Origin of the sequence: Marinitoga lauensis (genome assembly GCF_004135675.1) — a bacterium.
GTDB classification, from domain to species: Bacteria; Thermotogota; Thermotogae; order Petrotogales; family Petrotogaceae; genus Marinitoga; species Marinitoga lauensis.
The window spans coordinates 1-115,343 of sequence record NZ_QHLX01000002.1 but is presented as its reverse complement, the minus strand read 5'-3'; the positions used below and the strand labels follow the sequence as shown (position 1 = coordinate 115,343).

Annotated in this window: 114 protein-coding genes, 1 tRNA gene and 14 pseudogenes (1 of these 129 running past the window's edge); 72 read left to right on the top strand and 57 right to left on the bottom strand. The window is 27.5% G+C overall.

The window, feature by feature from the left end; all coding sequences use genetic code 11:
- Positions 1-521, top strand: partial view of an AAA-like domain-containing protein gene (locus DJ007_RS03480; protein WP_129408604.1) — the 3' portion only. 1,003 nt of this gene lie to the left of the window's left edge; 521 of the gene's 1,524 nt are visible here — the last part of the coding sequence; the start codon falls outside the window, past its left edge; its stop codon occupies positions 519-521.
- Between the two features lie 20 nt (positions 522-541).
- Positions 542-1,330 (top strand): patatin-like phospholipase family protein, encoded by a 789-nt coding sequence (locus DJ007_RS03475; RefSeq protein WP_129408352.1) that lies wholly within the window; start codon positions 542-544, stop codon positions 1,328-1,330.
- On the opposite strand, the gene DJ007_RS03470 is transcribed toward DJ007_RS03475, so the two are convergent.
- From DJ007_RS03470 to DJ007_RS03450, 7 genes and pseudogenes are all read right to left on the bottom strand, one after another.
- Positions 1,299-2,816, bottom strand: a complete 1,518-nt coding sequence (locus DJ007_RS03470) for a MutS-related protein (protein WP_129408351.1) — start codon at positions 2,814-2,816, stop codon at positions 1,299-1,301. The genes DJ007_RS03475 and DJ007_RS03470 overlap by 32 nt on opposite strands.
- Positions 2,813-3,304, bottom strand: a complete 492-nt coding sequence (locus DJ007_RS15415; protein WP_206076066.1) for a MutS-related protein — start codon at positions 3,302-3,304, stop codon at positions 2,813-2,815. Before DJ007_RS15415 ends, DJ007_RS03470 begins: the two co-directional genes overlap by 4 nt.
- A gap of 545 nt (positions 3,305-3,849) precedes the next feature.
- Entirely contained in the window at positions 3,850-4,083 is a 234-nt protein-coding gene (locus DJ007_RS15410; protein ID WP_206076065.1) for a hypothetical protein, read from the bottom strand.
- A gap of 86 nt (positions 4,084-4,169) precedes the next feature.
- Complete coding sequence (locus DJ007_RS15405; protein WP_206076064.1) at positions 4,170-4,313, bottom strand: hypothetical protein; 144 nt, start codon at positions 4,311-4,313, stop codon at positions 4,170-4,172.
- A gap of 47 nt (positions 4,314-4,360) precedes the next feature.
- Positions 4,361-5,649: pseudogene (eno, locus tag DJ007_RS03460) on the bottom strand (phosphopyruvate hydratase).
- Between the two features lie 187 nt (positions 5,650-5,836).
- Entirely contained in the window at positions 5,837-6,700 is an 864-nt protein-coding gene (gene sdaAA, locus DJ007_RS03455) for an L-serine ammonia-lyase, iron-sulfur-dependent, subunit alpha (protein WP_129408350.1), read from the bottom strand.
- The gene (locus DJ007_RS03450) at positions 6,697-7,152 is read right to left on the bottom strand and encodes an L-serine ammonia-lyase, iron-sulfur-dependent subunit beta (protein WP_240739242.1); all 456 of its coding nucleotides are present in this window, start codon (positions 7,150-7,152) and stop codon (positions 6,697-6,699) included. Before DJ007_RS03450 ends, sdaAA begins: the two co-directional genes overlap by 4 nt.
- 341 nt (positions 7,153-7,493) lie before the next feature.
- Here DJ007_RS03450 and nadE point away from each other — a divergent pair, with 341 nt between their 5' ends.
- Positions 7,494-8,321, top strand: coding sequence for an NAD(+) synthase (gene nadE, locus DJ007_RS03445; RefSeq protein WP_129408349.1), 828 nt, complete (start codon positions 7,494-7,496; stop codon positions 8,319-8,321).
- Positions 8,322-8,350: 29 nt separating this feature from the next.
- Here nadE and DJ007_RS03440 read toward each other — a convergent pair whose 3' ends face one another.
- On the bottom strand, positions 8,351-8,746 hold the full coding sequence (locus DJ007_RS03440) for a response regulator transcription factor (protein ID WP_129408348.1): 396 nt from the start codon (positions 8,744-8,746) through the stop codon (positions 8,351-8,353).
- 147 nt (positions 8,747-8,893) lie between these two features.
- Here DJ007_RS03440 and DJ007_RS03435 point away from each other — a divergent pair, with 147 nt between their 5' ends.
- Complete coding sequence (locus DJ007_RS03435; RefSeq protein WP_129407806.1) at positions 8,894-10,528, top strand: IS1634 family transposase; 1,635 nt, start codon at positions 8,894-8,896, stop codon at positions 10,526-10,528.
- Positions 10,529-10,714: 186 nt separating this feature from the next.
- On the opposite strand, the gene DJ007_RS03430 is transcribed toward DJ007_RS03435, so the two are convergent.
- From DJ007_RS03430 to DJ007_RS03420, 3 genes are all read right to left on the bottom strand, one after another.
- Positions 10,715-11,119, bottom strand: coding sequence for a response regulator transcription factor (locus DJ007_RS03430; RefSeq protein ID WP_129408347.1), 405 nt, complete (start codon positions 11,117-11,119; stop codon positions 10,715-10,717).
- A gap of 2 nt (positions 11,120-11,121) precedes the next feature.
- Positions 11,122-11,766 (bottom strand): sensor histidine kinase, encoded by a 645-nt coding sequence (locus tag DJ007_RS03425; protein WP_129408346.1) that lies wholly within the window; start codon positions 11,764-11,766, stop codon positions 11,122-11,124.
- A 535-nt stretch (positions 11,767-12,301) separates the two neighbouring features.
- Entirely contained in the window at positions 12,302-12,904 is a 603-nt protein-coding gene (locus DJ007_RS03420) for a chemotaxis protein CheX (RefSeq protein WP_129408345.1), read from the bottom strand.
- Positions 12,905-13,014: 110 nt separating this feature from the next.
- Here DJ007_RS03420 and DJ007_RS03415 point away from each other — a divergent pair, with 110 nt between their 5' ends.
- The 20 genes and pseudogenes from DJ007_RS03415 (at position 13,015) to DJ007_RS03325 (ending at position 26,204) form a co-directional block, all read left to right on the top strand.
- Positions 13,015-13,290: a hypothetical protein gene (locus DJ007_RS03415; protein WP_129408344.1), complete on the top strand. Its 276-nt coding sequence runs from the start codon at positions 13,015-13,017 to the stop codon at positions 13,288-13,290.
- 14 nt (positions 13,291-13,304) lie between these two features.
- On the top strand, positions 13,305-13,994 hold the full coding sequence (locus DJ007_RS03410) for a HEAT repeat domain-containing protein (RefSeq protein ID WP_129408343.1): 690 nt from the start codon (positions 13,305-13,307) through the stop codon (positions 13,992-13,994).
- Between the two features lie 64 nt (positions 13,995-14,058).
- Positions 14,059-14,241 (top strand): protein-glutamate O-methyltransferase CheR, encoded by a 183-nt coding sequence (locus tag DJ007_RS03405; protein WP_129408342.1) that lies wholly within the window; start codon positions 14,059-14,061, stop codon positions 14,239-14,241.
- A complete protein-coding gene (locus DJ007_RS03400; protein WP_129408341.1) occupies positions 14,238-14,879 on the top strand; it encodes a CheR family methyltransferase in 642 nt (213 codons plus the stop codon). Before DJ007_RS03405 ends, DJ007_RS03400 begins: the two co-directional genes overlap by 4 nt.
- Positions 14,880-14,890: 11 nt before the next feature.
- Positions 14,891-15,262, top strand: coding sequence for a response regulator (locus tag DJ007_RS03395; RefSeq protein ID WP_206076063.1), 372 nt, complete (start codon positions 14,891-14,893; stop codon positions 15,260-15,262).
- Position 15,263: 1 nt separating this feature from the next.
- Complete coding sequence (locus DJ007_RS03390) at positions 15,264-16,016, top strand: hypothetical protein (protein WP_129408340.1); 753 nt, start codon at positions 15,264-15,266, stop codon at positions 16,014-16,016.
- On the top strand, positions 15,977-17,173 hold the full coding sequence (locus tag DJ007_RS03385) for a chemotaxis protein CheA (protein WP_129408339.1): 1,197 nt from the start codon (positions 15,977-15,979) through the stop codon (positions 17,171-17,173). The genes DJ007_RS03390 and DJ007_RS03385 overlap by 40 nt, the downstream gene beginning before the upstream one ends.
- 30 nt (positions 17,174-17,203) lie before the next feature.
- On the top strand, positions 17,204-19,138 hold the full coding sequence (locus tag DJ007_RS03380; RefSeq protein WP_129408338.1) for a methyl-accepting chemotaxis protein: 1,935 nt from the start codon (positions 17,204-17,206) through the stop codon (positions 19,136-19,138).
- A gap of 13 nt (positions 19,139-19,151) precedes the next feature.
- The gene (locus DJ007_RS03375; RefSeq protein ID WP_165973981.1) at positions 19,152-20,540 is read left to right on the top strand and encodes a chemotaxis protein CheW; all 1,389 of its coding nucleotides are present in this window, start codon (positions 19,152-19,154) and stop codon (positions 20,538-20,540) included.
- The gene (locus DJ007_RS15400) at positions 20,521-20,988 is read left to right on the top strand and encodes a response regulator (protein WP_206076062.1); all 468 of its coding nucleotides are present in this window, start codon (positions 20,521-20,523) and stop codon (positions 20,986-20,988) included. Before DJ007_RS03375 ends, DJ007_RS15400 begins: the two co-directional genes overlap by 20 nt.
- 14 nt (positions 20,989-21,002) lie before the next feature.
- Positions 21,003-21,589 (top strand): annotated as a pseudogene (locus DJ007_RS15395) (CheB methylesterase domain-containing protein).
- Positions 21,576-21,848 (top strand): hypothetical protein, encoded by a 273-nt coding sequence (locus DJ007_RS03360; RefSeq protein ID WP_129408335.1) that lies wholly within the window; start codon positions 21,576-21,578, stop codon positions 21,846-21,848. The pseudogene DJ007_RS15395 and the gene DJ007_RS03360 overlap by 14 nt, the downstream one beginning before the upstream one ends.
- Positions 21,800-22,153 (top strand): hypothetical protein, encoded by a 354-nt coding sequence (locus DJ007_RS03355; protein ID WP_165973980.1) that lies wholly within the window; start codon positions 21,800-21,802, stop codon positions 22,151-22,153. The genes DJ007_RS03360 and DJ007_RS03355 overlap by 49 nt, the downstream gene beginning before the upstream one ends.
- Before the next feature lie 29 nt (positions 22,154-22,182).
- A complete protein-coding gene (locus DJ007_RS03350) occupies positions 22,183-22,740 on the top strand; it encodes an HD-GYP domain-containing protein (RefSeq protein WP_129408333.1) in 558 nt (185 codons plus the stop codon).
- On the top strand, positions 22,718-23,053 hold the full coding sequence (locus DJ007_RS03345) for a response regulator (protein ID WP_129408332.1): 336 nt from the start codon (positions 22,718-22,720) through the stop codon (positions 23,051-23,053). Before DJ007_RS03350 ends, DJ007_RS03345 begins: the two co-directional genes overlap by 23 nt.
- 65 nt (positions 23,054-23,118) lie before the next feature.
- The gene (locus DJ007_RS14535; RefSeq protein ID WP_165973979.1) at positions 23,119-23,271 is read left to right on the top strand and encodes a hypothetical protein; all 153 of its coding nucleotides are present in this window, start codon (positions 23,119-23,121) and stop codon (positions 23,269-23,271) included.
- Positions 23,272-23,599: 328 nt separating this feature from the next.
- Positions 23,600-24,490, top strand: coding sequence for a hypothetical protein (locus DJ007_RS03340; RefSeq protein ID WP_129408331.1), 891 nt, complete (start codon positions 23,600-23,602; stop codon positions 24,488-24,490).
- Positions 24,491-24,509: 19 nt separating this feature from the next.
- The gene (locus DJ007_RS03335) at positions 24,510-24,863 is read left to right on the top strand and encodes a hypothetical protein (RefSeq protein ID WP_129408330.1); all 354 of its coding nucleotides are present in this window, start codon (positions 24,510-24,512) and stop codon (positions 24,861-24,863) included.
- A gap of 122 nt (positions 24,864-24,985) precedes the next feature.
- A complete protein-coding gene (locus DJ007_RS03330) occupies positions 24,986-25,600 on the top strand; it encodes an HD-GYP domain-containing protein (RefSeq protein WP_165973978.1) in 615 nt (204 codons plus the stop codon).
- 13 nt (positions 25,601-25,613) lie between these two features.
- Positions 25,614-26,204 carry a hypothetical protein gene (locus DJ007_RS03325; protein ID WP_129408328.1) on the top strand — a complete coding sequence of 197 codons (591 nt, stop codon included), beginning with the start codon at positions 25,614-25,616 and terminating at the stop codon, positions 26,202-26,204.
- Positions 26,205-26,229: 25 nt separating this feature from the next.
- Here the strand turns inward: DJ007_RS03325 and DJ007_RS03320 are convergent, their stop codons facing one another.
- The 8 genes and pseudogenes from DJ007_RS03320 to DJ007_RS03285 form a co-directional block, all read right to left on the bottom strand.
- Positions 26,230-27,015 carry a carbohydrate ABC transporter permease gene (locus tag DJ007_RS03320; protein ID WP_129408327.1) on the bottom strand — a complete coding sequence of 262 codons (786 nt, stop codon included), beginning with the start codon at positions 27,013-27,015 and terminating at the stop codon, positions 26,230-26,232.
- Positions 27,016-27,104: 89 nt separating this feature from the next.
- Positions 27,105-27,929 carry a carbohydrate ABC transporter permease gene (locus DJ007_RS03315; RefSeq protein ID WP_129408602.1) on the bottom strand — a complete coding sequence of 275 codons (825 nt, stop codon included), beginning with the start codon at positions 27,927-27,929 and terminating at the stop codon, positions 27,105-27,107.
- Positions 27,930-28,059: 130 nt separating this feature from the next.
- Positions 28,060-29,259 (bottom strand): ABC transporter substrate-binding protein, encoded by a 1,200-nt coding sequence (locus tag DJ007_RS03310; protein ID WP_129408326.1) that lies wholly within the window; start codon positions 29,257-29,259, stop codon positions 28,060-28,062.
- 224 nt (positions 29,260-29,483) lie between these two features.
- Positions 29,484-30,683, bottom strand: coding sequence for a hypothetical protein (locus DJ007_RS03305; RefSeq protein WP_129408325.1), 1,200 nt, complete (start codon positions 30,681-30,683; stop codon positions 29,484-29,486).
- Positions 30,680-31,679, bottom strand: a pseudogene (galT, locus tag DJ007_RS19875) (galactose-1-phosphate uridylyltransferase). The gene DJ007_RS03305 and the pseudogene galT overlap by 4 nt, the downstream one beginning before the upstream one ends.
- A 9-nt stretch (positions 31,680-31,688) precedes the next feature.
- Positions 31,689-33,148 (bottom strand): annotated as a pseudogene (locus tag DJ007_RS03295) (glycogen synthase).
- Positions 33,149-33,172: 24 nt separating this feature from the next.
- On the bottom strand, positions 33,173-33,793 hold the full coding sequence (locus DJ007_RS03290) for an MBL fold metallo-hydrolase (RefSeq protein WP_129408324.1): 621 nt from the start codon (positions 33,791-33,793) through the stop codon (positions 33,173-33,175).
- Positions 33,794-33,805: 12 nt separating this feature from the next.
- Complete coding sequence (locus DJ007_RS03285; RefSeq protein WP_129408323.1) at positions 33,806-34,414, bottom strand: CBS domain-containing protein; 609 nt, start codon at positions 34,412-34,414, stop codon at positions 33,806-33,808.
- Between the two features lie 103 nt (positions 34,415-34,517).
- Here DJ007_RS03285 and DJ007_RS03280 point away from each other — a divergent pair, with 103 nt between their 5' ends.
- The 3 genes from DJ007_RS03280 to DJ007_RS03270 are packed head-to-tail and all read left to right on the top strand — an operon-like array spanning position 34,518 to position 37,514.
- Positions 34,518-35,393 carry a DegV family protein gene (locus DJ007_RS03280; protein WP_129408322.1) on the top strand — a complete coding sequence of 292 codons (876 nt, stop codon included), beginning with the start codon at positions 34,518-34,520 and terminating at the stop codon, positions 35,391-35,393.
- A 4-nt stretch (positions 35,394-35,397) separates the two neighbouring features.
- Complete coding sequence (locus tag DJ007_RS03275) at positions 35,398-36,264, top strand: DegV family protein (RefSeq protein ID WP_240739238.1); 867 nt, start codon at positions 35,398-35,400, stop codon at positions 36,262-36,264.
- A 14-nt stretch (positions 36,265-36,278) separates the two neighbouring features.
- Positions 36,279-37,514: a replication-associated recombination protein A gene (locus tag DJ007_RS03270; protein WP_240739237.1), complete on the top strand. Its 1,236-nt coding sequence runs from the start codon at positions 36,279-36,281 to the stop codon at positions 37,512-37,514.
- On the opposite strand, the gene DJ007_RS03265 is transcribed toward DJ007_RS03270, so the two are convergent.
- Positions 37,511-37,747, bottom strand: a complete 237-nt coding sequence (locus tag DJ007_RS03265) for a S4 domain-containing protein (RefSeq protein WP_129408319.1) — start codon at positions 37,745-37,747, stop codon at positions 37,511-37,513. The two genes, DJ007_RS03270 and DJ007_RS03265, sit on opposite strands and share 4 nt — an antisense overlap.
- Positions 37,748-37,897: 150 nt before the next feature.
- On the opposite strand from DJ007_RS03265, the gene DJ007_RS03260 reads away from it, so the two are divergent.
- The 5 genes from DJ007_RS03260 to DJ007_RS03240 all read left to right on the top strand — a co-directional run bounded on the left by DJ007_RS03260 (position 37,898) and on the right by DJ007_RS03240 (position 44,596).
- The gene (locus tag DJ007_RS03260; RefSeq protein WP_129408318.1) at positions 37,898-38,923 is read left to right on the top strand and encodes an ABC transporter ATP-binding protein; all 1,026 of its coding nucleotides are present in this window, start codon (positions 37,898-37,900) and stop codon (positions 38,921-38,923) included.
- Positions 38,923-40,086 carry an ABC transporter ATP-binding protein gene (locus tag DJ007_RS03255; RefSeq protein ID WP_129408317.1) on the top strand — a complete coding sequence of 388 codons (1,164 nt, stop codon included), beginning with the start codon at positions 38,923-38,925 and terminating at the stop codon, positions 40,084-40,086. Before DJ007_RS03260 ends, DJ007_RS03255 begins: the two co-directional genes overlap by 1 nt.
- Before the next feature lie 132 nt (positions 40,087-40,218).
- Complete coding sequence (locus DJ007_RS03250) at positions 40,219-41,847, top strand: ABC transporter substrate-binding protein (RefSeq protein ID WP_206076060.1); 1,629 nt, start codon at positions 40,219-40,221, stop codon at positions 41,845-41,847.
- Between the two features lie 84 nt (positions 41,848-41,931).
- Complete coding sequence (locus tag DJ007_RS03245) at positions 41,932-42,909, top strand: ABC transporter permease (protein WP_129408316.1); 978 nt, start codon at positions 41,932-41,934, stop codon at positions 42,907-42,909.
- Positions 42,910-42,922: 13 nt separating this feature from the next.
- Positions 42,923-44,596, top strand: coding sequence for an ABC transporter permease (locus tag DJ007_RS03240; RefSeq protein ID WP_129408315.1), 1,674 nt, complete (start codon positions 42,923-42,925; stop codon positions 44,594-44,596).
- A gap of 72 nt (positions 44,597-44,668) precedes the next feature.
- Here the strand turns inward: DJ007_RS03240 and DJ007_RS03235 are convergent, their stop codons facing one another.
- From DJ007_RS03235 to DJ007_RS03220, 4 genes are all read right to left on the bottom strand, one after another.
- Entirely contained in the window at positions 44,669-45,793 is a 1,125-nt protein-coding gene (locus tag DJ007_RS03235; RefSeq protein WP_129408314.1) for a hypothetical protein, read from the bottom strand.
- A complete protein-coding gene (locus tag DJ007_RS19870; protein WP_368359436.1) occupies positions 45,793-46,284 on the bottom strand; it encodes a CPBP family intramembrane glutamic endopeptidase in 492 nt (163 codons plus the stop codon). The genes DJ007_RS03235 and DJ007_RS19870 overlap by 1 nt, the downstream gene beginning before the upstream one ends.
- Before the next feature lie 112 nt (positions 46,285-46,396).
- Complete coding sequence (locus DJ007_RS03225) at positions 46,397-47,029, bottom strand: hypothetical protein (protein ID WP_129408312.1); 633 nt, start codon at positions 47,027-47,029, stop codon at positions 46,397-46,399.
- Positions 47,029-47,247, bottom strand: a complete 219-nt coding sequence (locus tag DJ007_RS03220) for a hypothetical protein (protein WP_129408311.1) — start codon at positions 47,245-47,247, stop codon at positions 47,029-47,031. Before DJ007_RS03220 ends, DJ007_RS03225 begins: the two co-directional genes overlap by 1 nt.
- Before the next feature lie 354 nt (positions 47,248-47,601).
- Here DJ007_RS03220 and hpf point away from each other — a divergent pair, with 354 nt between their 5' ends.
- On the top strand, positions 47,602-48,144 hold the full coding sequence (gene hpf, locus DJ007_RS03215; protein ID WP_129408310.1) for a ribosome hibernation-promoting factor, HPF/YfiA family: 543 nt from the start codon (positions 47,602-47,604) through the stop codon (positions 48,142-48,144).
- A gap of 173 nt (positions 48,145-48,317) precedes the next feature.
- On the opposite strand, the gene DJ007_RS03210 is transcribed toward hpf, so the two are convergent.
- Positions 48,318-49,184, bottom strand: coding sequence for a VIT1/CCC1 transporter family protein (locus tag DJ007_RS03210; RefSeq protein ID WP_129408309.1), 867 nt, complete (start codon positions 49,182-49,184; stop codon positions 48,318-48,320).
- A 26-nt stretch (positions 49,185-49,210) separates the two neighbouring features.
- Positions 49,211-49,780, bottom strand: a complete 570-nt coding sequence (locus DJ007_RS03205; RefSeq protein ID WP_129408308.1) for a nucleotidyltransferase family protein — start codon at positions 49,778-49,780, stop codon at positions 49,211-49,213.
- Positions 49,781-49,855: 75 nt separating this feature from the next.
- Between DJ007_RS03205 and DJ007_RS03200 the strand changes: the two genes are divergently transcribed.
- The 9 genes and pseudogenes from DJ007_RS03200 to DJ007_RS03160 all read left to right on the top strand — a co-directional run bounded on the left by DJ007_RS03200 (position 49,856) and on the right by DJ007_RS03160 (position 61,935).
- Positions 49,856-51,073 (top strand): sugar ABC transporter substrate-binding protein, encoded by a 1,218-nt coding sequence (locus tag DJ007_RS03200; RefSeq protein WP_129408307.1) that lies wholly within the window; start codon positions 49,856-49,858, stop codon positions 51,071-51,073.
- Positions 51,063-53,021, top strand: a complete 1,959-nt coding sequence (locus tag DJ007_RS03195; RefSeq protein WP_129408306.1) for an ABC transporter permease — start codon at positions 51,063-51,065, stop codon at positions 53,019-53,021. The genes DJ007_RS03200 and DJ007_RS03195 overlap by 11 nt, the downstream gene beginning before the upstream one ends.
- Before the next feature lie 27 nt (positions 53,022-53,048).
- On the top strand, positions 53,049-54,662 hold the full coding sequence (locus tag DJ007_RS03190) for an SIR2 family protein (RefSeq protein WP_129408305.1): 1,614 nt from the start codon (positions 53,049-53,051) through the stop codon (positions 54,660-54,662).
- Positions 54,663-54,827: 165 nt separating this feature from the next.
- A pseudogene (gene ade / locus DJ007_RS03185) lies at positions 54,828-56,551 on the top strand (adenine deaminase).
- A gap of 62 nt (positions 56,552-56,613) precedes the next feature.
- Positions 56,614-57,693: a BMP family ABC transporter substrate-binding protein gene (locus tag DJ007_RS03180; RefSeq protein WP_129408304.1), complete on the top strand. Its 1,080-nt coding sequence runs from the start codon at positions 56,614-56,616 to the stop codon at positions 57,691-57,693.
- 116 nt (positions 57,694-57,809) lie between these two features.
- Positions 57,810-59,360, top strand: coding sequence for an ABC transporter ATP-binding protein (locus tag DJ007_RS03175; protein ID WP_129408303.1), 1,551 nt, complete (start codon positions 57,810-57,812; stop codon positions 59,358-59,360).
- A complete protein-coding gene (locus tag DJ007_RS03170; RefSeq protein ID WP_129408302.1) occupies positions 59,357-60,511 on the top strand; it encodes an ABC transporter permease in 1,155 nt (384 codons plus the stop codon). Before DJ007_RS03175 ends, DJ007_RS03170 begins: the two co-directional genes overlap by 4 nt.
- The gene (locus tag DJ007_RS03165; RefSeq protein WP_129408301.1) at positions 60,504-61,427 is read left to right on the top strand and encodes an ABC transporter permease; all 924 of its coding nucleotides are present in this window, start codon (positions 60,504-60,506) and stop codon (positions 61,425-61,427) included. Before DJ007_RS03170 ends, DJ007_RS03165 begins: the two co-directional genes overlap by 8 nt.
- 8 nt (positions 61,428-61,435) lie before the next feature.
- Positions 61,436-61,935, top strand: a pseudogene (locus tag DJ007_RS03160) (biotin transporter BioY).
- Positions 61,936-62,251: 316 nt separating this feature from the next.
- Here the strand turns inward: DJ007_RS03160 and DJ007_RS03155 are convergent.
- Both DJ007_RS03155 and DJ007_RS21000 read right to left on the bottom strand, forming a co-directional pair.
- Positions 62,252-63,780 (bottom strand): annotated as a pseudogene (locus tag DJ007_RS03155) (IS1634 family transposase).
- Positions 63,754-63,855, bottom strand: a pseudogene (locus DJ007_RS21000) (IS1634 family transposase N-terminal domain-related protein); the annotation flags it as partial. The pseudogenes DJ007_RS21000 and DJ007_RS03155, both read right to left, overlap by 27 nt.
- A 778-nt stretch (positions 63,856-64,633) precedes the next feature.
- On the opposite strand from DJ007_RS21000, the gene DJ007_RS18755 reads away from it, so the two are divergent.
- From DJ007_RS18755 to DJ007_RS03115, 10 genes and pseudogenes are all read left to right on the top strand, one after another.
- Positions 64,634-64,789: an ATP-binding cassette domain-containing protein gene (locus DJ007_RS18755; RefSeq protein WP_276318634.1), complete on the top strand. Its 156-nt coding sequence runs from the start codon at positions 64,634-64,636 to the stop codon at positions 64,787-64,789.
- Positions 64,790-64,874: 85 nt separating this feature from the next.
- Positions 64,875-65,477 carry an AAA family ATPase gene (locus tag DJ007_RS17025; protein WP_438268383.1) on the top strand — a complete coding sequence of 201 codons (603 nt, stop codon included), beginning with the start codon at positions 64,875-64,877 and terminating at the stop codon, positions 65,475-65,477.
- Positions 65,461-66,099: an ABC transporter permease gene (locus DJ007_RS03145; protein WP_129408298.1), complete on the top strand. Its 639-nt coding sequence runs from the start codon at positions 65,461-65,463 to the stop codon at positions 66,097-66,099. Before DJ007_RS17025 ends, DJ007_RS03145 begins: the two co-directional genes overlap by 17 nt.
- A 25-nt stretch (positions 66,100-66,124) precedes the next feature.
- Positions 66,125-66,403 carry a hypothetical protein gene (locus DJ007_RS03140; protein WP_129408297.1) on the top strand — a complete coding sequence of 93 codons (279 nt, stop codon included), beginning with the start codon at positions 66,125-66,127 and terminating at the stop codon, positions 66,401-66,403.
- A 166-nt stretch (positions 66,404-66,569) separates the two neighbouring features.
- Complete coding sequence (locus tag DJ007_RS03135; protein WP_129408296.1) at positions 66,570-68,129, top strand: ATP-binding protein; 1,560 nt, start codon at positions 66,570-66,572, stop codon at positions 68,127-68,129.
- A 358-nt stretch (positions 68,130-68,487) separates the two neighbouring features.
- Positions 68,488-68,628: a hypothetical protein gene (locus DJ007_RS14525; protein ID WP_165973976.1), complete on the top strand. Its 141-nt coding sequence runs from the start codon at positions 68,488-68,490 to the stop codon at positions 68,626-68,628.
- A 2-nt stretch (positions 68,629-68,630) separates the two neighbouring features.
- A complete protein-coding gene (locus DJ007_RS03130) occupies positions 68,631-69,116 on the top strand; it encodes an ATP-binding cassette domain-containing protein (protein ID WP_129408295.1) in 486 nt (161 codons plus the stop codon).
- Positions 69,113-69,853, top strand: coding sequence for a hypothetical protein (locus tag DJ007_RS15375; protein ID WP_206076055.1), 741 nt, complete (start codon positions 69,113-69,115; stop codon positions 69,851-69,853). Before DJ007_RS03130 ends, DJ007_RS15375 begins: the two co-directional genes overlap by 4 nt.
- Positions 69,854-69,885: 32 nt before the next feature.
- Positions 69,886-70,065: pseudogene (locus DJ007_RS03120) on the top strand (ABC transporter permease); the annotation flags it as partial.
- A 74-nt stretch (positions 70,066-70,139) separates the two neighbouring features.
- Complete coding sequence (locus DJ007_RS03115; RefSeq protein ID WP_129408294.1) at positions 70,140-70,862, top strand: ABC transporter ATP-binding protein; 723 nt, start codon at positions 70,140-70,142, stop codon at positions 70,860-70,862.
- A gap of 86 nt (positions 70,863-70,948) precedes the next feature.
- On the opposite strand, the gene DJ007_RS17020 is transcribed toward DJ007_RS03115, so the two are convergent.
- From DJ007_RS17020 to DJ007_RS17010, 3 genes are all read right to left on the bottom strand, one after another.
- Positions 70,949-71,407 (bottom strand): hypothetical protein, encoded by a 459-nt coding sequence (locus DJ007_RS17020; RefSeq protein ID WP_240739235.1) that lies wholly within the window; start codon positions 71,405-71,407, stop codon positions 70,949-70,951.
- Between the two features lie 104 nt (positions 71,408-71,511).
- Positions 71,512-72,198 carry a hypothetical protein gene (locus DJ007_RS17015; RefSeq protein WP_240739234.1) on the bottom strand — a complete coding sequence of 229 codons (687 nt, stop codon included), beginning with the start codon at positions 72,196-72,198 and terminating at the stop codon, positions 71,512-71,514.
- Positions 72,199-72,239: 41 nt separating this feature from the next.
- Complete coding sequence (locus tag DJ007_RS17010) at positions 72,240-72,539, bottom strand: hypothetical protein (RefSeq protein WP_240739233.1); 300 nt, start codon at positions 72,537-72,539, stop codon at positions 72,240-72,242.
- 271 nt (positions 72,540-72,810) lie between these two features.
- Here DJ007_RS17010 and DJ007_RS18750 point away from each other — a divergent pair, with 271 nt between their 5' ends.
- From DJ007_RS18750 to DJ007_RS03040, 18 genes and pseudogenes are all read left to right on the top strand, one after another.
- A complete protein-coding gene (locus tag DJ007_RS18750; RefSeq protein WP_276318633.1) occupies positions 72,811-72,942 on the top strand; it encodes a hypothetical protein in 132 nt (43 codons plus the stop codon).
- Between the two features lie 565 nt (positions 72,943-73,507).
- Positions 73,508-73,687 carry a hypothetical protein gene (locus DJ007_RS03105; RefSeq protein ID WP_129408293.1) on the top strand — a complete coding sequence of 60 codons (180 nt, stop codon included), beginning with the start codon at positions 73,508-73,510 and terminating at the stop codon, positions 73,685-73,687.
- Positions 73,688-74,010: 323 nt separating this feature from the next.
- On the top strand, positions 74,011-74,334 hold the full coding sequence (locus DJ007_RS03100) for a radical SAM protein (RefSeq protein ID WP_129408292.1): 324 nt from the start codon (positions 74,011-74,013) through the stop codon (positions 74,332-74,334).
- 14 nt (positions 74,335-74,348) lie between these two features.
- On the top strand, positions 74,349-74,777 hold the full coding sequence (locus DJ007_RS03095) for a radical SAM protein (protein WP_129408291.1): 429 nt from the start codon (positions 74,349-74,351) through the stop codon (positions 74,775-74,777).
- Positions 74,696-74,971, top strand: coding sequence for an SPASM domain-containing protein (locus DJ007_RS19865; RefSeq protein WP_129408290.1), 276 nt, complete (start codon positions 74,696-74,698; stop codon positions 74,969-74,971). The genes DJ007_RS03095 and DJ007_RS19865 overlap by 82 nt, the downstream gene beginning before the upstream one ends.
- A complete protein-coding gene (locus DJ007_RS18745; protein ID WP_276318632.1) occupies positions 74,968-75,093 on the top strand; it encodes a hypothetical protein in 126 nt (41 codons plus the stop codon). Before DJ007_RS19865 ends, DJ007_RS18745 begins: the two co-directional genes overlap by 4 nt.
- 152 nt (positions 75,094-75,245) lie before the next feature.
- Positions 75,246-76,313, top strand: a complete 1,068-nt coding sequence (locus tag DJ007_RS03085; RefSeq protein WP_129408289.1) for a radical SAM/SPASM domain-containing protein — start codon at positions 75,246-75,248, stop codon at positions 76,311-76,313.
- A complete protein-coding gene (locus tag DJ007_RS14520) occupies positions 76,297-76,458 on the top strand; it encodes a hypothetical protein (RefSeq protein WP_165973975.1) in 162 nt (53 codons plus the stop codon). The genes DJ007_RS03085 and DJ007_RS14520 overlap by 17 nt, the downstream gene beginning before the upstream one ends.
- Before the next feature lie 2 nt (positions 76,459-76,460).
- Positions 76,461-77,273: an ABC transporter permease gene (locus tag DJ007_RS03080; protein ID WP_129408288.1), complete on the top strand. Its 813-nt coding sequence runs from the start codon at positions 76,461-76,463 to the stop codon at positions 77,271-77,273.
- Positions 77,274-77,284: 11 nt separating this feature from the next.
- Positions 77,285-78,007 (top strand): ABC transporter ATP-binding protein, encoded by a 723-nt coding sequence (locus DJ007_RS03075; protein ID WP_129408287.1) that lies wholly within the window; start codon positions 77,285-77,287, stop codon positions 78,005-78,007.
- A gap of 243 nt (positions 78,008-78,250) precedes the next feature.
- Positions 78,251-79,786: pseudogene (locus DJ007_RS19860) on the top strand (ATP-binding protein).
- Between the two features lie 45 nt (positions 79,787-79,831).
- On the top strand, positions 79,832-80,428 hold the full coding sequence (locus DJ007_RS03065; protein WP_129408286.1) for an anthranilate synthase component II: 597 nt from the start codon (positions 79,832-79,834) through the stop codon (positions 80,426-80,428).
- Positions 80,421-81,377 (top strand): anthranilate synthase component I family protein, encoded by a 957-nt coding sequence (locus DJ007_RS03060; RefSeq protein ID WP_206076054.1) that lies wholly within the window; start codon positions 80,421-80,423, stop codon positions 81,375-81,377. Before DJ007_RS03065 ends, DJ007_RS03060 begins: the two co-directional genes overlap by 8 nt.
- Positions 81,378-81,379: 2 nt before the next feature.
- Positions 81,380-81,772: a chorismate-binding protein gene (locus DJ007_RS15370; protein ID WP_206076053.1), complete on the top strand. Its 393-nt coding sequence runs from the start codon at positions 81,380-81,382 to the stop codon at positions 81,770-81,772.
- Positions 81,769-82,545, top strand: a complete 777-nt coding sequence (locus tag DJ007_RS03055; protein WP_129408285.1) for an aminotransferase class IV — start codon at positions 81,769-81,771, stop codon at positions 82,543-82,545. The genes DJ007_RS15370 and DJ007_RS03055 overlap by 4 nt, the downstream gene beginning before the upstream one ends.
- 82 nt (positions 82,546-82,627) lie before the next feature.
- Positions 82,628-83,490: pseudogene (locus tag DJ007_RS17000) on the top strand (nucleoside hydrolase).
- A 329-nt stretch (positions 83,491-83,819) separates the two neighbouring features.
- Positions 83,820-84,002, top strand: coding sequence for a hypothetical protein (locus tag DJ007_RS03045; protein ID WP_129408284.1), 183 nt, complete (start codon positions 83,820-83,822; stop codon positions 84,000-84,002).
- Positions 84,003-84,131: 129 nt separating this feature from the next.
- Positions 84,132-84,908 carry an energy-coupling factor transporter transmembrane component T family protein gene (locus DJ007_RS03040; RefSeq protein ID WP_240739232.1) on the top strand — a complete coding sequence of 259 codons (777 nt, stop codon included), beginning with the start codon at positions 84,132-84,134 and terminating at the stop codon, positions 84,906-84,908.
- Positions 84,909-85,052: 144 nt separating this feature from the next.
- On the opposite strand, the gene DJ007_RS03035 is transcribed toward DJ007_RS03040, so the two are convergent.
- From DJ007_RS03035 to recJ, 16 genes are all read right to left on the bottom strand, one after another.
- On the bottom strand, positions 85,053-85,613 hold the full coding sequence (locus DJ007_RS03035; RefSeq protein ID WP_129408283.1) for a hypothetical protein: 561 nt from the start codon (positions 85,611-85,613) through the stop codon (positions 85,053-85,055).
- Positions 85,614-85,626: 13 nt separating this feature from the next.
- On the bottom strand, positions 85,627-87,234 hold the full coding sequence (locus DJ007_RS03030) for a fibronectin type III domain-containing protein (protein ID WP_129408282.1): 1,608 nt from the start codon (positions 87,232-87,234) through the stop codon (positions 85,627-85,629).
- 546 nt (positions 87,235-87,780) lie between these two features.
- On the bottom strand, positions 87,781-88,863 hold the full coding sequence (locus tag DJ007_RS03025) for a hypothetical protein (protein WP_129408281.1): 1,083 nt from the start codon (positions 88,861-88,863) through the stop codon (positions 87,781-87,783).
- 22 nt (positions 88,864-88,885) lie between these two features.
- Positions 88,886-90,655 (bottom strand): tetratricopeptide repeat protein, encoded by a 1,770-nt coding sequence (locus tag DJ007_RS03020; RefSeq protein ID WP_129408280.1) that lies wholly within the window; start codon positions 90,653-90,655, stop codon positions 88,886-88,888.
- Complete coding sequence (locus DJ007_RS03015) at positions 90,655-90,921, bottom strand: EscU/YscU/HrcU family type III secretion system export apparatus switch protein (RefSeq protein WP_129408279.1); 267 nt, start codon at positions 90,919-90,921, stop codon at positions 90,655-90,657. Before DJ007_RS03015 ends, DJ007_RS03020 begins: the two co-directional genes overlap by 1 nt.
- Positions 90,914-91,213 (bottom strand): hypothetical protein, encoded by a 300-nt coding sequence (locus DJ007_RS03010; protein WP_129408278.1) that lies wholly within the window; start codon positions 91,211-91,213, stop codon positions 90,914-90,916. Before DJ007_RS03010 ends, DJ007_RS03015 begins: the two co-directional genes overlap by 8 nt.
- A 320-nt stretch (positions 91,214-91,533) precedes the next feature.
- Positions 91,534-92,067 carry a hypothetical protein gene (locus tag DJ007_RS03005; protein ID WP_129408277.1) on the bottom strand — a complete coding sequence of 178 codons (534 nt, stop codon included), beginning with the start codon at positions 92,065-92,067 and terminating at the stop codon, positions 91,534-91,536.
- Positions 92,068-92,190: 123 nt separating this feature from the next.
- Positions 92,191-92,577, bottom strand: coding sequence for a hypothetical protein (locus DJ007_RS16995; protein ID WP_240739231.1), 387 nt, complete (start codon positions 92,575-92,577; stop codon positions 92,191-92,193).
- Positions 92,578-92,614: 37 nt separating this feature from the next.
- Positions 92,615-92,683 carry a GTPase gene (locus DJ007_RS16990; RefSeq protein WP_240739280.1) on the bottom strand — a complete coding sequence of 23 codons (69 nt, stop codon included), beginning with the start codon at positions 92,681-92,683 and terminating at the stop codon, positions 92,615-92,617.
- Between the two features lie 134 nt (positions 92,684-92,817).
- Positions 92,818-93,012, bottom strand: a complete 195-nt coding sequence (locus DJ007_RS16985) for a putative GTPase (protein WP_240739230.1) — start codon at positions 93,010-93,012, stop codon at positions 92,818-92,820.
- A 108-nt stretch (positions 93,013-93,120) separates the two neighbouring features.
- Positions 93,121-93,194 (bottom strand) — tRNA-Arg (locus DJ007_RS02995).
- Between the two features lie 93 nt (positions 93,195-93,287).
- Positions 93,288-94,079: a 16S rRNA (adenine(1518)-N(6)/adenine(1519)-N(6))-dimethyltransferase RsmA gene (gene rsmA, locus DJ007_RS02990; protein ID WP_129408276.1), complete on the bottom strand. Its 792-nt coding sequence runs from the start codon at positions 94,077-94,079 to the stop codon at positions 93,288-93,290.
- Between the two features lie 282 nt (positions 94,080-94,361).
- Entirely contained in the window at positions 94,362-95,219 is an 858-nt protein-coding gene (locus DJ007_RS02985) for an AI-2E family transporter (protein ID WP_129408275.1), read from the bottom strand.
- A complete protein-coding gene (gene ruvX, locus DJ007_RS02980; protein ID WP_129408274.1) occupies positions 95,220-95,894 on the bottom strand; it encodes a Holliday junction resolvase RuvX in 675 nt (224 codons plus the stop codon).
- Positions 95,891-96,136, bottom strand: coding sequence for a hypothetical protein (locus DJ007_RS02975; protein ID WP_129408273.1), 246 nt, complete (start codon positions 96,134-96,136; stop codon positions 95,891-95,893). The genes ruvX and DJ007_RS02975 overlap by 4 nt, the downstream gene beginning before the upstream one ends.
- Before the next feature lies 1 nt (position 96,137).
- Positions 96,138-99,266, bottom strand: coding sequence for a single-stranded-DNA-specific exonuclease RecJ (gene recJ, locus DJ007_RS02970; protein WP_165973974.1), 3,129 nt, complete (start codon positions 99,264-99,266; stop codon positions 96,138-96,140).
- A 283-nt stretch (positions 99,267-99,549) separates the two neighbouring features.
- Between recJ and DJ007_RS02965 the strand changes: the two genes are divergently transcribed.
- Positions 99,550-100,761 carry a hypothetical protein gene (locus DJ007_RS02965; protein ID WP_129408271.1) on the top strand — a complete coding sequence of 404 codons (1,212 nt, stop codon included), beginning with the start codon at positions 99,550-99,552 and terminating at the stop codon, positions 100,759-100,761.
- Between the two features lie 41 nt (positions 100,762-100,802).
- Here the strand turns inward: DJ007_RS02965 and DJ007_RS02960 are convergent.
- The 10 genes and pseudogenes from DJ007_RS02960 to DJ007_RS02915 form a co-directional block, all read right to left on the bottom strand.
- Positions 100,803-101,647: pseudogene (locus DJ007_RS02960) on the bottom strand (carbohydrate ABC transporter permease).
- An 11-nt stretch (positions 101,648-101,658) separates the two neighbouring features.
- Positions 101,659-102,534 carry a carbohydrate ABC transporter permease gene (locus tag DJ007_RS02955; RefSeq protein WP_129408270.1) on the bottom strand — a complete coding sequence of 292 codons (876 nt, stop codon included), beginning with the start codon at positions 102,532-102,534 and terminating at the stop codon, positions 101,659-101,661.
- 57 nt (positions 102,535-102,591) lie between these two features.
- Positions 102,592-103,904, bottom strand: a pseudogene (locus DJ007_RS02950) (ABC transporter substrate-binding protein).
- Between the two features lie 168 nt (positions 103,905-104,072).
- Complete coding sequence (locus DJ007_RS02945) at positions 104,073-106,127, bottom strand: HD domain-containing phosphohydrolase (RefSeq protein WP_129408269.1); 2,055 nt, start codon at positions 106,125-106,127, stop codon at positions 104,073-104,075.
- Positions 106,128-106,135: 8 nt separating this feature from the next.
- The gene (locus DJ007_RS02940; protein WP_165973973.1) at positions 106,136-107,524 is read right to left on the bottom strand and encodes an NYN domain-containing protein; all 1,389 of its coding nucleotides are present in this window, start codon (positions 107,522-107,524) and stop codon (positions 106,136-106,138) included.
- Positions 107,484-109,077: pseudogene (locus tag DJ007_RS19855) on the bottom strand (NAD(P)/FAD-dependent oxidoreductase). The gene DJ007_RS02940 and the pseudogene DJ007_RS19855 overlap by 41 nt, the downstream one beginning before the upstream one ends.
- A gap of 6 nt (positions 109,078-109,083) precedes the next feature.
- Positions 109,084-110,451 (bottom strand): sensor domain-containing diguanylate cyclase, encoded by a 1,368-nt coding sequence (locus tag DJ007_RS02930; RefSeq protein WP_129408267.1) that lies wholly within the window; start codon positions 110,449-110,451, stop codon positions 109,084-109,086.
- Between the two features lie 96 nt (positions 110,452-110,547).
- Complete coding sequence (locus DJ007_RS02925) at positions 110,548-111,723, bottom strand: sugar ABC transporter permease (protein ID WP_438268385.1); 1,176 nt, start codon at positions 111,721-111,723, stop codon at positions 110,548-110,550.
- Between the two features lie 6 nt (positions 111,724-111,729).
- Positions 111,730-113,244, bottom strand: coding sequence for an ATP-binding cassette domain-containing protein (locus DJ007_RS02920; RefSeq protein WP_129408265.1), 1,515 nt, complete (start codon positions 113,242-113,244; stop codon positions 111,730-111,732).
- 60 nt (positions 113,245-113,304) lie between these two features.
- Positions 113,305-114,366, bottom strand: a complete 1,062-nt coding sequence (locus DJ007_RS02915) for a sugar ABC transporter substrate-binding protein (RefSeq protein WP_129408264.1) — start codon at positions 114,364-114,366, stop codon at positions 113,305-113,307.
- A 232-nt stretch (positions 114,367-114,598) separates the two neighbouring features.
- On the opposite strand from DJ007_RS02915, the gene DJ007_RS02910 reads away from it, so the two are divergent.
- On the top strand, positions 114,599-115,261 hold the full coding sequence (locus DJ007_RS02910; RefSeq protein ID WP_129408263.1) for a hypothetical protein: 663 nt from the start codon (positions 114,599-114,601) through the stop codon (positions 115,259-115,261).
- The last annotated feature ends 82 nt before the right edge of the window (positions 115,262-115,343 follow it).

Below are 115,343 nucleotides of genomic sequence, written 5' to 3'. Positions count from 1 at the left end.
ATTTCAAACCACAAATAAATGGAGAAAAAACTTATATGGCGACAATAAAAGATACAATAAAGCCATATATAAGAGAAGATGGTAGTCTTGATTTAAACAAACTGCTAAAAAGATATATAAAATATATAAAACAAAGAGGAGCGATAATGTTTAAAGGAAGGAATTATTATGAAGGAGTATATCAATATAATCTGGATCAATTTCTAAGTTTATATGTAGAAGCAGCAGAAGGGAAGGTATATCCAGAAACAGAAGTGGGTGGAGGAAGGATAGATTTATTAATAAACCTGAATAACAAAGAATACTTAATAGAAGTAAAAGCAAATATAACAGGAAATGAATATGAAAAAGCGAAAAAACAATTATTGGAATATATAACAAGAAAAGGACAACGCGAAGGATGGTTAATAATATACTCAAACACAATAGAAGATTTTGAGTATATAACAGAAGAAAAAGATGGAGTAAAATTACATATATGGTTTATAAAAACAAATTTTGAAACTCCATCGAAAGTTTGATAAACTACGAGGTGGAACTGATGAAAAAATTATTTGTAATTGTTATGTTTGTAATACTAACTCTAAAAGTGTTTTCAAAAACATTACTTGTCCTTGGTGGTGGTGGAGCTGCAGGTGCATATGAAATAGGTGTTTTAAAATATATTGTAGAAAATAATATAGAAATTCATGGAGTATATGGTGTGTCAGCTGGGGCATTAAATGGAGCAGGTTTTGTTATGGGAAAATTAAATGAAGTCGAAAGATTATGGAAAAATATTGATGAAAAGGATATTTTTGATTTAAATATAGTTGATCATAATCCAAATATAAGACCATTTATATTTGATCCTTCACCTTTATACACTTTTTTAAAAAAAATAATTTCAGAAGATGCTATACTGAATTCAAAATATGATTATGGTATACTGACATTTAATATTACAGATTTTAAACCAGTTTTTCTCAGAAAAAATGAAATGGAAGGAAAAATGCTGGATTACATATTTGCAAGCGCCAGTTACCCTTTATTTGGAGCAATTGAAATAGATGGGAAAAAATATACAGATGGAGGTGTTTTTTCAAATGTATATCCAGCATTATTGGCAGAAAAATATGGCTATAATAATGTCATAGGTGTTTTTCCAGTAATAGATAATCCTGCAGACTGGATATTATATACGATTTTAAAAACGAAAAAGAATATTATAATTATAAGACCATCAGATTCTGTTCCATTTCCTCTTGAATTTTCTCCAGATTATTCAAAAATATTAATAAATATGGGTTATAAAGATGCTAAAAGAGAATTTTCTCTTCATTCTTTTTAAATATTTCAATATATAAATCTTTGCCATAACTTGTAGGTAAAGGTTTGCCTTCCAAAATCTTAAATGTTCTTATTCCATTATTACCTCTTTCAGCTCTTAAAAAAATAAAATTATTGAGTTTTTTATTAAAAAAATAATTTGAAAATTCATATAGATGTGTAACAAAAATTATTTTCATTTTTTTCTCTATAAGAGCTTTTATTATTCCTTTAGCAAGTTCCGAACCTTCTTTTTCGTTTGTGGAAGAAAAAGTTTCATTGAAAAATATAATTGAATTAGGTTCGATATTATTAATTATCTTATTTAATCGTATAAGTTCTTCTTCTAATTTTCCACTTTCCATTTTCTTATCTTCTCCACGGGTAAAATGTGAAAAAATTTTGTTTGATATATTAGCTGTAAAATATTTTGCGGGAACAAAAATACCGCTCTGCATTAACAGTTGAACTATTCCAAGGCTTCTTAAAAATGTTGTTTTGCCTCCCTGATTTGCACCTGTAATTACTATAATATCTTTATTATCTGCATTTAAATCATTACTTATGACTGTTTTATTTGTTGATAAAAGTAAAGAAAGTTCATATAATTCTTTAAAAATATATGTTCTTTTTTCCTGTTTTGCTGGAATAGGGAAAGATATTGGTATTCCCTTGTTTTTTATATTGTAATATAAATTTATAACTCCGATATAAAAAGCCAATTCCAGTTGTAATTGTTTAAAAAAATCCAGTATATGATCTGAAGATTGAGCTAATGCGTTTGATACATGATTAAGCGCATAATTTTTAATATCTGATAATGTTTCAAATCCGCTATCATCACGTGGATGTATGAAAAAAGTATACGAATTTTTAGACAGAATATTTTTGGAAAGAAATTTTTCTAAAAATTTTCTTTTTTTGCGTTTTATAAGTACATAATCCGTTCCTTTGTTGCCTTTTCCTAATTTTGCCTGAATAAATATTCCATTTTCAAATGTTAAATCTTTTAATTGCTTTTCTGCCAGTATAAAGAATTCGTTGTTTAAGTGACTTTTTATATTTTGGAAGAAATTTTTAAATCCATCAGATTCAAATTTGGTTGAATTTTTATCAGCGATATTCTTTAATGTTTTTAACATGATTAAAAACATTTTTAGTAGATTTATAGACTCGTTTAATATTGAAGAAGGTGTGCTTATAAAAATACCTAAACGATATTTCTGCCTATTCTCAATTGCTGATGTTGCCAAATTATATAGATCTTTAATTATTTGCGGATTTTTTAAGCAGTCTTTAATAATGTTTTGTCTATATAATATAGTATCTATATCCTTTTCATAAGATAAAATAACTTTTTTTGAAACTTTTTCTACTAAATCATCGTTGAGTGACATTGCTTTAAATATAGGTTCCAATCTAAAATCCACGATTAATTCATCATAATTTTCAGGTAGCTTTGTATCCACATTAAAATTCATATTTTTGTATAAAAGATAAACTTTCATATTTTGATTCGCTCCTTTAAGCAATTATAAGTTAAGCAATATTTCTTTGCTATAGATAGAGCGTATGCATATCCATCAGCATTTTTTCTTGAAATTTTAAATGTTCTAATAGAAGGATCATCAGAAGATACTAATGCTACCATACTTACAATTCGTGGATCCATATGAGTTAATTCGTCCAAAAATGTTACATAAATTCCCAAAGCATCTAAATTTAATATTTTTTCTATAATATTTTTTGCCAGATAAATAGCATCTTCAATTGTTGTAGAAGAAAATATTTCATTCATTATGATAAGGCTATTAGAGGTTGAATTATCCATAATGTGTTTTATTTTAATTAAATCGTCTTCAAGTTTTCCTCTAATATTTTTGTTATTTTCTTCCTTTTCAAAGTGTGTGAATATATTATCCCAAAGTAGTAATTTAGCATTTGTTCCAGGAACTGGAAGACCAAGTAATGCAAAATAGTGTAATTGTCCAATCATTCGTGCAAAAGTTGTTTTACCCCTTGATTGGGCCAGTGATTATAATAATCCTTTCATTATTTTCCACATAAAAATCATTTGTAATAATTTTAGAGTTTTTATAAATTAATTGATGAGCTAATGCCATATCAAAACTATTATATGCATAAATCTCTTTTTCAAAAGAAATTTTTGGATAGCAAAAATAAAGATTATTTTTTTTAAATTTTTCAATATACTCTAAATAAGCAATATAAAACTGTATTTCTCTATTAAAATTTCTAATTTTCTCATTTAAAAAATCCTTATTTTTTGGTAAAAATTATCGAGATTTTTAAAAACCTCAGGATAAAATTTTGCAACATAATTTATTATTTTATTCTCAACATGATTCATATTTGGACTAAATGAAATTTTAGCAGTATAATCTTTTGCGCATTTTTCTTTAAATCTTTTAAAGGTTTTTATTACATTAACAGCATAATTAGTTTTTTTATCACATTTATATACAGTAACCTTAGAACCGTTAATATTCAGGCAATATGTGATTTTTGATAGTTGATTTTTTAAGTCATTTGATACGTTTTTAAAGAAATGAAATAATTTGATTTTGAATATTTTAATATAAAATTTTTAAATATAGATAATCCTTCTGATTGAATTTTTTCCGAATTAAATGTATTTACCAGCATTTCAATAGCATTACAGTATAGAAGAACAGTTTCCAAGAACCAACCTTCCTTATTTATTTTGTATTCAAGATTTTTTATCAATGCAAGATTTAATTTTATATTATACATTATTTTAGAAAAAAGTTTAATTTTTTTAAGTAAAGAGTTATTACACTCAAGTTCTTTGATAATTTCCTGTCTGTAATTAATATCAACTATATTTGAAAGGGGGTTAAGTAAAAGGATTTTAAATAGTATTCCTCCCAACCATATAATATTGAATTTATAATTCTATCAATATTCAAATCTTTAAGGAATTCATCATTTTCATTTATTTTTTTTCTACTTTTACTATTCATATTTTAAATAAAATACTATTAAAATCCATAAAATCCCCCTTTAAATTTTATCTTATAAAACCATTTCTTCCTGCATATTTTGCATTTTTTCCTAATTTCTTTTCAATTCTTAATAATTGATTATATTTTTCAATCCTTTCACCTCTACATGGAGCGCCAGTTTTAATATGCCCTGTATCCATACCAACGACAAAATCTGAAATAAAGCTATCAACAGTTTCTCCACTTCTATGAGATACCATTGCCCCCAATTAGCGCTATAAGCTAATTTTATTGCTGCAATAGTTTCGGTTAAGGTTCCAATTTGATTTAATTTAATTAAAGTACTATTTGCTACATTTTCTTTAATGCCTTTCTCAATTCTTTTTACATTGGTAACGAATAAATCATCACCAACGAGCTCAATTTTATTACCAAGTTTTTTATTTAAGATTTTCCAGCCTTCCCAATCATCTTCTGAGAGACCATCCTCAATTAAAATAATAGGGTATTTTTTTATCCATTCAGCATACATATCAACCATCTCTTCTGATGTTAATTTTTTCCCTTCGGATTTTAAAATATATAAATTTGATTCAGGGTCATAAAACTCGCTTGATGCTGGATCCATAGCTATGGCAATATCTTCCATAGGTTTATATCCTGCTTTTTCTATTGCCTCTACTATAACATCAAGAGCTTCTGAATTGGATTTTAATGAAGGAGCAAATCCCCCTTCATCTCCAACACCGACAGAATAATTTTTAGATTTAAGAACAGATTTTAATGTATGGTAAGTTTCACTTGCCCATCTTAAGGCTTCTCTAAAATTTGGAGCTCCTACAGGACAAATCATAAACTCTTGAAGATCAGGTCCCTGCCAATTAGCATGAACACCACCATTTAATATATTAAACATAGGTGTAGGTAATCTTTTAGCAGTTATTCCACCAATATATTCGAAAAGGGGTATTTTTAGGTAATTAGCGGATGCTCTGGCAATAGCAAGACTAACACCTAAAATAGCATTGGCTCCTAAATTAGCTTTATTCTGTGTTCCGTCTAATTCAATCATTAAATTATCAATAGTTTCTTGTTCAAAAGCACTTAATCCAATAATTTTTGGAGCTATAATGTTGTTAACATTATCAACAGCTTTTAAAACACCTTTTCCCATATATCTTGTTTTATCACCATCGCGTAATTCTATTGCTTCGTGAATACCTGTAGATGCACCTGAAGGAACACCGGCGATTCCAACGGTTCCATCTTCCAAAACGACTTCAACTTCAACAGTTGGATTACCTCTTGAATCTAAAATTTCCATAGCAGAAACATCTTTAATAGTTGCTCTCATTTTTTCTACCTCCTTTATAAAATGAAGATAACCCTATAATGATAGTAATTTATTACTATCATTATAGGGCTATCATCTCTGACGAGAAATTATGGTGGGCTCCATCACCTATTAACTTTTTATTGTTAATAAAATTATAGCATGATATTTTATAAAAATATATATCAAATTAATTACAAAATAAAAATTATTTCCAGCTTTTTTTAATATCTTCCACCAATTTTCTGGCAGTGGGTGTTGCTGCAATACCTCCATTACCAGTTTCTCTCAAATCTTCATGCATCATTTTCCCAACTCTATACATTGCATCTACAACTTCATCAAATGGAATTACACTTTCAATACCAGCCAGTGCCATTTCTGCCGTAGTAATTGCAACATTTGCAGCAGAAGCGTTTCTTTTTACACATGGAACTTCCACAAATCCACCAACAGGATCACAGACAAGACCCATTAATGATTTTAGTGCTAAAGAAGCTGCATTTCCGCATTTTTCAGCATCTTTTGAAAAATAATATGTTAACGCTGCAGAGGCCATTGCAGCAGCGGTTCCAATTTCAGCCTGACATCCTCCTGCTGCCCCAGAGATAGTAGCTTTTTTTGCAACAACATTTCCAATTGCACCAGCAATTATAAATGAAGAAACTAAATCTTCGAAAGAGGCATTGTAAACTTTTTTTAAGGCATATAATATTGCTGGAACAACTCCGCATGCACCGGCGGTAGGACATGCCACAATTCTACCCATTGCTGCATTATTTTCTGCTGTAGATATTGCAGTAATAGTGGCAACATAATTAAAATCACTTAATAATTTTGGCTTATGATTGAGTAATTTTGGTGCATTATTTCCAGTTAAACCTGTTAAGCTCTCGTGTTTTTTACCATAATTCTTCTCAGCTTCTGTAAGCATTACTTCAACCAGTTTTTTCATATTATTTTTGATAATCGTTGGATCCATACCAGTTTCGACCATTTCTTCTGTTAATATAATTTCTTCAAAAGGAATATTCGTTTCTTTCCACATGTCCAAAAGATGTTTGAAAATCATTGATTATCACTTCCAACATAAAAATATTTAATCACACATTCTAATTTTTCTAATTCACTTAAATTAGATGGTTTATCATCCAGTTCTAAAATTGTTAAGGCTCTTCCTTCCAATATGTTGGTTCTCTTTAAATAAAGATTTGCAACATTAACATGAATAACACTTAAAATATTTTCTAATGCGCCTTTTATATCTTTATTAACTATAATTAAAGTATTATAATCTCCAGATAAATCACAATCAACACCATTGATTTTGGTGATTTTTATCGCACCTCCGCCAACTGATGCACCCTGTATTTCGTTTATTTTATTATCTTTTTTTAATCTTATAAGTACGGTATTTGGATGAACGTCACCAAGGTCAGATTTTATAAAATTAAATTTAAGATTATTCTTTTTTGCCAGTTCATACGCATTCTTAATATCATAATCATATTCTCTCAATCCCAAAATGCCGGCGATTAAAGCTCTATCAGTTCCATGACCCAGATATGTTTGTGCAAATGAGCCATGTAAATAAAAATCAACTTCATCTGGTTTTCCTTCAATGAGTTTATATGCAAATCTCGCAATTTTTAAAGCCCAAGTGTATGAGAACTGGAAGGGCCGACCATGACCGGTCCCACAACATCAAGCATACCCATAAGTTCACCTTCTTATAATAATTTTATCTTGATATAATATTATTATAACATACTAATTATTTATGCAGTACATCAAAATTATTATTTGTATTTTTATATAAAAATGAGTTATAATAAAATTAAGAATATATGAATGAGGCGATTTATATGATTAAAAAAATAGAATCGTTTATAAAAGAGAAAATAAAAGAATATGGATATAATGGAGCTATGATTGGTATTAGCGGAGGTATTGATTCTGCTGTAGTGGGTAAGTTATGTGTTGAAGCATTGGGAAAAGAAAAGGTTAAAGGATTAATATTACCAGAAAGGGATTCTTCACCAGATACTATAGGTGATGCAAAATTGGTATGTGACTTTTTAGGGATAAAATACAATATTATCAAAATTTCTCCAATATTAAAAAAAATGGGAGTATATAAATTAGAACCACCAACATGGTTTGTTCCAAGAAGAATTCAGGAAAATTATGTAAAAAAAGAGTTTGAAAAAAGAAGTTATATTAATGATTTAATGAATAAAGGAGATAAAGAGTTTTTAAAAGGTCTTGCATATTACAGGTCAAAACATAGAATTAGAATGGTATTGCTTTATTTTCATGCTGAACAACTAAATTACGCTGTTGTTGGAACTACTAATAAAACAGAATTAAACACAGGTTTTTATGTAAAATATGGAGATGATTCTGTTGATATAGAACCAATAATGCATTTATACAAAACACAGGTTTTTGAACTGGCAGAAAAATTAGGCATTCCGGAAAAAATAATAAACAAATCACCATCGCCAGATTTAATCCCTGGAATTACAGATGAATACGCAATGGGTATAACATATAAAGATTTAGATAGAATTTTAATAAAAATAGAAAATAATGAAGATTTGTCCTATGAAAAACAGGATTTAGTTGATATGGTAATGGAAATAACAAAAGCAGCAAAATATAGAGAAATAAAAAATATTCATATTGAGTAAAAAGAAAACCCTTATTTAAGGGTTTTCTTTTAGAATGAATTTCTAAATGCATGTCTCCAGCGTTCAATTTTTGAAAAAGAACATTTTAGAATTTCTTCTATTTCTTTTGTTGAGAATGGTTTTAGAAGATAATCGTCAGCTCCAGATTCAATAGCTTCAAGAACTCTTTCCATTGTTGAGTTACCGGTGATCATTATTATGTGTATTAATGAGTTTAAGTCTTTAACCCGTTTTAAAAATTCAAAAGCATCAAGTCCTGGCATTACAATATCCAATAAAATAACATGATATTGGTCTTCGTTTATTTTTTTTAAAGCAATATCAGCATTTTCTGCTGTTTCGATTTTTGTATGTTCGAAATTCATTTCGATATAATCTTTTAAAACTTCTCTTATACCGGGTTCATCACCTGCCTTTGACAGCAATTTGGCGATTTTAAGGGAAATGGAACGGTAGAATGCGGGTTTGAGGCGTGTATTTTTCAGGAAGTCGAAAAATTGTGTGGCTAACTTTTGTTACAGAGAATTAACTATAATTAGTAATATATTAGTCCTTTTGGTGGTATAATATATATGACAACCACTGAAAGGAGATGTTTTAAAATGTATCCTAAAATATCAAAAGTGAAAGGAAAAAGATATTTAAGGATAATGGAAAGCAAAAGAGAAAATGGAAAAGTGAAACAGCATACAGTAATAAATTTTGGAAATATAGATAAGTATAGTAAAAAAGATATAACAAAACTTGTAGATAGTCTTTTTAAAATATTTGAAATAGATGAATATGAAAAAATAGAAGATGATTTAATGGAAGAAATAGCAAGAAGAAATTACGGAGCCAAAGTAATAGTAAATAAGATATTTGAAAGATATGAGATGAAAAGATATTTTGAAAGACTGGATAAAGAAATAAAATACAATGCAGAAGAAATGTTAAAAATAATGGTGATGAATAGAATAGTAGAACCGAAGAGTAAATTGGGAATATTTAATAATTTAGAGTATTTTGGATATAACAAAGTGGAAGTTAAAAAAGAAAAAGACCTGGAAGAAAAAGATGTAATGTTGCACTGGTTATACAGAACATTGGATATATTAGCAGATAATAAAGAGTCGATAGAAAAACATATGTATAATCAAAGGATAAGTTTGTTTAATACAACGGTAGATTTAGTATTTTACGATGTAACAACATTAGCGTTTGAAACACAACAAACAAATGAAATATTACAAATGGGATATTCAAAGGATAAGAAATTTAATGAGTCGCAAGTAGTATTAGGGATGTCAATAGATCAGGATAGAATGCCAGTTAGTTTTGATATATATGCAGGAAATACATTTGAAGGGCATACATTTAAAGATTCAATAGAAAAAATGAAAAAAGAATATCAATTAGGAAAAGTAATAGTAGTAGCAGATAGAGGAATGATGAGTAAAAAAAATATAGAAGTAGTAGAAAATTCTAATTATGAATTCATAGTAGGAAAATCAATAAAACAGTTAAAAAAAGTAAATATATTTGAAGGAGAATTCATAGAAATAGCAAAAGGAATAAAATATAGAGAAGTAGAATATGAAAATAAAAGATTACTCATAATATATTCAGAAGAAAGAGCTAAAAAAGACAGAGCAGATAGACTACGATTAATAGAAAAAGCGAAAAAAATGTTAGAAGAAGGAAATATAGATTCCAAAAGTAAAAGAGGAGCGAAAAAATATTTAAAAGAACAGAACAAACAAAATTATATATTGGACATAGAAAAAATAGAAAATGATGAAAAATACGATGGATACTATGGAATAATAACAAACACAAAACTATCGCCAAAAGAAATATTAGAACAATATCATACATTATGGAAAGTAGAAGAAACATTCAGAACATTAAAAAATTATCTTGAAACAAGACCGGTATTTCATTGGACACCGAAAAGAATAAAAGGACATATTGTAATGAGTTTCATATCTTACATAATTCAAAGAACATTAGAATTAGAACTGGAAAAAAATAATATTGAATACTCTCATGAAAAAATAAGAGAAGCTATAAAAAAAATGGAATACTCTGAAATAAGATTAAAAGACAAATTATTTGCATTAAGAGCCAATTTAAACGATTTTCAAAAAGCCATATTAAAAACATTAAAAATAGAAAAACCGAAAAAAATGATGGAATTAGATGAATTTAAAAAAATAATCTCCTAAAACACGCATGAAAAGCCAAAAAGGAGGATGTGTGTGGCTAATTTCTCTTTTTATAAAAAGTTAACAATAGCTATTTTTTTGAATAATTCTACTTTTTAGAATTTTGTTGATAATAATAGTGTCAAACTCAGGAATAAAAAATATTCATATTGAGTAAAAAGAAAACCCTTATTTAAGGGTTTTCTTTTAGAATGAATTTCTAAATGCATGTCTCCAGCGTTCAATTTTTGAAAAAGAACATTTTAGAATTTCTTCTATTTCTTTTGTTGAGAATGGTTTTAGAAGATAATCGTCAGCTCCAGATTCAATAGCTTCAAGAACTCTTTCCATTGTTGAGTTACCGGTGATCATTATTATGTGTATTAATGAGTTTAAGTCTTTAACCCGTTTTAAAAATTCAAAAGCATCAAGTCCTGGCATTACAATATCCAATAAAATAACATGATATTGGTCTTCGTTTATTTTTTTTAAAGCAATATCAGCATTTTCTGCTGTTTCGATTTTTGTATGTTCGAAATTCATTTCGATATAATCTTTTAAAACTTCTCTTATACCGGGTTCATCATCAACGATTAATACTTTCCAGGCCATACTTAATCCTCCTTTATCTTAGGAATTTTTAAAATAAATTTTGTGCCTTTTCCAAATTTACTTTCCACATTTATTTCTATATTATGTTTTAAACAAATATTGTATACAAAAAACAATCCATATCCCATACCTCTTTTTGATTTTGTAGTAAAAAATGGTTCAAAGATCTTGTTTTTATTTTCATCGGATATTCCAATACCATTATCTTTTATAATAAGATTATAAAATGTTGAAAATTCATCAATGGAGATATCTATGATACCTTTTCTGTTTGCTTCTTCTATAGCTTCTATAGCGTTTTCTATTAAATTTGAAAATACGATCATTAATTCCTGACGATTCCCAATAATGTAATAGGGTTTCCATGAGTCTATAAGCAAATTAATCTGTGTATTAGGACTTGCTTTATATCTCATGAATTTAACAACATCATTTAATATATCGACAAGATCTAATTTTGTTTTTATCTCGTCACCTTTAACAAGACTTTTAAATAATCCTGTTATTTCAATAATTCTATATAGGTTATCTGATATTACTTTTATGTCTTTTTGATATTTTTCATCTAATTGCGCAGAAAGCATTTCTGCTTTCATTAAAACTATAGATAAAGGGTTGTTTATTTCATGAAACATACCAACAATCAAATTATTTGCAATATTTAAATAATCGAAATTTCGTTGAGGTGAGGTAACGCTTTTATAAACAATTTCGATGGCATTTGAATGTATTTCAATGGCTTTTATAATATAATTTTTTATATTAATAGGTATATCATCATTTAAATCATAAAAAATAGAATTATCAAAAAGTTCAAATTTATTTTTATAAATTTCATCGGTTGAGTAACTGGAAATTAGCGAGTATTCAAGTAAAAGTTCGATAAAATTTTTAATAACTTCATTTTCATTAAGTGATTTTAGTGAATAATAAAGAGAAGGAATTTTTATAAAAAATCCAACAAGAGAATATAATATTGATAATTTTTTATTTAAAGCATTTTCTGTAATTAGTTCTTTATTTTTGGCGATAATTCAATGATGTAAAGATCATCTATTGGATGTAAATTTATAGAAAAATAATAATCGGATTTCAGTATTTTTTTGTTTTTTCTTTCTATATAAAAAAATACACCCTGTTCTTTTATGGTATTTTTAATTATATTAATGGAGTTTTTATTTATCAACTCAAAAAGTTTTTTTTATTAAAGAAAATTCTAAAAGAAAAATTACTATCCAGTATATCTCCATTTTTATTGATAATAGCAATAGGCAGTAAAAGATGTTCTATATTAATATTCATTGATATCCCCTCATTAAATGCAAATAATAGATACCCGGTAATATTTGTATCTTTTACCTCGAATCTAATTTTAAAGCCATTTATTATTGATTGGTTGATTTTTGCAGAATTAAATAATACGGGGATGGAAAATTTAATATTTGTGTTAAGAGCAAGGGAGGTTATAATGTTTCCAAAGATTATATTTCCAATTTCTAAAAATGTATCAAGAACATCTTCCGGTTCAATAATATCAATTTTTGAATAATTTTCAGCCAGAGCAAGAAATTTTAAGAATTCATCTGAAAGCATAGAAAAATAAAAGTCCCATTTTTTTTCCTTTGTTGCAGCTGCCAGGTATAATGTATATGATTTCTGATTAATAACTTTTTTTAAATCGACTTGTATGAATTCATCTAAGTTCATAACAATTTCTATTCCCGTTAAATCTTTTAATATAGATTCAGCTTTTTTTATGCCAATAAATATTTTTTTTCTTTTCATAATTAACACCCTTTATTAATATAACAAAAATTATGATATAATTTTAATATATAAATATATTATACTATTTTTTTAATAGAAAGTAAAATATATAATTTTCGAGGTGAATTATGAAAATCAAAAAAATGCTTTTTTCATCAAACAAAAAACAAATTCTAAAAGCATTGGAAATTATTCTCAATGAGAATAAAGAGGAATATACTCTGGATCTATTTAAATTATTAAAAAATGAAAACGATATCTTTATCCAGGAATCCATTATACATACCTTAAAGCATTTAAATCTTGATAATATAGATGATGATCTTTTTTTTGAATTTTTCAAAGAAGAAAATTTGTTACGTAAGGAGTTTATGCTTTCTTTATTGAGTTCTTCAAAAAAATAAAAGTTCTGGCAAAATTGCAGAAATCAGAGAATAAAGACTTTAGAAAATATGCCCTTGATGGTTTATATAGAACAGGTTTAAAAGAAGCAAAACACTATATTGCAAAAGGATTGGAAGATACTGATATTAATAATCAAATAGCTGCAATAGAATATCTTGGATTGCTCGAAGCAAATGAATATGCAGAAAAGATTGCTGAAAAACTGACTAATGCAGAAAATTCATTTTTGATTTCAACAGTAATAGAGACTCTTGCAATTATTGGAAATGATAATACAGATAAAATAATAAAAGAAAAGTTAAAAAATCATTTTAACCCCTATCTATATCTTCCCTACGCCAGATATATTTTTAAAAGAGAGAATATATATGAATGTATAAATTTCTTCAAACAATCAGAAAAAAAAGAATTGATTTTAAAAGAATTCCTCGAGTGTCTTACCAGATATATCCCAAATGTGCGCTCTCAAAATAAATTAAAAAAAGAAGTTGTAAATATTTTATGTGGTTTAATGAAAAAAGATATATTGAATGAATATAAATATAATATATTAATTATTTTAAACGATTTATTGGATAGAGAAATTTCCGACATATTAAAGGAAAATATTGATTATTTAAATAATGAAGGATTAATTGCGGCAATAGAAATTATAAAACAAAAAAATTTAGAATCCTTAAAAAATGAGATATTAAAAAAATAAATGATCTTCCGGAAAATTTAAGGAATATGTTTAAAGATGAGATTAAAGAGCTGGGGTTGGGAGAATGATAGATATTATAGATTTTAGTCAATTGAGGGATTATGTTTATAAAAAAACAGGTATATATATTGAAGATAAAAGAATGTATTATTTTAAAAATAAAATTTTAAGAAGGATGAAAAAAGTTGCCTTGGAAGATACGGAAATATATTTTAATTTTTTAAAAAAAGTGAATATGCTGATATAGAATTAGCAAAATTAATAAGTGAAATAACAGTAAATGAAACATATTTTTTTAGAGAATTTTTGCAGTTGCAAACGTTTGCGGAATATGCATTAAAAGAAGTTTTAAGTAGAAAGAATAACAAAGTTATAAAGGTTCTTTCTGCTGGATGTGCCTCAGGTGAAGAACCATATACAATATCTATAATTTTAAATGAGATGCTTGATTTTCAGTATTCCTTTAAAATAGATGCAATAGATATTGATTATAAAATGATTGAAATAGCAAAAGAAGGGATTTATGGTCAATACGCAATTAAAGATATTCCGGGAGAGTATCTGGAAAGATATTTTGATAAAATTGATGATGAAAGATATAGAATAAAAGAAGTTGTCAGAAAAAATGTTAATTTATATAATTTGAATCTAATAGAAGATAGAACATATGAAATTCTTGATGAAGATTATGACTTTATATTTTGCAGAAATGTGCTGATTTATTTTTCTGATGATATAAAAAGAAAACTTATTGAACGATTTTATATAATGCTAAACGAAGGTGGATATATATTTTTAGGGCATTCTGAGTCAATAAACAGAATAACAAGCGCTTTTCAAATTGTTAAAGCAAACGATTTTATATTATATAGAAAACCGCTTTGAGGGGGAAGATAATGCATAAAATTTTAATAATAGATGATTCTAAAATGACCAGAAGTTATCATGCTAGCATTTTAAAGTCAGCTGGTTACGAAATATATGAGGCTGAAGATGGAGCGAAAGCTCTGGATATTTTGTATAGAGAAAGTGATATTGATATTGTTCTTACGGATTTAAATATGCCAAATTTAGATGGTTTTACTTTAATAAAGAGAATACGAGAAGATGAAAATTATAAGGATATTCCTATAATAATTATTACAACACTGGATAGATCAACGGACAAAATGAAAGGATTTGAAGTTGGGGCAAACTTTTATATTGTAAAACCATCTGATCCTGAATCACTTATAGAAAGCGTAAAAATTGCCCTTGGAGATGAATAATATGAAAATGCATTTTGACAGGAAATTTATTGATGATGTGATAAAAGATTTTAAAGAAGAGTTGAATGAAAATATAAATCTCGCAGAAAATATAATGATAGATCTTGAAGAAAATTCAGATACCAGTACAATAAATACTTTAATGAGATCATTCCATAGTATTAAAGGAGTGTCAAGATTATTGTTATCCATGGATATTCCAGAAAAATATATTGAAAATGCTCAAAAAATAGAAAAAGTATCTCATGCACTGGAAGATTATGTTGTTGAATTTGGAAACAATATTCAAAATAAAACGTATACAGAAATTATCTACGATGGAATAGATATATTGAGAAGTTTATCAAAAGCATTTAGTGAAATGAAAGAATCACCAGATATATCTGAATTTTTAGATAAAATAAAAAATAAAAATAATACTATTAATAAAAAATTGGATATTGACCCAGCATTAAAGGTTTTTTTAAACATATTATCTCAATTTTTCGAGTATCTGGAAAAAATGGAAGAATACAATAACTCACAACTTGAAAGAATGTATCTTTCCGTAATGAATGCCTTAAAACGATTGAAAAGAGAAGATTTGATACAGCAGTTAAAAAAAATAATGGATTTTGCATTAATACAGGATAGAAATTCTGTTGAAAAAAGCATAGAAGAATTTAATGATCTTGTATTTGATAAAAAGAAAAAGACCTTTCAAAAGAGAATCAAATGGAGATACAGTATAAACCTGAATTTTCAGATACTATAAGAATTGATATAGAAAAGCTTAATAATATTATGAATCTGGTAGGAGAATTAATAACCTTAAAAACGACAACATCATTTTTATTAAAAAAATTATCGAATATTTCTACCGAGTTGCACCATGAATACAAAAAGATTTTTCAAAATCTCGAAAAAGTTACTACGGATTTGCAAAATCAAATGAGAACATTAAAGATGATCCCAATAAAAGAATTGTTTTATAAATATAAAAGACTGATAAGAGAATTATCAAAAGTACAAAATAAAGAAATAGATTTTGAAATATCAGGTGGCGATATTGAAGTTGACAGATTTATATTAGAGCGTTTGTCGGATCCCTTAACACATTTAATTAGAAATGCAATAGATCATGGTATAGAAACAGTTAGTGAACGTATTAAAACAGGGAAACCAGAAAAAGGATTAATAAAAATAAATGCATATTATGAAAGTGGATATGTATTTATTGAGATAATTGATGATGGGAAAGGTATTGATCCTACTAAAATAAGAGAAATAGCAAAAGAAAAAGGATTAAATATAGATTTACCAGATGAAGAGATAATATATTATATTTTTGAACCAGGATTCAGTACAAAAGGGAATGTAACGGAAATATCAGGGCGTGGTATAGGTATGGATGTTGTAAAAAATAATATAGAGGCATTAAACGGTTCAGTTTCTTTAAAGACAGAACGAGGAAAAGGAACAAAGTTTGTTTTAAAGATACCTAATACTGTTTCAGTTATCAATGGAATACTATTTTTTGTTGGAAAGGAAAAATATATATTTCCCTTTGAGGAAATAAAACAGGTAGTAAAAATAAATAAGAAAAAATTACATAATTTTTCCAATATGCTATTTGTTGAATATAATGATGATTTAATACCGGTATATGATTTAAAAAGCATTTTAGAAAACAAAAAATATGATTTTGAAGATATTGTTCAAAGAAAATATGAATTTGATTTAATGCCTATGGTCGTTATAAATAAATATGGTGATGATATATCTATATTGTTAGATAAGTTTGTTGAAGAAAATGAGTTTTTGGTAAAACCATTGCCAGACTATTTAAAACATGAATACATTTTTGGATCTACTATTTTAGGAAATGGTGAAATAGTTTTAATATTTAAACCGTCTGGATTGGTATTATAATCGTATTTATAAGAACAGGGAGGAAATAATATGAATGATAAAAGATTGTTAATTCCTGATTCACAAAAAAAATCAACCTTAAAACAGATAAATGAAGAAGAATTAAAAAAGAAACGTGAGGAAGCAAGAAAGAAAGCCATGGAAAGAGCCAGGAAGCAAACATATTTAAAAAGACAGGCAATAGCGGAAAATCTGACATCTTCTTCTGAAGAGTTATTAGCTGCAGTAGAAGAGTTAGGGTCAAGTGTGGAAGAGCTTTCGAAGGCGATGATGCAAATTACTTCAGGAACCGAACAAATATCCAATTCCATACATGAAATAAGAGCAGCAATATATCAGATAAACAAAAATTCAGAGGGCATAAAAGAATCTGCCAACGATATTCTATATGAAACTGATAAATCTCAAGTTCAGATATTACAATCAATTAATAGTGTGGAAGGACTTATTAATTCCATCAACAATACAATAGAGTTTAATAAAGAAACCAATAATAATATTCAAGGATTAAAAATAAAATCAGAAAAAATAATTGAAATAATAAATTCTGTTGTATTAATTGCCGATCAAACAAATTTATTATCTTTGAATGCAGCAATAGAAGCAGCAAGGGCAGAGGAATATGGAATTGGTTTTGCGGTTGTTGCAGAAGAAATAAGGAATCTGGCAGAAATATCAGAGACCCATGCAAAAAATATAGGAGTATATATAAACGAATTAAAAGAAAATATGGATTATGTGATGAAAAGCGTTGATAATCTCAATAACTTTTTTGAAAATCAGGAAAATCTTGGAAAGGAAATAAGTAAAGCCTTTGAATTTTTAAAGAATAATTTTGATAAGATAAAGGAAAATATCTTAGAGGAAATAAAGATAATAAATACTTTTGCGGACTTATCAGAAAAGTATTTAGCTTCTGCAGAAAATGTTGTAGCTCTTTCAGAACAGGTTTCAAGAGAATCTGAAGAGATATCGATTTCTCTTCAGGAAGAAGAAAGAGCTTTTGCAGATATCAGTATATCTGCACAAAATTTAGTTGATGTATCGGAAAAAATATTAAATTCAACAGAGGATAAATCAACATTGGAATTATTAGCAACATCAATTGATGAACTATTTGGGATTATCGAAGAGACATATAATGGAACAGAAAGTATTAAAGTTCATTTATCACAATTGGAAAAGATTTCATCGGTTTTTTCTGAAGAAATGGATAATATGAATAATATTGTTTTCGATTTTGCAGAATTATCCCATAAATTACAATCAATGAATAATGAAGATGAAGAATTTTTAAAGAAGATATTTGAAGATATAAAAGAAAATCAGGAAAAAGTAAATAGATTAATTGATAATATTGGAATAACTGGTTCAAAATTCTCAAATGTTTATGAAAATATAAAAAAAATATCTTCTAATTTCAGGCAAATGGATAAAACGATATCGAAAATGGAAAAAATGGCGCTTCAAATAAATATGCTTGCTGTAAATGGTTTTATTGAAGCTGCAAGATCAGGAGATTATGGTGATGGATTTAAGACGGTGTCAACCGATATAAGAAATTTATCCATTACATCTGAAGAAAATCTTGAATCAATAAAGAATGTACTTGATGAAATAGATGAAAATATAAAAAAATCGGAAGAGAATACTTATGAAAACCAAAAACGCGCCTATTCAGAAGCTTTAGAAGCCAAAACAACGATATATGTTTTAAAAGAATTGGAAAAAGCTTTAAATGAATTATTGAATAAATATAGTTCTAATATGCATTCAATTTCTGAAATTGCAAGTGCAATTGAACAATCAAAGAGTGCAGTCGAACAGGCTCAAAGTGCTGTTGAAGAATCTTTTGCATCTATTGAAGAAGCATCGAGAGCATCTATTGAACATGAAAAGGGTATAAATGAAATGTTAAATGTGATAAAGGAGATTATGACTCAATCTAATGAATTACAGTTTTAATGAGGTGTTTTTTATGAATTATTTGGTTTTTGAAATATATAATCAGGATTATTGTGTTTCTATGTTTAAAGTTAAGGAAATTATCAATATGAAAAAAATAACCAGAATACCTCTTTTCCCTGAATATATACAGGGCTTAATAAATATAAAAGGAGAAATAATACCTGTAATTAATCTCGGGAAACGTTTTGGTTATAATGGTGAAATTAGACAATTTTCTAAAATAATTATTATTAATGAAGAAAAACCTTTTGGAATAATCGTTGATAAAACAAAAGGAATATTAAATGAGATTGAAGAAAAAATTGAATCTAAATCCACATATATAAATTCTATATTAAAGAAAAAAAATAAAGATTATATATTATTGGATATAGAAAAATTGATTGATATAAAAAAAACAAACACAAACACAATCAATATAAGCAAAGATAGAAGAATAATAAAAAAATTATCAAAGAAGGCAAATAAAAAAGTTATTATCTTTGGAATAAATAATGAAAAATATGGATTTATAATAAATGAAATACAGGAGATAATAAAATACATTACTCCAAATAAAATTCCAAAAATGCCACAATGTGTTAAAGGAATTATTTCAATTAAAAATGAGTTCATGCCTGTAATTGATTTAAATGAATGTTTATATGGTAAAGAAACAATTATTACTGACTTTACCAAAATAATTATAATGAATGTTAATGGAATAAAAGCAGGTTTTATTGTTGATAATGTATATTATTTATTGAGTTTTCCTGAAATAAAAAAAATACCATCTATTCTAAGAGAAAATAAAAAATTTCAAGGCTTTTTAAGATATAAGGATATGTCTATAATGATCTTGAATCCAGGTTTTATGATAAGTGATGATATAAAGAAATTAAATAAAAAAAGCAAAAAGATAAAATCTGATATAAGAATAAAAGAAAAAAGAGAAAAGTATGTGTTATTTGATGTGGAAAATGAAAAATATGCAATAGAAATAAATTCTATTGTTGAAATTAATAGAATAAAGGATATTACAAGAATTCCAGAAGTCCCTGATTATATCAGAGGATTTATGAATTTAAGAGGAGAAATAATACCGCTTATAGATTTAAAAAAAAGATTTGGAATAAATAAAGAAATAAAAATAACAGAAATTTCAAGAATGATAGTTGTATCAATTGAAGGGAAAAAGATTGGATTCCTTGTTGATTCCGTTACTGAAATTATTCAAATGAACTTTGTAGAATTTAAATCTGAAAATGAATTTGTTAAAGGTGCTGGAGAATATAATGGAGAATCAATATTAATTCTTGATTTGAAAAAGGTATTGAATAAAATTGAATTAATTAATATAAATAAGAATATTAGCAATAAATCAAAAATAAAAAATCGAGGTGATCATTATTTCTATTAATATTTTAATTGCAGATGATTCGCCTTTTACAAGAAAAATTTTAAAAACACTTATCGAATCAGATAAAAGATTTAAAGTAATTGATATAGCAAGAGATGGAATTGAAGCAGTGGAAAAAGCAAATGAATTAAATCCTGATGTAATATTGATGGATATAAAAATGCCAAATATGGATGGATTAACAGCATTACAATATATTCTTGAAGAAAAAAATATTCCTATTATTGTTGTATCCTCGCTTGGTGAAAGAACATCTATTATAGCTTATGAAGCTTTGGAATTAGGAGCATTTGATTATATTCCAAAACCAGATGATTTATATTATTTGAAGGATGAATTAATAAAAAAAATCTATGCCGCTTATTTGTTTTCTATTTCTGAAAGTGCAAAAAAAGAATTTTTTTCTGAAAAAGAAATTTCTCTTGAACCAAAAAAGAAAAAGAAATAACAACATCGGTAAGCTTGGATTATTTTGCGATAGCTATAGGTATTTCTACTGGAGGCCCAAGAACTATATATGATGTATTACCAAAACTACCTGCCGAATTAAATGCCGCTATATTTTTAGTTCAGCATATTCCACCGCAATTTACAAAAACTTATGCAGAAAGATTGGATGCAAATTGTGAGTTAAAGGTAGTAGAAGCGCAGGACGATATGGAAATAAAACCTGGATATGTATATGTAGGACGTGGTGGTTATCATTTAAAAGTAAGAAAGGGATTAAAAAGTGCAAATATACATCTTTCAAAAACTCCACAACATCTATTTATGCCTTCTGTGAATATAATGATGGATTCTGTATTATCTGCTTTTGGTAATAAAACAATTGGAGTGTTAATGACTGGTATGGGAAATGATGGAGCTAAATCTATGGTTAAAATAAAAAATCTGGTGGTTACACAATAGCAGAATCTGAAGAAACTGCTGTGGTTTTTGGAATGCCTGCGGAAGCTATTAAATTAGGAGGAGCACATAAAATACTCCCATCATATAAAATAGCTGATGAGATCATAAAAAAGGTTGGTTTAAGGAATGAAAGAGGATAAAAAATATGAAGAATTAAGGATGCTTGAAGAAGAGCTTGAAGCAGCTTATGAACAACTTGAATACTCATATAAAGAACTTGAAGAAATAAATAATAGATTTATTAGAGTGGTTGATTTAATTTCTAATATATCTTTAGATATATCTATGGAAAATTATTTTAATAAGATATTATCAGCTTTTATAGAACTATTGCCAGAAATAAAATACGGTTGTGTATTGAAAAAGAAGATAAAGTTTTTAGGTTTATTTCTATCTTAGGACATAGTAAAAAATTGCATTATAATGCGGCTATATTAAATAAAGAATTTGAAAATATAGAGTTGGTAAATAATTTCTATGAAAGATATATAAAAAATATAAATATTTTTAAGGAAAAAATAATAAAAGTAAATAAGAGTTTGATTATTCCAATGAAAACCTTTGCTTTACATGGATATATAATATTGGATTTGTTAGAAAGCGATTTTAAACCATATGAACTTGAATTAATAAAAACAATAAGTAATATAGCAACTACATTCTTAATGTCAAAAGAATTATATAATAATCAAAAAAGTTTTTAAAAAACACTGCATTTGCATTTTTAAAAGCCGTGGATTTTTATGATCCGTATACAAAGGGGCATTCTGAAAGAGTATCGTATTATGCAACATCATTAGCTAAAATAATAGGAAAAGAAGAAATAATAAATGATCTTTTTCTCGCAAGTGCTCTTCACGATATAGGAAAACTTTCTATACCTCAGAGTATTTTATTAAAAAATAAAAACTTAACTGAAGAAGAATATAATAAAATAAAAGAACATCCAGTAAAAGGCGAGGAATTGGTGAGTTCATTTGAAGGATTTGAAAAGATTGGAAAAATTATCAGACATCATCACGAAAGATATGATGGAAATGGATATCCTGATGGATTAAAGGGTGAAGAAATTCCATTTGAATCGAGAATAATAACTATAGCGGATTCATTTGATGCAATGGTTACAGCCAGACCTTATAGACAAGCATTTTCAATTAATTATGCTATAAATGAATTGAAAGTTAATAGAAGAAAACAATTTGATCCACATTTAACAGATGAATTTATAAAATTTTTGAAGATAAATAGATTTTTGAGGAGGTATAATTATGGGAAAAATATTGGTTGTTGATGATGATATGGTTATCAGAAATGTATTAAAAAAGGTTTTGGAAAAGGCAAAGTATGATGTTGACTTAGCTGAAGGTGGTAATAAAGCAATAGAAATGATAAAGAATACAGAATATGATGTCATTTTGCTTGATATAATAATGGAAGATTTAGATGGTATAGAGGTATTAAGAAAGGCAAAAAAAATATCTCCTTTAACAACAGTTGTGATGATGACGGCATATTCAAGTCCTGATTATGTTTTACATGCGCTTACTCTTGGGCTACAGATTTTATTGAAAAACCGTTTGAACCAGAAAAGATGCTTGGTATAGTTAAAGAAAATGTAGAAAGGGTAAAAAGATGGAAAACATCGTTAGGCCTGTTGTGAGGTGGAAAAATGAATTTTATATCAAATCTCACATATAAGGAGTTTGATGAATATATAAAACATATATTTAATAGAATAATTGATAAATTAGACGTTGACTCAGGTTCATTACTTGTACTAAATTTAAATGAAGACATAATATTTAAAATTGAAAAAATTTAAAAATAGATATAAAAAATATTTCTATTGGAAATATTGATAAGCTGGTTTTAGAAAACAAAAAACCGGTGATAATAAATACTGAGGATTTATTAAAATTGAATATTAATGAAAAAAAGAAAGATATAATATCTTCCATAATTTTTCCTCTCTATTTCAAAGATAAATTAATTGGAATAATAAACTTAAATAGAAAAAGGAAAGATTCGTAGAAGAAGATTTAAAGTATTTATTAAGTGAAAAAATATACCTATTACCACCCATATATAATATAATATTACTTGAAGAAATACATAAAGAAAAGGAAAGGTTTAAAAATTATGTTTATGTTATGGAATTGATTGTAGAAGCCTATTCAAAAACAACAACTGTTGTGGAGTTTATGAATGAGATTGTTCAAAAAATGAAGAAAAAGTTTGGTATTACCATAAGTTTTATTGAACATACAGTTCCCACAAAAAAAGGATTGATAAAGGTTGGAGATAGATATTTTGAAATTAAATATGATTATGAATATGATGAAGATATTGTAGAAAAAATAAAAGTGTTTTTTGAAAAAATATTATTGATCAAGCATGCTGAGGAATTGAATAAGGTTTTAGAAAATTATTCCGACCTTGCAAAGGAAACGTTATTAATGAACTTCGTCTCATGGGATTTAATTCAGGAAATAAATAGTGCATTAACCTCTTTGAATCTTATAACCTTCTTTTTTGAAGAACAGCATCCGGATATGGCAAATGAAATAAAAAAATCAATTGAAAGAATAAAAAATGCAGTGTTAAAATATAAGTTAAGATTTTATAATGATGATAGCATAGAAGTAATTGACTTAAAAGATGTGCTTAAGGAAATAGAAAAAAAGATAGTATTTTTAGAACCCAATATTCAATTTAAAATAAGTTTTGAAGCAGAAGCCCTCATATATGGATCAAGAAAAATTTTTTTAAATGCATTATTGAATGTTATTGTAATGACATTAAAACATTTGAGCTTTAACAAAAAAAATGAATTTGATATTCACCTTTATTTGAAGGAGAAGTATTATATTCTTGAAATATTCTGTAGTTTACGTTCGTGCCAGATAAATTCGGATGATTTTGAAAGATCTATTAAAATTTCTAAAACTATGCTGGAAAATTATCATATTGTTTTTGATTATTATTGTGAAAATGATGGAAATATTACTTTTAAATTAAAAATACCAGCAAAGTCGGAGTAATCCATAATATTTCAAAGAGGTGATTAAAATATTTAATCTTGAAATTATAAAAAGAGCTATTAATATATTTTCAAGGACATTATTTCAAAATCGTGAAGTGTTTATAGGACTTGCAGTGAATTTAGAAGGCACAAGCTTTCTAAATATATTTACTTTTGATAATTTAAATAAAGAATATTTCGAATATTCAGAAGATGTTGTTTTTGAAGTTCCAAAAAAAATGTATGATGTATTTGAGGAAAAAAGAGAATCTAATTTCAGGGTTACTTTTTCCAATGAATTTTCATTTTTGATTAATAATCGTTTTGATAATTTTATTATAAAAACAATATTATTACCAGAAAAGGAAAAAATTATGGTTTTTTTTATTTAATTTCTAAAGATGAGATATTATTTGATAATAGAGATGTATTCTCAAGATTTATATCTATATTTGAAAAGAATATAGATGCAGTTTATTTTAACAAATATTCAAAATATTCTATAAACGCTTTTGTGAAAAATTACCTAACACTTCTTAAAAATCATTCTGAAGTTTTATATGAGCATTCTTTAAGAGTAGCAGATTTATCAAATATTATAGGTAGTTTATTGGGATTAGATGAAGATATTTTATATAGATTACAGATAGCTTCATTTATTCATGATATTGGATATATATGGTTTTCTGAAAAAGCTCTTGCAGAGCATATGGAATCATTAAATGAAAAAGAAAAAGATCCATTAATAAGCATTCATTTAAAAAGACTTGAAGAAATGTTTTTTGGAAATGTTTTAATGAAGCCTTATGTGGATTTAGCATTAAATCATCATGAAAATATAGCAGGGACGGGACATTTTAAGAAAAAGGTTCTGACTTTAGAAGATAATATCTTAATAATATCCAATTATATAGATGAAAATATAGTTCTTTCAGGAAAACAGGAAACCGAAAATATAATTGAATATCTGGAAAAAAATGCCGGGAAATTATATGATAAAAATGTTGTTAATGCTGCTATTGAGGCATTAAAGATATATTATACAGAATTTGATAATGGGAAATTTTCAGGATTAGCCTTGAAATCAAAAACAATTAATCTAAGATATGAAGGATTAGGGAAGAATTAATTGAAATGACGGGATGGTAGAAAAAGTTATTGGAGATATATTATATGTTAATGTAAGAACAATAGATCAAATTAATATAGGATCAGTGTTAAAAATAAAAATAACAACAAAGGATTTTCCGCTGATAGCAAAAGCTCAGGTGATATTAAAAAATCCCTATGGCTACGTTATAAAAATTATTGAAAAGAAAGAAACAAAAAAATCCAAATTAAAGGTTTTCTGGAATTTTGAATTTTTAATAGGTCATAAAAATGAAATTACTCCGCTATTAAAGGAAAAATTAACTCCTGTTATGTGGAATGTTTTAAAATCAAAAATGAAATCTGCAAGATGTAAAGTTTTTGGAGCGGAAGGGATAATTTTTTCTATACTTCAAGAAGATGATGTATTTAAGCAGGATGATGTAGTTATGATATTCATAGAAGAGTTTGGTGAAAAATTATTTATTCCAGCATCATTGGTTTCAAAGAAAAAACTTTTATATCATAACGAATATGAAGCGAAATTTTTTGAATTACCAGAGAGATTGCAGTCTGCAATATACAGGATAATTTTTAGAAGACAGTCATCTATTAGAAAAATGGGTTCTATTTCTGAATTATAAAATCCCCATCCAAGGGGATCTTTTATCAGCCCTTTACTGCGCCAGCGGTTAAACCAGCAACTATTTTCTTCTGGAATATTAAGACAAGAATAACAAGTGGTAATGTAACAATAACAGCGGCAGCCATTAATTGTCCCCAGGGTAGCTCATAGAACGTTTTACCAGAGAACATGGCTATTGCTACAGGAACTGTATATTTTTCTGGTAATTGCATAAAGGTTAATGCAAATAAAAATTCATTCCATGCAGCTATAAAGGTCAAAAGACCTGTTGTTACAAGCCCAGGAGCAGATAATGGAATAATTATTCTCCATAATGTCATAAATTTAGAACAACCATCTATAGCGGCAGATTCTTCGATGGATACAGGAATATCTTTAAAGAAATTATGTAATATCCATGTTGTTAACGGTAAATTTAAAGCTATATATGGAAGAATTAAACCTTGATAAGTATTTATTAGTCGCATACTTCTCAATATCTGGAATAAAGCACCCAGAATAGATACTTGCGGAAACATACTTACAGCTAATATTAAAGACATTATTGCAACCTTTCCAGGCATTTTTAATCGTGCAACAGCATATCCTGCAAAAGAACCAAATATTAGTGATAATATCGTTGTTGCACCGGCTACGATGATGGAATTAAGTATGTTTTTATAAAATGGTCTTTCAGTAAATACCAGTATATAATTTTTAAATGTTGGGTGTTTGGGAAATAATTTTATACTTTTTGAAAATAGCTCTGAATTAGGTGTTATTGAAGAACTAATAGCGTAATAGAATGGAAATATATAAAATATAAGCATTATGATAACTAATATATATAATAAGGTAGCTCCGATTCTTTTTTGGTTTTATATGATTTAATAAAAGTCATATTTAAGCCTCCCTCTGATCATTCAAACTTTAAGTTTAATGATCTCATGTATATTATTGCGAAAATGCTGATTATAAGGAATATAACAACAGAAATGGCAGAACCATAACCGAACCATGCCCCAGTAAATGCTCTATCCATTAAAATATGTCTGTTATAAACAGCTAATGTTTCAACGGATTTATTCATAATATAGAAAATATCAAATACTCTTAAAGCGTCTAATGTTCTAAAAATTAGTGCGACAGCTATTGTAGGGCTTAAAATAGGTAAAGTTATTTTTGTAAATTGTTTCCAGCCTGATGCTCCATCTATTCTGGCTGCTTCATATAATTCAGAAGGTATTGTTTGCAATCCCGCAAGCAATAGCAAAGCCATAAAAGGAGCTGTTTTCCATACGTCTACAGCAATTATTGCCATCATGGAAGACCATTTTTCACTTAATATAGGTGTTCCTGGTGCTAACCAGCCTAATTTATATAATATCTGGGCTACAATTCCATATTGATCGTTATACATCCATTTCCACATCTGTGAGGAAACAGAAGTAGGAACAGCCCAGGGAATTAATATAGCAGCCCTAACGAGGCCCCTTAATGCAAATTTAGCATTTAAGATCAAAGCAGTAGCCAATCCAAGAATAAATTCTAAAGTAACAGAAATAAGTGTAAATATCAAGGTATTCCATAAACTTGTCATAAATCTTGCGTCATGGAATAATCTTACATAATTATCAAATCCTATGAATCTTTTTAGAATTCCAGGCCTTAAGCCAAATGAAAAGAAACTATCCCAGAATGTTTTTAATAATGGGAAGAATGCTGTGATGAAGATAGCCAACATGGCAGGCAAAACTAACCAGAAGCCTAACCATATTTCTTTCTTTTTGTATTTTATTTTTATTTTAGTGCTCAAGATTTCCAACCTCCTATTTTTAAAGCCGGGGTTGCCCCGGCTTTTATTTTAGGAAAAATTATTGACCTGTAATCATTTTTAATTCAGATTCCAAGTCTTTTAAAGCCTTTTCTATATCAACTTTGCCCAATAAGAAGTCATGAATATGTCTTTGAATAGAATCTGAAACTTCTGTATATAATGGTGTAATAGGTCTTGGTTCTGCGTTGATAAATACATTATAAAGTTCAACCATGAAAGGAGCAGCTTCTTTTAATTTTGGATCTGAATAAACAGCTTTTCTTGTTGGATTTTGACCAGCATTTATTGCTTTGTATAATTGTTGATCATATGATGTTAAGAATTTTATAAATTTCTTTGCAGCATCTTTTTCTGCAGCTGAAGAGTATCTGTTAATTGCTAACATCCAACCACCCAATGTAGCTGAATGTCTTCCGCCTTCAATGTCGCCTTTTGGTAATGGAGCGACACCGATTTTACCAGCAATTTTTGATTGTTTTGGATCATTAGCTAATGACCAAACATATGGCCAGTTTCTTAAGAATACTGATTCACCATTTTGGAAAGGTCTTCTTGTTTCTTCTTCCATGTAAGTTAAAACACCTTTTGGAGCAACACCATCATCAATAAAGCTCTTTAACATTGTTAAAGCTTTTACCAATCTTGCATGGTTGTCAGGGTCGCCTATAATAACTTTTCCATTTGCATCTAAGAAGTCTGCACCGTATGAATGTACAAATTCTGCAACGTCACAAACTAAACCTTCGTATTGATTTAATTGGAATAACATACCGTTTATTTTTTCTTTTGATGCAATATCTGCAGCAACTTTCTTTAATTCTTCCCATGTTTGTGGAACATCATAACCATATTTTTTCAATAAGTCTTTTCTGTAATATAATAAACCAGCATCTGTAAACCAAGGAATAGCAACTATTCTTCCTTGAACTGTTCCAGATTTTACTGTTCCAGGTAAGAATTTGTCTAATTCAAAGTAATCATAGTCATTTGTTAAATCTTCTACAAATGGAGCAAATTCTGCAGGCCATATAACATCAATCATTAAAATATCTGGATCTGATGTCATAGCACCCAAATATGTAACATATAAGTCATGTCTTGCAGTTGAACTATTTGGCATAGGTAACAATTGAACTTCAATATCAGGATAAATCTTGTTGAACATCTTGATTTGATTCATTAAAACTTCAAGTTCTTTACCAACAGCACCAGCTGCCATAGTGATTTTTACACTCATCCCATAATAGCCATTAAAATAACCAAGGATAATACCAATAGCTTCTTCATGCTAACACCCTCCCTTTCATTTTGCGCAACCGTTTTCGTTAATTTCTAAAAACAACTTCTTTTCAATTATAACACAAATTTTAAAATAAAAAAATTCCCCTATAAAAGTTTATAGGGAAAATCACAATAAATTTAAGAAAAAACGACTTAATTTAAGTTAATTTCATTTAATTATCAAAATTCAGCAATAACACTAAATTCTATTTTATCTTTGAATTCATCATTGGCGTTGTCATAGTATTTTGTATATAGCATAAATAAACCATTTGATATTGGATATCCAACAGAAACTTCTGCGGATGTATTTTTGTCTAAGAGATTTTTTAATTCTGATAATGTTGTCATAGGTTTATAATATTTTCCTACAATGATTAATGGGAACTGTTTTGAAGGAATTCTTGCATATAATGATCCGTTTAATTCTGGATTTACAACTTCAAATTCTGTAGTCAAATCATAGTTTAATCTTGCATTAGCAGATAACAAACTACCAAGGTTTATTTGTAATTCACCTATTCCACCAAGTCTTGTTGTATCATAAGATAATAGTTCATTGTAAGTTTCAGCATCTTCCAAATTCTTTTCATAATTAGCATTTACAAAACCAAGCTTATAATATGGCATTTGATATACAACTGGCAATGCTTTAAGTGTGATAATACCAAGATTTAAAATTCCACCAACACCAGCTCCATAACCTGTTAATGACGTAGAGTCAAATGAAGAATTTATATATCCAACTTCACCACCAAGTCTTAAAGCTTTTCCGCCAATATATGCTGATACACTACCTAATAAATCCTCTCTTAACGGTTTAACTTCATTTTTTGGCAAGGTTTTTCCAGCAAAAGTTTCAATATTTATAAAACCTAATTTTGTTCTCAATATTCCATAATATAAATAAGCAGTTTGACTATAGGAAAATGGCATTATTGAGTCTAAAGAATATGGGGCATGAACTTCTACATTTGCAACTGGTGTAATAATACCTAAATCTAACGCATTTTGATAATTGTTTGTATAATTATACATTAACATACCAAGTCCCATGGTTTTTGGGAAAGACATACCATATCTAAAATATAAAGGACCAACTCTTAATTTTAAAAGGTTGATTGTTAATCCGTTTAATACATCTGTTGATTGTTCCATTCCAGGTTTTCCATAATATAAAGAACCACCAATTTCTGTTTGATATGCATTTAATCCCAAACCAATTCCAAAGTTTTGATTTTCAAATACGCCAGTTATAGAATAAGTTAAATAATCCTGTCCATTTTCTTTAATGGTATTAAAATAAGGTCTTACATAAAATGATGAAAAAGCTGAAATAGCAAATGCAACTACTAATAGTAACATCAATGTTTTTTTCATAATAATCCCTCCTCTAATGATTTTAGATTTTGTGCAGCATTTTCTGGTGATACTGAGTTAATAAAAAACCCGATCCCATTCGAAACCAGCTGCATTTGTAAGGCGTGGAATGATTTCCATATGCCAATGATAATAATTATTTTCAATATTATCGAATGGAGATGTATGTATCATATAGTTGTAAGGTATGTCGCCCAATAGAATATTTAATCGTAATAATGTAGTTTTTAGAATTTTAGCGAAATCCTTTACTAATTTAGTATTCAGATTACCAAAATTTGAATTATGATTTTTTGAATTATCCACGTTTCATATGGAAAACGTGGTGCAAAAGGCTCAAAAGATATAAAACTATCATTTTCTTCAATAATTCTAATTTTTCTTTCTTTTTCTTGCTGAATAATATCGCAAAAGATACATCTTTTTTTATATTATAATAAGTTTTAGCTCCTTTTAGTTCTTCCTCTATAAATATTGGGATAATAGGAGTTGCAATTAATTGAGAATGAGGATGCGATAAAGAAGCACCGGCACTTCTACCATAATTTTTGAAAATTTGAATATATTTAATTTTTTTATCTTTTTTATTTCATTAAACCTTTGTAAATATGCCCATATGATTTCTTCAACCTCAAAATCAGACATATAAGCAATTTTGGAATCATGGTTTGGAGTTTCTATAATAACTTCATGATATCCATAACCTTCAATTGAAAAATACATACCATTTTTTGTTAATATTGGTGGAATATCCTGGGTAACAGCGGGAAATTTGTTTGGAACAACCCGTAACCACCAATTTTCGTCATTTGGCTTGGAATTTTCAGGTTTAAATGCGAGGATTTCTGGTGGAGTTAAGTGCTCATTTCCTTTGTCAAAAGGGCAAAATGCATTTTTGGAGACAGAGGATATCATTTTATCTATTGGTCTATTTGATCTTTCGGCTGCAATAATTACCCATCTATTTGTAATGGGATCTTTTCTATATTCAGGCATAATTGCCTCCTAAAATCTTTTTTTTACTAATGCTCTTTTGTAAATATGTAGATATTCATCAGCCGATTTGTCCATGAAAAATCTTCATTCATTGCATTAATAATGAGTTTTTTCCAACAATTATTATTTCGTTTATAAACATGAAGAGCTTTTAATATTTCTATTAATAGATTAGAAGATGAATACTCATAAAATCCAAAACCAGTTCCCAATCCATTATCACATGAAAATTCTTTGACTGTATCTGCCAATCCACCAGTATATCTAACTATTGGAATTGTGCCATATCTCATTGCATACATCTGACCTAATCCGCAGGGTTCATATTTTGAAGGCATTATGAACATATCACTTCCTGCGTATATTAATTGGGCAAAATTTTTATCGAACATAATGTTTATGGAAAGTTTTTCTGGATATTTATCACGATATTTTATTAATAGCTCTTCATAACGCTTTTCACCAGTTCCGAGAATCACAATTTGAATATCAAGCAATGTTAAATAATCAAGTATTTCAGCAATTAAATCTATACCTTTTTGTTCAACAATTCTCCCTATAAAACTTATTACAGGAATTTGTTCATTTTTGGGGAGATTAGATTTTTCTTGAAGAGCCAATTTGTTTTTTATTTTATTTTCTAAGTTTTCTTTATTGAAGTTGTATGGAATAGTTTTGTCTGTTTCAGGGTTAAATTGATTATAATCAATGCCATTTAAAATTCCATATAAATCATCATTTCTTACTTTTAACACCCCATCAAGCTTATATCCATATTCATCTGTTTGAATTTCTTCCGCATATGTTTTACTTACTGTATTAATTATATCGCTGAAAAGTATGCCACCCTTTAGGAAATTAATCTGTCCAAAAAATTCCAATGCATCTATATTGTATAAATATCCTGGTAAACCAGCAATACTTAAAATTTCTGGAGAAAATATTCCCTGATAACCGAGGTTATGTATTGTTAAAACAGATGAAATTCTGGAAAGAATTTCATCATCTCTATAATTGTTTTTTAAATATACCGGTATTAATGATGTTTGCCAATCATTAATGTGAATTATTTCAGTATCTGTTAAATTATTTTTTACGAATGTAAGAACACAATCTGAGAAATAAGATGTTTGGTGTTCTTTATTAGGATATTCATAAACATCTTTGGTTGAAAATAAATTTTCATTTTTAATTAAATATATGGGTATATCGGTCTCTGGCAGATGAGATTTAAAAACAGAAAAAGGATATTTAAAAGAATGGCTAAAAGGATATAATTCATCAACAACTTTTTCCAGGGGTAATGCATATTTCTGGATATTTTCTTCAACTACTTTATGAAAAGGCATTATAACACTTATTTTATCTACCTTATTTTTTAAATATTTAGGCAATGTACCAGCAACATCTGCCAATCCACCGACTTTAGCAAACGGATCAACTTCATAAGAAACAAATACAATATTCACTTTTCTCACCACCCTCTTATTTTTTCATCCTCTTTTCATTTTGTACGGTGTATCATGAGTAAAAATTATATAGTCTGATTTTTCCGTCCATTTTTTTACAATTTCAGCAACCTTGTCTGTTCTTAAATTTCTCATTATATCGTAAAAGTCTATTTTCGTCATACAAATATCACCTGGTAAAAAAAGATTTCCCATATTTTCAGATTTAATAAATAAAGAAACATGTTCTTTTGAATGGTAAGGAGTATAAATAATCTTTATTGAATCAAATAATTCTTCACCGTCTTTAAATGTTTCAACACGTCCCTCCCATGAGTCAATCATTTGTTGATATGCCTGACCAATTAAAGGACCAAATTTTCTATAATTTTTACCTTTATAATTTTCATGAATTCTAATAGTTGCATTAGGGAAAAAGATAGAATTATAAGCATGGTCAAGATGTACATGAGTTAATACAATATCTGTAATATCTTCTGGAGCAATATCAAGATTGGCCTCAATATCTTGAATTACATGAATATGACTTGGATCAATTAATATTTTTCTTTCATTGTTTTCTAATAAAAAAACTGAAGAAAAAGTTCCATGAACTCTACCAGTTATAGTCAATAAACCTCCATCCAGAATAACTTTAAAATTCACATTAATACCTCCTTATGCTTCTTCATATATGCCATCATATTCAATATTATTTTTGTCGAGTATAATAGAAACGGTATTAACATCCCTTAAGGATAGTTTAATAGATAACATTCTTCTATTTTCGTTTATTTTGCATGTGGTCATTGAAAGTATATTTAATTCATTATTACTTATTGTTTCAACAATTTTTCGTAATTCTCCAGGTTTATCGTTTAAAGTAAGGATAACCTTTGTTCCGGGTTCATCAAGTGCTGTTATACTCACCATTGCCTGAATTAATTCATGAAATCCAAATAAGCCAACAGGTTTCATATCATAGTCAACAACAGGTAATATTTTATAATTTGTTTCTAGCATTGTAAGAAGAACATCTTCAACCAGATCATCCTCATATAAGAAATCTTCTATAGGTTCAAAAACATCTATTAAATAATCATCACTATTATACTCCCTTAATATTGCAATATCCTCTCGACGTATGGATGAAAGAAGAGTTCCATTTTTTCTGGTTATTAAAATGATTTCAATATCTTTTTCAAAAAATAATTTTATTGCGTCATCTACTGTATTGGTTATTCGCAAGGTTTCAAATTTATTTCTCATCCATAATTTAACATACATTAAAAATCCTCCCTTTTTCTTTTATTATATTATACACCAAAATGGGTAAAAATTGTGCTATAATTAAGATATCAAAAAAAATTTCAATTTTTGGGGGATAGTAGTGGAAAAAATAGGTATTATTGTAGACTCCGGCTGTGATGTTCCTCAGGATATTATAAAAAAATATAACAATATTGAAGTTGTTCCTTTAAGAACTATAATTAACAACAAAGAATATGATGAAGGAACATTTTCTGAAGAGTTTCTTTTTGAACATCTTGATGAAAAAATTACAACATCTTTACCGAAACCGGAAAATGTAAAATTAGCAATTGAAAATATGATTGAAAAAGGATATAATAAAATTATTACTTTAAATATTTCAAAAAATTTGAGCGGAACATATAATCTTTTTAAAATGATTTCAGAAGGAATTATGAAGGAAAATGAGGAGATTGAAATTGCAAATATAGATACGTTAAATATCTCAATTGGTTCTGCCTTGATAGTGCATAAAACCGCGCAATATGTTGAAGAAGGAAAAAGTTTTAATGAAATTATTAATTTAATACAAAGAGATATAGAAAATGCTACAGTTTTTTATGTGGTTCCAACATTAAAATATCTTGCTCGTGGAGGTAGAATTGGTAAAGTTTCGGCGATGTTAGGCCAAATTATGAATATAAAGCCTATTATTTCTGTTAACGATGAAGGAATATATTATACTGTTTCAAAAATACGAGGTTTTAATAAATCTGTTGAAGCATTGTATAATGAAGTTCTAAAATATATTGGAAATAATAAATTTATAGCTGGTGTTGTTATTAGTGGAAATGGAGAAAAGGTAAAAAAAATGCAGGAAATATTAATTTCCAAATTAAAATCCTTTAGTAATTCGATAGACGTTTTTAAGGGAAAAGTTTCAAGCACTTTGTCTGTTCATACTGGCCCGGATCTAATAGGTATAGGTGTATTAAAACTAAGCAATGGAGGATGATATTGTGGAGAAAATAGGTATTATTGTGGATTCTGGAACAGATATTCCAAAACATATAATAGAAAAATATAATATAAAGGTAGTACCTTTAAGAATTGTTATAAATGGTAAGGAGTATGAAGAAGGAAGCATTAGTGAGGAATTTTTACTTGAAAGACTTGATGATAGTGAAGTAAAAACTTCTTTACCGAACCCAGATTCAATAGTTAATGCTATTGAAAGCTGTATAAATGAAGGCGCAAAAAAGATTATGACATTCAATATTTCAAGTAATATGAGCGGAACATATAATTTATTTAGATTAACATCTAATAGTTTAAAGGAAAAGTATCCTGATGTTGAAATAGAAAATATAGATACATTAAATATTTCTATAGGAGCAGGCATAATCGCTTATAGAGCAGCTAAGATGATTGAAGAAGGAAAAAGTTTTGAAGAAACAGTTAAATGGTGTAATGAAAATAAGAATAAATCAAAGGTATTTTTTGTAATACCTTCTTTGAAATATCTTGCAAAAGGTGGAAGAATAGGAAAGGTTTCAGCTAAAATAGGGGAATTATTGAACATAAAGCCAATAATCTCAATTAATGATGAAGGTATATATTATACAATTTCAAAAACAAGAGGATTTAAAAGATCATTTATAAAGGTTTATGAAGAATTTTTAAAGTTTGTTGATGAAAAAAAGCATATGGCCGCAATTTATATTAGTGGAACCTCTAAGGAATTTGAAAAATTACAAAAAGATTTTTATAAAAAGGTTTCAGATTTAGAACATTCTATTGAAGTAATAACAGGGAAAGTATCCAGTACCTTACTTGTTCATTCAGGTCCAGATATGTTTGGAATAGGAACATTAATTATAGAGTGAAGAGAGGAATGAAGGTGAATAATGTCCCTTTATATGAAAAATTGAGGCCAAAAAGATTAGATGATGTTTTAGGCAATGAAAAATTGAAAAGTATTTTAAGAAACTGGATTTTAAAAAGCAAAATAAAATCTTTTGTTGTTTATGGTCCTCCCGGTTCTGGAAAAACAACTATTATTTCGGCATTTTTAAATGAGCTGGATAATAAAAAATATGAAATACATAAGATTTCAGGTGCGTTAGAAGGAGCAAAGACATTAAAAAGTATTATAGCTACTTCAGAAACACCATTGTTTAAAAAACAAACAGTCTTATTTGTAGATGAAATACATAGGTTAAATAAATCCGAACAGGATGTTTTATTACTTCATGTGGAAAAAGGAGATTTAATATTGGTGGGTTCGACTACGGAGAACCCATCATTTTCTATTAATCCAGCTTTATTATCGAGAATATTAATGTTTGAAATAATACCATTAAATGCTGAAGATATAAGTGTTTTATTAAAACGTATAAAAGATATATATCCTGATGATATAATTTTTGCAGAAAATTTAAATTTGAGTTTGAAGAATTTTTTCGATTATGATATAAGAAGGATTGTTAATACAATTGAGGCATTAATCGATATGGGCATAAATGAAATAACAATTGAAACATTTAAAGAACTTGTTCCCTCTTTTGGTTACTCAAAAGAGGATAAATATGACGCTATTTCTGCTTTTATTAAAAGTATTAGAGGAAGTGATCCTGATGCAGCAATATTTTATCTTGCATATATGCTTGAAAATGGTGAAGATCCGTTATATATAGCAAGGAGATTAATGATTTTAGCATCTGAGGATATAGGACTTGCAGATCCAATGGCAATGAATATTGCAGTTTCTGCATTTCAGGCAACAAAAGAAATAGGTTATCCCGAATGTTTATATCCATTGGGTGAAGCCACTATATATCTTTCATCAGCACCAAAATCTAATTCAATATTGAATGCGTATATGACAGCAAAAAAACATATAAACGAAAAGTTCGAAATCCCTCTTAAATTAAGAAATCCAGTTACTAAATGGATGAAAGGTAAAGGTTATGGAAAAAACTATAAATATCCGCATGATTTCGGTGGTTTTGTTATAGATATGTATTTGCCTGATAAATTAAAAGAAAAGCAATTTTATACACCTAAAAATATAGGTTTTGAAAGCAAAATAAAGCAGAGGTTAAAGAAGTTATGGGATGGTTTTAAGAATTATTAGGTGTTTTTATTCTCAATTATTTCCTGTAATATCTCGATTTTATAGTCTTGCAGTACTTTGAAAATAATTTTTTTATTGTATAATAGGATGTTAATAACATCTCCGATTTTGACATCATACGATGGTTTTAATGGTTTATTGTTTTTCAATATTTTTCCAGATTTTGCTAATTCATTTGCAACAGTTCTTCTTTTTATTATTCTATTTGCTTTTAAAAATTTATCCAATCTCATTAAATTAAGGCACCTCCATGAAAAATTTTTCAATAATGTGAAATAAAAAGAAATCTTAATACTTGACATACTACCTTAAAACAATTATAATATATTTAGCGGAAATAATCAATTACAATAAATTTAATTATAAATTATGAGGTGATAGAGTTGTCCGAGCCAGTTCTTATAGTAGAAAATTTGAAAACGTACTTCGATATAGCTGAAGGAACGGTAAAAGCAGTAAATGGAGTATCTTTTACCCTGAATAAAAATGAATCTCTCGGTGTTGTTGGTGAAACGGGTTCAGGTAAAAGTGTAACAATGAAGACAATTATGGGGTTGATAAAAAAACCCGGTTATATACCAGAAGGTAAGATATTATTTCATACTGATGAATTTAGTAAGGATGGCAAAAAAGAATACATAGATCTAACCAAGTTACCGCCACATCAATTTACCAGAATTAGAGGACGACATATAGCTATGATCTTTCAGGATCCAATGACTTCTTTAAATCCGATGTATACAGTTGCTGATCAAATGATTGAAACGATAATGTATCATCAAAATGTTTCAGAATTAGAAGCCAGAAAAAGAGCCATTGAACTTTTAAGAAAAGTTGGAATTCCTAATGCGGATAAAAGAATAGATGATTATCCATTCCAATTTTCTGGTGGTCAAAGACAGAGGATAGTTATTGCTATAGGACTTTCATGTAATCCAGAGTTATTAATAGCAGATGAACCAACAACAGCTTTAGATGTTACTATTCAAGCCCAAATTTTGGAATTAATGAAGGATTTGCAGAATGAATTCAATACAGCAATGATATATATTACACACGACTTATCCGTTGTAGCAGAAATTGCGGATAAGGTTATGGTTATGTATGGCGGAATGCAAATGGAAATGGCTGATGTTAATACAATTTTTGAAAAACCAACGCATCCATATACGAATATGCTTCTTAACTGTATTCCAAGACATGATGCAAAAAAAGAAGACTTAGAACCTATACCAGGACAACCACCTATTATGCTTGATCCTCCTAATTTGTGTCCATTTTTACCAAGATGTCCAAGGGCAACAGATAGATGTAGAAAAGAATTAGCAGAGTTCAAAGAAGTTGAACCAGAGCATTTTGTTAGATGCTGGAATCCAGTTGCGGACACAAGAATGGAGGGAGATAAATAATGCTTTTGAGAGTGAATAATCTAAAAAAATATTTTCCTATAAAACATGGATTTATAGTTGAGAAAACAGTAGGATATGTTAAAGCTGTTGATGGGGTAAGTTTTTCACTTGATAAAGGAGAAACTTATGGTCTTGTTGGTGAATCTGGTTGTGGTAAAACTACAATTGGTAAAACAATATTGAGGCTTTATAACCAAACAGATGGAGAAATATTTATTGATGATAAAGATACCAGTTATTTTTTCATGAAAAGAAGCGAAGCAAAAGAATATTTAAGAAAACATTATATTGATATATTAAATAAAGAGACAAAGAAAAAGTCGGAATCGGAATTTTTAAGGGATTTGCCAGAATATAAAAAGACGTATTTTGAATTTCTTATTAAAAATGGTGAAAATAAATTTATAGATTTTATGCTTTCGGATTTGAAAGGTAAGAGAATGCATTTCAGAAGAAAAGTGCAGATTGTTTTTCAGGATCCAACCTCATCATTAAATCCAAGAATGACTGTAGGGTCAATTTTATCAGAACCACTATTATTCCATGGTATTGCTAAAAATAAAAATGAAGCATTTGATATAGTTAAAGAAATTCTTGTAAATGTTGGATTGAAAAAATATCATGTTGACAGATATCCTCACCAATTTTCAGGTGGTCAAAGACAGAGAATTGCTGTTGCAAGGGCTGCAATATTAAAACCAGATTTAATTATTCTTGATGAACCGACTTCAGCACTTGATGTTTCTGTTCAAGCACAAATTATCAAGTTATTAAAAGATTTACAGTCAGAGTTAAATGCAGGGTATCTCTTTATTTCACATGATTTAGGTGTTGTAAGATTTATTTCAAATTATGTCGGTATTATGTATCTTGGTAGAATGGTTGAATATGGTGATTCAGATGAGATTTTTGATAATTTTAAACATCCTTATACAGAAGCACTTTTAAACGCAGCACCAGTTCCAGATCCGAGAAAAAGAAGAGATAGAAAACAATTTATTATTAAAGGACAAGTTCCTTCTCCAATTAACAGACCAAAAGGATGTTTCTTTTCGCCAAGATGTAAATATGCATTCGAACCATGTTCAAAAAAATATCCGCCATATTATGAAGTGGGGAATAATCATTTTGTAGGTTGTTATAAATATGAACCAAAATCTTGAAATCAAGGGAGGGAGTAGCATGAAGAAGTTTTTAGTTTTATTGTTCGTTTTAGTTACAGCCCTAGCTGTGTTTGCTGAAACAGTAGATTGGGCAATTGAAGACGTTGCTGGAAAACCAGGGGTACATTGTTTTTGAGTACAACATCTGGACCAAAAACAATGAATCCAGCATGGGCACAGGAAACATCATCAACAGACATCATTGGATGGGTATTAGACACATTAGTACATTCATCCAATAAGGGTTTGGCAGAATTGCCAGGTTTAGCAAAGGAATTTTCTGCTAAAGTTACAGAAGATGGAAAAACAGTTTATACTTATGTATTAAGAAAAGGGTTAAAATGGTCAGACGGTCAACCATTGACAATTGACGATGTTATCTGGTCATTCGAAAAAATCTGGTTTGATAATGATATGACAGCAAATGGAAATGCTGGTTATATGGATTCAAATGATGCATTACCAACAATTAAAAAAGTTGATGATTACACAGTACAATTTATTTATAATTCAAAATTCAGAAGAGGTCATGAATCAATCGGATGGACAGAAATATTACCAAAACACGTTTTAGAACCATATTATAAAGAAGGTAAATTCAAAGAAGCATGGTCATTAGCAGATTTAAAATCAGTAGTTGCTTCAGGACCATTTGTTTTAAAGACATATAAAGAAGGCGTTAGAGTTGTATTAGAAAAGAATCCATATTACTACAGAAAAGATAAAAATGGCGTTCAATTACCATACTTAGATCAAATAGTTTATGTTATTGTTAAAGATTTAAACACAGAAAGATTAAAGTTCGAAGCTGGCGAAACAGATATTTATTCACCAACAGCTGAAGAATTCCCAGAAATTAGAGCAATGGCAGAAGAAAAAGGTTGGGTAGTAAGACAGGGTGGTCCAAACTTAGGATCAAACTTTGTAACATTCAACTTTAATGCAAAAGATCCTGTTAAGAGAAAATGGTTCAGAAATGATCATTTCAGAAGAGCTATAGCTTATGCAATTGATAAACAAACATTAATTGATGTATTATATAATGGTTTAGGTGCAGCATTATATGGTCCTGTATCACCATCATCAGGATTCTATAATCCAGCAGTTGAAGATTTAGGATTTAGATACTCATTGGCAAGAGCTAAGAGGGAACTTAAAAAAGGTGGATTTGTATTTAAAGGTGGAAAACTTTACGATGCTGATGGAAATCCTGTAAAATTTGAATTGACAACAAATGCTGGTAATAACGTTAGGGAAGAAATCGGTAATATCTTAAAAGAAAACTTATCCAAATTAGGTATTGATGTTAACTTTGCTCCAATGCAATTCAATGCATTAGTTGGAAAATTAGTAGCTACAGGTGATTGGGAAGCTGTTATTATTGGTTTAACAGGTTCTGTTGATCCTGCATCAGGATGGAATGTATGGAGATTAGATGGTGGATTACATTTCTGGAATTATTCTCCAGAAGTAAAACCAAAAATGTTTGATGATGAATTAAAAGCAGATTATGTTGTTCCAGATTATGAAAAGAGAATTGATGAAATTATGAGATTGCAAGTATCTGCAGTTGATAAAGATGAATTACGCAAATTATTTGATGAATTCCAGATGTTAGTAGCAGAACATCAAGTATTAGTATATACAGTTGCACAAAATTACTTAATTGCTTACAAAAAATCAGTTCATATTTACAATCCAGATCCTAACCCAGCAGCAGGCGTACTTTGGGCAGGATGGAATATCTGGAAAGATCAATAATTTATTATTCTTATTTTTATTGGGAGTGGGGGAAATGGAGATTTTTCTCCACTCCCTTTCAAATTAATGTGAGGAGGTCTTTTGATGCTAAAGTATATCCTTAGAAGAATTATTTTAGCCATACCTGTATTACTTGGTGTTTCGATAGTATCATTTATGATAATATCATTAGCACCAGGTGATTTTTTGGATTCTTATAGGCTTAATCCAGCAGTAAGTGCTGATCAGGTTAAGAATTTGGAAAAAAGGTTTGGTTTGGATAAATCACCAGTTGTTCAATATTTTATATGGTTAAAAAATATATTGAAAGGCGACTGGGGAGATTCATTCACATATCAGATTCCCGTGTGGGATTTAATATGGAGAAGAGTTGGAGCAACTTTATTATTGAGTATAACTACATTCATTTTTACCTGGGGGATAGGTATCCCGCTGGGTATATATGCGGCATTGCATCAATATAGTTTAGGAGATCAAATTGTTGGAGTTATAGGATTTATAGGTCTATCAATACCTAATTTCTTTTTTGCATTGTTATTTCTATTCTTTGCTGCCAAAACTGGCGGAAAGATTTTTCCAGTTGGAGGTTATATATCATTAGGATATGATTCATTTCCTGCATGGAAAAAGTTTTTGGATATATTATGGCATGTTCTTGGTCCTATGATTACTCTTGGTACTTCCGGACTTGCAGGAACTATGAGGGTTATGAGAGGACAATTGCTTGATGAGTTGAAACAGGATTATGTAGAATTTGCGAGAGCTAAAGGTATGCCGGAAAATGTTGTTATTTATAAACATGCTTTAAGAAATGCAATTAATCCTATTATTACAGCCTTGGGTTTTTCAATTTCAGGACTTTTGGGTGGAGCGGTTTTAACAGAAAATGTATTTGGATGGCCAGGAATGGGTCAATTGATTATTGAAGCGTTGTTGCAACAGGATATATTTGTAATAATGGCAGATATTATGTTAGCTTCTGTACTGCTTGTATTAGGTAATTTGATTGCTGATATATTACTTGCAGCTGTTGATCCAAGAGTTCGCTTGAGATTAGGATAATGGAGGGAAAATGATGGCTGAGAATAAAGAAGTTAAGAAACAGGAAAATCAAGATGTTTTTGAGAAACAATTTTTATCCACCCCTCAACTTGTCTGGAGAGCTTTAAAAAGACATAAATTTGGTTTAATATCAATGTGGATTTTGATAATATTATATTTATTTGCATTGTTTGCTGATTTTCTATCTCCTATGGATTATAAAGTTCAACATATAAAATATAAATTTGCACCACCAATGAAGGTATTTTGGAAAGACGAAACAGGAAAGAATATAGGACCACATGTTTATTTATATAAAAGGGTAAAAGATCCGGTAACTTTTCAAAGTACATTTAAACCTGCAACATACTTTGAAAACTTTAAAGTATATGATGATTTAAATTTTGATACAGAAAAGGAAACGGTTTTAAAATTAGGGGAGTATAATCCTGATTTCGAATCTACTATAACAAATTATCAATTTGTGTTGAATTATAAGACAATTGTAGTAACAAAGGATGGAAAAGAATATAAAATATTATCCGAAACAAGGACAGAACCATTAGTAACTTTTGAAGAGCTTGGAATAAAAAATAAGATATTAAAAAGAAGTGAAGAAGGATTTTTATCTGTTGATCAAATACCTTTATTAAAAGGTAAAGATGTTCTTTTAAGTGTTGAAGATAGAGGTATTTCAAAAACATATTATTTTGAAGAAAATTATAAAACAAAAAGTAGTTTGTCAAGGTTAAATTTGAAGCCAGAGGATGTAAAAGAGTTCAGGGAATATGTATCTCTTGATTCTATTGAAGTTGAAACAGAAGAAGATTTTTATGAATATTACCCTGAAAATTTAGAGGGTGTAAACTTCAAAAAATTCAATATAAAGTTCTTCACAAAAGGTTGGGAATATAAATGGTTAGGGTTTATTCCAGGAAATTTACATTTATTTGGTGTTGAAAAGAGTAAGTTACCATTTTTAGCAGAAGATTATTCCTCTAAAGATGGAATTATATATTTATGGGGTGCTGATAAATTTGGTAGAGATATGATTAGCCGATTGGTATTTGGAAGTAGAGTTTCTTTAACGATAGGATTATTAGGTATTGCAATAACCTTCTCTATAGGTTTAATGTTAGGTGGTACCGCTGGTTATTTTGGTGGCTGGATTGATGAAATATTAATGAGGTTTACAGAAATATTGATGTCAATCCCAAGTTTCTATTTACTTGTTTCTTTGAGTGCTATTTTGCCATCAGGTATGTCACCATCTGTAAAGTATATTTTGATTATTGTAATCCTTTCATTTATTGGTTGGCCAGGTATGACAAGGGTTATCAGAGGTATGACATTAGGTTTAAAAGAAACAGAATTTATTCAGGCAGCAGTTGCTTTAGGATATCCTTCAAGAAGGATTATATGGAAACATTTATTGCCAAATACTGCAACTTATGTTATAGTTTCAGCGACATTGTCAATTCCAAGTTATATTCTTGGTGAAGCTGGTTTGAGTTTCCTTGGTTTAGGAATCAGAGAACCTTCTGCAAGTTGGGGATTAATGCTATCACAAGCTCAAAATATTACAGCATTAACAAATTATCCATGGTTATTATTACCTGGTTTATTTATATTTATAACAGTTCTTGCATTTAACTTATTTGGTGATGCTATAAGGGATGCATTGGATCCAAGAGCATTAGGACATTAATCTAATAAGAGGTGGCTTCTATGAAGCCACCTCTTATTATTTTTTATTCATTGATGTTTAAATTTTTTAAATTTAGAATAAAAGAAGTTTTGAAATTTTGCTGTTATTTAATAGTATAACATTGCTTTCATCAATAATAACAAAATTATTATATTTTTCTCCAAATTTTTTAAATTTAATTTTTTTTGATATTGTATCAAAAATTATGAAATTGTCATCAGATAATATATATAACTTATTATTAAAAGTTTTTATTGCACTATGATCTCCAAAGGCTTTTATTTTATATTTTTTTATGTCGAGTGGATTATTAGAGATTTCAAACAAATCTCCAAAATTTGATGTAAAATAAGTTTTATTGTTTATTGCAACAATATTTGAATTAACTTTTGGAATATAATCTTTAAATGTATAAAAATTTTTTAGGTCAATAATATTTTCTGAACTATTTTTTGTATCAAGCATATAATAGTATTCATTAATACTGAAAAAAATTTTTTGATTATTATATATCGGAAATCCATATTTTTCATATTTCTTATCCTTTATATAAAAAGTTTTTATAGGGACAATTTTTTTTATATATGGCATATTGTCTTCGTCATAAGTAACAAAAACTTGTGAAATTTTTTTATCTTCTTTTTTGAAATAGAAAAAATTATTTTTATTTATAGGATATATTTTTAAATGTTCATAACCATTAACTGTATTTTCCATATATAAAGAAATTTCATTTACATACATATTATTAGTTTCATTGATATTTAGTTCACCTGTCCTGAAAAATCTTCCTTCTTTATATATTATAAGAAATTTATTGTTACTTATTTTCCCTTTTAAAATTAAAACTGGATAATTAAAATTTTTCTTTTTTAATATATTCCCATTAAAATCTAGAATATATAAATTAGAATCATTAGTAGTAAGAACAAGTTTATCCTCTAAAGCAAAAAAACTTAAAATGTTGGAATTAAAAGTTTTTTCCCAATTTTTTTTAAGATTTTTAGAAAATGAGAATAGTTTGTTATTTTGAAATCCAACATAAATATTTCCATTTTTATCTTTAAACATATAAGAAGAATTAACAAAATTTTTGAATTTATAAAAATTTTTAACGGAAGATTTTTTTATTATATACACAGTAGGAATTAATAATATAATTATAAATGTTAGTAAAATCAAATTCTTTTTCCTCATTAAAAGCCCTCCTTGAATACAAAAAAATTAATTATTGAGTGGATTCCGGATAGTAAATATATATCTTTTGAAATATTATATATAATAAGAGAACATATTTGATAAAAAAATCTAAAAGTAAAACTTTTTAATAAGTATGGGGTTTGAAGAGTTTCTATTGAATAATGACTTAAAGTAAATATGATTGAAATAACTATATATATTAATAATGTATTATATTTATTTTCTTTGAATGCATTATAAAAATATCCTTTAAAAATAAATTCTTCACTAAAGCTAGCTACTAAAAGATTAAAAAATATTTCTTCTTTTTGGGAATAATATTTTAAATGGAAAAATATAATAATTATGAGAATTAAAATATAGAAAGGAATAAAATATTTTTTAATTTTAAAGCTTTTTTTCAATTTTTCTATTACATATATTCTTTTAAAAAGAAAAGTAGAAAGAAAAAGTGCAAATACAAAAGTTAGATATATACAGGAAAACATATATCTATATGTGGATGGTTCAAATGTTAAAAATAAATTTTTAAAAAATATAAAAGTAAATAGATAAATAATTAGCATAAGAAAATCAAAAAGATCTTTCATTTTAATCACCTTAAAAGTAGTAATTTGCAATATAATGTGTTGGAGAATATTGTTTTAAATGTTTATAATATACTAATGGAAATAAAGTAAAATTTTCATTATAAACTTCAAAACCATTGAGATATAATATTATGTTTATTTTATTAATATTATGAACATTTAAAGTAATAAATGATGGGAATAATCCGAACTTTTTAAATATAGAATACGTTTCAGGCGTTTTTTCTACAAAAAAATAATGGAAAGTATCTTTATTACCTTTCAAAAAAATTAAAACAAAAATAGAATAGAATATAGATAAATCATTTAACTTAAATATGAATTTCAAATAAAAATTTTTATTTAAATAATAGATTCTTTTATTTTTTATATTCCCTAAAGAATTTAAAAATAGGAAATTATACTTTATATTATATACTTCAAAATTATGAGTATAAAAAATTTTTTTCGATGGATTATTCCAAAATTTATTTTCAAAAAAATATAAATCAAAACCTGGATAAGGAATCAAAAATTCCTTATCCAGAAATTTAATCCTAAATGGTTTCTTAATATTTTTAAGGTTATTTATATCAAATATTTCGTTATCTATTGTTATGAATGAAAAAGCATTTTTAAATTTGGATTCAAAAATATGTTTCATTATTTTGTAAAATCAATCAGTTCTGCAGAAATAGCAGCTCCGCCACCAGTCCCGGACATGGTTGATGCACCATAAATACCAATGGCGCTATTTAGTTGTTCTGAATAATTTTGACCTGCATCAACAGTTGTTTGATTGTTTCCATTTCCATAAATTTTATTATAAGTAGTGGAAGATGAAGAACCGCTAACACCTGAAGTTAAATATAAAGCATCCACGAAAAACCCTCCCTTGATTTTTTTGTATCATCCGGATGAATACGATATTATTATACCTTTAATAAGTAAAAAAAAAAAAAAAGAAACTATTAAAAATAAGTAAATAATAAAATTTATAAAAATATAAGTAATTAAATATTATTAATACAATAATAATATTTTTTAATTAATAATAATTAAATATTTAATTTATTTGTATTTTATAGAAAATATAAAATGGAAATAAAAATTTTCCAGTTTACATTAATATCCCTTCGCGGAGCGAAGAGATATTATCATAGTATTAAGAAAAATTGACTTTTTTAAAAAAAAGTGATATTATTATAATAGGGATCAACCAAAGGAGGTGTTCTTATGGATTACAATTTATACACAAAAAACATTGAACTAACAGCAGCATTAGAAGATTATCTTGCTAAAAGGATGGAAAAAATTGATAGAGTTTTTAAAAAGCATGATGATTTATTAATGAGCACGGACATTAGAATCACAAAAGAAAGAGAAACTTTTAAGGTTGAGGCTACATCGCATTTGAAGGTAAAAGGTACTATTTTAAAAGTAGAAGAAAGAGGTACGGATCTTTATGAGGTTATAGATAAAGTTTCTGATGCCTATGAAAGAAAATTAAAGAAATTTAAAGAAAAATTACAAAATCATGTTTCGCCGAATCCATTAAAGGAAATTAATACTGAAGTTATTGAAGAAGACGATGTTTTAAACAAAATAGCCAAAAGAAAACGATATGATTTGAATATGTATTCTTTAGAAGAAGCAATATTGCAGTTAGAACTTTTAGGGCATGAGTTCTTTGTATTTAGAAATTCCGATTCTGAAGAGGTTAATGTAGTTTATAAGAGAAAAGACGGAAGTGTTGGATTAATAGAATTAGTGGGTTGACATAAACCTCCGCTTCGCGGGTGTTTAGGATCTTTGCAGAGCGAAAGATTGAAGAATATTATAATTAAATAAAAAATAAAAACAGAAGAGTTCTTGCGAAGCAAGAACTCTTCATAGATTATAGACAAACTAAACATTCCACATAGCGGATATTTTCCTCGCGAAGCGAAATGTTATATGTCAATATGGAAAAATTGTCTGGCAATGAGACCTATGATAAAGGATATAATCATAACGCCAAAACTAATAGTGAGCATTTCGAAGAAATAGTGTTTAAATGTTTTTTCCTGGACAACAGAAACAAAGTATGAAAAGAAAACAATTACAATTATTGCATTAAATATTGTGAAAGATAATGAAATAAGTGGATTATGGAAAATGAAATATGGGAATACCAGTAAAATAACGGTTATAATATATGCAATTCCTGTGTAAATAGAAGCCTTTAATGGATTCGTTGAATTTTTTTCAGCGCGTTGCGATAGATACTCAGAGGCAGCCATTGAAAACGAAGCAGCAATACCGGTAATTAATCCTGATAATGCAACGAGTCGAGAATTTTGAAATGCAAAGGTTAAACCGGCTAATGTGCCTGTTAATTCAACAAGTGCATCATTTAATCCCAATACCATGGAACTGATATAATTTATTTTTTCTTCATCAATTAAACCTAATAATTTTTTTTCATGTTCGTTTTCATCTGCAATAATTTCATTAAATTCAGGTATTACTTCTTTAACCTCTTCATAACTTATTTGAGCACTTTCTTCTCCTTTTTCCATAGCATTTAATGCGAATGTTAAACCAAAGATATAAGACAATAATACATACCAGAATACAAAAAAACTATTTGGTTGTACATCTTCTTTTGTATATTTTTTCATAATATTATAATGCTTGAACTCATCTTTTGAAATCTCCTCTAATATTTTTCCATTTGTTCCTTTAATCCTTTTTGCCAATTTTTTATAAACATGGTATTCTGTAATTTCATTCTTTTGAAATTCTACTAATTGATTTTTTATTTTTTCATCGTTCATGCTTACACCTCTTTTCCTCATTTTAGTTAAGTAATTTGTTTTTCCGGATTAACGTCAAAATCAACAGTAATTTCTGGAACATCAACCTCAATTTTCTCTACATATTCAGGATGTTTTTTAATAATTTGTTTTATACCAGCGTCACCTTCCAATTTTAAAATATCATTAAAGAGCTCTTTTTTTATAAGTGTAGGAAATCCTTTTTTCCCATTATAATATGGTGCTACAATTAATTTTTCTGTTTCAAAATTTATTACAGTGTTTATGACCTCTTCTGGGATTAAAGGCATATCTCCAAGGAATATTAACACACTATCATAACGTTTTGTTAAAGCGTATTTTATAGCTAACTTAACAGAAGAAGAAATCCCTTTTTTATAGTTTTTATTTTCAATTATTTTAAAGTTATATAGGTTGAAATTATTTTTGTAATTATCCCATTTAGTGTTTACGATCAATATTTTATCTAGTTCAAAGATATTTACTAAATCAATTGTCCATTGTAAAAGAGGTTTTCCATTATAACTAAAAAGCATTTTATTACCTTTAAATCTACTAGATAGCCCCGCAGCTAAAATAACTCCCAATATTTTCATTTTTTTAATCACTCCATATGATGTATAATATATGTTAAGATTATATCACAAAAAATTTTAAAAGGGGTTGTTTTGTTGAAAAAAGTTTTTATATTTCTTTTAATATTAATTTCTTTAATAGGTTTTTCTGAGAAATTGGTTATCTGGTTTGATTATGAGGGCATAGACCAAATGAAAAAAATTATCCAAACATTTGAAAAAGAAAATCCAGATATTACTGTTCAGGTGATTCAGCAAAAAAAGATCGTTAATAAGATTTTTAATATTTATCGTGGCGGTGGAGAATTACCTGATATTATATTAATTAAAAATGATGAAATAGGCATGCTTGCCGATGCAAATCTAATTGAGAATGTGGATAATTTTAAAAATGAAATTGCTAATACCTTAATTGATAAATCTTTTGATGCATTTAAAGTTGAAAAAAATATAATCGATGGTCATTCAAATAAATTTAAGAAAGAAGTTCATTATTTTGGAGTACCGTTTTATTTTGATACACAGGTTTTGTATTATCACGATAAGATATTTTATAATTCTGGATTTTCTTTAGAATATGGACAGACATTTGAAGATTTATTATTTAATGCATATGCTGTTGAAGAATATACAAAAGGAAGAGTTATGGGGCTTGCATGGGGTGCAAATTCTCCATATTGGTTCCCGCCATTCCAATGGGCTTTTGGTAAAAAAGAGTTAATAGAAAACGGAAGAATAATAATAAATGATGATGAGACATATAATGCAATAGATTTTATATTTAAGACAATCAACGGTGGGAGCGCACATTTAGTAGAAAGGCAGGGGTTAATTTCTGGTTTTAAAAGTGGAAAAATTGCTTCTATGTTTTTTGGCACATTTATGATTCCTGATTTCATAAAATCTGGAATAGATTTTAAAATTATGCCATTACCATATATAAAAGAAGCAGGTAATTATATGACACCTATACTTGATTATAAAGGATTTAGTATTTTAAAGGGAAAGAAAACAAAAGATGTTGAGAAATTTATTAAATTTATACTTCAAAAAGATAATCAAATAGATTTCTGTAAAGATTTATATAAATTTCCGGTAAATAAAAAAGCATTTGAACAATTAAAAGATAGTGATGAATATTTTAAAGTTGCTTATGAATCTGCAAGAATAGGTAAGGTTATGCCAACATCTGCATATTTTAAATCAAAATATTGGCAGGGAATAAGAACAATGATGACATTAATTTTAAATAGAAAAGATGAATTTGATGGTGAGATAGTAGAAAAGGCACAGGAGTTTATGGATGCTAAATAAAAAGTATTTGTTAGTGGTACCTGCTTTAATATTATTGGTGTTTGTTTTAGTAATTCCGATGCTTTCAATGTTAAAAACATCGTTTTATAATTCTCCATTTGGAGAAAATATGTTTTTCGTGGGGATACGAAATTATATAAAAGTATTAGAAGATAGCGGAATGGGAATTGCTGTAAAAATTAGTTTTATATGGGCATCATTAATTTCATCAATAGTAATAATTCTTGGGATTATAATAGCGTATTTAATTGAGTATAAAACCAAAAACAAAAAACTATTATTTTTTATTATAATGCTTCCGTGGATAATTCCATCATATATGGGTGTATTAATCTGGAGGTCCTTAATATATGGTTATGGAACAGATTCAATAATAAAAACATTTTTTCATTTAAATACAAGCATATTTACAGATATTTTTGCAGGGTTTGGTTGGGGTGTTTTTGTTAGTATATGGCTTGAATTACCTATAGTTGTGATGGTATTAATATCAGCATATCAGGAAGTTCCAACAGAATTATATTTTGCTGCAAAGATAGATGGGGCAAATTCTCTCAACACGCTTATAAATATCACAATCCCATATATAAAACCTACTATTATAACATGGTTTTTAATTACATTTGCTAATCATTTTAAGGATTTTACCGTTCCTTTCCTTTTGACTGCAGGAGGACCACCGATTTTTGATGGGTTTACTTCGCATAGTATTGTTGGAATTACGACAACAATGGGAGTTTTTAATTATTTTATTTCTAATACACAATATGATTTTGGGATTATTTCTGCATATAGTGTAATATCTGCTATATTCGTCATGTTAATAGCCTTTATTTTCCTAACGCGAAGGACAATATCTTTAAAAAAATTCATAATATTTGTCATAGCTATAAAAATATTATCTTATGTATTTAATTCTGGTATTGTACTACTTTTATCAACATTTCTTTATTTTATTTTATTGAAAAAAAGGGAATTATTTGGTCTAGTTGTTTTCGCTGATTTTTCAATGATGATTTTAAATATAAACATAAAAGGATTCTGGAATGGTTTTGATTTTATTCCTATAATATCATTAATTTGGTTAATATTTAAGGAAAAAACACCTGTGATTCCCCAGAAAGATTTTTTTGGAAAAGAGTTTAAGGTGTTAAAAATTGGAATAAAATATATATTGTTATCTATTTTAATATTGGTGATTTTTCTTCCGCTATATAATATAATCAATATCTCTTTATCTGGAACAAATAATATAGCTACAATGTTTTTGCCTGAGCATTTCACGTTAGAAAATTATAGCAGAATATTTTCAGAAATACATATAGATAAAAATTTAAAGAATACAATTATAATATCTTTTTTAACAGCTATTATTGTTCCTCTAATATCCTATCCACTTGCTTTATTTGTTTCTAAAAATAATCTTGGTTGGGTATTGCCTTTATTGATATTTATAGATTTTTTAGGAGGGGTACATTCCATTATTGCGTTGTTTATAGTATTTAGAAAACTTCATTTGCTAAATTCACTATTTGGAGTTTCCCTTGTATATGCTACACACACATTGCCTATGGCAACGTTTTTAATAAAAGGTTATTTAGATAAGATACCAAAAGAAATAGAAGAAACAGCTTTGTTAGATACGACAAAATTTAAATCGTATTTTTATATTCTTTTTCCATTATCTATACCAGCGTTATTAGTTTCTATGCTAATAGGATTTATGAAAGGATGGAATGGATTTATTCCTTCCTTGATGCTTTTAAATAAAGATTCATTATATCCACTTTCGGTGAAATTATATTCTCTTATAGGAGAACCAGGAACATCTTACCCAAGATGGGACTTATTTTCAGCATCTTCAATATTAAATATTATTTTTCTTGGACTTATTTTTATAATGATAAGAAGACCATTAATGAATGGAGTTTTAAAAGACAGATTTTAAAGAGTAAGTATAATTACGAGGTGAATTATGAATAACGAGGATATAAAAAATTATTTAGAAAATAAATTAAAGAAAATTCCGGCAGCTCCATTTTTATTTATTGGTTCAGGGATAACAAGAAGATATTTAGGAGCACCAAGTTTTAAAGAATTGTTGGAAATATTTTCTAAAAAAATTCTTAGAGATGAAATGGCTTTTACAATTTATTATAATAAAGTAAAAGCAGCTAATGAAGATATAAAAGAAGAAAACATCTATCCCCTCATTGCTGAAAATATAGAAAAAGATTTTAGAAAAAATTTTGCAAAAATAAAAGTTGACAAAGCTTTTCAAGAAAATAAAAACTTATTAAAAAAAGGGATTTCGCCTTTTAAAATACAGGTAGCAGAATATTTTAAGTCATTAGAATATGAAAGTAAGAATTTAACGGAAGATTTAAAAGTTGAATTAAATTTATTAAAAGCATCTTCTGAAAAAAATATCAGTGGAATAATTACAACCAATTATGATTTATTATTGGAAAATATATTTTCAGATTTTAAAGTTTATATTGGACAAGAAGACTTGCTGTTTTCTCATATTCAGGAGATTGGTGAAATTTATAAAATTCACGGAAGTTGTAAAAATCCTGAGAGCATAATAATAACTGCAAGAGATTATGAAAAATTTAATGAAAAAAATGCATATTTGGCAGCAAAATTATTAACTATTTTTATAGAATATCCAGTAATATTTATGGGGTATTCCGTAAATGACCCAAACATTAGAAAAATTTTAAAGTCAATATCAAATTGTTTAGTTGATGAAAATAAAAGAAAAAGATTAAAAGAAAACTTGTTTTTTATTGAATGGGTGGAATCAGAAAATAATGATATAAGTTCTTTTTATATAAATTTTGAAAATGAGAATATAGAAATGACAAAAATAAAAACAAATAGTTTTATTCCTATTTATAATGCGATTTTATCGAATAAAAGAAAATTTAGTATAAGAGTTTTAAGACAGATAAAAGAACAATTATATGAATTAGTTTTAAATAGTGACCCAAAAGAAAAAATTAGAGTAGTAAACATTAATGAAATTAACACTACAGAAAATATAGAATATGTAATAGGTATTGGAGTTACAAAACTAGCTGAAAAGGGCTATAATTCAATAACATTGGAAGATATTTATAAAGATATTATATATGATGACCGAAATTTTGATATTAATAGTATTGTAACTTTAACTTTGCCTTTATTATTGTCTAGGCATAGTAATTCAGTTCCTATATATAAGTATATTTCTAAATATAATGGCATTTTACCAGAAAAAATAAAAGAAGTTAGCGATATTTGGACAAAAGATGAAAAATCTAGAAGAAAAGATTATGAAAATATTACTTTGGAAAAATTAAAAGAAAAATATAAAGATAATGATAAAAGGATAGTAAAGGAAATATCATATTTAAATCCTGATAATATAAACTTAGAAGAATTATTAGAATATATAAAAAGTCTAATGATAAAATATCCAGAAATTTTAAAAAATAAAAAAAAGAGAAGCTTGAAAGCAATAGAAAATAAAAATTATCCTGAAAGCAGTCCATTTAGAAAAATAATTAAAATTTATGATTATTTAAAATATAAAAAAAAATAAGGCGCCCACTAACACCTTAGAACGGTTAGCACCTAACGATACTGCCGTTTTAAAGCAGGAGCGCCTGATTAGTTAAAAGTTTATCTATTTAAAGTATAACATATTTTTTTATAAAATTCAATGAAATAAAATGAAAAATTTTTTTAATTTTGATTGGGGGATAGAATGAAAATAAAAGACATTATTCCTGTGGCATTGGGAAATGAAAAACCAGATGTTTTGTTAAAAAACGCAAAACTCGTGAATGTTTTTACCGGTGAAATAGAAGAGACAAATGTTGCTTTGTTTAGAAAAAGAATTGCAGGAATTGGTGATTATAACGAAGGTAAGAAAATAATAGATTTAAAAGGTATGTATCTTTTACCTGGATTTATAAATGCTCATTTACATATAGAAAGTTCTATGTTGTCACCAAGACAATTCGCTAAAGCAGTATTGTTAAGAGGGACAACGACAGTAATAGCAGATCCTCATGAAATTTCGAATGTTTTGGGGCTTGATGGGTTAGAATATATGATAAAATCCACAGAAGGAATTCCTTTAAATGTATATATAGCGATTCCTTCAGCTGTTCCAGCAACAAATATGGAAACTTCTGGAGCAAGATTAGGTCCTGAAGATATGGTCGGATTTGTTGATTCTTATCCAAATAGAATAATTGCTCTTGGTGAGGTTATGAATTTTCCTGGGTTATTAATAGAGATCCAGAATTATTGACAAAAATAGAGATATTAAGGCATATGTATAAAAAAATAGATGGCCATGCACCAGGTGTTACAGGCAAAGAATTAAACGCTTATATAGATGCTTTTATTAGATCTGATCATGAGTGTACTACAAAAGAAGAAGCATTGGAAAAAATAGGAAAAGGTATGCAGGTATTTATTAGAGAAGGAACGGCCGCAAAAAATTTAGATGAATTAATAGGTGCAGTTAATATGATGAACCACCATAGTTTTTCTTTCTGTACGGATGATAGGGAGCCCCTAGACATTCTGAAGGATGGTGATATAGATTATTTAGTAAGAAGAAGTATAGAAAAAGGTATAGACCCTATTATTGCTGTTAGAATGGCGACGATTAATACAGCAAGATATTATAATTTAAGAAGTATGGGAGCAGTAGCTCCAGGATATAAAGCTGATATGATAGTTGTTGATGACTTAAAAAAGATGAACATTAGAATGGTATTTAAAGATTCAAAATTGGTTGTCAAAGATGGAAAGTTTGTTGATAAGATGGAAGGTGTATATAACGATATGCCTAAAAAGTTTGGTAAGGTTGTATTACCAGAACTTTCAGTAAATGATTTGAAAATAAAAGATAAAGGTAAAAAAATACGAGTTATTAAAATTTTTGAAGGTTCGTTATTAACTGATGAATTAATCGTTGAACCAAAGATAGAAAATGGCTATGTCATTCCAGATGTAGAAAGGGATATCCTAAAAATAGTAATATTTGAAAGGCATACAGGAACTAATTTTTCTGTGGGATTTATAAATGGTTTTAAGATAAAAAGAGGAGCTGTAGGAACAAGTGTTGGACACGATGCTCACAATATAGGAATAATAGGAACAAGTGATGAAGACATATATTTAGCTGCAAAAGAAATAGAAAAAATGAATGGTGGAATGGTTGTAGTAGATAATGGAAAAATATTAGCAAAACTTCCATTACCAATTGCGGGATTAATGGCTGATAAGGAATTGGAAGAAGTTGTAGAAGAACTTGAATATCTGGAAAAGAAAATGAGGGAATTAGGAGGAATAGATGCAACATTTATGACATTATCATTTGTTCAACTTGCAGTTATACCACATTTAAAAATAACAAATAATGGTCTTGTTAACGTTAATAAACAGGAATATGTGGATTTATTTGTCGATTAAGCAAATTGGAAAAAATATAAAATTGTAGTAAAATTAAACCATTAGAAAAAGGAGGGGTTTATATGAAAAAGATTTTGGTAGTGTTATTAATTGCAGTATTATCATTGACATTATTCGGCAAAGTAAAAGTAGCGTTGTTAATTAATGGAACACTGGGTGATAAATCATTCTTTGATTCTGCTGCCAGGGGTATGAAATGGGCAGAAGAAAAATTGGGTGTAGAAACAAAAGTTATTGAAATGGGTTATAATCCATCTGAATGGGAACCAACGTTGGAAGATATTTCTGATAGTGAAGAATATGATATTATAATTGTTGGAACCTGGCAAATGGTAGAGCTATTAGAAAGAATAGCTCCATTATATCCAGATCAAAAATATGTAATTTTTGATGATGCTGTGGATTATTCAAAGGGTAATCTTCAAAATGTTTACTCAATTACATATAAACAGAACGAAGGTTCATTTTTAGCAGGTGCAATGGCAGCATTAGTTTCCGAATCAAAAAAATTCAAATATTCTGTTCCTGATAAGAAAATTATAGGATTTTTGGGCGGTATGGATATACCTGTTATAAATGATTTCTTAGTGGGTTATATAGAAGGTGCAAAATATATTGATCCAGAAATAAAGGTATTAATTTCTTATGTTGGAGCATGGAATGACCCTGCAAAAGGAAAAGAATTTACATTATCCATGTATAGGCAGGGAGCAGATGTTGTTTTTGCAGTTGCTGGAGAAACAGGAAATGGTGTTTTAGCAGCAGCAAAAGAAATGGATAGATGGGCAATAGGTGTTGATTCCGATATGCAATTATTATATGAAGAAAAAGATATGGATATAGTAAAACACACTTTGACATCAATGATGAAGAATGTAGATTATTCATTGTATAGAGCAATAAAATTGTATTTAGAAGGTAAAATGCCTTTAGGTAAAGCAGAAGCATTGGGATTGAAAGAAAAAGGTATAGGTTTAGCAGATAATAAGTACTTTAGAGAAATTATGAAATCAGATCCATGGGTATTGATAAAATTAAAAGATATAGAATTAGGTATTATCAGAGGAGAAATTAAAGTTCCAACTGCATATGGAATGAGTAACGAAGAGTTAAATAAAATTAGAAATTCTGTAAGACCATAATAATATAAAAGACATATAATCTTTTTGGAAAAGGGGCTATTAATAGCCCCTGTTTTATTAAAAAACAAAAATTTATTTTTGCTGTAATTAATTTATTATTAAGAAAGGTGAGAGGTATGAGTGAATATGTTCTTGAGATGAGAAATATATGGAAAGTATATCCTAATGGTGTTACCGCAAACAAAGGAGTAAATTTAAAGGTAAAAAAAGGAGAAATTCATGCCCTTCTTGGTGAAAATGGTGCAGGCAAAAGTACTTTGATGAAGATATTATTTGGGTTTGAAAGGCCGACAGAAGGTGAAATTTATTATAATGGTGAGTTAGTGAATATTAATTCGCCATATAAAGCTATTGAATTAGGTATAGGTATGGTTCATCAACATTTTATGTTGGTTCCATCTTTAACTGTTGTTGAAAATGTGGTTCTTGGTATGGAACCACGAAAGGGACTTTCAATAGATTTAAAAAAATCTATTGAATTTGTTGAGAATGAAATGAATAAATATGGATTACCTGTTCCTTTGAAAGAAAAGGTAAAGGATATTAGTGTAGGTATGAAACAAAGAGTTGAGATTATAAAGACTCTTGTTAGAGGAGCGGATTTAATTATATTGGATGAGCCAACGGCTGTTTTAACTCCACAGGAAACAGTGGAGTTATTTAAAGCTTTAAAAAATCTAACAAAAGCAGGAAAAACAGTGATTTTTATTACACATAAATTAAATGAAGTAAAGGAAATAGCAGATAGAATAACTGTTTTAAGACGAGGTAAAACAATAGGTGAAGCAGAAGTTAAAAATATTACCGAAAAAGATATGTCAAGAATGATGGTTGGTAGAGATGTTGATATTGAAATCGATAAAACACCAGCTAAACCAGGAAAGATTGTTTTAGAGGCAAAAAATTTAGAATATACACGTTTTGATGGCGTGAAAATGTTAAAAGGAGTAAATTTAAAATTAAGAGAAGGAGAAATTCTTGGAATTGCAGGTGTTGAAGGAAATGGACAGACAGAATTAGTTGATATTATCACAGGTATGGATAAACCAGAAAATGGAGAAATATTTATTTTTGGTAAGAACATGAAAGAAGCAGATAATCCTTATGAATTTAGAAAAATAGGAATGAGTTTTATTCCTGCAGATAGGATGCTTCATGGTGTGTCAAAAGAAGATACAATAGAAGAAAATTTGATTAGCGATCGATTTAACAGAGCTCCATTTTCTAAAAAAGGTGTTTTGAAATATAATAAGATTACTGAATTTGCAAAAAGGATGATAAAGGAATTTGATATTAGGACAGATGGACCAAAAACAGCAGTAAAAATGTTATCTGGTGGAAATATTCAAAAAGTTGTTGTCGCCAGGGAATTTACATCTAATTCAAAAATTATCGTAGCGGATCAACCTACAAGAGGTATTGATATTGCAGCAGCAGATTTTATTAGAAGAAGATTGGTAAAAGAAAGAGATAATAATGTGGCTGTTTTATTGATATCTTCTGATTTAACAGAATTATTAGAAGTTTCTGATAGAATACTTGTTATTTATCACGGAGAATTTGTAGCGCATTTTGAAAATATCAAAGAAATAGATGAGCAAATTTTAGGTGAATATATGCTTGGAATAAAGAAAATGTCTAAAGAAGAAATGGGTGATTTGATATGAAGTCGACAAAAAGATATGAGGTATATAGAACAGCTATTGCAATTGCAATTGCTTTAGCACTAGGATATATTCTTATTTTATTATCCGCATTTCCAAAAGGAGATATGGCATTTTTTGATAAACTAAAATCAGCTATAAAAGATGCAAACGATGCTTTTAGGACATTTTTAATTTCTCCAGTTTTAAAGCATCGAAGAGGACATTGGGTTTTTAATTTAAGAGGATTTATTCAATGGATAAATGAAAGTGTTCCTATTATGATTACAGGTCTTGCTGTATCTTTAATTTTTACAGCCAGACATTTTAATATAGGTGCTGAAGGGCAATTATTTTTAGGTGCAGCTATTGCAACTGGAGCAGCTATTTATTTTCCATCAATACCAATAATAACTCCAATTATTGTAATTTTAATAGCTTCCATGGTTGGTGCTGCATGGTCAGCAATTCCGGGTTATTTAAAATCAAAATGGAATGCATCAGAAGTTGTTACTTCATTAATGCTTAATTATGTCGCATTATATATGGGATTATTTATCATTAAGACCTTTTTAAGGGATCCTAATGCCGGGCAATTAGTATCTTTAAAATTTTCAGATTCTGCTACATTATTTTTATTAAATGATAGATATAGATGGCATAGCGGTATATTGATAGCACTTGCTTTGAGTTTTGCCTTATGGTTTGTTATGAAAAAAACAACATGGGGCTATAAGGTTAGATTAATTGGTAATAATAAACATTTTGCTTATTATTCTGGAATTAATACACAAAAAACATTTTTTCAGGTACATTTACTCAGTGGTGCGATAGCCGGTACAGCAGGAATTATTGAACTATTAGGATATTATGGAAGGTTTGTATGGTTATACTCGCCTGGATATGGATGGGATGGTATTATTATTGCGACTCTTGCGAGAAATAATCCAATTTATGTTCCAGTTGCTGCATTATTTCTTTCATATATCAGGGTTGGAGCAAAAACAATGGGAAGATATACAAATATTCCACCGGAAATGGTAGCAATTTTACAGGCCACTATTATATTATTGGTAACTGCAGAAGCATTCCTTTCACAAATGAAACAAAGAGCTATAGAAAAAGAAGCAAAACATACAGAAGAAGCTATTGTTGGTGGTGAGACAAATGAATAGTGTATTAAGTTCTATTTTATCATGGGATTTTGTTGCATCAGGAATCAGGGTTACCACGCCTATACTTTTAGCAGCATTAGGAGCATTAGTTGCAGAATTGGCTGGAACGCCTAATATTGCACTTGAAGGGACAATGCTTTTTTCCGCTTTTGTGGGAGTTATTATAAGTGGTTTTACTCAAAGTTTATGGTTAGCGGTAATAGGTGCGTTATTAACAGGAATAGTTATGTCTTCGATATTAGCATATTTTTCACTTAAACTGAAGACAGATATAATTATGGCTGCTATTGCCTTAAATATATTTGCCAGTGGTGGAACAATATATGCACTTTATTTATTAACAGGAGATAAAGGATCTTCAGCCTCATTAAAATCTCTGGTATTACCGAATATAGATATACCAATAATAAAAAATATACCTATTTTGGGAAATATATTAAGCGGGCATCACATTTTAACTTATGTGGCAATAATTCTTGTATTTTTAATACAATACATGTTGTATAAAACACCTTTAGGATTGAGAATTAGATCTGTAGGAGAATCACCTGATGCAGCACGTTCTGTTGGTATTTCTGTATTTAAAACACAATATACAGCATTGATTATTAGTGGAATGCTTGCTAGTTTAGGAGGAATTTTTCTTTCAATGGGATATGTTTCATGGTTTGCAAGGGATATGACATCAGGTAGAGGATTTATCGCTTTAGCAGCACAGGCATTAGGAGGTACATCGGCATATGGTGTAGCTCTTGGTTCGTTATTATTCGGGTTTTCAGAAGCCCTGTCTTTTTCTTTACAATTCTTAAATATACCATATGAAGTAACACAATCAATGCCTTTTATAATAACCGTCGGTGCATTGGCATTTTATGCATGGAATAAATCAAGAAATAAAAGAAATAGGGATATATGAGGTGAAACATGAAAAGCAAAATATCTTTATTGGGTTTATTTACAGCCTTTTTAATTGTTACATCTTGGATTAAAATACCAACACCTTTTGGGGTTCCTTTTACATTACAGGTTTTTGGTATTATATTGACTGTATACTTTTTAAAAAAAGAAGCATGGAAAGCAGTTTTAATATATATATTGCTGGAGCAATAGGACTGCCTGTTTTTGCTGGATTTGCTGGAGGGATTTCAGTTATTTTAGGCCCAACTGGAGGATATATAATAGGATTTTTACTCTCAACATTAGTAGCGTTTTTGCCTTTTGAAAATATAATAAAAGGTTTTTTAGCAATTATTGTTATTTATATTTTTGGCGTTTCTGGACTTATGATTAAATTGGATATTAATGTTATAAAAGCATTGAAAATAGGATTTTTACCTTTTATATTATTTGATTTGTTAAAAGTAGTATTGGGTTATTATACATATCAATTGACAAAGAAATATGGTATAAAAAGCGAGGCGTAAGCCTCGTTTTTTATACATTTCTTACCATGTAAAATAAATTGGCTTTGGTGGTTTGAGTGTATAATTAACAATTATCAAATATACAATAAAAAATTAACAATAAAAATATATCAATTGATATAATAAAGATGTAAATTTATTAAATTTAGGAAAACAAAAAATTACATTGAATTCATATTAATGTCCTGAGTTTGACACTATTATTATCAACAAAATTCTAAAAAGTAGAATTATTCAAAAAAATAGCTATTGTTAACTTTTTATAAAAAGAGAAATTAGCCACACACCTCCTCCTTTTTGGCTTTTCATGCGTGTTTTAGGAGATTATTTTTTTAAATTCATCTAATTCCATCATTTTTTTCGGTTTTTCTATTTTTAATGTTTTTAATATGGCTTTTTGAAAATCGTTTAAATTGGCTCTTAATGCAAATAATTTGTCTTTTAATCTTATTTCAGAGTATTCCATTTTTTTATAGCTTCTCTTATTTTTTCATGAGAGTATTCAATATTATTTTTTTCCAGTTCTAATTCTAATGTTCTTTGAATTATGTAAGATATGAAACTCATTACAATATGTCCTTTTATTCTTTTCGGTGTCCAATGAAATACCGGTCTTGTTTCAAGATAATTTTTTAATGTTCTAAATGTTTCTTCTACTTTCCATAATGTATGATATTGTTCTAATATTTCTTTTGGCGATAGTTTTGTGTTTGTTATTATTCCATAGTATCCATCGTATTTTTCATCATTTTCTATTTTTTCTATGTCCAGTATATAATTTTGTTTGTTCTGTTCTTTTAAATATTTTTTCGCTCCTCTTTTACTTTTGGAATCTATATTTCCTTCTTCTAACATTTTTTTCGCTTTTTCTATTAATCGTAGTCTATCTGCTCTGTCTTTTTTGGCTCTTTCTTCTGAATATATTATGAGTAATCTTTTATTTTCATATTCTACTTCTCTATATTTTATTCCTTTTGCTAGTTCTATGAATTCTCCTTCAAATATATTTACTTTTTTTATTTGTTTTATTGATTTTCCTACTATGAATTCATAATTAGAATTTTCTACTACTTCTATATTTTTTTTACTCATCATTCCTCTATCTGCTACTACTATTACTTTTCCTAATTGATATTCTTTTTTCATTTTTTCTATTGAATCTTTGAATGTATGCCCTTCGAATGTATTTCCTGCATATATATCAAAACTAACTGGCATTCTATCTTGATCTATTGACATTCCTAATACTACTTGCGACTCATTGAATTTCTTATCTTTTGAATATCCCATTTGTAATATTTCATTTGTTTGTTGTGTTTCAAACGCTAATGTTGTTACATCGTAAAATACTAAATCTACCGTTGTATTAAACAAACTTATCCTTTGATTATACATATGTTTTTCTATCGACTCTTTATTATCTGCTAATATATCCAATGTTCTGTATAACCAGTGCAACATTACATCTTTTTCTTCCAGGTCTTTTTCTTTTTTAACTTCCACTTTGTTATATCCAAAATACTCTAAATTATTAAATATTCCCAATTTACTCTTCGGTTCTACTATTCTATTCATCACCATTATTTTTAACATTTCTTCTGCATTGTATTTTATTTCTTTATCCAGTCTTTCAAAATATCTTTTCATCTCATATCTTTCAAATATCTTATTTACTATTACTTTGGCTCCGTAATTTCTTCTTGCTATTTCTTCCATTAAATCATCTTCTATTTTTTCATATTCATCTATTTCAAATATTTTAAAAAGACTATCTACAAGTTTTGTTATATCTTTTTTACTATACTTATCTATATTTCCAAAATTTATTACTGTATGCTGTTTCACTTTTCCATTTTCTCTTTTGCTTTCCATTATCCTTAAATATCTTTTTCCTTTCACTTTTGATATTTTAGGATACATTTTAAAACATCTCCTTTCAGTGGTTGTCATATATATTATACCACCAAAAGGACTAATATATTACTAATTATAGTTAATTCTCTGTAACAAAAGTTAGCCACACAATTTTTCGACTTCCTGAAAAATACACGCCTCAAACCCGCATTCTACCGTTCCATTTCCCTTAAAATCGCCAAATTGCTGTCAAAGGCAGGAAAATAGGATTTTTGCCTTTTATATTATTTGATTTGTTAAAAGTAGTATTGGGTTATTATACATATCAATTGACAAAGAAATATGGTATAAAAAGCGAGGTGTAAGCCTCGTTTTTTATACATTTCTTACCATGTAAAATAAACTGGCTTTGGTGGTTTGAGTGCATAATTAACAATTATCAAATATACAATAAAAAATTAACAATAAAAATATATCAATTGATATAATAAATATGTAAATTTATTAAATTTAGGAAAACAAAAAATTACATTGAATTCATATTAATGTTATTGTTTTTTTTTTTATTTTGATAAAATTATTGCGAACTGAAAATTAAAATAAATTTTATTGTAGAATAGATGAAATTTAGTCTATTGAGATTTTTTTGAATATTAAAGTTATAAAATTCACATTTTGCATCGGAAATATTATTTTGAATGGCAATGTCATAGAAAGAATTATAATTGAGTTGCAAATTATATATTATTTCATTTTTGATTTACCGAGGAGGGATATATATGGAAATAATAAAATTCAAAGGAGTAAAAAAGCGATATTATAGCGGGCAGAAGCAATAAAAGGAGTGGATTTTTCAGTAAGAAGAGGAGAAATAATAGGAATAATAGGTCCAAATGGTGCAGGAAAAACCACATTAATAAAATTAATACTTGGTTTATTAAAACCAACAGAAGGAGAAATAGAAATATTTGGAAAAGACATAAAAAACATAAAAAATTAGAAAAGAATAAAATAGGTATGGTGCTTGACACCCGGGATTATATGATGATTTAACAATAGAAGAGAATATAAGATTCTGGCAGAAAGTGTATAAGAAGAGCAATAATGAAATCTGGGATTTAATTGATAGATGGAAATTAACAGAAAAGAAAAAAACATTGGTAAAAAAGCTTTCAGCAGGAATGAGGCAAAAGGTTGCAATATTAAATTCATTATCGCATGATCCTGAATTAGTAATAATGGATGAACCCACATCAAACCTCGATCCTGAAGCCCGAAGAGACATAGTGGATTTTTTAAAAGATTTTAAAGGAACTGACAAATCATTGATAATAACATCACATGATTTATTTGATATAGAAAGGATATGTACAAGAATAATATTTCTCAGGAAAGGAAAAATTGTAGTTGATGGAACATTAAAAGAAATGAAAAAAGCACTAAAAATAGAAGATAAAGTAAAAATTATAGTTAGTCAAAAAATACCTGAAAAAATAATAAGAGAAAACAACATAAATATATCTGATGAAAAAACAACCATTATACCGGAAGAAAAGGTTGATAAAATATTGGAAATATTTAGAAAAGAAGGAATTGAGGTAAAAAGAATAGAAGACGAAAAAACAACACTTGAAGACATGTATATATCAATTGTCAGGGAGGATGAAGAAAATGTGGGCTATAATTGAAAAAGAATTAAAGACTTTCTTTCGTAAAAAGAAAGAAAGAAATATATTTTTTATAGTAATGATAATATGGGCAGTAACACTACACATAGGTAAAAAACATTTATATAATCCATATTTTACTGTAGGTGTATTAGTTTCTTTTTTTATTCCATATATATATGGCTGGATAGCTTTTTACGAGGAAAAAAAGAATAAGAATCTTTTATATTTATTATCTTCTCCACTTGATATAAAAGAGATATTTGCAGGAAAAATCATAGCTTTATTTATATTTACAGTAGGTATAGAAATTTTACTTATAGCAATAGGGATGATAATAAATCCATTTAGTGCAGGAATATATCCAACAGTTTCGGATTTAATCACATTGATTCTTACAATACCTGTAGGAATGACAGTAATAAGTGCAATATTAGGAGTTAGTATTATGATCATAGATAATCCGTTTATAATAAAAATAGCGATATTTTTATTAATTTATTTTTTTGCATTTAAGGGTGAAAAAATAAAGAATATATTTATAATATCAGAATGGTACTACATATTATTTGGAATATTACTGACAATAGGGATAATATACCTGACACCATTTCTTCTTAATAAGGAAAAAATATATGATTGAGACCTATTAATCCGGAGGTAGTGAAATGGAAAACATAATAGAATTTATAATAGTGTTATATATATTGATGAAATATAATACGAAGTTGACATTAATTGCACTGACAAAAGTAGCAGATGTATTCATATTCGATGAAGCAACGGCACATATAGATAAAGAAATAAAAGAAACAATAAAGAGGATAATAAAAGAGGAATTAAAAGACAAAATATGTTTTATAATAACTCATGAGGATGATTTTGATGAAGCAGGGGATAAAATATTAAAGTTAAAAAACATTGAAGAGGTTTCAATCTCTGAATAAATGGGGCGAAAGGCAACGCTTCACTTCGCGAAGCTAAACTCTTCGCTATGCGAAAGGTTTAGGATTCGCTCATATTATTTTTTCTTATTTTATTGTGTCAACAGTCTAACGGAGTTCATTGAACTCCATTTTTTATATGATATAATTAAAACAGGAGGTGGAGTCGATGAAAAAATTGCCAATAGGGGTACAGGATTATAAAGAATTAATAACCGAAAATTATATATATGTGGATAAAACAAAATATCTATATGATTTAATGACAAGTGGAAAATTTTATTTTCTATCTCGACCAAGAAGATTTGGAAAGAGCTTAACAGTATCAACATTATATTATATATTCAAAGGTGAAAAAGAGTTATTCAAAGATATTTATATATATGACAAATGGGAATTTAAAGAATATCCAATAATAAAACTGGATATGTCTGATAATAATTTGAGCTCATATGAAGAATTTATTAAATCATTATATGATAAAATTAATGAATTATATAAAGAACAGGAAATAGAACCAACAACAGATGATTTACCAACGATGTTTGGAAACTTAATAACTGGATTAAGCAAAAAACATAAAGAAAGAGTGGTAATATTAATAGATGAATATGAAGCGCCAATATTAGAACATCTAAACAATAAAGAAGAAGCAGAGAAAGTAAGAAGATTTCTAAGGGAGTTTTATAAAAAAATAAAAACAAAAGACGAATATATAAAGTTTGTATTCTTAACTGGAATAACGAAATTCACAAAAACAGGAGTATTCTCTGCATTAAATAATTTAAACGATATATCATTAGATAGTGATTATTCACAAATGTTAGGATATACGCAGGAAGAATTGGAAACGTATTTTAGCGACCATATAGAACAAACATCAAAAAAAATGGGAATAAGTGAAGAAGAATTATTAAAAGGATTAAAAGAATATTATAATGGATTTTCATTTGATGGAGAACATTATGTATATAATCCATTTTCAATATTAAACTTCTTTCAAAAAAAGAAGTTTAAAAATTATTGGTTTGAAAGTGGATCTCCATCATTCCTATATGAATACATAAAAAACAGAAAGATAACCTATGAAGATTTAGTAAAAGAAACAGTAAGTGCAATGGATTTCTCAACAAGAGAAATAGAAGATGCAAATGCAAACATATTTTTTACACAGGCAGGATATTTAACCTTCAAAGGAATAAAAAAATTAGGATTAAAAGAGAAATATATACTTGATTATCCAAACATAGAAGTAAAAAGCAGTTTCTCAAGATTAATATTAGAAGCAAACTATGGATTAAAAGGATTAGATGAAGCAGAAAACATAATATATGAAAAAATATACAACAATGATATAGACGGATTAATAGAAGAAATAAAAAAAGTAATAAGTGCAATACCGTATAACTTACATCAAAAAGAAGAAAGGTATTATCACTCATTAATATTTGCAATACTGGCAATAGCAGGATTAAACGTAAGAGCAGAAGAAATGACAAATCTTGGAAGAAGCGATGTAGTATTAGAATTCAATGAAAGAGTATATATATTCGAAGCAAAACTGGACAAAAGTGCAGAAGAGGCGATAAAACAGATAAAAGAGAAGAAATACTATGAAAAATACAAAGGAAAAGAAATATATCTTATAGGAATAAACATAAATTCAGAAAAAAGAAATATTGAGGATTATATTATTGAAAAAAGCACTTCGCTTCGCGAAGGGTTTTAGTAAAAATATTTTTATTATAAATAAAAAAACTAAAAACACTTCGCCATGCGAAGTGTTTTAGGAATAATTATTATATGAAAAAAATAATTTTTACTTTGCAAAAGAGACCATAAATAGTTTTTATGGTCTCTAAAATTTTTCAATAATAGAATCAAGAAAAATTCTTTCATTATCTTCAAAAGAATAATAGCCTAAAGCAACTCTTTTTTGACCAAGACCATATTTAATTGCAAAATTTTTGATTTTGCCTTAAAATTCTTCACTTTCTTAAAAAGCTCAATTATGAGTTTTTTTCATGAAGAAACGGTTCAGATTACTGTGGAGGCTAATTAAAAATATTCTTTGAAGAGGTGACAATATGGATGCAGTTGTTATGGAAGGCATTTATTTTTATTTTAATGATGGACCAAAGATTGTTGAGAATTTCTCGATGAATATAAGTAAAGGAGAATTTGTATATATAAAAGGTTCAAATGGTTCTGGAAAAGTACAATATTGAAAATGGTTGGAGGAATAATTAAACCAAAAAGGGGAAAAATAAAAATTTTAGGGAAAGAACCGTATAATGAGCCAGAAGTGTTAAAAAGTGTAGGGATGGTAGTTGATGGTATGGGGCTATATAAAGAATTGAGTTTGAAAGAAAACATAATGTATTTTGCAAAAGAAAAAGGTCTTACATATAAACATACAAAAAAAGAAATAGAAAAATACGAAAAATTCTGGGATATAGATTTTGATAGAAAATACAAAAAATCTTCTCATGGTATGAGAAAAATAGCAAAATTAACATTTTCATTGATAAGTGAGCCGGAAGTATTGATATGGGATGAACCAGAACTTGCTCTTGACCAGAAAAGAATCGATATATTGTTAGAAATCCTTAAAAATTATAAAGAAAAAGGAAAAACATGTATAATTGCCGGAACGAATCCTGAAATTTATAAAAACCTCGTTGATGTAATAATAGAAAAAGAGGTGATTTTATGAAAATTTTATTCAAATACAAACACTGGATAATTATTCAATCGATATTTTTAATTGTAGGCGTATTAACAGTTTTTGTTTTAAAAGCAAGTGGTAAAATAGTAGGAGATCAGGTAGCTGGTGGATTAGCAATAAGTATGCATTTTATATCCAATACACAGGAATTATTAATTCCAATATTAATGTTAATGTTAGCAGATATAGCGTTTAATATAGAATATGTAGAAGGAACATTTATAACGCATTTGTTATGTGGTAAAAGCAGAACAAAATGGATGTTAAATAGACTATGTAATTTCTATCTTTTTATAATTTTGCAATTTTTTATAGCGTTTGTTTTAATAACCTTTGGTGCAGGAATAATAACAGGTTCATTTACATTTGGAACAGTGGAGATTAATGAAACTCCTGGATTAATGGAAATTATTTCTCCAATAATTATAAATATCTTAAAAACACTGACATATATGTCCTTTGCAATATTGATGACCACATTTTTGCCAGGAAAACTAATGTTAGGAAGTATTATATCAGTTGGAATAATCTTTGTTACAATGAAGATAACAAATATCTTGATGACACTATTTCAGGAAAATAAAATATTAAAAATCATAGTAGATATGATATGGCTAACAGAATCAAAAATAGCATTTATTTATGGAATAATATGGATTGCATTATTTACATATTTATCCATAAAGCGTATAAATAAAATAATTATAACCAATCAGGGAATTTGATGTAATTAAAAGCAAAAATAACAGGTGAAACTATGAAAATAATAAAAAAGTTTTTGTATTTTTTAACAAGAGACATATTAATATGGAAAAGCTATAAAACACAGGCAGTGTTGGGAATACTGAGTGGATTTCTGGGATTATTACAATTTGGATTCATGGGCAGGTTTATAGCTCAGGGCAATTACTTTCCCATGATTGAACTATATGACGGAATATACTGGTTTAAAAAAAGTTTTGATAAAGCCAGGAAATACGGTACAATATCGCAATATTAGGAAGTGAAAAAATGGAAACAATAATAGAAATAAAAAATCTGACAAAAATATACAAAAATGGAATAAAAGCATTAAAAAACATAAATCTTACAATAAACAGAGGAGAAAAAATAACAATATTTGGACCTAACGGAGCAGGAAAAACAACATTAATAAAAACAATAGGAATGTTTATAATACCCGATGATGGAGAAATAAAAATAAAAGGAGATGACATAAAAAAAGAATCAAAGCAAATAAAAAAATTAATATCAATAGCAACATCAAATGAAAGGTCGTTTTACTACAGATTGAGTTTAGAAGAAAATCTAAACTTCTTTGGAATGTTAAATAACCTAACAGGAAAAGAATTAAAAAAGAAAGTGGAAAAAGGATTAAAAGAGATGGGATTATACAAAAACAGAAAGATTAAATATATGGAAGCATCAACAGGAATGAAAAGGAGATTGAATTTAGCAAGAGCATTAATAAAAGAAGCGGAAATATATTTATTGGATGAACCGACAAATGGAGTGGATATAGAAACAAAGATAAAGATATATGAAATAATGGAAGAATTATCCAAAAATGGAAAAACGATAATATTGGCGAGTCATGATGTTAGTGAAATAGAAAAAACAGATAGAATAGTGGTATTAAAAAAAGGAGAAATAACAGCAGACAGGAAAACAGAAGAATTACTGGAAAAAACAACAAGGAAAAATGAAGAAAGATTGTTGGAATTAATAAAATGAAGCGAAAGCTTTTTGCTTTGCAAATATTCTTCACTTCGTGAAGCAAAACTCTTCGCTATGCGAAGTGTTTATAGTTTTTATGGTCTCTAAAATTTTTCAATAATAGAATCAAGAAAAATTCTTTCATTATCTTCAAAAGAATAATAGCCTAAAGCAACTCTTTTTTGACCAAGACCATATTTAATTGCAAAATCTTTGATTTTGCCTTCAGAATAAGGTATAATTGGCCATTTAATATCATATCGAACACAATTTCTCAAAAACACATCAAATATCCTCATTTCCTCATCATTGAGTTTGAAATAGTGAATAATAAAATCTTTGATATTCTTCGCATTTTTAAAAAGCTCAATGATGAGTTTTTTTCTTCCAATAAAAAATGTTGAAACATTATGTTCAAGTATTTTGAAATATTCTTGGTTCAATAATCTTTTTTCCGCTTCTTTCACGTCAAAATCTGATACCATCAAATTAAAAAAATACATCTTCTCATAATCACCTGAGAAGTATTTAATGATTTTATCTTTATCTCCTTCAAAAATCAATCTTAAAACACGACTCTTTGTAAAATGTGGTTTTTTTATTAATGCTGTATATGTTGAGAAAAATAAAGGTATAATAATAATATTTTTTAATTTGCTAAATTTTACTATTGAATAATTAAATAATTTTTTTGGTGTAGTTTATAAAATTCATTTTTAATAGCATAAGGTTTTATGGAAGTATAATTTATTTTTTTTGAATTTATGATTTTTAATATGCTTCTTGAATTTATAATTTCTTTTTTGACTCTTAAATCTGCATATTTTAAAATATAATTTTTTAATTCATTAGTTATATTATAAGTTGATGAAGAAATATCTGGAATAAAATGGAAAAACTGTTTTTTTATTTTAACTCTATTTAATTTATTCAATTTAATAACAATATTAGATATATCAAATATTGTGATATCATTATTGCTTTTTTTCACTTCAAAAACGGTATCAAACCAGTTATATATTTTAGATAAATCTTCAAAATAATAACCAATATAATATTCCAATAAATCAGTTGTAATCAAAGCTTTCTTTTTATCTGTTTTTCTTATCCACCATGCTGCTCCATTTAAACCATTGCAAATCATTGTAGGATGAGGAAATTTTTTAGAAAGAAAAAAGCCTTCAATAAAATTTTTATATGCTTCTGAATACTCTTCTTTCTTAATCAAATCTCTTGCTTTTGAATAACTCAAAATAGCTCTATCCAAATCATTTTCAGTGTAATTGACTGAATAAACTTTAAAATTATCAGTTATATTATGCGATTTATTGAACAAATTCAAACCTGGTAACATTAAACATCTTGCATATGATGGAAGTTTATCAAAATTATTTTTTAAAATATTAATTTCTTTTTTGCGTAATTAAATTTTCCTATTTTAGTGTATAAAGAAACAAGTTCGAATCTTGCAAGTTCTCTTAATATTGTTGTTGTTGTTGTTGTTGAAATAGTTTTATTAGCATAATCGATAGCTGAATAATAATCTCTTTTCCACTTGGATTTTAATAAAGAAATATAATATTTTAATGAAATATCGTTAATATTGTTTTCTATATAATTCACAATTGGTTTTGAAAAACTTCCGTACTCGACTATATCAATAATACTTTTAAGAAACATTTTATTAATCTTCATGTACTATCACCAACCAAAATGTTACATAATTTACTAAAATTTAAAATTGAAATTCTCGCTACTTTTTAGAAAGTGAAATAAAAATAATTATTTATATAAAATATACTATTAAAACACATTATATAATTCACAAAATAATGTTACATAAACCCTATAACAGAAATGTAATTTCATTGCAAAATTAAAACCCTGATAAATAGGGGCTTGTTAACATTGGGTAATAGTTGAAAACCATGTTAGAATTGCTAAAATAACAATTGGAGGTGATGGTATGAAAAAAATAGTGCTTTTATTTATTACTCTTTTATTAATTTCAACAAATATTATTTTTGCAGGCGATAATGAGGATAAATATAAAACCGATTCAACCAATCCTCAAATTCAAAATGAGATTTCTGAATAAAAAACAACTCTATACTCAACTGGTTTATTAATATTATAACATATGATACTTTTGTAATATAATGTGGTTTTATAAACTAAAATTAAAATTTTTCAGCCGGCTGTTAACCAGTACTGGAAAAAACAAATTTAAAGAGGGGTAAAATGGAGTTTTTGAATCATCCGAATAATGAATATCAAACAGATTTTTGTGATAAAGATCAGAACTGTAGTTCATGCCATAATGGTGGATGCGAACAGAATCAAAGTTGTAATCCAAGTTGTGAACCAGATTATGCATGTCCACCAATTAATCCTTATTGTATTCCTATTGGATAAGTAATAATTTTAAAGGGAGATAAAATGGAATTTATTAATAAACCTATTGACAAATCAAATAAAGAATTAGATTTTTGTGAAAAGAATATAAATTGTTCATTTTGTTTTAATGATATGTGTGAACATAATAAGAGTTGTAATAATTAAATTTATGTGACAAGCTTTACCTCCTGTATCGAATTCAGGGAGGTAAAGTATTTAGAATTATAATAAAATTCGAATAATTTTAGAAAGATAGGAGGAATATTGTGGAATTTATTAGTAATCCAAAAATGGGATATAATATAAATAATTGTGGTGAAGTAAACCCTAACTGCGGAGTATGTATTGATGGAGGATGCGATTCATGTTTAGGAACATGTATGGATACGTGTATTCCACCAGATTCAATGTGTACCAATTGCATGGCAGGTGGAAAAAATGTATAAAGAATCATATTACAATTACTTTTTAGAAATAGATAAAGTTCCGGTATTGGTCAATTTAAGAACAGGAGCGATAGCAGAAGTAAAACATGAAAATGTTCAAAAATAAAAGAAATATTAAAAGGAAATATTGTTGATAAGGAATTATTTGAACAGTTAAAATATGGTGGATATATTATAGAAAAAGAATATAATGAATATGAAGAAATAAAATTGAGAAATTACAGAGCACGATTTGATAATTCTCGAGCGATGTTTACAATAATTCCAACTTTTCAATGCAATTTTGATTGTGTATATTGTTATGAAACAAAAAGGAATAAATAATGACAATAGAAAAAGCAGAAGAAATTGCAGAATATATAATAAACAGTAGCAAAAATAAAAAAACAATCTCAATAGGTTGGTTTGGTGGCGAGCCATTGATGAATTTCAAGGCAATTGAATATATAAATAAAAAAATAATAGATGAAAGTGAAGCAGAACTATTTTCATCAATGTCATCAAATGGATACTTATTGAATTATATAGATGTATCAAAATTTGACGAATTAAAAATAAAAAATGTTCAGATAACCCTTGATGGAATAGAAGAAACACATGACATATACAGACCATTAGTTGGTGGAGGAAAAACATTTAAAAAATAATAAAAGGAATAGAAATGTTATTTGAAAATACAAAAGAAACCAATGTATCAATAAGAGTAAATGTAGGTCCTGAAAATTATGAAAGAATTGAGGAATTATTTGATTATCTGGAAAAATTTCCAAAAGAAAGAATGAAAATATATTTTAGATGGATATTCCAGGCATCAGAAAGAAATGAAGAATTTCATATACATGTAAGGGACTTCAGAAAAGAAAATTCATTTACAAAACTCTCAAAATTATATGAAATGGCAATAAATAGAGGATTTAAAGTAATGCTGCCAATATTAAATGGAGATATGTATTGTGAATTTGACAACGTATATAATATGGTGATAGGACCCGAAGGAGAAATATATCCATGTACAGTTGCAGTAGAAGAAGGGATGGAATTCGGGAAAATAGAAAACGGGAAAATAAAATTAGAAACAAAAAACATTTAAAATGGCATAGTTATAATGGGTATGAGGATAAAAAATGTAAAGAATGTAAAATATTACCGTTATGTCATGGAGGATGCAGAAATGCTGCACTTCGTGGAAGTAAAGGTTGTCCTGAAGAAAAAAGAGAAACAGAAAGTTTTATAAAATTATGGTATAGAGTAAAAAATTTTGAAAAAAAGATGGTGGTTAAATGAAACCTTCGCAATATAATACATTAATAGAAAAAGAAGACGGTAGTCTTCTTCTTTTTAATGGAATGACCAATGCAATATTGAGAATAGAAAAAGAAAAGAGTGAAAAAATTAAAAAATTCTAAATGAAAAGCTTATAAAAAAAGAGGATAATGACATAAAAATATTAAAAAAAGGCGGATTTATAATAGAAGATGACAGAGACGAATTAAGCGAAATAATAGCAAAATATAAAAATTTTCAATTTTCAAATGATTACTTTCATCTAACAATAACAATGACAACCAATTGTAATTTTAATTGTAAATATTGCTATCAAAGTCAGGCAAAAGAGATAAGCGTAAAACCATTTAAGATAAACAGCATAAAAGAAAATACAATAGATTCCATAATAAAACTGATAAAAGAAAACATAAAAGAAAGAAAGCCAAAAATATTCAGCGTAACATTTTGGGGTGGCGAGCCATTACTGGAAAAAGAAAAAATAAAAAATTTAAGTTGGGAAATAAAAAAAATATGCGAAAAAGAAAAAATTGAATATGACCCGTTTATAATAACAAACGGATATTTATTGGATAAAAAAACAATAGAAGAATTTAAAAATTCTGGAATAAATAAATTAATAATAACGCTTGATGGAACAAAAGAAGAACATGACAGATTAAGAGTATTAAAAAATGGAAAAGGAACATTTGAAAAAATATATGAAAACATAAAAATAGCAGCAAAAGAGCTTTTTGTAAAAATAAGAATAAATGTATTTCCGCATAATATAAAAAGTATAAAAATGTTAATAGATAAAATAGCGGCGGATAAATTAAAAGTAGAGATAGATTTAAGACAGGGTGAAATGGCAGATAATAATAAACTAAAATCATTTACAATAAAAGAATTTGCAAAAATGGAAAGCGAATTATATAATTATATAATAGAAAAGCTAGAATATTATAACTTCAATCCATTTTTAAAAATAAATCAGGCAAGATGCGATGCACCAAGTAAAAATTCACTGGTAATCGATGCAGACGGAAAATTATATAAGTGCTGGGGTGAAATAGGTGGTATTTCAAAAGAAATAGGAGAATTAAAAGAAAACGGACAACTGGAATTAAATTACAGAAAAAATATATGGCTCGCAATAGATCCATTTGATGAAGAATGTAAAAATTGTAAAGTATTACCATATTGTATGGGTGGATGTATATTGGGTAAAGTGCTGGCAGAAAAATATGGTGTAATAGAATATGGCAGAGAAAGATGTCTTCCAATAAAATATAATTTAGAAGAAATGGTATTATTAACAGAAAAAACATACAGGAGGCGAAAAAATGGAATTCGTAAATGAGCCAAGAGAAGAAAGTTTATTTTCATTTTGCGATATGGGAAAAGACAAAGTAGAAAATTGTGATGAATGTAGCAATCAAGGATGTGAACAAAATGCTGGATGTAAAGGAGAAGATAAAGGATTCTGGAATTGGTGTGATGATTAAAAATGAAAAAGTTATGGAAATTTATAAATTATATAACAAGAGACATATTAATATGGAAAAGTTATAAAACACAGGCAGTGTTGGGAATACTCAGTGGATTTCTGGGATTATTACAATTTGGATTCATGGGAAGGTTTATAGCTCAGGATAATTACTTTCCCATGATTGAACAATATGGTGGAAACATACTTGCATATTTCATATCAGGAAGTGTATTCATGAGTTATACTACTCTCTCCTTAACAACATTCAAGAGTGTAATAAGACAGGAGCAGGTAATGGGAACAATAGAATATCTGCTTCTGTCTGAAACGCCATTATGGGAAGTGTTTATATACACCATATTTTCAAAATTGGTATTTACAATATTAAACACAGGAATAGTCTTTATATTTTTAATATATACATTTGATGTGGAAATAAAAATGAATATAATAGCTTCAATAATATTACTGATAATAACAATGATAAGTTTAAGTGGAATAGGGTTATTAAGTGCCGGATTTATAGTAATAACCAAAAAAGGGGATCCAATAAGCTGGATATATTCATTTCTAACAGGAATGTTTTCGGGAATATATTATCCTGTAGAAATATTACCAAAATGGTTAAGAGGAATATCCTATATACTACCAACAACATATGCAATGGATGGATTGAGAAAAACACTTATAAAAGGATATAGTTTATATCAGATAAAAGAAGATATAATAATATTAATAATAATGACAATAATAATATTACCAATAGGAATATACTGGTTTAAAAATAGTTTTGATAAAGCCAGGAAATATGGCACAATATCGCAATATTAGGAAGTGAAAAAATGGAAACAATAATAGAAATAAAAAATCTGACAAAAATATACAAAAATGGAATAAAAGCATTAAAAAACATAAATCTTACAATAAACAGAGGAGAAAAAATAACAATATTTGGTCCTAACGGAGCAGGAAAAACAACATTAATAAAAACAATAGGAATGTTTATAATACCCGATGAAGGAGAAATAAAAATAAAGGAATATGACATAAAAAAAGAAGTAAAACAAATAAAAAAATTAATATCAATAGCAACATCAAATGAAAGGTCATTTTACTACAGATTGAGTTTAGAAGAAAATCTAAACTTCTTTGGAATGTTAAATAACCTAACAGGAAAAGAATTAAAAAAGAAAGTGGAAAAAGGATTAAAAGAGATGGGACTATACGAAAACAGAAAGATTAAATATATGGAAGCATCAACAGGAATGAAGAGGAGATTAAATTTAGCAAGAGCATTAATAAAAGAAGCGGAAATATATTTATTGGATGAACCGACAAATGGAGTGGATATAGAAACAAAGATAAAGATATATGAAATAATGGAAGAATTATCCAAAAATGGAAAAACGATAATATTGGCGAGTCATGATGTTAGTGAAATAGAAAAAACGGATAGAATAGTGGTATTAAAAAAAGGAGAAATAATAACAGACAGAAAAACAGGAGAATTACTGGAAAAAACAACAAGAAAGAATGAAGAGCGGTTACTGGAATTAATAAAATAAGGCGAATGCCTATGCGTCACTTCGCGAAGCCAAACTCTTCGCTATGCGAAGAGTTTATGAAAAATATTTTAATAATAAAATTCTTTAAAGCTAAAACATTTCGCTATGCGAAGAGTTTTTGCAAAGCGGAAACACTTCACAACGTGAAGGGTTTTAGGAATAATTGTTTTAATAATAAAAAAACTTAAACATTTCGCTAAGCGAAAAGTTCTGGTATAATTATGACAGTAGGAGGTGGAAACAATGAAAAAATTACCCATTGGAGTACAGGATTATAAAAAGATAATAGAAGGAAATTATGTATATGTGGATAAAACGAAATATATATATGACCTGATAAGTTCAGAAGTGCCAATATTTTTATCCCGTCCAAGAAGATTTAGAAAGAGCTTAACAGTATCAACATTATATTATATATTCAAAGGAGAAAAAGAATTATTCAAAGATACTTATATATATGACAAATGGGAATTTAAAGAATATCCGATAATAAAACTCGATATGTCTGATAACATGCTAACAACATATGAAGATTTTATAGAATCGTTAAATGAAACAATGGAAAAATTATATAAAAGTGAAGATATAACCCTATAAAAAATAACCTTCCTACACAATTTGGAAATTTAATAGAAGAATTAAATAAAAAATATAAAGAAAGAGTGGTAATATTAATAGACGAATATGAAGCACCAATATTAGAACATCTAAACAACAAAAAGAAGCAGAAAAAGTAAGAAGATTTCTAAGGGAGTTTTATAAAAAAATAAAAACAAAAGATGAATACATAAAGTTCGTATTCATAACCGGAATAACGAAATTCACAAAAACAGGAGTATTCTCTGCATTAAATAATTTAAACGATATATCATTAAACAAAAAATACTCACAGATGTTAGGATATACACAGGAAGAATTAGAATTTTATTTCAAAGACCATATAAAAGAAACATCAGAAGAAATGGGAATAAGTGAAGAAGAATTATTAAAAGGATTAAAAGAGTATTATAATGGATTTTCATTTGATGGAGAACATTATGTATATAATCCATTTTCAATATTAAAATTTTTTGAAGAAAAGAAATTTCAAAATTACTGGTTTGAAAGTGGATCTCCATCATTCCTATATGAATACATAAAAAACAGAAAGATAACCTATGAAGATTTAGTAAAAGAAACAGTAAGTGCAATGGATTTCTCAACAAGAGAAATAGAAGATGCAAATGCAAACATATTTTTTACACAGGCAGGATATTTAACCTTCAAAGGAATAAAAAAATTAGGATTAAAAGAGAAATATATACTTGATTATCCAAACATAGAAGTAAAAAGCAGTTTCTCAAGATTAATATTAGAAGCGAACTATGGATTAAAAGGATTAGATGAAGCAGAAAATATAATATATGAAAAAATATATGACAATGATATAGAAAGATTAATAGAAGAAATAAAAAAGTAATAAGTTCAATACCGTATAATCTACATGAAAAAGAAGAAAGATATTATCACTCATTAATATTTGCAATACTGGCAATAGCCGGATTAAATGTAAGAGCAGAAGAAATGACAAATATTGGGAGAAGTGATGTAGTATTGGAATTCAATGAAAGGGTATATATATTCGAAGCAAAACTGGACAAAAGTGCAGAAGAGGCGATAAAACAGATAAAAGAGAAGAAATACTATGAAAAATACAGAGGAAAAGAAATATATCTCATAGGAATAAACATAAGTTCAGAAAAAAGAAATATAGAAGAATATATAATAGAAAAGTTATAGTCCCAGCAGCTGCTGGGAATTTTTAAAAATAATTGAGGTGATGCAATGATTTTGATGATTGATAATTACGACTCTTTTACTTATAATCTGGTGCATTACTTAAATATGTTAAATGAAGAGGTTAAGGTATTTAGAAATGATAAAATAACTTTAAATGAAATAGAAGCTTTAAATCCAGATATGATAGTAATTTCTCCTGGACCAAAAACTCCAGATGATGCAGGAATATCCTTAGAAATAATAAAAAAATTTAAAGAAAAAATACCAATTTTTGGAGTATGTTTAGGACATCAAACCATTGCTCAAAGTTTTGGAGCAAAAATAATAAAGGCTAAAGAACCTATTCATGGAAAGGTTTCTGTTATAAGGCATTTTTCAAAAGGTGTATTTAAAGGATTAAAAAATCCATTAAAGGTTACCCGATATCATTCTTTAATCGTATCAAAAGAAGATCTTCCAGAAGAACTAGAAATTACAGCAGAAACATTGGATGGAGAAATCATGGCAATTAAACATAAATATTATTCCATAGAAAGCGTTCAATTTCATCCTGAAGCGGTTTTAACCGAACATGGATTGGATATGTTGAAAAATTTCCTTGAATATGCGAAAGGCATTAAAGGAAGGGATAAAAATGGTTGAAAAAATAAATACTGAATTAAATTTATTGGATATATTTTACTCATTACCAAGTAAAAAAAATGTAGTTTTTTTAGATAGTCAAAAAGATAAAGAAAGGTTAGGAAAATGTTCTTTTTTAGGAATAGATCCTTTTTTAATATTTAAAGTAAAAAATAATAAAGTAATAATAGAAAAAGGGACAGATAAAATAGAATATCATTCTCATAACCCTTTTGTGGATTTAAAAAAGTTATTAAAAAAATATCAAATAGAAAATAATACAGAATTACCCTTTATTGGTGGAGCAATGGGGTATATAGGATATGATAGCAATAAATACCTTGAAGAAATTAAATTAAATTCTATTGACGATGTTGATATATATGATATGTATTTTGGTTTTTATGATAGTATTATTATATATGATCATATTAAAAAGCAACTCTATTTAACCAGTCTAAATGAGAATAAACATCATGAAATGAAAAAAATTATAAAAAATTCAAAGAATTTTATATATAAAGAAAAAAACAATATAGTTGATATAGATATAAAGTTCAATATGGAAAAAGAATATTATTTAAAATCCATAAAAAGAATAAAAGATTATATATATGAAGGAGATGTTTACCAGATAAATTTTACCCAAAGAATAGAAACAGAATTAATAAAATCATCAGAAGAATTATTTTATGATTTAAGACATATAAATCCTGCTCCTTTTGCCGCATATATAGATACTGGTGAATTTCAAATTGTTTCCAGTTCTCCAGAAAGGTTTATAAAGTTAAAAGATAATATGGTGGAGACAAGACCTATAAAAGGAACAAGGCCAAAAACAGATAATGTTGAGAACAATGAAAAAAATAAAAGAGAATTAATAAATAGCACTAAAGATAAGGCGGAATTATTAATGATTGTTGATTTAGAAAGAAATGATATATCAAAAGTATGTGTTCCGGGAGTGTAAAGGTGCCTGAATTATTTGTTTTAGAGGAATATGCAACAGTATATCATTTAGTATCTACAGTAGTTGGGGAATTACAGGAAGAAAAAGATGCAATTGATTTAATAATGGCGACATTTCCTGGTGGTTCAATAACAGGAGCACCAAAAATTAGAGCTATGGAGATTATTGATGAACTGGAACCTACACAAAGGAATGTATATACTGGTTCAATTGGATACATAGGATTTGATAACTCAATGGATTTAAATATTGTTATTAGAACAGTTGTATGTAAGAATAATAAAGCCTATGCTCAATTTGGTGGTGGGATAGTTTGGGATTCTAATCCAGAATTGGAATATCAAGAATCGCTGGTTAAAGGAAAAGCGTTAATAGAAGGGTTGAAAATGGAATGATATATTATAATGGGAAGTATTTTAAAAAGGAAATTCCATTTAAAATAAATGAAGGATTGATGTATGGTCAGGGTGTGTTTGAGACATTAAAAGTAATAAATGGTTATGTAGAATTTTTTGATTTACACTATGAAAGGCTTTTGGAAGGTTGTAGGATTTTAAACATAATCTGTGATATTTCAAAAAAAGAAATATTTAAAGAGGCAAAATATCTGATAAAAATAAATAAAATAACAAATGGAAGTTTAAAAATAAATGTTTTAAAAAATAAAAATAAAGCGGATATTATAATCACTACAAACGATAAAATATACACAGAAAAAATGAAGAAAACAGGATATGAAGTAATATTTGCAGAAAGTACAAAATTTAGCCAAAACCCGTTGAATTATATAAAGTCGAATAATTATGTTATTAATATTATAGAATTAAATAGAGCATTAAACCTAAAGAAGAATGAGTCAATATTTTTAAATGAAAGAAATGAAATAACAGAAGGAAGTATATCTAATATTTTTTTTGTGAAAGACAGTAAGATATATACTCCTAAAATAGAATGTGGCCTTTTAAATGGAATTATAAGAAAAATTCTTATTTCTAAATTAAATGTAAAAGAAGATATAATAAAAAGAAAAGATATAAAAGATTTTGATTATGCCTTTTTAACCAATTCTCTAATGAGAGTTATGCCAATAAAGAGATTTGAAGAGATTAAGTATGAATTTGATTATGAATACATTAAATGGATTGAAAAAAAGATAGAACCAAAGTAAAATTTTAAATATAGAGGAGTGGTAAGATGAAAAGAAAAGTGATTCTTGATTGTGATCCAGGACATGATGATGCTGTAGCAATATTATTAGCGGGATAGCAGAGGAAATCGATTTATTAGGAATTATTGCAGTAGCAGGGAATTCGTATTTAAAAAACACATCACGAAATGCATTAATTTTATCGGAAATGGCAAAATTAGATATTCCTGTTTTTGCAGGTTCTGAAAAGCCATTATTAAGAGAGCAAATAGTGGCTCCTAATATTCATGGTGAGAGTGGTCTGGAAGGTGCAAATTTACCAGAACCAACAAAAAAATTAGAAAATAAGAATTATCTGGAATTTATAGCTGAAAATGTATATAGTAACCCAAATGAAATAACTTTAGTAGCTGTTGGACCGTTAACAAATATTGCAAAATTTACATTAAATTATCCAGATTTAGTACCTTTGGTAAAAGAATTGGTTATTATGGGTGGGGTATAAAGTTTGGGAATACTACACCTCGAGCAGAATTTAATATTTATGCGGATCCTGAGGCAGCACAAATAGTATTTAATGCTGGATTTAACTTAACGGTATTTCCTCTTGATGTTACACATCAAGCTAAAATATATATGGATGAAATAAAAGAAATGCAGAATATGAAATCAGAAATTGTATCCAAAATGGGAAAATTATTAGAATTTTTTCATCAAACATATTATGATATTTTTAAGATAAAAGGTGCTCCGCTACATGATCCATGTACTATAGCCTATTTAATAAAACCGGATATTTTTGAATTTGAAGAATATTATGCTCAGGTTGAAACAAAAGGTGAATTAACTTATGGTGAAACGGTTGTGGATTATTGGCATTTAAAGGAACCCAATTCAAAATGGGCTTTAAAGGTGGATAGAGAAAAATTTATAGAGCTTTTATTTGAAAATTTAAAGAAATATTAACTAAAACACAAAATAAAATGATTCATAAGGATAAAATTAAAAAATAATACATCTCCCATCCGTGTTCGGCTTCACTCAATTTTGCATCCATGCAAAATTGGCCGGTTCCATTCACATTTTTTCGGAAAAATTCAAGGGGTCATCACATTATTTTTTTATTTTATCCAATTATCAATCTATATAGTTTATCAGATGAGGAATATTATTTAGATTGTTTTATTTTAAATTATTATTGACTTTTTTGAAAATAAATGGTAAAATTTAAATGAAGTAAAAAGTTGCTTTCGGGATAAAATTATTTTTTTCACAAATATAAAAGGGGGAATTTTATGAGTGTTTTAAAGGAATTATTAGAAAGAAAGAAGATTTTAGAAAGGGAGAAGGAGTCAATAAAAAAATATATGGGACCTTATGAACATGATAAAAATCTTGATGAAGAGTGGGAAAGAATAAATAAAGAACTCGAAGAAATTGAGAAAAAATTAGATGAATTAAAAGCCAAAGAGAATTAATGGAGCGTTAAGCTCCATTTTTTATTATATAGGTTGTCAAAATTTAATATAAATAAAAAGAATATAGTAAAAAAATGTAGTAAAATAATAATGCATTTGTTTTTATATAAATTTATTGGGTGGTGTAATATGTTTGCAGAAAATATAGCCATAGGAAGATATGTAGAAAAAAAATCGTTAATGCATTCATTGGATCCAAGGGCAAAATTGATAGGACTCTTTTTTCTTGCAGGTTTTGCTTTTACAATAAATAGTTTTTATGATGTTGCTTTAATGTCTGCGTATACATTTATTTTAATGCTATTATCTCAAGTTGGTTTGAGAATGTACATTAAATCAATAAAATCAATGTGGATGCTTATTTTATTTGCATTTGTTGTTCAATTGTTTAATTATGAAGGTGATATTCTTTATCAATTTTGGTTTATAAAGATTACTGACACTGGTTTATCTAATGCTGGAATAATAACTTTTAGATTATTTTTTGCTATTATGCTGTCTTCTGTATTGACTTTAACAACATCACCAACATCGCTTTCGAATGCTATGGAAGATGTATTAATATGGTTTAGAGTGAAAAGATCTTTTGCTCATGAATTATCTATGGTTATGACTATTGCTATCAGGTTTATTCCTGTTATGGCAAGTGAAGCAGAAAGAATATTTAAAGCACAGATGAGTAGAGGTGCAAGTTTTGATTCCAGAAAAATATCTGGTAGATTAAAAGGATTAGTAGCTATAATTATACCTTTGTTAGTTTCTGCGCTTAGAAGAGCAGAAGAATTGAGTATCGCTATGGAAGCAAGATGTTATAACGGGTGGAAGGAAGAACAAGATATAAACAATTTAATTGGAGATTTCGAGATACAATATTCTTTTTATCTTTTATTTCGTTGGGAATTATAATGATATTAATATGAGAAAATTTGCATGGTGGATGTTAATTGTAGATAAAGTACAGAGACCTTAAATAGTACCCTGGTCAACTTAACTGACCAGGGGTATTTTAAATTGTTTCTATTAAAAATTTTGAAATCAAAAGAATTTCATTTATTTAGCGTCTTTAAAGTTGGTTTTAATATAGTCTTCCGTAGTTTGAATAATTATAATATCCCTTGAATTTGGTTTTTCGTATTGTGAAACACCGTACAAGAAAATTTTATTGTTTTGTATATTAATAGAGGTAAACACCGTATCCTGATTTTCTATTTGAAAGGTTTTTGCCCAGAGAAGATTTCCGTTAAAATCAAATTTGGTTATTATACCTTTTCTGATTAAACTATCTTTTTTTCTAAACCAGCCAACAGCATAAAAAGAATTTTTGAATATAACTGCTTTAATTAAATTTACATCATTGGTAAAAGGAATTATTTTTTCAAAAATCTTAAACCCGTTGTTATCAATTTTTGCCAGAAATGGTTGTAATGTATCTCTAAAAGATGTTCCAAGTATTATATATTCATTTTTTGATATTTTTATTATGTCAGAAGCAAAATCATCTTTCGATGTTCCAGCAGTCAAATCCCACAATTTTTGACCCAGTTCATTCGTTTTTATAATATAATAGTCATATCCACCCTCACCGAATGATTTTGTACTACCGAGTAACAAGAACGAATACTTATCAATTCTTTTTAATGTGGCTCCATTTCAAGCTCATATCCACCAAATTCCCGGACCATATTCTATAACCTTTTGGATTATATTTAGCAAATTGAATATTGGTTCCTTTATTGTCTGTTCCAATTGTTCCAATTAAATAAATATATTCATCATCATTATCGAAGTAAACATCATTAATAGTATCTCTTTTAGAACTTCCAGTTGTTATTTCCCAGCTAATTTTTCCATCGTTAGAAAGAGAATATAATAACATATCTCCTCTTATATCTTTTTCCGAGGAAAATCCTCCAATTATAACTGTTCCATCATCCGTTAAGCTAATAGATGTTCCATATTTATCCTGATGGTTGCCAAAGTCCCAGGCTTTTAAATTCAGAAATTTAGTTGAAATATTGCTATATAGAAGTTTTAAAATATTCTTTTTTTGAGTTACAGTATAGCCGGTAAAATAAATTAAATTATCTTTAATTTTAGAATCTAAAATCAATTGATTTCCGCTTAATTTTATTCTTTTTAAGACAAAATTCAGATCATCAGTAGAAAATGTTGCCCATTTGCTTTGAGTCATTTTCCCTTTGTCTTTTGCTATAATTTTCCATATATATTTAGTATTTGGCTCAAGAGATAAGAGTATTTTATTATTTGATATATTGCTTATTTTTTTATTTTTTATTAAACCACTGCTTATTTCTTTTAATTCTATTTCATATGTAACAGTAGTGCTTTCATATTCAGGTAATACCCATTCAAGAGAAACATTAAAGGCTTGAATTTTTTCACCATATTTTGGATTTATAATAAGAGGAGTTGGTAAAGAAGTTAATGTGTTTTCTGCGTTGTTTTCTGTTTCAGGTGTTATATCTGAATTTAACGATAAATTTAAATCTCTATATTTATCTTTCTGAATAATATCTCTGTCATATATTTCGACAATTTTATAGTATTTACTATCAAATAATGAGAATATTATAGTATTATAATTAGTAATAGCAATGTTTGAAATGATATTATCATTTTGAAATTCATGTTTCCATATTAGATTCCCTTTACTATCAATAGCATAAATTTTTTTTCCTACTAAAATTATTTTATTTTTAAAGAAAAGGATAGTTTTGTAATTAAATTTTATATCCAATTTCTTTTTATCATGAGTTAGAATATCATAAATTATTAACTCGTTATTTTTTTCTATATATATTTTATTCTCATTTAAGAAAGCATTTTTTATGTTATCTTCAATCTTAATCATTTGATTATTATATGAAAGTAAATATAAAATATCATCTATTTTTAATATCATAAATCTGCTATTTGAATCAATTATATCAGCTTTAATTTTATATTCTTTTAGTTTTTTTCCGGAGTAATCGATAATAATTATTTTATTTTCTAAATTAACTATAAAGGCATTTTTAAAGGTATAAATATTTTTAATTTTTTCATTGAAATTTAGATTTAGTGCTTTATTAAATTGTGTATTGTCAAATTTATATATATCTATGATATTTTGTGAATATAATAGAACATTATCGTTAGATAATTTTAAATTAGTATAATTTTCTTCAAAGGTAATTGTTTTTATAAATTTGCCAGCGTTTATATCATACAATGAAATTTTATTTTCTTGAAGTAAGAATATAAAATTTTTATTTATATAAAATTTTGAGAAATTGTTTGTTATAGTATAAATTAAATCTTTTCTTTTATTATAGGCTTCAATGGTATTAGGATATATATTAAAAATTAAATCTTTATAATACAGGACTTTTTCGCTGTTTTTAATATAAGATACCCATATTAATTCTCCATCAGAAAAATTTCGTGTTTTAAAAGACCATAGAGGGCTTTCATATTTTTTATTTCCATCTTTTACAACAATTTTCCAGTAGTAAGTAGTTGAAGGTTTTAATATTTTTATTGGAAAAATGTTAGTTGGTACATCAGCACTATATAAAGGGGAGTTTTAGACTCCCTAAATATAGATCATAGGTTAATTTTTTATTTTGTTGATTGGCCACCTGCCATTTTAAAATAAGGGTTGTTGGAGATATATTTTGTTGATTGTTTTGTGGATATATACTTAAAAATTCAATATTTGAAAATCCAAATACTGAGAATGAAAAAAATAGTAAAATCCAGAGTTTTTTGATATGTATCACCACGCTTTTACAATTTTAAATGATTTATTTGGTGAATTTGGATTTGATATTACAATTTTAAATCCTCTACTAACAATATTTCCTGCTCTATCTTCACTTTGTATTTCAATAATAGAATCTGAAGATAGTTCAATTTTATCATTTTTAATATAAGCTTTTTTTACGTATGAATAATTTTTAAATTCATTTATGGTTAATTTAGTAGATTCTAAAGAATCAATGTATAATCCACTTTCTGAAGTTTTATCAACATTGTTAACGAGTAATTTAATATTTTTAATTTCTACATCATCGGTTATTTTTGCAATTACAGTTAAATTAGTTGAAGCGGTTGAGTATTTATTAGGTTCGATTATAGTTATTTCTGGAGCATCTCCGCCAATTCTAATGTTTTTTTCATAAGTAACTGTATTTGAAGCCCTATCAGTAGCAGAAATATATAAAGTTAGTGAATCTCCGATTGGGTAATCATAAGCATTAAATACATCGGTTGTAATGGTAGCTTCTTTATCGTGTATTCCATCTTTTATTGATTGTGAAGCAGTTATATAATAAATCATATTATCATTATTTGATAGACTTAAATTATAATCACTTAAATCTTCATAACCAGCAACATCGACATCTTTTAAGTAAGCTTGAATGGAAAAAGTACCTTCTACGGTGTCATATATACTTTCTGAAGGTATAAGTTTTATTGTAGGTTTTCTTCCAATTTTTAGTTCCTTTTTTAAAGACGTTTTATTACCGATATTGTCTTCTGCAGTAATTAAAATATTTAATCTTTCTCCGTCAGGTATATTATTTATTTCATAAGGGTTTAATGAACTAACCTCAATTTCATTTTCGCTAATTCTGTCAAATTTTAATGCACTAATTACCTGATTGTCAATGGAAATTTCCCAGTTTTTCAGGTAGACATCATCTGAAATTTTGAATTTTAAATTAAAACTGTCATTGATGAGGTCAGAGGTTGGTTCAATTAATTGAATTACAGGTTTTTTGTCTTCTTTCAAAGTGCATCCAACAAAGGAAAAAAGAATGATAAGACTTATTAGTAAATATACCAGTTTTTTCATATGAAATCCTCCCCGGAATATATTATTTTAATATTTTTATCAATTCATCCAGTTGCTTTGCCCAAAGTAATATTTTTTTAATTTTTTCATCTTCAAAGTTTGAGTTTAAAATTTCATTTAAAGCAGGTTGTATATGCATATATGAAAGAATTATCATTATTATGTCTTCTAGATTTGTTAAATTATATTCTAATAATTCATCAAAATCAATTAAATTAAGTTCATAATCTGAAATGAATCTGGCTAATTCAAAGTTAAGATCCTTCATTTCTTCAATAATGTCATTGACAAATATATCCAGAGAACTAAAATTTCCAAATACCCTATCCTGATAATATCTTAATAAAAATCTTGAGATTAAGAGCCCCTTACCATCTTTCCATATATATTTTGCCAGTAATGTTGAAACTCTTTCGGATAAGCCATAATCTATACCACTTAATAAATAAGCATTTAATAATAATTCAATGCCATCAATATCTTCGTTTTTATCATCTTTTACAAGATTAAGTATCTCTATATTATTTTTCTTTAAATTTCGATATAATCCTAATTTATCAATATCTCCATATTCATTAAATGAATCAATTAATGCTTCAGTATAATTTTTATTTGCACAGTTTTCAAGATAATCAATGTAACTATCAATATGCTCTATGATTAGTGGCATATTTCCATATATTCCATAATTATATAATTCAAAGGATATTTTTTTTGCCAGATCTATGTCATCATTTGATAATAATGAAAACATATAAAATGTTTTTGCTGAAATTTCAAATTCTGTATTTTTTAACAAATTGTAGTATTTTTCTGTTTCTTTAATATCTCCAATAATTGCAGCGAGCTTTACCAGCAATAACAATATTAATTCTTTATTTTTGTCAGAGGATATTTCCAGCGCTTTTTTGGCAGTATCAAAAGCTTTTATATATTCACCAATATTTCTATAAGATATAGCTAACTCATGAAGTATAAAATCTTCTTCATGAATTCTAGCAGCTTTTTCCAGACGTTTTGTAGCTTCAATATGTCTTCCTAATTTTGCGTATGTAAATGCAATATTATATAATAATTCATAATTTTCAGGGTCTTTTGCAAGGCCTTTTTCTTGAATTTGCAAGGCATCTTCAAATCTTTGAAGTTGGTTAAACAATATGCCAAGTCTTACATAAGCTGCAGAAAAATTAGGATCTTTTTTCAATATATCATTTAATTCTTCAATTGCTTCTGAAAATAATCCATTTTCAATATATATATCAGCTATTTTTAAGTGTGGAATTACAAATTCAGGATTTAATTCAAGTGCATTTTTATATGCTTCAATTGCTTCTTCATATATCTTTCTATCAAACATTAAATTTCCTAATTCAAAATGTCCAAGGTAAAAATTGGGATTTTTTAATATAGATTCTTTTAATTCAAGTTCTGCCAATTCGTCTTGATTGCTTTTTTTTAATAATAAAGCTCTATAAAAATTAAATCTGTAATCTTCACCACCTATTTTTTTTGCTTTATTTAAATATAGGTTTGCGTTTTCAAAATCATCTTTATTCAAAGCATTTTTAAATGCTTCATAATAGAAATAAACAAGATAACTTTTATAATAATCATCTTTTGAAACTTCATATTGTGCTTCTAATCCTCTTAAAATAACATCAAGAGGTAATTTGTTTTTATCGGTAATTTTTTTCATATCATCAACCAAAACAGGCATTTTTATAGGTAAATTATATAATTTTGCGTATTCAGGCTTTAAATCAAGGTATACAATAGCATATTTTAGTCCCATTATTTTTCTTCCTCCTTTTTCTCATTGAGTTGCATAACATATGCGATTATTTTAGCGACAATAAAATACATATCTTCAGGTATTTCTGAAGGTATATCAAGCGAATATAGTTCGTTTACTGTTTTTGTGTTTTTTAATACAGGAATATTATTTTCTTTAGCAATTTCAATAATTTTTTCAGCAATTGCTCCAACACCTTTAGCAATTATAGTTGGAACTTCATCTTTAAATTCCTCATATTTTATTGCTACAACCTTTTTATCCATATAATCCCTTCTTGTTTAGTTCAAGTTTTTTTTCTAAAGAATTTATTTGTAAACCATCAATGTTTATTCCATCTTTTTGTATATTGTCAATTAGTTCATTAATATTTCGTTTGAAAATTTCAATATTGTTCTCGATAAAAAAGTTTAAAGAAACGTTATTTTCCTTTTTATAAATAACACTGTTGGTTAAACCGAATTTTTTCGATAAGAATGAAAAAGCAATCCTTTTAATTTTTTTCTGGTTATTTCCTTTATATTCTATTTCGTCTTCGATATTTAAAAAAAGAGGCATTCCAAATATTTGAAAAAAAATAAAATTTGGTTCCTGGATAGTTTCAAATTGAGAAAAAGTTTTATAGGCATTTATTGCTTTATGTAGAAACTGACTTTTTGCTGATTTTTCTATATCTGTATCTGGATTTTTAATCGTTTTATCTTCAATCTTATTTTTAGATTTTTCGTTTTTTTCAGTAATTTCTTTTTCTTTATTTGAAACATCTGACTTATTATTGGATTTATGGAATCTGTTTTTTTTTGAAATATTTTTATTTGTATTATGAAATAAAACTTTTTCTTTAATCGGATTGTTTTTATTATTTTTAATCTTATTATTTAATATTTTTTTGTTTTTGATTCATCTGTATTTTTGTCTGCAATTTTATTATTACTGTTATTACTATTAATTATTTTATTTATGATTTTTGCACTATTTTCAGGGTCAGGTATTTTTAAGGTTTTGTTTTCTATAATGCTTTTTGATATTTCTCTTATAAATATTTTAATGAAATTATTTATACTCTTTTCCGGGTAAATATTAGTATTATTCACAGATATAGTTGATTTTTCAGTATTTGCATATTTTAAATTCTTAATAAATTTTCCAAGCCATGAAATAAAATTTTTTATTTGTGGGTTTCTAATATTTCCATTTAATTTCAATTCGACGCTATCATTTAACAACTGAAATTTAATGATATTTTCCTTTTCAGTATTTCCAGTAATTTCTAATAATTCTTTTGCCTGAGTTATATTCGGATTTTCGCTTTTTTCATCAATAATATTAATATAATCACCGATTTTTAAATTTTTAGATAATGAGCCTTTTGGGTTTTCTATAATTATTCTTTTGTGTTTATCTATTTTCAATTGGACAATATCATCATCTATTGCCTCAATTAAGGCAATTAGAGTTTTTATATTTTTTGTTTTTATTAAATCTTTTAAAATACCAATATTAAAAAGATTAATACCGTTTAAAATAATATAACCTCACTTTAAGACATCATAATCTTCAGGGTAATCATATACTACTTTACCATATTTTCCATCAGCCAATTCTTTTAAGAAGGTGCTCATAGCTCTTTCTATATCATAATTATTTCCTGAAGTAATAAAATTTCTTCTTTTAGCGAATAATCCTAAAAATTCAGTATAATCTTCCGGGATATTTTCTGATTTTAATGCGTTTTTAATTATTTCTGGATATTTTTCTTTAAAAAAGTTGAAACCATATTCTATGGCGAATTCTTTTTCATCTTCTTCTGGTTTTAAAGAGCCAATTAAGATTAATTTATATAAAATCTTTTTGTTATATATTTCACTGTATAGAATACCGGTGTATCCAGCAGCATAAATTGGTTGTTTACGCTTATCCATTGAAGCCCTCTTGTAACGCCGGGAGTATTCCCGACTCTTAAAGCTTTTTTCCTTTTATACTATTAATTAAGGTTGATTTTCCAACATTCGGTATACCAGCAACCATTACTCTTAATTCACTGAATTTTTTTGGGAATGATTTATAAACAACCTTTGTTAAGAAACTCCTGATACTTACATTTTTTAGTGAAGTTTTTAAAACCTTATATCCTTTATCTCTATAGTATTTTTCCCAGAATTTTAAATTTTTTCATCAGCAATATCTATTTTGTTAAAAAGTATAATTCTCTCTTTATTCTTAAATAGATCTTCATATTCATATGCTCTGCTTGCATATGGCGCTCTGGCATCTACCAATTCCAGAATTCCCTGGACTGTTTTTAAATATGTTTTTATTTTCCCTTTGGCTTTTTTTATATGACCTGGATACCACATTATTCTCACCTCATTGTTTTTTACGGTTAATTTAAAAATATCAAATATCCTGTTTATAAATTTTTAAATTCTTAATAACAAAAAATCCGGGAAGTTCCGGATTAATAATGGTGCCCCAGGAGGAATCGAACCTCCATTTGCGGATTAGGAATCCGCCGTTCTATCCGTTGAACTATGAGGGCGAGTTTGACTTTTTTTTAGACTATGAATATTTTAACAAAAAAATGAGTAAAATCAATAAAGAAAATATAAATAGAAAATTAAAAACAGAATATTTATTTTGTATAAGCAAAGATTTCTATAAATTTTTCAATAGATATATTTTCTGGACGAGTTTTTGGGTCAATATTACATTTTTTTAATACATCTTCTGTTTTATCCCCAAAAAGGCTTTTTAAATTATTTTTTATCGTTTTTCTTCTTTGAGAAAAGGCTATATGTACAAATTTAAAAAAATTATTTTTATCGATGTCTGGTATATTATGTTTAGGAGTTAATTTTATAACCACAGAATCTACTTTTGGATTTGGAATAAACGCATGTGGAGGGACAGTTATCAATTTTTCAACATTGCAGAAAAACTGGACAAATATGCTTAAAGGACTATAATTTTTTCCAGACTTTGCAAGCATTCTCTCTCCATATTCTTTTTGAACCATTAATGTAGCTAATTGGAAATCGGGTGTTTCTAAAAAAATTTTTTCTAAAATTGGTGATGTAATATAATAAGGAATATTTGCTACGTATTTTGGTTTGTTGAATTTAGATAAATCAGCTTTCAAAAAATCAATAAATTGAATGTTTATATTAGCATAATTTTGAAATCTTTCCTTTAATAAAGGCTTTAATCTTAAATCTATTTCAAAAGCAAAAATTTTTGCACCTGTTTTTGCCAGAGCTTCAGTTAAAGTTCCTGCACCAGGTCCAATCTCAATTACAGTATCATCATTGGTAATTCCCGCTTTTTGAACAATTTTATTTGCGTAATCCAGGGTTGCCAGAAAATTTTGCCCGAGACTTTTCTTTAAATATATATTATATTTTTTTAGCCAATCACCTGTTTTCATTTGAATCTCCCTTCAGTTGACAAAATAGAAAAAATGTTGTATAATAACAAAAAAATCAAATAATAGCAATTAAAAGTAAATAACTACCAATATCAAGCGAAGACAACTCTTTTTGAAATTCCCCTGTTTAACCCTTAGCAGCCTTATAGGCTGCTTTTTTATTTATACATTTTTTAAATATTGAATTATATACATTCCCATAGATTTTTAAGTATTATTAAAAGGGTATTGTTATTAAAACGCCTACTACACCAAATGTTTGACCGAAAATGAACATTGAAATTAAAATAAGGAACCAATTAAGATTAACTTTTCCCCGGAAATTCTTGGAGATAGAATCCACGTTTCAATTTGGTTGGCTGTAATTAAAATAATTAAAGCTTTTATTATTCCGATTAATTCAAAATTTGTAAATCCAAGAAGAATAAGTGGAAATGCAGTTATGAATACACCAAGATAAGGAATAAAATCGGTAATTCCAGCAAGTATTCCTAAAAAAATTGCATACGGAAATCCAAGAATTAATGCCATAAACCATGTGATTAAACCTACAAATAAAGCTGTTATTATTTGACCAGAAACGAATTTTCTTAAATCGCTATAAGTTTTTAATAAAAACTTTTTTGTATATTTTATTTCTGAATTTGGAAAAAATTTATCAATGGACAGCCACAATCTTTTGCTAGCAATGGCCATGTAACCTGATGCAACTATTAATAATAACGCAACTGTAATATAATTTGAAATATTTGAAGCCAGATATCTGGCCAGTTGTATGATTAAATCATTTAAGTATTTACCTGCTGTGTCAAGCAATGTGTTTACAACCTCCCCGGTTTTTCCAGGGATTGAATTAAAATTTATACCTTTAAGTACTTCAAAAGCCTTTGTACTTTCTTCAATAGTTATAGGAATTAGACTATAAAAAGCATAAACAATTGCGCCATAAAAAAGAAGAGCAGCCAATGGTGCTGTTATTTTTCTTGATATTTTTATTTTTTCAAGGTATGAAGCAATTACATCTATCAATATAGTAAAAAACAAAGCAATAACCAAACTTCCTACTATAGTAGGAAATATTTTTAATAAAATTAAAAATATGATTAAATATGAAATAATAAACCAGAAGGATTTAGACATTCAATCACCCATTATTAAAAATTCTTTAAATTTTATATTAGAATTGTTTAATGCAGCACTTCCCGTTAATAAAACATCATATTCGTTGTTCAGGTCATCAATAAGCGTTGTGGATTTTTTATTTCTCTTAAAATACCACCAAAAAACATAAGGGTCTTTTGCTAAAATATCAGCTTTGTTATATATATTACTGTTTTTTATGATAATATCGTTTATTAGAATTGAATTATATTCAATGTTTTCAATTTTATAAATAGGGCGTTTTTCTAATTTGATTCCTTGATTTGAATTATCCAGATATCGTTGTAAAATGAATAAAGCGCTGTTTTGATCCTTTGCTTTTTTTGCCTTTTTAGCATTTAAAAAATTTTTTGTCATAGTATAGCTTTGTTGAGTAGTTAAACGTTCATCAATAAGAAAAATATCTGTTTTAAAATTTTCTATTAATTTTATACAAAAATCAATGGTTTCAAATGTTTGTTTGGAATATCTACCAGACATTGAGATTGGTAAACCTACTATGAAGATATCTTCTTTTTTGTATATGTTGTTTTTTAATACTGTCAATAGCTTATTTGTATTAAAAGTTCCTTTTACCGTGGCAATTTTTAAAATCGAATCACTAATGGCAATACCTGTTTTGCTTAAGCCATAGTCGATACCTATGTATTTCAAAACTTCAACATCTCCTCGATGATGTCAGGATTTGCTTTTTCTATTTTGTATCTAACTTCCATATCATTTAATATTTTTTTGGTTTTTTCTTCATCATCTTCAGATATTGCTATTATTGGAAATCCACCAAGAGGGAAAAATTTTGAAAAAATTTTATTTTTTCTTAATTTGTCCAGAACCTTTACCAGGTATTTTTGTTCCAATTTTATATACAGGTTTAAATCTTTTGTTGTTTTTTTCATATTATTTAACCTCCGCAATTTGATTGTTTAATAATGAAATTAAACTTCTTGATTTGAAATTCAAAAAGAATCTAATAGAATTTTTAAGTATCCATTTATCCAGGATACTTTCTTTTGATTTAACATTTTTATGTATTAAATCTAATCTGAAATCTTCCATGGTTTTTAATCCAGTGGATGTATTTATGACTATACCAGCATTTATTAGTTCATCTACAATATTTTTTACTAAGTCAATATCGTCATTAAAGTGTTCTTTTGCAAGAATATTAATATTTATCTTATCATTTTCTTTTATAATTTCGTATACTTTTTTCATAATTTCTGTTGATGGATATGTTCTTGAAAAGTCATACATAAACTTTGTTGGAAAATCAGTATTATAAGCCATTACAAATATAATATTATCTTTTTTATTGTGAGGCCAAGATGAAACAAGATCCAATAATTCAATACGTGTTTTTGGAACGTCATATAGCATTATGATAGAATTTCTATCTTTTTGTTCGAGAGATAATCCATCATTTGCAAATTCTGAAATAAGGATCCTGGAAGGTCCTTTTTTGTTTAACTCTCGTATATTTATCTTTTCAAAAAATGTATGTTTATGTGAATAATAAATAATATAATCTTCTGAATATTCATATGTTGAAGAAATATATGATTTTAATGTTTTGTAAGGCGTAATGTCGTTTACTATTATATTTAAGTTTTTAGAATTATATAGATAATCTCTTATTAATTTAAATTTATTTGAATTTATTTCCTTAACTACTTCAAAAGAAGGAACATTTGTATTTACGTTTGCAACTCTGTATCCACTTAATTTTAAAAATTCTTTTATACTTTCATCGTAAAAAGTTCCTAAAATGCTAATTTCATAATTTCTAGATCTTATGACTTTTCTTAATTGTACATATTCAGGAATATTTGCTATAGTTGGATGTGCAAAAGAATATATAGGCTCATCTATCAATAGATTTTTTGAAAAATCATTTAATCTCTGAATGTTTTGAATGTAAGCAGGGACTGTTACCAATATAACTTTTTTACTTTTTAAAACAGTATTTTCTATTTTTGATTTTTTGTTGTAGTATATATTTTCTGTGGAAACATATTGATTAATAATTTTATATGTATATTCAAGTAGTAAATGAGATGCACCAATAATGATTAATTTATCTCCCTTTGATATAACATTTTTAATTTTTTCTATTAAAAGGGTATTTTTAATTTTTAATGGTCCAAATATTGAATTTCTATTTTGTTCTATCATGTCCAATAATATTTTATATTTGTAATTAGCTAAGTGATGTACATTATCTTTTGCATGTAAGGAAATCAAAAGATTACCAGCACTGCCTTTTTCGGTTAATGAATCTCCGATGAATTCAATATCTTTTACATAAAATTTTAATATTTTTTGATTATTGTAAAATGTTCTTTCTATTCTGAAGTTGCCAACAAGATTACATTTTAGATTTCCAGCCATTCCATCTTTTTTATTGGATAATATACCATATCCTACAACTTCAAAAATCATTCCTTTTTCTGTTTTAGCAATAGCAGCGAGATTTTCTTCCTCTGCACCAAAAATTTTTACTTTCTCTAAAGAAACATTTTTTATTAAAAATGTTGGTTCAGGGTTTTGATATCCATATGGTTCCAATGCGGTTATGTCATCAAAAAAAGTGTTCCAGAGATTTTCAATTTCCATATCAATTTCAATTTCTGATTCTGGTTCTTTATTTCCATATATATTTTTGTATATTTTATTTATTTCATCTCTTAAATATTCAATTTTTTCTGAATCTATAGTGAATCCAGCGGCTAATTCATGTCCGCCATATTCTTTGAAAAAGTCTTCATGTTCTTTGGAAATATTTTTCATTAGTTCTATTAAACTAATTCCCTGAGGACTACGAGCAGACCCTTTTCCGGTATTATCTTCAGATGTGGTTGAAACCAATAAAACAGGTTTATTAAACTTATTCGAAAGTTTAGAGGCCACAATTCCCAGAACGCCAAGATGCCAATCTTTTCCACTTAAAACGATAACTTTACTATCATGATAATCAGGGTTTATATCCATTAAACTTAATGCGGATTTGTAAATCCTTCTTTCGTGTTTTTGCCGTTCTGAGTTTAAATCAAGTAATTGTTTTACTTTTTTTTCTAAATTTTTATTTTCTTCTGTCATTAGTAATTCAAAAGCTTTCATGGCATCTGCCATTCTACCAGCAGCATTAATTTTTGGAGCAATTTTATATGCGACGATATATGATTTTACATCTTCAGGAACAACACCAATTTCTTTCATTAGATATTTTAAAGCAGGATTGGGGTTAGATCTTAACTTATCTAACCCTTTCTTTACAAAAAATCTGTTTTCGGATCTTAAAGGTACAATATCTGCAATTGTTCCCAGAGCCACGAGATCTATTAAAGAAAATGGATCAAAAGAAGAATTATTAAGAGTTTTATGAATGGCAAGTAATACCTTAAAAGCAACACCGACACCAGACAATCCTTTAAAAGGATAAATATCATCTTTTCTTTTAGGATTAACAATAGCATCTGCTTGTGGAAGTATTTGCTGCGTTTCATGATGATCTGTAATAATGATTCTCATATTTTTTTCTTTTGCGTGTTGAACTTCATTTAACGAAGTTGTTCCACAATCTACTGTAATAATATTTTTAAATCCTTTTTCATATAATTCATCGATTGCTTCAATATTTAAGCTATATCCTTCATCTATTCTGTTTGGAATATACGCTTCAACATCCCAACCCAGTGCTTTAAATCCCTGATATAATACAGCGGCAGCGGTTACCCCATCTGCGTCATAATCTCCATAAACAACTAATTTTTCCTTTTTGTCTTTTATATCAATTAATAAATCAACAGTTTTATCCATATCCTTTAAAAGAAATGGATCAATAATAGATGATTCATCTGGATATAAAAACTCTTCAATCTCGTCTTTTGTTTTAATTCCTCTCACAATAAGAAGTTTTATTAAAAATTCGGATAAACCTGTTTCAGAAGAAAGACGCCTTGCTAATTTTAAATTTTCTGTAAATAAAGGATTATCCGAGTCCCAGAAGACCCTCCAATTCTTTTTCAAAATATTCTCTCCTCTCTTATTTATTTTTTTTATTTTGTTATAATTATACAAAATTTTTGCTATAAATAATATTAGGAATATATTCCATTAATTTTAATTTAACGTTAATTGATTATTTTCGGCTATTGATGCAAATATTAAGCGTCAATAAAAAATGTTAAATGTTAATAAAGTTAAATTAATGAAGAAAATAAAGGAATGAAAAATCAAAAAGCACAAGAAAGTGCAAATTTTGAAAAGATATGATATAATGATTTTAGAATTAAACTCCGGGGGTGGTATTATGAAAAAGAGGATTTTTGTATTTATCCTGCTAATTTTTGCATTATCTATTTTTGCTGAAGATAGTAGAAAAACCTTACTTATTTATTCAAAAGGTTATTCTACTCTTTCAAATAAAGTAGAACATAGGTTGAAAGAAAGATTATTGGAAATGGGTAAATATAGATTAGTCGAAAGGGATTTAAATGTTTTAAATGAAGTAGAAAGGGTATTAAGTGGAGTTACAAATAAAAAAGGATTTGAATTCAAACATCTTGCTGCAGATTATATTGTATATGTTGAAGTGATTGATGCAGAGTCAAGAAGAAAAGAGGATGATGAAGGAAATGTCTGGTATGAGTATGAAATTGAGGGAGCATATAGATTAATAGATGTGGAAACAAGTCAAATTTTGGAAATTAAGACTATAAATGCATTTGGTTCATATAATGTAACAAAGTTTGTTAGTGAAGATGAAGCAAGGGAAAATGCAAAAGAGCAGGCAATAGATTATTTGGTATCTTCGTTAGTATATAGAATGAATAAGTTGTTTTTAATAAGTGCAAATATTATAAATATTGAAAATAATATGGTTTTAATCGAGGCAGGGAGAAATGTAGGAATTTATAAAGGTATGATGTTTTCTTTTGCTAAGATATATAAGGTGAATGATGATGTTTATAGAAAAAAGGATGGTAAGTTGATTGTTAGGGAAGTGTCAATGAAATCTGCAATTTTGGAAATTTTAGTTGAACCGAAATTTAAAGTGGATGATAATGTAAGGGTGATTGAAAACCCAGATTTATCACCTATAAGAGGACATATTACATTAAGTGGAGGTTATGTGTTCGATGGAAACTATTTGGGCAGAATTGATTTTATAGGTGATAATTATAAAGGGTTTGGATTTGGAACGTATTTTGATTTTATTTTTGGTAACGATAAAGCAATAAATTTTTCAGCAGGAATTACATTTAGTTATATGAAAAATTTTGGCAGAATAATGCCTCAGGCAGGTGTGGATTTATATATGAGTTCTAAATTTAATTCCGATACAGAATATGCTACTAATATGGCGTTAGGAGTAAGCCCGAATGTGGGTATAGAATTATTGATTACAGATAATTTTGCAATTACAGTTAATGGTGGATATAGATTCGAAACAACTGTTGAAGGGAATTATGAAGAAATAAATGCTCCATTTGTAAGATTTGGAATAGACATATTATTTTAATTTTAATCCCTAAAAAAATGCTGCAAAAATGCAGCATTTTTTTATCCCTTTAATCCAGAACTTACCAGACTTTTTACGAATAGATTTTGAATTGCAAAGAAAATAATTAAGGTTGGAACAAGTGCTATCATTGTACCAGCCATTATTGTTCCCCAATTATTAGAAGCTTCAGCATCTATAAGCATTTTTACACCAATTTGTACTGTTTTCATTTTATCATCCATTGTTACAATCAAAGGCCATAAATAAAGATTCCAAGCATATACAAAGTTGATTAATGCTGCACCTCCGAGCATAGATTTTGAAAGAGGTAATAATATTTTCCAGAAATATTGCATAGAAGTTGCACCATCGATTTTTGCAGCATCACTTAATTCTTTAGGAATAGTTAAAAAGTGTTGTCTCATTAAAAAAGCATTTGTTGCACTAGCTGTGAAAGGTATAATCAAAGCATAATATGTATTTATCCAACCAAATTGTTTCATAATTAAAAATAGAGGTAGAATCATTACTGTTTCTGCTGGTAAAAATAATGTAATAAATAATATCATAAAGGAAATATTTTTACCTTTAAATTGAAAGTTGGCAAAAGCATAACCTGCTAATGTACCTGTGATTAATTTTCCGAATGTAATAAAAAAAGCAACTATTGCCGAATTTAAAAGCATTCTTCCAGGTCCACCAGCTGTAAAGCTTCTACATAATTCTGCCAATGAAATGAACTGGGTAATAACTTTGGTGGAAATGTATAAACTTCAGTTGGCTTCATGAAGCTCATACTCAATGCCAATAAAACAGGTGCCATTATTATTAAAGAAATAATGATTAAGGTTATTTCAGATAGTATAAGATTGGTTTTTTTTCTTTTTGAAATACTTGAAGCCATAGTAAATCACCTCACTGATAATGAACAGATTTTTCTACATTGTGGAAGTAAATGAAAGTAATAACTCCCATAATTGCAAACATTACAATAGATTGTGCTGCTGCAGAACCATTATTCTGGAATGCAAAAGCATCAAGATACAATTTATAAATCATTGTTGTTGTAGTTCCAAGAGGACCACCTTTTGTCATTATATCTATAATACCAAAAGAAGCAAACATAGTTGTTGTAAAATTCATTATAAACAAATAAAAGGTTATAGGTGACAATAATGGGAATTTGATTTTCCACATTCTTTGCCATAAATTAGCCCCATCTATCATTGAAGATTCCAGTAAAGAGTCTGGAATCGATTGTAGTCCAGCTATATAAAAAATCAAATCAAATGGTAACATTTTCCATATAGTTGCTAACATTACAGCAATAAAAGCATAAGGGGTTGTTGTAAGCCAGTCAGTATCTATACCAAAAAGCTCTAAAAAGATATAATTTAAATAACCTACAGTTGGAGTTAATAAAAATGACCATAAAGTACCTGCAATTGCAGGTGAAATAGCATACGGAGCAAAAATAAAAAGTCTGAAAAGCCTTGTTCCAGGAATATTTTGTACCAGTAATTGTGAAATCAAAAAAGCTATAAATATGGTTAAGAATACAGAAGAAAATGAATATATAAAAGATGTTAGAATGACCCTGTAATATTCAGGATCAGTAAATAAATCGATGAAATTATCTAAACCAACAAAGATACTTCTATTTCCAAAAAAAGATTCTTGATAAAAACTCAATTTAAATGAGTATGCAGCTGGCCAATAAATGAATATAATTATTATAATAAATGTTGGAATAAGTAAAATATATGGTGTCAACTTACTTTTCCAGGACATGAACAATTCCTCCTTTTTTAAAAAAGGGCGGATTTCTCCGCCCGTTTATTTGAATTATTATTTAAATACTCTGTTATATCTCTTTAGAGCATTAGTTACCTGTTTTGCAGCATCATTAAGAGCTCTATCTACAGTTTTTTTGCCATTTATAACATTTTCGTATTCAGTTTCAATAATTTCTCTTGTTTCAGGGAATACGCCATAACTGCTCCATTTGTATTAACAGTTTGTTTTGATAATAACAATTCCATTATAGCTGTTAAGTAATTTGGATGTTGTGAATAGAATCCTTCGGACAATAATTTTTCTAAAGCGTCTTTTCTTACAGGGAAATATCCTGTTTCTAAGTGCCATCTTATTTGTTGTTCTGGTTCTGTCATCCATTTTACAAATTCCCATGCAGCTTGAGTTTCTTCTTTTGGATGTCCTTTAAGAATCCATAATGATCCTCCACCAATAACTGATCCACCCTGTACGCTTAAATTTGGTTTTGGTAAGAAAGCAGTTCCAACTTCAAATCCATTTTCTTTTGCTGTTTCAACAAAGAATTTAACATCTGATGTTGAGTATAATACCATACCAGCTTTTTGAGAAATAAAGATTTGTCTTGCTCCTGACCAGTCTTCTCTCTTTGTATTTAACAATAAACCTTCATCTGTCATCTTTTTGAATAAATTGAATATGTTTTTACCAGCCTGGCTATTGAATACAGCTTCAGTAGGTCTTATACCAACTCTACCATTTCCATTGTTTACTAAAGGAGCATTTTGAACAGCCATTAATTGTTCAAAGAACCATGAATGTGTTGGCCATGTTAAACCATATCTGATAACATTACCATTTGCATCTTTTTTCTGTAATTTTCTAGCATATTCTATTAATTCGTCATATGTTCTTGGTGGTTTGTTTGGATCTAGTCCAACTTCTTTAAACATTGTTTTGTTATAGAATAAAATTGCTGTTGATGAATTAAATGGCATAGAATACATTTTTCCATCAACTGTGTAATAATTGGTAACTTGTTCCAAGAAAGCGCCTTTATCGATACTTGGATCTTCATCAATTAAATCACCAATAGGAACAGCTATACCACCATCGATCATTGCTTGAGTTCCAATGTCATAAATTTGAACAATATGTGGTGGATTTCCAGCTTTAACAGCGGCTATAGTTTTGTTAAATGTGTCTCTGTAAGAGCCAGTGTATTGAACATTTACCTTAATATTTGGATGAGTTTTCATAAAATCATTTGCCATACTTTGTAAAAGTTGAATTCTCCAGCCACTCATAGCATGCCAGAATTCAATAGTAACTTGTGCAAACATAGAAATACTAATAATAACTACCAATAAAACAAGAAACTTCTTCATACACTTTCCCCCCTTTTGGAATTAGGATATCCTAGGATATCACATGAAATATTATTGAATATTATATATAATAATAAAATAATAAAGAAAAAGACGTTAATATAAAAATCATTGTGTAAATATTATACTACTTTTCTAAAGAAAAATCAACAAAAAAGCAAACAAAATTTAAATCAAATTCTTCTCTTCATTGAGTTTATTATAAATGTTTTTGAATTCATTATGAAAAATTTTAAATAGATTTAAAATTTCCGGGTTAAAAAATTCTGGTTTTGTTCTTTCGTCACCTTTTAGAATAATTTCTACAGCTATTTCATGTGAGAATCCTTTTTTATAAGGCCTGTTGCTTCTTAAAGCATCATAAACATCTGCTAATGCAACAATTTGAGCTTCTATAGGAATTTCATCGCCTTTTAAACCATATGGATATCCTTCGCCATTATATTTTTCATGATGATATAAAGCTATATTTTTTGCAACAGCAAAATAAGGATCATCTAAAATCTTTGAACCATATATAGTGTGTTTTTTCATTTCTTCCCATTCATTTTTATCTAAAGGTCCTTCTTTTAATAGAATAGATTTATCTATTAAAAGCTTACCTATATCATGTAAAGGAGAATAAATATAAATATCTTCAATTAACTTCTTATCCAGACTTAATTTTTCAGCAATAAATTTAGAGAATTCTGCTACTCTATATATATGTTTTCCAGTGATATCATCATATTCTTCAGCGATAAAAGCTAATTTATTAGCCAGATTAATGTAAGCATCTTTAATATATTCATAAGATAATTTTTCAATCCAGAAAGCCCTGGCAAGATTTGCAAAGATTTCAAAAATTTCCTTCGATTCTTCAGAAAAACTTTTTTCACTATTAATATCAATATCAAGACAAAAATTAATCCATTGCTCTTCTTTTAGTTTTATTTCATAAATCATCGTCTGTTTAATAGGTTTTGAAGCTTCTTTTAAAATTTTATATGATTCATCATTCATTTCTATTCTTTCATTTTCAACAATATTATTAATTATTTTTATTTTTTCTTTAGTTGGTGTATGGCCTGCAGCGTAAGTAATGCTTTTTAGCATTTCAAAATTATGTCCATAAGCACTTAAAAATTTCCACTGATTTTTCTTTGAGTCTATAAATATAATACTTCCATAATCTGCTTCTGGAATTAAAAATATTGCAGTTCTTAATAATTCATTATAAAATTCATCAAATGTACTTGTGAGTTTTAATTTGGACATTATTTTTGTGAGTTTTATTAATTTAAAATTAATATCTTCTATATTCATATAACTTTCTTCTAATTCTTCATTCATAGAAGCTAATTCACTATTATAAGCTTCCAGCTCTTCGTTTTTTTGTTTTAATTTTTTTGAGGTTTTAATGAATAAAACATAAAAGGTTAAAAAGCTAATAAATAAAGTAATAATAATTACAATAGCTGTATTTAAAACCTTATTAACCCATTCAGGAATGAAAATTTTTTCTTTATATATATTTTTTCTTAAAAGAGAATAATATATGGAATTTTCATCATTTTTCCATTTGCTTAAATAATAATCAATTTTGTTTATTATTATTTCTTTGGTGTTTTTTGAGAATCCATAATAAATTTCTACGGGTAAAAATACAATTGGAGTCTTATGGATATTATATGAGTTGTTAGAATATAATCTGTTTACAACACCAGCATCACAAACATTGTTTTTTACTGCCTGTAAAACTTCGTCATATGAGTTATATTCATGAAATTCAAAATTTAAATTCATTTTTCTTGATAGATTTTTAATACCATTTTCATGAGTATAGTATATATCATCTTTTAAAACGGCTATTTTTTTATTTTTTAAATCCAACAATGAATCTATATTATTGTTTTTTGAGTATATAACTCCCCAATTTGTAAAAAAAGATTGGGAAGGATATTTTATAAATAATTCTCTATCCTTGGTTTTTCCTAAACCTACTAATACATTTATTTTATTGTTTTTTATTTTTTTTATAAGGTTTGGAAAAGTATCGTATTGATATTTAATTTGCCAATTTTCCTTTTGGGATATTTCTTTTAGCAAATCAAGAGCTAACCCCTTATATTCACCGTTTTCTTTATAAGTTAGCGGTTTGTTTTCATATATACCAACTATTAATTTTTCTGCATTTAAAATTGTTAAAAATATGAGAAATATAATGATAAAGCTCTTTTTCATCGAATCACCTATTTGTTTAGATTTTTATAATATTTATAATAAGGTTTTACATAAAAAACTTCTTGAAGATTCATAAGGTATTCCAATACGTCTTTTAATTGATTTGTATTTTCTGTATTATAGATATATTTTGACGCAATGGGTAAATTTTTTTCGTGTATATCTTCATCTTTTAAAATGCTTTTTATGTAAAATGCTTCTACAGCTATTTTGAATTCATTAAAATCAGCATTTAAGTAGACAGGTGTTTTCATACTTACATAATCACTACCATCTTTACCTATAAATTTACCAGAAAATTTTAATGCAATTCCAAATGATCCAACGACTTTATTTGTAAGGTTTAGATCTTTTTTAGCAGAATGTATAGCTTCTATTATAGAATTAGCCTTTTTTTCTTTGAAAAGCTTAAAAACATATTCTACAAATTTGTCTCTAAACTCCGGATAAGGAAGTATTTTTTCATGTTTAATCTCCCAGCGTCTTGGAATAGGAACAAGAATATATCCTTTTGAATTCTTCCATAATCGTTTTTCTTCAATCATTTTTACAATCAATTCTTTAAGAGAATATTTTGAATTTTTGGTTATCCATGGATTTTTTTCCTGTGCTTTTGAAATTAATTGTTCCAGTTTTAAAGGAATAACACTTGTAGCTAATAATCTTTCTATATATCGCATATAATTTTCTTCATATTCGCTGTATTCTCCATTTTTGGAATAAAATTCATTTCTTATCTCTTTTATTAAATGATTGATAAAATCATTATAAGATAAAAAACCAAAATCTCTATAATCTATTTTCATTCCAGTAACTATTCTTTTTATGATATTTTCATTTACATCTTCATATTGATGTTCCTCTATGATCCTTATTATTTCATCTACTATATCTTCTATAGTATCTTTATCTTCAATTTTTTCGGATTTTACGATTTCTTCATAAGGGATGAAGATATCTGCGGATAATTCCATTTCTTTAGAAGTGTTTTTACTTCTACTTACCACAATAACTTCTTTTCCATATATTCTCAATTTTTTTACCAGTGGAACAAAATCGGCATCGCCTGTTACCAGTACAAAACCATCAATATGAGGTAATGAAAACATGGTTTCAATGGCATCAATAGCTAATTTTATGTCATTTCCTTTTTTGTTTTCAAAACCATCTTCTGGCATTTCTATTAATTCAATACCATGTCTTGAAAATGAAAACATTGTTGCAGGATATTTTGACCAATGTGCATAAGCTTTTCCTCCAACAATTTTTCCTAACTCCTTAATCTTTTCAATTATTAGTTCCGGATCAACAGGTTGATTCTGATAATCCATGAAAATAAATATGCTTTTGATAATTTCACCATCCCTTTTTATATTTACTAATAATTTTTTCAGCAACTCTAATACCATCTACTGCAGATGAGGTTATTCCACCTGCATATCCTGCTCCCTCGCCTGTTGGATATAATCCTTCAACATTAATGCTTTCATAATTTTCATTTCTTTCTATTCTTATAGGTGAAGAACTACGTGTTTCCACGCCAGTTAATAAGGAATTATAATCAGAAAAACCTTTTAATTTTTTCCCCATTGCTAATATCCCTTCTTTTAGTGCAGAGGAGATATAATCAGGAAAAATTTTGTTTAAATCATAGAATATTGTTCCTGGTCTATATGTTGGTGTAATTTTACCGAATTTAGATGATTTTTTTGATTTTAAAAAATCACCGAATAATTGAACTGGTGCATAATATGAATTGGATATTTCAAATGCCTTTTTTTCATATATTCTCTGGAATTCCACACCGCTTAATGGATGGTTTGAGGGAAAATCTTCAGGAGACACGCTGACCAGAATAGCACTATTTGAATTAATATTATTTCTGGCAAATTCACTCATTCCATTAGTAACAACCATATTTTCTTCTGATGCAGAAGCTACAACATATCCGCCTGGACACATACAAAATGTATATACTGCACGACCATTTTTTGCTCTATGGGACAATTTATAATCTGCAGCTTTTAATTTTGGATGATTATAAAATCTTCCATATTGACTTTTATTTATTGTTTCTTTTAAATGTTCTATTCTAACACCAATCGAAAACGGTTTTTGTGAAATATGTACGCCCTTTTCAAATAAAATATTAAATGTATCCCTTGCGCTATGACCAATAGACAAAACTACAACATCAGAGTACAACTTTTCATTATTATTTATGACAACCCTTTTATTTTATTATCTTTGATAATAAAATCTGTAACCTTTGAATTAAAGAAAATTTTGCCGCCTAAATTTTCAATTTTTTTTCTCATGTTTTTTACTGCTATTTCTAATTTATCCGTTCCGATATGCGGTTTGTTTATATATAATATTTCTTCAGGAGCACCAGCTTCAACAAATTCAGTTAGCATTTTTCTTATTCTGTTATTTTTATCTTTAATTAAGGTATTCAACTTTCCATCAGAAAATGTTCCGGCTCCACCTTCGCCAAATTGAACATTACTTTCTGTATTTAATATTCCTTTTTTCCAAAAATTATTAACGTCTTTTTTTCTTTCATCAACGGATTTTCCACGTTCTAAAATTATTGGCTCAAACCCTGCTTCTGCAAGAATTAATCCGCGAATATACCAGCAGGGCCAAAACCTATTATTATTGGTTTATGTTTTAATGGAATATCACCTGAAATTGGTAATTTATAATTGTAATCTGGAGATTTTGATATAAAGGGGAATTTTAAAAATAAATCTTCATTTTCAATTTCAAAGTCAACGTTATATATGAAATAAATCATTGTATTCTTTTTTCTGGCATCAATGGATTTTTTTCTAATATAAATTTTTTTAATATCTTTTGAGGAAATATCCAAATTTTTAGCTATTTCAATTTTTATATCTTCATTTGAATGATCTATGGGTAATTTTATATTATTGATTTTTAGCATTTTTAGTTACTCTCCTCTATAAAATTCAATTAGTTTATCCTCTTTTTTTGCTTTATACATAGTTCTGTCTGAAATATTAATTAATTCTTCTACCTCATTTCCATGATCAGGGAAAAAGGATACACCACAATTGAAATTTATTTTTAAATCTATATTTTCATATTTTATGGGGATGTCAAGATTTTCTTTTAATCGGTTTATAACCTTTAATACTTTTGATTCATCGCTATCCGGTAAGATAACAATAAATTCATCTCCTCCAATTCTTGCAGGAAAATCACTTTCTCTTATAGAATTTTTCAGGGCATCTGCAAATTCATACAAAAAATGATCGCCAACATCATGGCCGTAATTATCATTGATAGACTTGAATTTTTCCAGGTCAATGTAAACAAAAGCTAATTTCATATTTTTTCTTTTTGCTAATTTAATGATATTTTCTGCATATTCGTATAAATAAACCCTGTTGGGTAATGTTGTTAATTGATCATGTAAAGCTAAATATTTAAGTTTTTTTTCTAATTTTTTTCTTTTAATAACCTGTGAAAGCTCATTTGAAATTATTTCCCCAATGTGTATATCTTCTGCATTAAAGGAGTTTTCATTTTTGAATGAATCAAGATTTATCGTTCCGACCATTATCCCATCTATAATAATAGGAATAATTAGAGTGGATTTTATTTTTGTTATTTTCCCAGCAGACAACATTATTTTTGTATCATCTTCATTTTTATAATCAGGTATAATGTTTTTTCTAATAACAACTTTATCTGTTGCTAAAAGAAGTTTTTTTGGTAAACTTACTTTTTGCAATTCATCGAGATCAAAATTAACTGCTGCGACAAAATGAAATAATCCATCATTTTCTTTCATCAAAATACTTCCAGCATCAGCATTGTCAATGATTTTAACAGCTTTTTCCAGGAAAAATTGATATATATTTGAATTATCAGACAATGTATAAGAATTAATAATTAGTTGATGAACCATATCAATTTTTTTTCGTAAATTCTCATATCTTATTTTTTCTGTTATATTAAATCCAAAGCCAATTAATCCTATTTTTTCTTTTTTCTCTGAGAAAACAATGCAACTATATGTTTCTAAAAACACTTCTTTTTTTTCAGGAGTTATGAATTTTAATATATTTCTTTTTTTAAAAGTATTATTTACGTCATCAAAAAATGTTTTGAAGTTCAGAATTCTATTTTCTTTTTCCTCGTCAGGAATAAAATTATCAAAAATATTCAAATTTATAATTTCATTTTTTTGCATGCCAAGTAATTTGCATCCATAATTATTAATATCTTTTATTTTTCCATTTTTATCTAAAAATATATAAAGAAAATCAAAATTATCAAAATCGATATTCATAATAAAAACTCCCTTTATAATCTTTTTTAATTATATCATATTAATATTAAAAAATAATAACCCCATAAATGGGGGTTATCTATAAAGGAAGGGTTTTTAAGATGCTTTGCTTCTTGTTTTTATATCAAATACAACAGCTGCAATTAAAACTGCTCCACGAATAATATATTGGAAAGATATACCTACACCGATTAGGTTCATTCCGTTAATAAGTGATGCCATAACTAAAGCACCGACAATAGAGTTAGTAACCTTACCCACACCACCGGCTGCAGATACGCCACCAACATATGCAGCAGCAATAGCATCAAGTTCAAATAATGTTCCTGCTGTAGGGGTTGCAGATTGGAATCTTGATGCGTATAAAATACCAGATAATGCTGTTAATAACCCCATTGAGCCAAAAACGAATAATGTTATCTTATTTAAGCTAATTCCACTTAATTTAGCTGCTTCTGGATTTCCACCAACAGCATATATATGTCTTCCCAAAGCCGTTTTTGTTGTCATAATATGATAAATAAAAGTAACGATTAATACTATTACAAATGTCCATGATAGACCATTATAACTTGCTAATATCCAGAAAAGATAACCTACTATTGAGGATATTAATAGGATTTTTAATATGAATATGGGTATAGATAATACTTCAAAATTATATTTTATCTTATTATTTCTTCTTTTAATTTCGAAGTAAATATAAAATAATATTATAATTATACCTATTAATAGAGTGGTAACGTGGATATTTTCGTTGTGGAAAAAATCAGGTATATATCCATTTCCGATTTCATTAAATGTATCGTTTGATATTATTATTGTACCGGTTTTTTGTGTTGCAACAAGTAAGCCGCCTCTAAAAATCAGCATCCCTGCCAATGTCATAACAAATGATGGGAGACCAATAAATGAGATAAAAAAACCATTGATTAAACCAAAAATAATTCCCAGAGCAAAAACTATTAATATGGTAGGAAGAACTGGCATATTGTGTTGCATCATTAAAATAGCCGCAATTGCACCTAAAAAACCAGAACCAAAACCTACAGAAAGATCTATATGTCTTATAACAATAACCAATGTCATACCAACTGCTAAAACAGCGATGTAACCCATCTGGTTAAATAAATTACTTATATTCCTAGCGGAAAGAAATAATCCATCAGTTAAGAAAGAGAAAATTAACATAATAATTACAAGAGCTATATACATTCCATATTCTCTTATATGCTTTTTAAGCAAAGTTTTTAATTCTCCAAACATACAAATTCCTCCTTAATATTCTACAGCCATTGCCATAATTTTTTCCTGAGTAGCTTCTTTATTGCTTAATTCTCCAATGATTTTTCCACCAGCCATAACATAGATTCTATCGCTCATACCAAGAACTTCAGGTAATTCCGAAGAGATCATGATAATGCTCATCCCTTCTGCAACCAATTCATTCATAATGCTGTAAATTTCATGTTTTGCTCCAACATCTATACCTCTTGTGGGTTCATCTAAAATCAACAATTTAGGAGTAACAAATAACCATTTGGCTAATGAAACCTTTTGTTGATTACCACCGCTGAGATTTAATACCTTCTGTTCTATGCTATGTGATTTGATTTTTAAGGATTTTCTATAATCTTCTGCTATAATTACCTCTTCATTTTCATTTACAAATATTCCTTTTAAGATCTTTTTTAAATTAGCAATGGTAATATTTGTTTTAATATCAAAATCCAATATTAAACCATTACCTTTTCTATCTTCAGAAACATAGGCAATGCCAGATTTTATTGCATCAGAAGGTGATTTAAATTGCACTTTTTTACCTTCAAAATATAGCTCTCCGCTAACTTTATAATCATCGGGATTCCCAAAGATACTGTGAGCCAATTCTGTTCTTCCAGCACCTATTAAACCCGCTATACCAACGATTTCTCCACGTCTAACATAAAAGTTTGCAGATTTAACTACATACCTTTCATTCTTTTTATCAAAAGCTTTCCAATTTTTTACTTCAAATAATTTGTCACCGATTTCATGATCCCTTTTTGGATAAATATCATTTATTTCTCTACCAACCATATGTTTAATAATTACATTTTCTGATATATTATTATTCTCAATTGTTGTTATAGTTAATCCATCTCTTAATACAGTGATGGTATCTGCTACTTCTAATACCTCATTCAGTTTATGAGATATTAATATTGAAGTAATTCCATGATTCTTTAAATCTTTTATTATTTGTAATAATTTTTCACTATCTGTTTCATTTAAAGCAGAAGTCGGTTCATCCAGAATTAATAATTTTACGTTTTTACTGAGTGCTTTTGCAATTTCAATAATTTGTTGAACTCCTACGCCAAAATCTTTGACCTTTTTTGATGTATCTAATGTATAACCCAATTTTTTTAGAACCTTTTCGGCTTCGGTTATAGTTTTATTCCAATCAATAATACCCTTGTTTTTTATTTCATGACCCAAAAAGATATTTTCATATACTGTTAATTCTGGAATTAATGCTAATTCCTGATATATGGTAACAATACCAACTTTTTCACTATCATAAATGGTATTGAATTTTTGTTCTTTTCCTTCAAATATTATTTGACCATCATATGTTCCATGCTTATGAAATCCGCTAAGTACTTTCATTAAAGTGGATTTACCAGAACCATTTTCACCAATCAAACAATGAATCTCTCCTCTTTTTACCTTGAAATTCACATTATCCAGAGCCTTTACACCAGGAAATTCTTTTGTAATGTTTTTCATTTCAAGAATATATTCACTCAAAAAGATCACCCTTACTTGAAAAAGGGTAGCGTTTACCACTACCCTTAATTACATTTTAAATTACCATCTAAAATCAGATTCTTTATAATATCCTGAATCTATTAATACCTTTTTAACATTATCTTTTGTTACAACAGCAATATTTGATTGAATTGCAGGAACCATCTTTGAACCATTATCATATGAGTTAGGAGTAATTAGTTTTACGCCCTTTAATACAAATTGTGCTAAATTTATAGCATCTTTTACCAATAATCTAACGTCTTTAAATACTGTCATTGATTGTTTTCCGTCGATTATGTATTGTATTGAAGCCTTTTCTGCATCCTGGCCAGTTACATAGTATTTTTTTACATCTCTATCCTGTCTGAATGCATCAGCAATAGCTCTTGCTGTACCATCATTAGGAGCTAAAATAAATACTGTACCCTTATCTGCTTTTCTAGCTCTTGTTAAGTTATCTTCTGCTTTTCTTCTGGCTACTGTAAAACTCCAATCTGTTGTAATTTGGTTAATGATTTTTGCCATTTCTTCTCTTGTTAACTCTTTTTTGTTTTGTAATTTTTTAGCTTCTGAGGAGTTAATAATTCTAAATGTCCCATCAGCAATTTTTGGTTGTAATACTTCCCATGCACCCTGAAAGAATAAGAAAGCATTGTTATCTGATAATGCACCAGCATATAAATATAATGGGTTATTTTTTCCAGTTGCATGATCCACTAAAAACTGTCCCTGTGCCCTACCAACTTCTACACTATCAAAAGTTACATAATAATCTACAGATTTTGTATTTGTAACTAATCTATCGTAAGAAATAACTGTAACGCCAGCTTTTTTAGCTAAATCCACTGTACCAGCTGCAGCAACTGCGTCATGAGGACATAAAATTAATACTTTAATGCCTTTTGAAAGTAATGCTTCTACATTTTGTCTTTCTTTTGCAGGATTTCCCTGACTGAATAAAACTTCAACTGAAACGTTTGTGTCTTTTAATGCATCTCTAAACCTTGTTTCATCTTGAACCCATCTTGGTTCATCCTTTGTAGGAAGAACAATACCAACATCCAATGCATAAATAGAAATAGCGAATAAAACTAACAATGCCAATAAAACCTTTTTCATAACTCCACCTCCAGATTAATTAAAATTTATCCAATATATTTATCAGCAACAGTGTGCCATTTTTTTAATGCTTAATATCAAAGTTAAGAAAAGTTAAGATTTTTAAGTATTATTTAAATTAAATCTGTTTAATAAAATTTTACAGGTCTGCGCAAAAATTGCGCATTTGTAAAAAAAAGATTATAATTAATATGCAAAAATTGCATATGGTATGCAAAAATTGGGGGTTATTATGACATTAAAAAAAAGATTTATTTTTATTATTTTAATATTTGTTCTTTTACCGACGATATTGATATTATTTAATGAAACATATATTACTAAATATATTTTTAGAGAGTTATCTGATTATACAGAAAATACAATAGATGATTTTGGATTTGAATTAGTAAATAAAATATATCCAACGGCATTAAATACGTTTTTTGAATATAATAATTATTTAAAAAATTTTTCAAATAATATATTAGAAAATCAAAGAATTATAGATTATGCAAAATATGGGTTAATTAATACAGTAAATTCATACATTACTGAATTGATAAACTCGTCATCTATTGATGGGGTTATCATTATAGTTAATAATAAAAAAAAGATAAGAATAGGTGAGTTTCCAGATATAGAAAGAATAAAAAGTGGCTATTTTGAAAATGAAAATGGAATTTACATGATATCCGGTTCTAAAAAAGATGATGTTGAAGTATATTCGTCAATGAAAATAGATAGATACTTTCTTGATTCATTAAACTTATCCTCAATTTCTATTATTTCTATTATTGGAAAACAAAATAGAATATTTCAAAAGAATAATTTTTATGCGGATTTTAATATAAAAGATAATTATGTTATATCTCAAAAAATAAAATATCCATCTAAAATAGAAATTATCAGATAATATTGTATTCGTTATATCTTTTGATATATCTCCTGAGTTTGACACTATTATTATCAACAAAATTCTAAAAAGTAGAATTATT

What these genes read in the sequence shown, in the direction of transcription:
- DJ007_RS03475 (WP_129408352.1), top strand. Translation starts at nt 542, where the DNA reads ATGAAAAAATTATTTGTAATTGTTATGTTTGTAATACTAACTCTAAAA.
- DJ007_RS03470 (WP_129408351.1), bottom strand. Translation starts at nt 2,816, where the DNA reads ATGAAAGTTTATCTTTTATACAAAAATATGAATTTTAATGTGGATACA.
- DJ007_RS15415 (WP_206076066.1), bottom strand. Translation starts at nt 3,304, where the DNA reads ATGATTGGACAATTACACTATTTTGCATTACTTGGTCTTCCAGTTCCT.
- DJ007_RS15410 (WP_206076065.1), bottom strand. Translation starts at nt 4,083, where the DNA reads ATGTATAATATAAAATTAAATCTTGCATTGATAAAAAATCTTGAATAC.
- DJ007_RS15405 (WP_206076064.1), bottom strand. Translation starts at nt 4,313, where the DNA reads ATGAATAGTAAAAGTAGAAAAAAAATAAATGAAAATGATGAATTCCTT.
- sdaAA (WP_129408350.1), bottom strand. Translation starts at nt 6,700, where the DNA reads ATGATTTTCAAACATCTTTTGGACATGTGGAAAGAAACGAATATTCCT.
- nadE (WP_129408349.1), top strand. Translation starts at nt 7,494, where the DNA reads ATGATTAAAAAAATAGAATCGTTTATAAAAGAGAAAATAAAAGAATAT.
- DJ007_RS03435 (WP_129407806.1), top strand. Translation starts at nt 8,894, where the DNA reads ATGACAACCACTGAAAGGAGATGTTTTAAAATGTATCCTAAAATATCA.
- DJ007_RS03430 (WP_129408347.1), bottom strand. Translation starts at nt 11,119, where the DNA reads ATGGCCTGGAAAGTATTAATCGTTGATGATGAACCCGGTATAAGAGAA.
- DJ007_RS03420 (WP_129408345.1), bottom strand. Translation starts at nt 12,904, where the DNA reads ATGAAAAGAAAAAAAATATTTATTGGCATAAAAAAAGCTGAATCTATA.
- DJ007_RS03415 (WP_129408344.1), top strand. Translation starts at nt 13,015, where the DNA reads ATGAAAATCAAAAAAATGCTTTTTTCATCAAACAAAAAACAAATTCTA.
- DJ007_RS03405 (WP_129408342.1), top strand. Translation starts at nt 14,059, where the DNA reads ATGATAGATATTATAGATTTTAGTCAATTGAGGGATTATGTTTATAAA.
- DJ007_RS03395 (WP_206076063.1), top strand. Translation starts at nt 14,891, where the DNA reads ATGCATAAAATTTTAATAATAGATGATTCTAAAATGACCAGAAGTTAT.
- DJ007_RS03390 (WP_129408340.1), top strand. Translation starts at nt 15,264, where the DNA reads ATGAAAATGCATTTTGACAGGAAATTTATTGATGATGTGATAAAAGAT.
- DJ007_RS03385 (WP_129408339.1), top strand. Translation starts at nt 15,977, where the DNA reads ATGGAGATACAGTATAAACCTGAATTTTCAGATACTATAAGAATTGAT.
- DJ007_RS03380 (WP_129408338.1), top strand. Translation starts at nt 17,204, where the DNA reads ATGAATGATAAAAGATTGTTAATTCCTGATTCACAAAAAAAATCAACC.
- DJ007_RS03375 (WP_165973981.1), top strand. Translation starts at nt 19,152, where the DNA reads ATGAATTATTTGGTTTTTGAAATATATAATCAGGATTATTGTGTTTCT.
- DJ007_RS03360 (WP_129408335.1), top strand. Translation starts at nt 21,576, where the DNA reads ATGAAAGAGGATAAAAAATATGAAGAATTAAGGATGCTTGAAGAAGAG.
- DJ007_RS03345 (WP_129408332.1), top strand. Translation starts at nt 22,718, where the DNA reads ATGGGAAAAATATTGGTTGTTGATGATGATATGGTTATCAGAAATGTA.
- DJ007_RS14535 (WP_165973979.1), top strand. Translation starts at nt 23,119, where the DNA reads ATGAATTTTATATCAAATCTCACATATAAGGAGTTTGATGAATATATA.
- DJ007_RS03340 (WP_129408331.1), top strand. Translation starts at nt 23,600, where the DNA reads ATGGAATTGATTGTAGAAGCCTATTCAAAAACAACAACTGTTGTGGAG.
- DJ007_RS03325 (WP_129408328.1), top strand. Translation starts at nt 25,614, where the DNA reads ATGGTAGAAAAAGTTATTGGAGATATATTATATGTTAATGTAAGAACA.
- DJ007_RS03320 (WP_129408327.1), bottom strand. Translation starts at nt 27,015, where the DNA reads ATGCTTATATTTTATATATTTCCATTCTATTACGCTATTAGTTCTTCA.
- DJ007_RS03315 (WP_129408602.1), bottom strand. Translation starts at nt 27,929, where the DNA reads ATGTTGGCTATCTTCATCACAGCATTCTTCCCATTATTAAAAACATTC.
- DJ007_RS03310 (WP_129408326.1), bottom strand. Translation starts at nt 29,259, where the DNA reads ATGAGTGTAAAAATCACTATGGCAGCTGGTGCTGTTGGTAAAGAACTT.
- DJ007_RS03305 (WP_129408325.1), bottom strand. Translation starts at nt 30,683, where the DNA reads ATGAAAAAAACATTGATGTTACTATTAGTAGTTGCATTTGCTATTTCA.
- DJ007_RS03285 (WP_129408323.1), bottom strand. Translation starts at nt 34,414, where the DNA reads ATGTATGTTAAATTATGGATGAGAAATAAATTTGAAACCTTGCGAATA.
- DJ007_RS03265 (WP_129408319.1), bottom strand. Translation starts at nt 37,747, where the DNA reads ATGAGATTGGATAAATTTTTAAAAGCAAATAGAATAATAAAAAGAAGA.
- DJ007_RS03255 (WP_129408317.1), top strand. Translation starts at nt 38,923, where the DNA reads ATGCTTTTGAGAGTGAATAATCTAAAAAAATATTTTCCTATAAAACAT.
- DJ007_RS03245 (WP_129408316.1), top strand. Translation starts at nt 41,932, where the DNA reads ATGCTAAAGTATATCCTTAGAAGAATTATTTTAGCCATACCTGTATTA.
- DJ007_RS03240 (WP_129408315.1), top strand. Translation starts at nt 42,923, where the DNA reads ATGGCTGAGAATAAAGAAGTTAAGAAACAGGAAAATCAAGATGTTTTT.
- DJ007_RS03235 (WP_129408314.1), bottom strand. Translation starts at nt 45,793, where the DNA reads ATGAGGAAAAAGAATTTGATTTTACTAACATTTATAATTATATTATTA.
- DJ007_RS19870 (WP_368359436.1), bottom strand. Translation starts at nt 46,284, where the DNA reads ATGTTTTCCTGTATATATCTAACTTTTGTATTTGCACTTTTTCTTTCT.
- DJ007_RS03225 (WP_129408312.1), bottom strand. Translation starts at nt 47,029, where the DNA reads ATGAAACATATTTTTGAATCCAAATTTAAAAATGCTTTTTCATTCATA.
- hpf (WP_129408310.1), top strand. Translation starts at nt 47,602, where the DNA reads ATGGATTACAATTTATACACAAAAAACATTGAACTAACAGCAGCATTA.
- DJ007_RS03210 (WP_129408309.1), bottom strand. Translation starts at nt 49,184, where the DNA reads ATGAACGATGAAAAAATAAAAAATCAATTAGTAGAATTTCAAAAGAAT.
- DJ007_RS03205 (WP_129408308.1), bottom strand. Translation starts at nt 49,780, where the DNA reads ATGAAAATATTGGGAGTTATTTTAGCTGCGGGGCTATCTAGTAGATTT.
- DJ007_RS03195 (WP_129408306.1), top strand. Translation starts at nt 51,063, where the DNA reads ATGCTAAATAAAAAGTATTTGTTAGTGGTACCTGCTTTAATATTATTG.
- DJ007_RS03190 (WP_129408305.1), top strand. Translation starts at nt 53,049, where the DNA reads ATGAATAACGAGGATATAAAAAATTATTTAGAAAATAAATTAAAGAAA.
- DJ007_RS03180 (WP_129408304.1), top strand. Translation starts at nt 56,614, where the DNA reads ATGAAAAAGATTTTGGTAGTGTTATTAATTGCAGTATTATCATTGACA.
- DJ007_RS03175 (WP_129408303.1), top strand. Translation starts at nt 57,810, where the DNA reads ATGAGTGAATATGTTCTTGAGATGAGAAATATATGGAAAGTATATCCT.
- DJ007_RS03170 (WP_129408302.1), top strand. Translation starts at nt 59,357, where the DNA reads ATGAAGTCGACAAAAAGATATGAGGTATATAGAACAGCTATTGCAATT.
- DJ007_RS03165 (WP_129408301.1), top strand. Translation starts at nt 60,504, where the DNA reads ATGAATAGTGTATTAAGTTCTATTTTATCATGGGATTTTGTTGCATCA.
- DJ007_RS03145 (WP_129408298.1), top strand. Translation starts at nt 65,461, where the DNA reads ATGTGGGCTATAATTGAAAAAGAATTAAAGACTTTCTTTCGTAAAAAG.
- DJ007_RS03140 (WP_129408297.1), top strand. Translation starts at nt 66,125, where the DNA reads ATGGAAAACATAATAGAATTTATAATAGTGTTATATATATTGATGAAA.
- DJ007_RS03135 (WP_129408296.1), top strand. Translation starts at nt 66,570, where the DNA reads ATGAAAAAATTGCCAATAGGGGTACAGGATTATAAAGAATTAATAACC.
- DJ007_RS14525 (WP_165973976.1), top strand. Translation starts at nt 68,488, where the DNA reads ATGGATGCAGTTGTTATGGAAGGCATTTATTTTTATTTTAATGATGGA.
- DJ007_RS03130 (WP_129408295.1), top strand. Translation starts at nt 68,631, where the DNA reads ATGGTTGGAGGAATAATTAAACCAAAAAGGGGAAAAATAAAAATTTTA.
- DJ007_RS15375 (WP_206076055.1), top strand. Translation starts at nt 69,113, where the DNA reads ATGAAAATTTTATTCAAATACAAACACTGGATAATTATTCAATCGATA.
- DJ007_RS03115 (WP_129408294.1), top strand. Translation starts at nt 70,140, where the DNA reads ATGGAAACAATAATAGAAATAAAAAATCTGACAAAAATATACAAAAAT.
- DJ007_RS17015 (WP_240739234.1), bottom strand. Translation starts at nt 72,198, where the DNA reads ATGTTACCAGGTTTGAATTTGTTCAATAAATCGCATAATATAACTGAT.
- DJ007_RS17010 (WP_240739233.1), bottom strand. Translation starts at nt 72,539, where the DNA reads ATGAAGATTAATAAAATGTTTCTTAAAAGTATTATTGATATAGTCGAG.
- DJ007_RS18750 (WP_276318633.1), top strand. Translation starts at nt 72,811, where the DNA reads ATGAAAAAAATAGTGCTTTTATTTATTACTCTTTTATTAATTTCAACA.
- DJ007_RS03100 (WP_129408292.1), top strand. Translation starts at nt 74,011, where the DNA reads ATGACAATAGAAAAAGCAGAAGAAATTGCAGAATATATAATAAACAGT.
- DJ007_RS03095 (WP_129408291.1), top strand. Translation starts at nt 74,349, where the DNA reads ATGTTATTTGAAAATACAAAAGAAACCAATGTATCAATAAGAGTAAAT.
- DJ007_RS19865 (WP_129408290.1), top strand. Translation starts at nt 74,696, where the DNA reads ATGTACAGTTGCAGTAGAAGAAGGGATGGAATTCGGGAAAATAGAAAA.
- DJ007_RS18745 (WP_276318632.1), top strand. Translation starts at nt 74,968, where the DNA reads ATGAAACCTTCGCAATATAATACATTAATAGAAAAAGAAGACGGTAGT.
- DJ007_RS03085 (WP_129408289.1), top strand. Translation starts at nt 75,246, where the DNA reads ATGACAACCAATTGTAATTTTAATTGTAAATATTGCTATCAAAGTCAG.
- DJ007_RS14520 (WP_165973975.1), top strand. Translation starts at nt 76,297, where the DNA reads ATGGAATTCGTAAATGAGCCAAGAGAAGAAAGTTTATTTTCATTTTGC.
- DJ007_RS03080 (WP_129408288.1), top strand. Translation starts at nt 76,461, where the DNA reads ATGAAAAAGTTATGGAAATTTATAAATTATATAACAAGAGACATATTA.
- DJ007_RS03075 (WP_129408287.1), top strand. Translation starts at nt 77,285, where the DNA reads ATGGAAACAATAATAGAAATAAAAAATCTGACAAAAATATACAAAAAT.
- DJ007_RS03065 (WP_129408286.1), top strand. Translation starts at nt 79,832, where the DNA reads ATGATTTTGATGATTGATAATTACGACTCTTTTACTTATAATCTGGTG.
- DJ007_RS03060 (WP_206076054.1), top strand. Translation starts at nt 80,421, where the DNA reads ATGGTTGAAAAAATAAATACTGAATTAAATTTATTGGATATATTTTAC.
- DJ007_RS03055 (WP_129408285.1), top strand. Translation starts at nt 81,769, where the DNA reads ATGATATATTATAATGGGAAGTATTTTAAAAAGGAAATTCCATTTAAA.
- DJ007_RS03045 (WP_129408284.1), top strand. Translation starts at nt 83,820, where the DNA reads ATGAGTGTTTTAAAGGAATTATTAGAAAGAAAGAAGATTTTAGAAAGG.
- DJ007_RS03040 (WP_240739232.1), top strand. Translation starts at nt 84,132, where the DNA reads ATGTTTGCAGAAAATATAGCCATAGGAAGATATGTAGAAAAAAAATCG.
- DJ007_RS03025 (WP_129408281.1), bottom strand. Translation starts at nt 88,863, where the DNA reads ATGAAAAAACTGGTATATTTACTAATAAGTCTTATCATTCTTTTTTCC.
- DJ007_RS03020 (WP_129408280.1), bottom strand. Translation starts at nt 90,655, where the DNA reads ATGGGACTAAAATATGCTATTGTATACCTTGATTTAAAGCCTGAATAC.
- DJ007_RS03015 (WP_129408279.1), bottom strand. Translation starts at nt 90,921, where the DNA reads ATGGATAAAAAGGTTGTAGCAATAAAATATGAGGAATTTAAAGATGAA.
- DJ007_RS03010 (WP_129408278.1), bottom strand. Translation starts at nt 91,213, where the DNA reads ATGCCTCTTTTTTTAAATATCGAAGACGAAATAGAATATAAAGGAAAT.
- DJ007_RS16995 (WP_240739231.1), bottom strand. Translation starts at nt 92,577, where the DNA reads ATGGATAAGCGTAAACAACCAATTTATGCTGCTGGATACACCGGTATT.
- DJ007_RS16985 (WP_240739230.1), bottom strand. Translation starts at nt 93,012, where the DNA reads ATGTGGTATCCAGGTCATATAAAAAAAGCCAAAGGGAAAATAAAAACA.
- rsmA (WP_129408276.1), bottom strand. Translation starts at nt 94,079, where the DNA reads ATGAAAACAGGTGATTGGCTAAAAAAATATAATATATATTTAAAGAAA.
- DJ007_RS02985 (WP_129408275.1), bottom strand. Translation starts at nt 95,219, where the DNA reads ATGTCTAAATCCTTCTGGTTTATTATTTCATATTTAATCATATTTTTA.
- DJ007_RS02975 (WP_129408273.1), bottom strand. Translation starts at nt 96,136, where the DNA reads ATGAAAAAAACAACAAAAGATTTAAACCTGTATATAAAATTGGAACAA.
- DJ007_RS02965 (WP_129408271.1), top strand. Translation starts at nt 99,550, where the DNA reads ATGAAAAAGAGGATTTTTGTATTTATCCTGCTAATTTTTGCATTATCT.
- DJ007_RS02955 (WP_129408270.1), bottom strand. Translation starts at nt 102,534, where the DNA reads ATGTCCTGGAAAAGTAAGTTGACACCATATATTTTACTTATTCCAACA.
- DJ007_RS02945 (WP_129408269.1), bottom strand. Translation starts at nt 106,127, where the DNA reads ATGAAAAAGAGCTTTATCATTATATTTCTCATATTTTTAACAATTTTA.
- DJ007_RS02930 (WP_129408267.1), bottom strand. Translation starts at nt 110,451, where the DNA reads ATGAATATCGATTTTGATAATTTTGATTTTCTTTATATATTTTTAGAT.
- DJ007_RS02915 (WP_129408264.1), bottom strand. Translation starts at nt 114,366, where the DNA reads ATGAAAAAGGTTTTATTGGCATTGTTAGTTTTATTCGCTATTTCTATT.
- DJ007_RS02910 (WP_129408263.1), top strand. Translation starts at nt 114,599, where the DNA reads ATGACATTAAAAAAAAGATTTATTTTTATTATTTTAATATTTGTTCTT.